Source organism: Pseudomonas sp. 1L-B-1-E-C1 (assembly GCF_057291835.1).
The window spans coordinates 56,660-172,002 of sequence record NZ_JBXAWN010000001.1; the positions used below are offsets into that span (position 1 = coordinate 56,660).

The 115,343-nt window shown below is 61.4% G+C and carries 83 protein-coding genes (2 of these 83 running past the window's edge); 40 read left to right on the top strand and 43 right to left on the bottom strand.

Annotated features, from left to right (window positions below; translation table 11 throughout):
* From AC0Z4S_RS00245 to gloB, 3 genes are all read right to left on the bottom strand, one after another.
* On the bottom strand, window positions 1–430 hold the 5' portion of the coding sequence (locus tag AC0Z4S_RS00245) for an extracellular solute-binding protein (RefSeq protein ID WP_485621583.1). It extends 1,403 nt beyond the left edge of the window; the window shows 430 of its 1,833 coding nt (coding positions 1–430); the start codon lies at window positions 428–430; its stop codon lies off the left edge, out of view.
* A gap of 311 nt (window positions 431–741) precedes the next feature.
* On the bottom strand, window positions 742–2,205 hold the full coding sequence (locus AC0Z4S_RS00250) for a transglycosylase SLT domain-containing protein (protein ID WP_485621584.1): 1,464 nt from the start codon (window positions 2,203–2,205) through the stop codon (window positions 742–744).
* Between the two features lie 99 nt (window positions 2,206–2,304).
* Window positions 2,305–3,072 (bottom strand): hydroxyacylglutathione hydrolase, encoded by a 768-nt coding sequence (gene gloB / locus AC0Z4S_RS00255; protein WP_485621585.1) that lies wholly within the window; start codon window positions 3,070–3,072, stop codon window positions 2,305–2,307.
* A 66-nt stretch (window positions 3,073–3,138) separates the two neighbouring features.
* Here gloB and AC0Z4S_RS00260 point away from each other — a divergent pair, with 66 nt between their 5' ends.
* From AC0Z4S_RS00260 to AC0Z4S_RS00275, 4 genes are all read left to right on the top strand, one after another.
* Window positions 3,139–3,897 carry a class I SAM-dependent methyltransferase gene (locus AC0Z4S_RS00260; protein WP_471879853.1) on the top strand — a complete coding sequence of 253 codons (759 nt, stop codon included), beginning with the start codon at window positions 3,139–3,141 and terminating at the stop codon, window positions 3,895–3,897.
* A gap of 90 nt (window positions 3,898–3,987) precedes the next feature.
* Window positions 3,988–4,458, top strand: coding sequence for a ribonuclease HI (rnhA, locus tag AC0Z4S_RS00265; protein WP_064390484.1), 471 nt, complete (start codon window positions 3,988–3,990; stop codon window positions 4,456–4,458).
* A 217-nt stretch (window positions 4,459–4,675) separates the two neighbouring features.
* Window positions 4,676–5,434 carry a DNA polymerase III subunit epsilon gene (gene dnaQ, locus AC0Z4S_RS00270; protein WP_485621586.1) on the top strand — a complete coding sequence of 253 codons (759 nt, stop codon included), beginning with the start codon at window positions 4,676–4,678 and terminating at the stop codon, window positions 5,432–5,434.
* A 308-nt stretch (window positions 5,435–5,742) separates the two neighbouring features.
* Complete coding sequence (locus AC0Z4S_RS00275) at window positions 5,743–6,357, top strand: GNAT family N-acetyltransferase (protein ID WP_253500838.1); 615 nt, start codon at window positions 5,743–5,745, stop codon at window positions 6,355–6,357.
* Here AC0Z4S_RS00275 and AC0Z4S_RS00280 read toward each other — a convergent pair.
* Window positions 6,323–7,216: a LysR family transcriptional regulator gene (locus tag AC0Z4S_RS00280; RefSeq protein WP_485621587.1), complete on the bottom strand. Its 894-nt coding sequence runs from the start codon at window positions 7,214–7,216 to the stop codon at window positions 6,323–6,325. The genes AC0Z4S_RS00275 and AC0Z4S_RS00280 overlap by 35 nt on opposite strands.
* 85 nt (window positions 7,217–7,301) lie before the next feature.
* The gene (locus AC0Z4S_RS00285; protein WP_016774209.1) at window positions 7,302–7,532 is read right to left on the bottom strand and encodes a hypothetical protein; all 231 of its coding nucleotides are present in this window, start codon (window positions 7,530–7,532) and stop codon (window positions 7,302–7,304) included.
* A gap of 183 nt (window positions 7,533–7,715) precedes the next feature.
* Between AC0Z4S_RS00285 and AC0Z4S_RS00290 the strand changes: the two genes are divergently transcribed.
* Together AC0Z4S_RS00290 and AC0Z4S_RS00295 are read left to right on the top strand one after the other, a co-directional pair.
* The gene (locus AC0Z4S_RS00290) at window positions 7,716–8,273 is read left to right on the top strand and encodes an NADPH-dependent FMN reductase (protein ID WP_253500840.1); all 558 of its coding nucleotides are present in this window, start codon (window positions 7,716–7,718) and stop codon (window positions 8,271–8,273) included.
* Window positions 8,274–8,457: 184 nt separating this feature from the next.
* Complete coding sequence (locus AC0Z4S_RS00295) at window positions 8,458–9,741, top strand: arsenic transporter (protein WP_485621588.1); 1,284 nt, start codon at window positions 8,458–8,460, stop codon at window positions 9,739–9,741.
* 86 nt (window positions 9,742–9,827) lie between these two features.
* Here AC0Z4S_RS00295 and AC0Z4S_RS00300 read toward each other — a convergent pair whose 3' ends face one another.
* Window positions 9,828–10,778, bottom strand: a complete 951-nt coding sequence (locus AC0Z4S_RS00300) for a DUF1853 family protein (RefSeq protein WP_471879848.1) — start codon at window positions 10,776–10,778, stop codon at window positions 9,828–9,830.
* A 114-nt stretch (window positions 10,779–10,892) separates the two neighbouring features.
* On the opposite strand from AC0Z4S_RS00300, the gene AC0Z4S_RS00305 reads away from it, so the two are divergent.
* From AC0Z4S_RS00305 to pepN, 6 genes are read left to right on the top strand one after another with little or no spacing between them, the layout of a single operon-like run.
* Window positions 10,893–11,783, top strand: a complete 891-nt coding sequence (locus AC0Z4S_RS00305; RefSeq protein ID WP_041480619.1) for an NAD(+) kinase — start codon at window positions 10,893–10,895, stop codon at window positions 11,781–11,783.
* Window positions 11,783–12,754, top strand: coding sequence for a metallophosphoesterase (locus AC0Z4S_RS00310; RefSeq protein ID WP_485621589.1), 972 nt, complete (start codon window positions 11,783–11,785; stop codon window positions 12,752–12,754). Before AC0Z4S_RS00305 ends, AC0Z4S_RS00310 begins: the two co-directional genes overlap by 1 nt.
* The gene (locus AC0Z4S_RS00315) at window positions 12,751–13,620 is read left to right on the top strand and encodes a rhomboid family intramembrane serine protease (protein ID WP_485621590.1); all 870 of its coding nucleotides are present in this window, start codon (window positions 12,751–12,753) and stop codon (window positions 13,618–13,620) included. The genes AC0Z4S_RS00310 and AC0Z4S_RS00315 overlap by 4 nt, the downstream gene beginning before the upstream one ends.
* Before the next feature lie 34 nt (window positions 13,621–13,654).
* On the top strand, window positions 13,655–13,915 hold the full coding sequence (locus tag AC0Z4S_RS00320) for a YeaC family protein (protein WP_042609561.1): 261 nt from the start codon (window positions 13,655–13,657) through the stop codon (window positions 13,913–13,915).
* Window positions 13,912–14,742: a DUF2797 domain-containing protein gene (locus AC0Z4S_RS00325; protein ID WP_329516900.1), complete on the top strand. Its 831-nt coding sequence runs from the start codon at window positions 13,912–13,914 to the stop codon at window positions 14,740–14,742. The genes AC0Z4S_RS00320 and AC0Z4S_RS00325 overlap by 4 nt, the downstream gene beginning before the upstream one ends.
* Before the next feature lie 10 nt (window positions 14,743–14,752).
* Window positions 14,753–17,410 carry an aminopeptidase N gene (gene pepN, locus AC0Z4S_RS00330; protein ID WP_485621591.1) on the top strand — a complete coding sequence of 886 codons (2,658 nt, stop codon included), beginning with the start codon at window positions 14,753–14,755 and terminating at the stop codon, window positions 17,408–17,410.
* A 303-nt stretch (window positions 17,411–17,713) separates the two neighbouring features.
* Here the strand turns inward: pepN and katG are convergent, their stop codons facing one another.
* On the bottom strand, window positions 17,714–19,990 hold the full coding sequence (katG, locus tag AC0Z4S_RS00335) for a catalase/peroxidase HPI (protein WP_485621592.1): 2,277 nt from the start codon (window positions 19,988–19,990) through the stop codon (window positions 17,714–17,716).
* Window positions 19,991–20,273: 283 nt separating this feature from the next.
* On the opposite strand from katG, the gene AC0Z4S_RS00340 reads away from it, so the two are divergent.
* Window positions 20,274–20,693, top strand: coding sequence for a hypothetical protein (locus tag AC0Z4S_RS00340; RefSeq protein WP_485621593.1), 420 nt, complete (start codon window positions 20,274–20,276; stop codon window positions 20,691–20,693).
* Window positions 20,694–20,790: 97 nt separating this feature from the next.
* Here the strand turns inward: AC0Z4S_RS00340 and AC0Z4S_RS00345 are convergent, their stop codons facing one another.
* Window positions 20,791–22,998 (bottom strand): LTA synthase family protein, encoded by a 2,208-nt coding sequence (locus AC0Z4S_RS00345; RefSeq protein WP_485621594.1) that lies wholly within the window; start codon window positions 22,996–22,998, stop codon window positions 20,791–20,793.
* Between the two features lie 328 nt (window positions 22,999–23,326).
* Between AC0Z4S_RS00345 and AC0Z4S_RS00350 the strand changes: the two genes are divergently transcribed.
* Window positions 23,327–24,343 (top strand): ABC transporter substrate-binding protein, encoded by a 1,017-nt coding sequence (locus AC0Z4S_RS00350; protein ID WP_485621595.1) that lies wholly within the window; start codon window positions 23,327–23,329, stop codon window positions 24,341–24,343.
* A 278-nt stretch (window positions 24,344–24,621) separates the two neighbouring features.
* Here the strand turns inward: AC0Z4S_RS00350 and AC0Z4S_RS00355 are convergent, their stop codons facing one another.
* The 4 genes from AC0Z4S_RS00355 to AC0Z4S_RS00370 form a co-directional block, all read right to left on the bottom strand.
* Complete coding sequence (locus AC0Z4S_RS00355) at window positions 24,622–25,101, bottom strand: copper chaperone PCu(A)C (protein WP_485621596.1); 480 nt, start codon at window positions 25,099–25,101, stop codon at window positions 24,622–24,624.
* On the bottom strand, window positions 25,101–25,706 hold the full coding sequence (locus tag AC0Z4S_RS00360) for an SCO family protein (protein WP_325715352.1): 606 nt from the start codon (window positions 25,704–25,706) through the stop codon (window positions 25,101–25,103). The genes AC0Z4S_RS00355 and AC0Z4S_RS00360 overlap by 1 nt, the downstream gene beginning before the upstream one ends.
* Before the next feature lie 156 nt (window positions 25,707–25,862).
* Window positions 25,863–27,317, bottom strand: a complete 1,455-nt coding sequence (locus tag AC0Z4S_RS00365) for an efflux transporter outer membrane subunit (protein WP_485621597.1) — start codon at window positions 27,315–27,317, stop codon at window positions 25,863–25,865.
* A complete protein-coding gene (locus AC0Z4S_RS00370) occupies window positions 27,299–28,093 on the bottom strand; it encodes a helix-turn-helix transcriptional regulator (protein WP_485621598.1) in 795 nt (264 codons plus the stop codon). Before AC0Z4S_RS00370 ends, AC0Z4S_RS00365 begins: the two co-directional genes overlap by 19 nt.
* Window positions 28,094–28,567: 474 nt before the next feature.
* Between AC0Z4S_RS00370 and AC0Z4S_RS00375 the strand changes: the two genes are divergently transcribed.
* From AC0Z4S_RS00375 to AC0Z4S_RS00395, 5 genes are all read left to right on the top strand, one after another.
* A complete protein-coding gene (locus AC0Z4S_RS00375; RefSeq protein WP_485621599.1) occupies window positions 28,568–34,978 on the top strand; it encodes an amino acid adenylation domain-containing protein in 6,411 nt (2,136 codons plus the stop codon).
* 258 nt (window positions 34,979–35,236) lie between these two features.
* Window positions 35,237–48,253, top strand: a complete 13,017-nt coding sequence (locus AC0Z4S_RS00380) for an amino acid adenylation domain-containing protein (RefSeq protein ID WP_485621600.1) — start codon at window positions 35,237–35,239, stop codon at window positions 48,251–48,253.
* Window positions 48,250–66,093, top strand: coding sequence for a non-ribosomal peptide synthase/polyketide synthase (locus AC0Z4S_RS00385; RefSeq protein WP_485621601.1), 17,844 nt, complete (start codon window positions 48,250–48,252; stop codon window positions 66,091–66,093). Before AC0Z4S_RS00380 ends, AC0Z4S_RS00385 begins: the two co-directional genes overlap by 4 nt.
* A 66-nt stretch (window positions 66,094–66,159) precedes the next feature.
* Window positions 66,160–67,308, top strand: coding sequence for a macrolide transporter subunit MacA (macA, locus tag AC0Z4S_RS00390; RefSeq protein ID WP_485621602.1), 1,149 nt, complete (start codon window positions 66,160–66,162; stop codon window positions 67,306–67,308).
* 2 nt (window positions 67,309–67,310) lie between these two features.
* On the top strand, window positions 67,311–69,269 hold the full coding sequence (locus AC0Z4S_RS00395) for a MacB family efflux pump subunit (protein ID WP_485621603.1): 1,959 nt from the start codon (window positions 67,311–67,313) through the stop codon (window positions 69,267–69,269).
* Between the two features lie 10 nt (window positions 69,270–69,279).
* On the opposite strand, the gene AC0Z4S_RS00400 is transcribed toward AC0Z4S_RS00395, so the two are convergent.
* On the bottom strand, window positions 69,280–70,002 hold the full coding sequence (locus tag AC0Z4S_RS00400; RefSeq protein ID WP_485621604.1) for a helix-turn-helix transcriptional regulator: 723 nt from the start codon (window positions 70,000–70,002) through the stop codon (window positions 69,280–69,282).
* A 245-nt stretch (window positions 70,003–70,247) separates the two neighbouring features.
* Here AC0Z4S_RS00400 and AC0Z4S_RS00405 point away from each other — a divergent pair, with 245 nt between their 5' ends.
* Both AC0Z4S_RS00405 and ycaC (AC0Z4S_RS00410) read left to right on the top strand, forming a co-directional pair.
* The gene (locus tag AC0Z4S_RS00405; protein WP_485621605.1) at window positions 70,248–71,174 is read left to right on the top strand and encodes a Gfo/Idh/MocA family protein; all 927 of its coding nucleotides are present in this window, start codon (window positions 70,248–70,250) and stop codon (window positions 71,172–71,174) included.
* Window positions 71,175–71,303: 129 nt separating this feature from the next.
* Window positions 71,304–71,933, top strand: a complete 630-nt coding sequence (ycaC, locus tag AC0Z4S_RS00410; protein ID WP_016774235.1) for an isochorismate family cysteine hydrolase YcaC — start codon at window positions 71,304–71,306, stop codon at window positions 71,931–71,933.
* Between the two features lie 47 nt (window positions 71,934–71,980).
* Here the strand turns inward: ycaC (AC0Z4S_RS00410) and AC0Z4S_RS00415 are convergent, their stop codons facing one another.
* Window positions 71,981–72,718: a Fic family protein gene (locus AC0Z4S_RS00415; protein WP_485621606.1), complete on the bottom strand. Its 738-nt coding sequence runs from the start codon at window positions 72,716–72,718 to the stop codon at window positions 71,981–71,983.
* A complete protein-coding gene (locus tag AC0Z4S_RS00420; RefSeq protein ID WP_253500860.1) occupies window positions 72,715–72,978 on the bottom strand; it encodes a hypothetical protein in 264 nt (87 codons plus the stop codon). The genes AC0Z4S_RS00415 and AC0Z4S_RS00420 overlap by 4 nt, the downstream gene beginning before the upstream one ends.
* Before the next feature lie 206 nt (window positions 72,979–73,184).
* On the opposite strand from AC0Z4S_RS00420, the gene ycaC (AC0Z4S_RS00425) reads away from it, so the two are divergent.
* Together ycaC (AC0Z4S_RS00425) and AC0Z4S_RS00430 are read left to right on the top strand one after the other, a co-directional pair.
* Window positions 73,185–73,814 (top strand): isochorismate family cysteine hydrolase YcaC, encoded by a 630-nt coding sequence (gene ycaC, locus AC0Z4S_RS00425; RefSeq protein ID WP_485621607.1) that lies wholly within the window; start codon window positions 73,185–73,187, stop codon window positions 73,812–73,814.
* 150 nt (window positions 73,815–73,964) lie between these two features.
* Window positions 73,965–74,165 (top strand): hypothetical protein, encoded by a 201-nt coding sequence (locus tag AC0Z4S_RS00430; RefSeq protein ID WP_073475268.1) that lies wholly within the window; start codon window positions 73,965–73,967, stop codon window positions 74,163–74,165.
* Between the two features lie 69 nt (window positions 74,166–74,234).
* Here the strand turns inward: AC0Z4S_RS00430 and AC0Z4S_RS00435 are convergent, their stop codons facing one another.
* Complete coding sequence (locus AC0Z4S_RS00435) at window positions 74,235–74,861, bottom strand: helix-turn-helix domain-containing protein (RefSeq protein ID WP_485621608.1); 627 nt, start codon at window positions 74,859–74,861, stop codon at window positions 74,235–74,237.
* Between the two features lie 46 nt (window positions 74,862–74,907).
* Between AC0Z4S_RS00435 and AC0Z4S_RS00440 the strand changes: the two genes are divergently transcribed.
* A complete protein-coding gene (locus tag AC0Z4S_RS00440) occupies window positions 74,908–75,603 on the top strand; it encodes a B3/B4 domain-containing protein (RefSeq protein WP_485621609.1) in 696 nt (231 codons plus the stop codon).
* 282 nt (window positions 75,604–75,885) lie between these two features.
* Here the strand turns inward: AC0Z4S_RS00440 and AC0Z4S_RS00445 are convergent, their stop codons facing one another.
* Together AC0Z4S_RS00445 and AC0Z4S_RS00450 are read right to left on the bottom strand one after the other, a co-directional pair.
* Entirely contained in the window at window positions 75,886–76,623 is a 738-nt protein-coding gene (locus AC0Z4S_RS00445; protein ID WP_485621610.1) for an SDR family oxidoreductase, read from the bottom strand.
* A 127-nt stretch (window positions 76,624–76,750) separates the two neighbouring features.
* On the bottom strand, window positions 76,751–77,632 hold the full coding sequence (locus AC0Z4S_RS00450; RefSeq protein WP_485622083.1) for a helix-turn-helix domain-containing protein: 882 nt from the start codon (window positions 77,630–77,632) through the stop codon (window positions 76,751–76,753).
* 259 nt (window positions 77,633–77,891) lie between these two features.
* On the opposite strand from AC0Z4S_RS00450, the gene AC0Z4S_RS00455 reads away from it, so the two are divergent.
* Together AC0Z4S_RS00455 and AC0Z4S_RS00460 are read left to right on the top strand one after the other, a co-directional pair.
* Window positions 77,892–78,656: an SDR family NAD(P)-dependent oxidoreductase gene (locus tag AC0Z4S_RS00455; protein ID WP_471880328.1), complete on the top strand. Its 765-nt coding sequence runs from the start codon at window positions 77,892–77,894 to the stop codon at window positions 78,654–78,656.
* 174 nt (window positions 78,657–78,830) lie between these two features.
* Window positions 78,831–79,748: an AraC family transcriptional regulator gene (locus AC0Z4S_RS00460; protein ID WP_042609580.1), complete on the top strand. Its 918-nt coding sequence runs from the start codon at window positions 78,831–78,833 to the stop codon at window positions 79,746–79,748.
* A gap of 16 nt (window positions 79,749–79,764) precedes the next feature.
* Here AC0Z4S_RS00460 and AC0Z4S_RS00465 read toward each other — a convergent pair whose 3' ends face one another.
* Together AC0Z4S_RS00465 and AC0Z4S_RS00470 are read right to left on the bottom strand one after the other, a co-directional pair.
* Entirely contained in the window at window positions 79,765–80,694 is a 930-nt protein-coding gene (locus tag AC0Z4S_RS00465; protein ID WP_065617037.1) for a LysR family transcriptional regulator, read from the bottom strand.
* Between the two features lie 95 nt (window positions 80,695–80,789).
* Window positions 80,790–81,500, bottom strand: a complete 711-nt coding sequence (locus AC0Z4S_RS00470) for an SDR family NAD(P)-dependent oxidoreductase (protein ID WP_485621611.1) — start codon at window positions 81,498–81,500, stop codon at window positions 80,790–80,792.
* A gap of 364 nt (window positions 81,501–81,864) precedes the next feature.
* Between AC0Z4S_RS00470 and ycaC (AC0Z4S_RS00475) the strand changes: the two genes are divergently transcribed.
* Entirely contained in the window at window positions 81,865–82,494 is a 630-nt protein-coding gene (gene ycaC, locus AC0Z4S_RS00475) for an isochorismate family cysteine hydrolase YcaC (RefSeq protein WP_485621612.1), read from the top strand.
* A gap of 232 nt (window positions 82,495–82,726) precedes the next feature.
* Here the strand turns inward: ycaC (AC0Z4S_RS00475) and AC0Z4S_RS00480 are convergent, their stop codons facing one another.
* From AC0Z4S_RS00480 to AC0Z4S_RS00490, 3 genes are all read right to left on the bottom strand, one after another.
* Window positions 82,727–83,425, bottom strand: a complete 699-nt coding sequence (locus AC0Z4S_RS00480) for a tRNA (adenine(22)-N(1))-methyltransferase (protein WP_485621613.1) — start codon at window positions 83,423–83,425, stop codon at window positions 82,727–82,729.
* A 130-nt stretch (window positions 83,426–83,555) separates the two neighbouring features.
* Complete coding sequence (locus AC0Z4S_RS00485) at window positions 83,556–84,605, bottom strand: NAD(P)-dependent alcohol dehydrogenase (protein WP_485621614.1); 1,050 nt, start codon at window positions 84,603–84,605, stop codon at window positions 83,556–83,558.
* Between the two features lie 148 nt (window positions 84,606–84,753).
* Complete coding sequence (locus AC0Z4S_RS00490; RefSeq protein ID WP_042609586.1) at window positions 84,754–84,981, bottom strand: hypothetical protein; 228 nt, start codon at window positions 84,979–84,981, stop codon at window positions 84,754–84,756.
* 165 nt (window positions 84,982–85,146) lie between these two features.
* On the opposite strand from AC0Z4S_RS00490, the gene AC0Z4S_RS00495 reads away from it, so the two are divergent.
* Window positions 85,147–85,356: a hypervirulence associated TUDOR domain-containing protein gene (locus AC0Z4S_RS00495; protein ID WP_485621615.1), complete on the top strand. Its 210-nt coding sequence runs from the start codon at window positions 85,147–85,149 to the stop codon at window positions 85,354–85,356.
* On the opposite strand, the gene AC0Z4S_RS00500 is transcribed toward AC0Z4S_RS00495, so the two are convergent.
* The 5 genes from AC0Z4S_RS00500 to AC0Z4S_RS00520 all read right to left on the bottom strand — a co-directional run bounded on the left by AC0Z4S_RS00500 (window position 85,353) and on the right by AC0Z4S_RS00520 (window position 91,828).
* The gene (locus AC0Z4S_RS00500) at window positions 85,353–86,606 is read right to left on the bottom strand and encodes an NAD(P)/FAD-dependent oxidoreductase (RefSeq protein WP_485621616.1); all 1,254 of its coding nucleotides are present in this window, start codon (window positions 86,604–86,606) and stop codon (window positions 85,353–85,355) included. The two genes, AC0Z4S_RS00495 and AC0Z4S_RS00500, sit on opposite strands and share 4 nt — an antisense overlap.
* Window positions 86,596–88,188 carry an aldehyde dehydrogenase (NADP(+)) gene (locus AC0Z4S_RS00505; RefSeq protein ID WP_485621617.1) on the bottom strand — a complete coding sequence of 531 codons (1,593 nt, stop codon included), beginning with the start codon at window positions 88,186–88,188 and terminating at the stop codon, window positions 86,596–86,598. The genes AC0Z4S_RS00500 and AC0Z4S_RS00505 overlap by 11 nt, the downstream gene beginning before the upstream one ends.
* A gap of 63 nt (window positions 88,189–88,251) precedes the next feature.
* Window positions 88,252–89,199 carry a dihydrodipicolinate synthase family protein gene (locus tag AC0Z4S_RS00510; RefSeq protein ID WP_485621618.1) on the bottom strand — a complete coding sequence of 316 codons (948 nt, stop codon included), beginning with the start codon at window positions 89,197–89,199 and terminating at the stop codon, window positions 88,252–88,254.
* 54 nt (window positions 89,200–89,253) lie between these two features.
* Window positions 89,254–90,180, bottom strand: coding sequence for a 4-hydroxyproline epimerase (locus AC0Z4S_RS00515; protein ID WP_485621619.1), 927 nt, complete (start codon window positions 90,178–90,180; stop codon window positions 89,254–89,256).
* A 22-nt stretch (window positions 90,181–90,202) separates the two neighbouring features.
* Window positions 90,203–91,828 (bottom strand): APC family permease, encoded by a 1,626-nt coding sequence (locus AC0Z4S_RS00520; RefSeq protein WP_485621620.1) that lies wholly within the window; start codon window positions 91,826–91,828, stop codon window positions 90,203–90,205.
* Between the two features lie 223 nt (window positions 91,829–92,051).
* Here AC0Z4S_RS00520 and AC0Z4S_RS00525 point away from each other — a divergent pair, with 223 nt between their 5' ends.
* Window positions 92,052–92,822, top strand: coding sequence for a PAS domain-containing protein (locus AC0Z4S_RS00525; protein ID WP_485621621.1), 771 nt, complete (start codon window positions 92,052–92,054; stop codon window positions 92,820–92,822).
* On the opposite strand, the gene AC0Z4S_RS00530 is transcribed toward AC0Z4S_RS00525, so the two are convergent.
* Both AC0Z4S_RS00530 and AC0Z4S_RS00535 read right to left on the bottom strand, forming a co-directional pair.
* Window positions 92,819–93,415 (bottom strand): LysE family translocator, encoded by a 597-nt coding sequence (locus AC0Z4S_RS00530; RefSeq protein ID WP_485621622.1) that lies wholly within the window; start codon window positions 93,413–93,415, stop codon window positions 92,819–92,821. The two genes, AC0Z4S_RS00525 and AC0Z4S_RS00530, sit on opposite strands and share 4 nt — an antisense overlap.
* A 54-nt stretch (window positions 93,416–93,469) precedes the next feature.
* Window positions 93,470–94,306, bottom strand: coding sequence for an AraC family transcriptional regulator (locus AC0Z4S_RS00535; RefSeq protein ID WP_485621623.1), 837 nt, complete (start codon window positions 94,304–94,306; stop codon window positions 93,470–93,472).
* Window positions 94,307–95,337: 1,031 nt separating this feature from the next.
* On the opposite strand from AC0Z4S_RS00535, the gene AC0Z4S_RS00540 reads away from it, so the two are divergent.
* Window positions 95,338–95,595: a hypothetical protein gene (locus AC0Z4S_RS00540; protein ID WP_485621624.1), complete on the top strand. Its 258-nt coding sequence runs from the start codon at window positions 95,338–95,340 to the stop codon at window positions 95,593–95,595.
* A gap of 79 nt (window positions 95,596–95,674) precedes the next feature.
* On the opposite strand, the gene AC0Z4S_RS00545 is transcribed toward AC0Z4S_RS00540, so the two are convergent.
* Genes AC0Z4S_RS00545 through AC0Z4S_RS00555 form a run of 3 tightly spaced genes read right to left on the bottom strand, consistent with a single transcriptional unit; the run spans window position 95,675 to window position 99,218 of the window.
* A complete protein-coding gene (locus AC0Z4S_RS00545) occupies window positions 95,675–96,913 on the bottom strand; it encodes a nucleoside permease (protein WP_485621625.1) in 1,239 nt (412 codons plus the stop codon).
* Window positions 96,914–96,955: 42 nt separating this feature from the next.
* Complete coding sequence (locus tag AC0Z4S_RS00550) at window positions 96,956–98,038, bottom strand: sugar phosphate isomerase/epimerase family protein (protein WP_485621626.1); 1,083 nt, start codon at window positions 98,036–98,038, stop codon at window positions 96,956–96,958.
* On the bottom strand, window positions 98,031–99,218 hold the full coding sequence (locus AC0Z4S_RS00555; protein ID WP_485621627.1) for a Gfo/Idh/MocA family protein: 1,188 nt from the start codon (window positions 99,216–99,218) through the stop codon (window positions 98,031–98,033). Before AC0Z4S_RS00555 ends, AC0Z4S_RS00550 begins: the two co-directional genes overlap by 8 nt.
* A 178-nt stretch (window positions 99,219–99,396) precedes the next feature.
* Here AC0Z4S_RS00555 and AC0Z4S_RS00560 point away from each other — a divergent pair, with 178 nt between their 5' ends.
* Complete coding sequence (locus AC0Z4S_RS00560; RefSeq protein ID WP_485621628.1) at window positions 99,397–100,410, top strand: LacI family DNA-binding transcriptional regulator; 1,014 nt, start codon at window positions 99,397–99,399, stop codon at window positions 100,408–100,410.
* A 5-nt stretch (window positions 100,411–100,415) separates the two neighbouring features.
* On the opposite strand, the gene AC0Z4S_RS00565 is transcribed toward AC0Z4S_RS00560, so the two are convergent.
* The gene (locus AC0Z4S_RS00565) at window positions 100,416–102,797 is read right to left on the bottom strand and encodes a DUF3772 domain-containing protein (protein WP_485621629.1); all 2,382 of its coding nucleotides are present in this window, start codon (window positions 102,795–102,797) and stop codon (window positions 100,416–100,418) included.
* Window positions 102,798–102,962: 165 nt separating this feature from the next.
* Between AC0Z4S_RS00565 and AC0Z4S_RS00570 the strand changes: the two genes are divergently transcribed.
* From AC0Z4S_RS00570 to AC0Z4S_RS00590, 5 genes are all read left to right on the top strand, one after another.
* Window positions 102,963–103,472: a CinA family protein gene (locus AC0Z4S_RS00570; protein WP_485621630.1), complete on the top strand. Its 510-nt coding sequence runs from the start codon at window positions 102,963–102,965 to the stop codon at window positions 103,470–103,472.
* The gene (locus AC0Z4S_RS00575) at window positions 103,469–103,987 is read left to right on the top strand and encodes a hypothetical protein (RefSeq protein WP_485621631.1); all 519 of its coding nucleotides are present in this window, start codon (window positions 103,469–103,471) and stop codon (window positions 103,985–103,987) included. Before AC0Z4S_RS00570 ends, AC0Z4S_RS00575 begins: the two co-directional genes overlap by 4 nt.
* Window positions 103,988–103,994: 7 nt before the next feature.
* Complete coding sequence (locus tag AC0Z4S_RS00580; protein ID WP_227974252.1) at window positions 103,995–104,450, top strand: DUF421 domain-containing protein; 456 nt, start codon at window positions 103,995–103,997, stop codon at window positions 104,448–104,450.
* A gap of 86 nt (window positions 104,451–104,536) precedes the next feature.
* Window positions 104,537–104,764: a PLD nuclease N-terminal domain-containing protein gene (locus AC0Z4S_RS00585; RefSeq protein WP_042609610.1), complete on the top strand. Its 228-nt coding sequence runs from the start codon at window positions 104,537–104,539 to the stop codon at window positions 104,762–104,764.
* Window positions 104,765–104,803: 39 nt separating this feature from the next.
* A complete protein-coding gene (locus tag AC0Z4S_RS00590) occupies window positions 104,804–104,941 on the top strand; it encodes a hypothetical protein (RefSeq protein ID WP_485621632.1) in 138 nt (45 codons plus the stop codon).
* Window positions 104,942–105,126: 185 nt separating this feature from the next.
* Here AC0Z4S_RS00590 and AC0Z4S_RS00595 read toward each other — a convergent pair whose 3' ends face one another.
* Window positions 105,127–106,023, bottom strand: a complete 897-nt coding sequence (locus AC0Z4S_RS00595; RefSeq protein WP_485621633.1) for an EamA family transporter — start codon at window positions 106,021–106,023, stop codon at window positions 105,127–105,129.
* 241 nt (window positions 106,024–106,264) lie between these two features.
* Window positions 106,265–107,521 carry an MFS transporter gene (locus tag AC0Z4S_RS00600; protein ID WP_485621634.1) on the bottom strand — a complete coding sequence of 419 codons (1,257 nt, stop codon included), beginning with the start codon at window positions 107,519–107,521 and terminating at the stop codon, window positions 106,265–106,267.
* Between the two features lie 145 nt (window positions 107,522–107,666).
* Here AC0Z4S_RS00600 and AC0Z4S_RS00605 point away from each other — a divergent pair, with 145 nt between their 5' ends.
* Window positions 107,667–108,122, top strand: a complete 456-nt coding sequence (locus tag AC0Z4S_RS00605) for a winged helix-turn-helix transcriptional regulator (protein WP_485621635.1) — start codon at window positions 107,667–107,669, stop codon at window positions 108,120–108,122.
* Window positions 108,123–108,260: 138 nt separating this feature from the next.
* Here AC0Z4S_RS00605 and AC0Z4S_RS00610 read toward each other — a convergent pair whose 3' ends face one another.
* Window positions 108,261–108,620: a DUF6124 family protein gene (locus tag AC0Z4S_RS00610; RefSeq protein ID WP_253500892.1), complete on the bottom strand. Its 360-nt coding sequence runs from the start codon at window positions 108,618–108,620 to the stop codon at window positions 108,261–108,263.
* Between the two features lie 461 nt (window positions 108,621–109,081).
* Between AC0Z4S_RS00610 and AC0Z4S_RS00615 the strand changes: the two genes are divergently transcribed.
* Window positions 109,082–109,798, top strand: a complete 717-nt coding sequence (locus tag AC0Z4S_RS00615; protein ID WP_485621636.1) for a class I SAM-dependent methyltransferase — start codon at window positions 109,082–109,084, stop codon at window positions 109,796–109,798.
* 14 nt (window positions 109,799–109,812) lie between these two features.
* On the opposite strand, the gene AC0Z4S_RS00620 is transcribed toward AC0Z4S_RS00615, so the two are convergent.
* The 6 genes from AC0Z4S_RS00620 to AC0Z4S_RS00645 form a co-directional block, all read right to left on the bottom strand.
* Window positions 109,813–110,061, bottom strand: coding sequence for a DUF6555 family protein (locus AC0Z4S_RS00620; RefSeq protein WP_253500894.1), 249 nt, complete (start codon window positions 110,059–110,061; stop codon window positions 109,813–109,815).
* A gap of 84 nt (window positions 110,062–110,145) precedes the next feature.
* Window positions 110,146–110,388 carry a hypothetical protein gene (locus AC0Z4S_RS00625; RefSeq protein ID WP_429459370.1) on the bottom strand — a complete coding sequence of 81 codons (243 nt, stop codon included), beginning with the start codon at window positions 110,386–110,388 and terminating at the stop codon, window positions 110,146–110,148.
* 144 nt (window positions 110,389–110,532) lie between these two features.
* Entirely contained in the window at window positions 110,533–111,465 is a 933-nt protein-coding gene (locus tag AC0Z4S_RS00630) for an MBL fold metallo-hydrolase (protein WP_485621637.1), read from the bottom strand.
* 41 nt (window positions 111,466–111,506) lie between these two features.
* Window positions 111,507–112,709, bottom strand: a complete 1,203-nt coding sequence (locus tag AC0Z4S_RS00635; protein WP_485621638.1) for an NAD(P)/FAD-dependent oxidoreductase — start codon at window positions 112,707–112,709, stop codon at window positions 111,507–111,509.
* 223 nt (window positions 112,710–112,932) lie between these two features.
* A complete protein-coding gene (locus AC0Z4S_RS00640) occupies window positions 112,933–113,289 on the bottom strand; it encodes a response regulator transcription factor (RefSeq protein WP_485621639.1) in 357 nt (118 codons plus the stop codon).
* 97 nt (window positions 113,290–113,386) lie between these two features.
* Entirely contained in the window at window positions 113,387–114,391 is a 1,005-nt protein-coding gene (locus AC0Z4S_RS00645; protein ID WP_485621640.1) for a GlxA family transcriptional regulator, read from the bottom strand.
* 199 nt (window positions 114,392–114,590) lie between these two features.
* Between AC0Z4S_RS00645 and AC0Z4S_RS00650 the strand changes: the two genes are divergently transcribed.
* A complete protein-coding gene (locus AC0Z4S_RS00650; RefSeq protein WP_485621641.1) occupies window positions 114,591–115,262 on the top strand; it encodes a response regulator transcription factor in 672 nt (223 codons plus the stop codon).
* Between the two features lie 77 nt (window positions 115,263–115,339).
* A protein-coding gene (locus AC0Z4S_RS00655) for a trifunctional serine/threonine-protein kinase/ATP-binding protein/sensor histidine kinase (protein WP_485621642.1) crosses the window boundary here: on the top strand, window positions 115,340–115,343 show its 5' end (the start). Its footprint extends 5,465 nt past the window's final position; 4 of the gene's 5,469 nt are visible here — the first part of the coding sequence; its start codon is at window positions 115,340–115,342; its stop codon lies off the right edge, out of view.

A 115,343-nucleotide genomic window follows, 5' to 3' on the forward strand; every position in this document is an offset into this window, starting at 1 on the left:
GAGAGCCGTCATGGAAACGCGCCTCGGGGCGCAGATTGAAGACGACCCAGCTGCGATCTTCGCTGTACTCCACCGATTGTGCGATCAAACCGTAGCTCGACGCCGGCTCGTCGCCGGACGGCGAATACTGCCCGGTACCCACCATCAGCGGCTCGTTCAGTTCGTTGATGCCGTACTGGAGGAAATTCGCTGTGGTGACCGGGCTGGTGCCCTTGAAGGTGTACGGATTGACCGTATCGAAGGTGCCGAACGCCATCACCCGCAACGTGCCGCCCTTGGGCGCTTGCGGGTTGACCCAGTCGAAGTGGGTAAATCTGGCCGGGTACTTGAGCGTGCCGAACTGCGCATAACCATGACTTTCGGTAATCGTCGCGCTTGCGGGTGAGCTCAAGGCCAGGCTGATCAGGAGCAGGAGGAGGGCACGCTTCAAGTCAGATCCGATCCAGCGGCTTGGGCTTTGTGGGCCGTACAGTAACAGCTTGTCTGGACAGGAAAAAGATGCGGGTTAAAGAGCCCCTCACCCTAACCCTCTCCCGGAGGGCGAGAGGACTGATCGTGGTGTCTGGGCGAATTGCACCGACGTGCGATACCGAGTCGAAAACCAGATTTTGAGACGCCCCCGATCGGCTCCCTTTCCCCCTCGCCCCCTTGGGGGAGAGGGCTGGGGTGAGGGGGATGGATCTTCAGGGCGCCACAAAACTTCATCCAAAAAAAAGCCCCGAAATCTCAGGGGCTCTTCTGTCAGTGCGGCTGATAAACCGTGAGCATCTGCCCCGGCTTCAACGCCTTGCCCGCACCCGGATTCCAGCGCTTGAGATGTTGCATCTCGACGTTGAACCGCTTGGCCACCACATACAGGGTGTCGCCGCGCTTGACCTTGTATTGGGTCTGCTGCTTGCTCTCGTCCTTGCCTTTGGTCTTGCTGTTGGCTGCAACCACCGTGTTGACCCGGTCGGATTTGCGCGCCGGGGCACGCTTGGTGTTGTCCTGCATGACCAGGGTCTGGCCGACCTTGAGGTTCTTGCCAGTCAGCTTGTTCCAGCGCTGCAGATCCTTGACTTCGACCTTGTTGGCCTTGGCGATGGAGCCGAGGTTGTCGCCCCGCTTGACCCGATAAGCGCGCTTGAGTTGCGCCACTTCAGACGGATCGGCGCCTTCGAACACCGGTTTCAGCGAGCGCGGGCTGATCAGTTCGTCCGGGCGCATGGTCTGCAGACTGGCGGTCAGCAATTGTGCCTTGGACGTCGGCACCAGCAAATGCTGCGGGCCGTCGATGGTGGTGCGCTGTTTGAAGGCCGGGTTGAGCTGGAACAGTTCATCCTCGTCGATGTTCGCCACCGCAGCGACCTTGGACAGGTCCATGCGCTGGTTGATTTCGACGACCTGGAAGTACGGTTCGTTGGCGATCGGGTTGAGGTTGACGCCGTAGGCTTCCGGCGCCAGTACCACTTGCGACAGTGCCAGCAGTTTCGGCACATACGCCTGGGTTTCCGCCGGCAGCGGCAGGTTCCAGTAGTCCGTAGGCAGGCCGAGCTTTTCGTTGCGCTCGATCGCCCGGCTCACGGTGCCTTCACCGGCGTTATAGGCCGCCAGAGCCAGCAGCCAGTCACCGTTGAACATGTCATGCAGACGAGTCAGGTAATCCATCGCCGCTGTGGTTGAAGCGGTGATGTCGCGACGGCCATCGTAGAAACGCGTCTGGCGCAGATTGAAGTAACGCCCGGTGGACGGAATGAATTGCCACAGGCCCACCGCATCGGCGCGGGAGTAGGCCATCGGGTTGTAGGCGCTCTCGATCACTGGCAGCAGGGCCAGTTCCAACGGCATGTTGCGTTCTTCGAGGCGTTCGACGATGTAATGAATGTAGAGGCTGCCGCGTTCGCCGGCATTCTCGAGGAAAGAGGGATTACTGGCGAACCACAGGCGTTGTTGCTCGATGCGCGGATTGACGCCAAGGCCTTCCTGCAACTGGAAGCCCTGGCGCATGCGTTCCCAGATGTCCTGGGGCGCCACGGGGGTGGGCTTCTCGGTCAGCCAGATCGGCTTCTGCTTGGCTCGCGCAGCAATGTTCGGCGTGTGCGTCGCTTCAGTCTGCGGAGCGTGGCTGGAACAACCCGCCAGCGTGGCGGACACAGCCACCGCGATGGCTTGCGCCAGGCGGGTCAAAGCATCTGAATTGACGGACTTACGTATGGATGACGACATTGGCTGGAAGTAAGTTCCGGGCAAAAATGTCGGGCGATTCTAGAAAGCGCACCCCCCGCGGTCAACCATTGAGAATTTCCGTGCCCGCCAGCCGCTCGCTCAGAACGTGTCTTTCCACGCTCGCAACGCCGCAAACACCTCGCTCGGCGCCCGGTTTTGAGCGCCTTCCCGTTCGTCCACTTTTTGTGTAACCAATGTTTCAGAAGTGCGTAAAAACGGATTGGTGAGCTTTTCCAGGGCCAGCGTCGACGGCAGAGTCATGACGCCGTTCTGCCGTTGCTGAATGACCTTTTCCAGACGAGCGGCAGTGTGCGGATTGCCTGGCTCGACGGCGGCGGCAAACTTGAGATTGCTCAAGGTGTATTCATGGGTGCAATAGACCAGCGTATCTTCCGGCAGCGCCGCGAGACGGCTGAGCGAGTGATACATCTGCTCAGGCGTGCCTTCGAACAGTCGGCCGCAGCCGGCGGCGAACAGGGTATCGCCGCAGAACAGCAGGCCGTGGTGGTAATAGGCAATGTGTCCCAAAGTGTGACCGGGCACCGCGTAGACCGCGAAGTCCCACCCGAGCACGTTGACGCTGTCGTTGTCCTTCAGCGCTACGTCGCGCGCCGGGATGCTTTCGCTGGCCGGGCCGTAGACTTTGGCGCCGGTCGCCGCTTTCAGGCGTTCGACGCCGCCGACATGGTCATGGTGATGGTGGGTAATCAGAATATCGCTGAGCACCCAGCCCGGATGCGCGTCGAGCCACGCCTGCACCGGGGCGGCGTCGCCCGGATCGACCACCGCACAGCGCTGGGTCTGATGATCCTGTAACAACCAGATGTAGTTGTCGGTGAAGGCGGGCAGGGCACTGATCTGTATCATCGTCGGAATTCGCCAAGCGGAAAACATTGGCGCATCTTAGTAGTTCCTGGCGCGTTGGAGAATGACATGACCGATAAAGCGTTCGCTCAGGCCGATCCCGACTGGCTGGCATTGATCAGCGCCGCCCGCGAATGGCTGTCGGGGCCGCTCGGGCAATTTCTGCTGGATGAAGAACGGCGCATGCTCGATGACGAGCTCGGGCGCTTCTTCGGCGGTTATCTGGTGCATTACGGCCCGTCCGCCGAAACCCCGCCGGCGGCGCCGCAAGTGCAGCGCAACGTACGTCTCGGCGCGCCGCTGCCCGGGGTCGAGATCGTTTGCGAAGAACAGGCCTGGCCGTTGAGCGAGCACGCCGCCGATGTGGTGGTGATGCAGCACGGTCTGGATTTCTGCCTGTCGCCCCACGGTTTGCTGCGTGAAGCGGCCAGCAGCGTGCGTCCGGGCGGGCATCTGCTGATCATCGGCATCAATCCATGGAGCACGTGGGGCCTGCGGCATTTCTTCGCCAACGATGCCCTGCGAAAGGCCCGCTGCATATCACCGTCGCGGGTCGCCGACTGGCTCAATCTGCTGGGCTTCGCGCTGGAGAAACGCCGCTTCGGGTGCTATCGTCCGCCGCTCGCGTCGCCCAAGTGGCAGAACCGTCTGGCCGGCTGGGAGCGCAAGGCCGGGGACTGGCAATTGTCCGGCGGTGGCTTCTATTTGCTGGTGGCGCGCAAGATCGTGGTGGGGCTCAGGCCATTGCGTCAGGAACGCCGCGAGCCGATGGGCAAGCTGATTCCGCTGCCGATGGCCAAGGTCAACCGCCGCCACATCGAACCGTAAACCCTCTTTTATTTGTGGTCGGGCTTGCCCCGGCCGCGGTCATTGTCGATCCGTGATTGGCAGGACAGGCATTTTTCTGGAAAGACTGGCATGAGCGAAAGCGTGGAAAGCGTCGACACCGTAGAACTGTTCACCGACGGCGCCTGCAAGGGCAACCCCGGCCCCGGCGGCTGGGGGGCGCTGCTGGTGTGCAAGGGCGTTGAAAAGGAACTGTGGGGCGGCGAGGCCAACACCACCAACAACCGCATGGAACTGCTCGGCGCGATCCGCGGCCTCGAAGCACTCAAGCGTCCCTGCGAAGTGCTGCTGGTGACTGACTCGCAGTACGTGATGAAAGGCATCAACGAGTGGATGGCCAACTGGAAGAAGCGCGGCTGGAAAACTGCCGCGAAAGAACCGGTGAAGAACGCCGATCTGTGGAAAGAACTGGACGAGCAGGTCAACCGCCACAAGGTCACCTGGAAATGGGTGCGTGGGCACATTGGTCATCACGGTAACGAGCGGGCTGACCAGTTGGCGAACCGTGGCGTGGACGAAGTGCGTGGTTACAAGCAGACCTGATTCCCTCCGTTGCACCGTGGTGCCCCCAATCGCGAGCAGGCTCACTCCTACAATTGGAATGCATTTCCCTGTAGGAGCTGCGGCACGCTGCGATCTTTTGATCTTGCTGTAAAAAAAATCAAAAGATCGCAGCCTTCGGCAGCTCCTACAGGCTTCATCCCCAGCGTGTTAACATCCGCGTTTTTTGCAAGATCGACCCGCTGAGAGCTGAACATTGATGGCCACCAGATCCGTTGTACTCGATACCGAAACCACCGGCATGCCGGTGACCGATGGTCACCGGATCATTGAAATCGGTTGCGTCGAACTGATCGGTCGGCGCCTGACGGGCCGGCATTTTCACGTTTACCTGCAACCGGATCGCGAGAGTGATGAAGGCGCCATCGGCGTTCACGGCATCACCAACGAATTCCTTGTCGGCAAGCCGCGCTTTGCCGAAGTCGCCGATGAGTTCTTCGAATTCATCAAAGGCGCGCAGCTGATCATCCACAACGCGGCGTTCGACGTTGGCTTCATCAACAACGAATTCGCCTTGATGGGCCAGCACGACCGCGCCGACATCACCCAGCACTGCACGATCCTCGACACCCTGATGATGGCCCGGGAACGTCACCCGGGGCAGCGCAACAGCCTCGATGCGTTGTGCAAACGTTACGGCGTCGACAACTCCGGCCGTGAACTGCACGGCGCCTTGCTCGACTCGGAGATTCTTGCCGACGTCTACCTGACCATGACCGGCGGTCAGACCAGTCTGTCGCTGGCTGGCAACGCGTCCGACGGCAATGGCACGGGTGAAGGAGCGGACAACTCGGCCACGGAAATCCGTCGCCTGCCGGTCGATCGCCAGCCAGCACGCATCATCCGCGCGACCGAAGAAGAACTGGCGGCGCATCTGATGCGGCTGGAAATCATCGCCAAATCGGCGGGAGCGCCGGCGTTGTGGACGCAGATTGCCGAGGCTGATGCGCAGGCCTGACAGATCGAAAAATCAAACGATCAGAAGAACAAAAGATCGCAGCCTTCGGCAGCTCCTACGGGGATTGCATTCCATAGTAAGGGACGAGGAAGGCGGCGATTTTTTGCTTTTGGCGACATGAAGCCAAGTTGCCACCCTCGCCACATCCGCTGCAACCCTCTACCCTGAGTGCATTGGCGGGTGCAGATCTGCCGCCTCAGGACACTGAGTCTCATGTACGAAGATTTGAAATTTGCGCTGGCGATCTTCCATCGCGACATCAAGGTCGACAACGTCGGCTGCGTCAAGGAATGAGGGCTTTTCCCAGTATGCGACCGGTCATGAATCCGAAATACCCAGGGTTGTCGGTGCGTGTCGCCGACGAAGGTTTTGCGCCGTATATCTGGGGTAGCGACTTCAGTTTCGAGGTCGCCGCCTATGGCGCCGCCGTGATCGGCAAACCGGTCGAGCAATGGCCGGTGACGCCGATCGTGCCCTATCGCAAGTGCTACGGCATCGATCCCGAGGAGTTCAGCGCCTTTCACAACGCGCCCGACAGCGCGATTTTCATGGCGTATCTGGACGACGAACCGGTCGGCCACCTGGTGATCAGCACCAACTGGAACGGGTTCGCCCACATCGATGAACTGGCGGTGCACGCCCCGGCCCGGCGCCACGGGGTGGCCAAGGCGCTGCTCGATGTAGCGCAGTTCTGGAGTCGCAAGAAAAAGCTGCCGGGCATCATGCTCGAAACCCAGAACAACAACCTTGGCGCCTGCCGTCTGTATGAACGCTGCGGTTACGTGATTGGCGGCATCGACCAGTTGCGCTATCGCGGCATCGATCCGCATACCGCCGAAGTCGCATTGTTCTGGTATCGGCTGTTCGATAATCCGCTGGAAAACCCGCTCAGATCGACAGCATCGCCTCGGCTTGTTCCGTGACGATTGTCAGCAAGGTCTGAATCGCCGCCGACGGCGCGGCGTGTTTGAAGGTCAGCGCGTAGAGGCTGACCGGCACCGCCGGTGATAGCGGGCAGACGTCCAGCCCGCCGGCGCGGGCGCCCAAAGCGGTGAACGGATCGACGATGGCCAGGCCTTCGCCGGCCTCGACCATGCTGCGCATCATCTGATGGGTCTGCACACGGGTCTGGATGCTCGGTGCCGGGCGCAAGGCCTGCAGTTTGTTTTCCAATGCCGGGCTCAGCGGATCCTGCCCTTCGAGACCGACCATGGCCTGACCGGCCAGGTCTGCCAAGGATATGTATTTCTGCTTCGGTTGCAGCCAGCCGTGCGGCGCAAGCAATTGCAGCTTGCCCTGGGCCAGCGGTTGGCAGTGGATGTCGGGGTGTTCGGGGTCGTGCAGGCTCAGGCCCAGATCGCTCTCGCGCAGTAACAGGCTGCGGACGATGTCCCGTGTCGGCGCGCTGAGCAGGCTGCAAGGTGCATCCGGCAAACGTCGGCGCAGGGCTGCCAGGCTTTGCGGTAACAGCTGTTGAGCCAGCGGCGGGGTGCCGATGATGCGCAGGGGCGGGGCGAGGTATTGCTTGAGGCTGCTGGCCAGACGCTGCACCGGCTCCAGCGCTGCATAGACGTGCGCGATTTCCACCTGCAAGGCGCGCGCTTCGGGGGTCGATTGCAGGCGCCCGCGAACGCTGGCAAACAGCATGAACCCCAGCTGACTCTCGGCTTCGCGCAAACGCTCTTCGACCTCGGTCACCGGCAATTGCAGCCATTCGGCGGCGGTGCCCAGGTGACCGGTCTGCAAGAGCGCCTGAATCACTTCGATGTGGCGTAAACGCATGCGTGAAGTCCATGTTCAGCAGGTGGGGTCAGACGCTGAATCCTACCCCAAGTCTGCACGCATGACTTCTGCTCATAACGCAGGGTTATTGAGCGACGGTTGGCTCAGGTTCGCGGATCAGGGTAATGCCTGATTGAACCAGGAGAAACTCGCTGTCACTGACCTTGTTGACCCGATCGCCAATAGCCAGTCTGTAAATGGGCTCCGAGCCAGTGGATCCGTCTGCAGACGGGTTCGATTCCTGGAATTCATGCACGGAATAAACACGGCCTTCCGCGTCTCTTGCATGAAACTGACCGACGAGTACTGCTGCCATCTGCTTAGAACCTCTGGAGATAAAACGCTTGATTTGCGGCTTTGTAGACCGTCACCAAGCTCGGTAAGTTTTCTTACAGGAAAAAAATATTCCTCGCGCAGGAAAAACCAATGATCACTGGTGAAAGCGTCACTGGATCATCTATAACTAGCGACTCTTCCCACAGACCATCGAGAGTCTTCCATGAGCAATGTCTACAACGTCGCTGTAGTGGTCGGTAGCCTGCGCAAAGCATCGATCAATCGCAAAGTCGCACTGGCCCTTGCCGAACTGGCACCGGCCAATCTCAAGCTCGAGATTGTCGAAATCGGTGAACTGCCGCTGTACAACGAGGACATCGACGGCGATTCTCCGCCCGCAGCCTACAGCACTTTCCGTCAGAAAGTGGCGTCATCCGACGCGGTGCTGTTTGTCACCCCGGAGTACAACCGCTCGATTCCGGCACCGTTGAAGAACGCCATCGACGTCGGCTCCCGCCCTTATGGCCGGAGCGCGTGGAGCGGCAAACCCGGCGCGGTGATCAGCGTATCGCCAGGCGCAATCGGCGGTTTCGGCGCCAACCAGCACCTGCGCCAGACCTTTGTTTTCCTCGATATCCATTGCCTGCAACAGCCGGAAGCGTATCTGGGCGGTGCGGGCAATGCGTTTGATGAAGCGGGCAAGCTGAGCGAATCGGTGAAGCCATTCCTGCAGAAATTCATCGATGCCTACGGCCAGTTCGTAGAGCAACACAAAAAATAATCTCACCGAGATTTTGGCTGCTTACAGAACCTGTGGGAGCGAGCTTGCTCGCGAAGGCGTCGTCAGCCGGTGCAAAATTGCTGACTGGACCAGCGCTTTCGCGAGCAAGCTCGCTCCCACAGGGGTATTTATTCACCTTGGCATTTGTCATCGTTCCACATCATCTCCTTGAAGGCTCCTGCGAATGCTCGCTGCGTCACTGATTTTCCTGCTGACCATCACCCTCGTCATCTGGCAACCCAAAGGCCTCGGCGTCGGCTGGAGTGCGACGCTGGGCGCCGTGCTGGCTTTGATCTTCGGCGTCGTTCATCTCACGGATATTCCGCTGGTCTGGCAGATCATCTGGAACGCCACCGGCACCTTCGTTGCGCTGATCATCATCAGTCTGCTGCTCGACGAGGCTGGCTTCTTCAATTGGGCAGCGCTGCATGTGGCGCGCTGGGGGCGGGGCAGCGGACGCAAGCTATTTGCCTTCATGGTGCTGCTCGGCGCGCTGGTGTCGGCGCTGTTCGCCAATGACGGCGCGGCGCTGATTCTTACGCCGATCGTGATTTCGATGCTGCTGGCGCTGCGCTTTTCCCCGGCGGCGACGCTGGCGTTCGTCATGGGCGCCGGGTTTATCGCCGATACGGCGAGTCTTCCGCTGGTGGTGTCGAACCTGGTCAACATCGTTTCCGCAGACTTCTTCCACATCGGCTTCAACCGCTATGCCGCGGTGATGGTGCCGGTCAACTTCGTCAGCGTTGCGGCGACCTTGGGCATGTTGCTGTGGTTCTTTCGCCGCGACATTCCTGCGTCTTACGACCCTGAACAACTGGAAAACCCGAGCACTGCGATCCACGACAAGGCGACGTTCCAAGCCGGTTGGGCGGTGTTGGTGATCCTCTTGATCGGCTGCTTCGCCCTCGAACCGCTGGGCATTCCGATCAGCGCAATTTCCGCGGTGTGCGCTGCGCTGCTGCTGGGCATCGCCGCGCGCGGCCACAAGATCTCCACGCGCAAAGTGATGAAAGAAGCACCGTGGCAGATCGTGGTTTTCTCGCTGGGCATGTACCTGGTGGTGTACGGCCTGCGCAATGCCGGACTCACCAGTTACCTCGCCGGGTGGCTGGATGTATTTGCCGGCCACGGCGTGTGGGGTGCGGCCATGGGCACCGGGGTTTTGACGGCGCTGTTGTCGTCGATCATGAATAATTTGCCGACGGTTCTGATCGGATTGCTGTCGATCGACGCGGGTCAGGCCAGCGGGGTGATCAAGGAGGCGATGATCTATGCCAACGTGATTGGCAGTGATCTGGGGCCGAAGATCACCCCGATCGGCAGTCTGGCGACCTTGTTGTGGCTGCACGTGCTGGAGCGCAAGGGCATCCATATTGGCTGGGGTTATTACTTCCGTGTCGGAATTGTATTGACCGTGCCGGTGTTGCTGGTGACGTTGGCGGCATTGGCGGTGCGGTTGTCTTTTTAGAAGCAAGATCAAAAGATCGCAGCCTCCGGCGGCTCCTACAGGGTGTACGCATTCCAAATGTAGGAGCTGCCGAAGGCTGCGATCTTTTAAGCCTGGCCGGGGACATTCGGCCAAAGATCCGCCACCAGAAACAACCGCTCCGCCTCTTCCCATTCGCCCTGGGCATTCTCGGTCAGGCGCACCATCAGCTGCGCCGGGGCCAGCGCTGGCAGATCCTCCAGCCACAAACGCAAATGCTCATCCGCCCAGACCTGATCTGCCGGGTAATGCGCTGGGGCGAGCCAGGCGTGGCGGGGCAGGGGTTGCCAGCGTCCCGGCGGACGTTGCGCGACGAACGCCGGCCAGTCCCTCTGATGCAGCCAGCTGCCGCGCAGATGTTGCGGATGGGCGCCGTTCGGTGGGTCAGCCTGCCCGGGCCACGGATACAGCAGATAACCGCCCAGCCACAACTGCGCGCTGAACGTTTCGATATCCAGCGCCGCCAGCACTTCGCGGCTTTCCGGGCGCGCCGAGATCGGTAACTGATGCTCGGCCAGATGCGCCAGTTTGCGATCCAGCCGGTCATGGCAACCCGGCCCCAGCCACTGCGCCGGGTCACGACCGTCGCCAGCCTGCGGGCCGAGGTAGAGCTTGATCGCCAGTTCCAGATGGTGCACGCCGTCGCGGTCACGCAGCAGCATGTCGAGTTCGCCGAGGGTGTGCCCGGCGCGGCGGATCGGCAGGTTGGCGGCGATCAGGTCGATGCCCGGTGCGTGCTCCACGGCGAACTGCCACAGGCGTTCGTAATACAGGCCCAGACGCCGGGTGCGCGCCTGGGACAGCCATTGCAGCAGGCCGTAACTGTCGCGGTCGAGCTGACGCAGCCAGTGTTCAAGTCGTTGCGGGTCGTGCACCCAGTCGCTGCCGGCCAGCGGATGGCGCTGCGGCCACGGCGTGGCGGCGAGCATCGGCGGCGCGAGGATCACCCACGCCAGGTCCCGCACCTCGGGATGGCGTAATTGGTGGGGCAGCTGCAGCAAATCGGGAAACAGGATCATCTTGCGAGCATAGCCTTAAACCTGAGCCCACCCTTGAGGCTGAAAGGATTTTGTCTATCTGGCGCTTTCGCCCATAATCGGGTTTTCGCGTTTTCGATTGTCCGCAGAGGTCCCATGGAGCAATTTCGTAATATCGGCATCATCGGTCGCCTGGGCAGTTCCCAGGTGCTGGATACCGTCCGCCGACTGAAACGCTTTCTGCTCGACCGTCACCTGCATGTGATCCTCGAAGACACCATCGCTGAAGTCCTGCCGGGCCACGGCCTGCAAACCTCGTCGCGCAAGATGCTCGGCGAAGTCTGCGACATGGTCATCGTCGTCGGCGGTGACGGCAGCCTGCTCGGCGCCGCGCGGGCGCTGGCCAGGCACAATATTCCGGTGCTGGGCATCAACCGTGGGAGCCTTGGCTTCCTCACCGATATTCGTCCGGATGAGCTGGAAATCAAGGTCGCCGAAGTGCTCGACGGCCACTATCTGGTAGAAAACCGCTTCCTGCTGCAAGCCGAAGTGCGTCGCCATGGCGAGGCCATCGGCCAGGGCGATGCGCTCAACGATGTCGTGCTGCACCCGGGCAAATCGACGCGGATGATCGAGTTCGAGCTGTACATCGACGGCCAGTTCGTCTGCAGCCAGAAGGCCGACGGCCTGATCGTCGCGACGCCCACCGGCTCCACCGCCTATGCGTTGTCCGCCGGCGGGCCGATCATGCATCCCAAGCTCGACGCTATTGTGATTGTGCCGATGTACCCCCATACCTTGTCGGGACGGCCAATCGTGGTCGATGGCAACAGTGAGCTGAAAATCGTCGTGTCCAAAGATATGCAGATCTACCCGCAGGTCTCCTGCGACGGCCAGAACCACTTCACCTGTGCACCGGGCGACACCATCACCGTGAGCAAGAAAGCGCAGAAACTGCGCCTGATTCATCCGCTCGATCACAACTACTACGAGGTGTGCCGGACCAAGCTTGGCTGGGGCAGCAAGCTGGGGGGTGGAGGCGACTGATGCTCGATCCCGCGCGCAGTTACGACCTGATCGGTGACGTGCACGGATGCGCTCTGACCCTCGAACACTTGCTGGACCGTCTCGGTTATCACAAGCAGGGCGGGGTCTGGCGCCATCCTTCACGCATGGCGGTATTCGTCGGCGACATTATCGACCGCGGCCCACGTATTCGCGAGGCGCTGCATATCGTCCACGACATGGTCGAGGCGGGGCAGGCGCTGTGCATCATGGGCAACCATGAGTTCAACGCGCTCGGTTGGGTGACCCCGGCGCCACCGGGCAGCGGCAAGCAGTTCGTGCGCGAACACACCAAGCGTCACGCGCGGCTGCTGCAGGAAACCCTGAGCCAATTTGAAGATCATCCAGGCGACTGGCATGACTTCCAACAGTGGTTCTACGAGCTGCCGCTGTTCGTCGATGCCGGGCGCTTCCGCGTCGTCCACGCCTGCTGGGACGCCGGATTGATCGAGCCGCTGCGGGCGTTGTTCCCCAACGGCTGCGTCGATGAGCATTTCCTCCAGGCTTCAGCCGTTCCCGGCAGCTTCGCCTGCACCGTGTTCGACCGCTTGCTGCGTGGCACCGATATGCGCCTGCCGGGCGGCCTGACCATGACCAGCGGCGATGGTCTGGTGCGTTCGTTCTTCCGCACCAAGTTCTGGGAAGACGACCCGAAAACCTACGGCGATATCGTCTTTCAGCCCGATGCGTTGCCGGAACCTGTCGCGCAGACGCCGCTGACTTCAACCGAAAAAAACTCACTGCTGCGCTATGGCGTCGACGAACCGTTGCTGTTCGTTGGCCACTACTGGCGCAGCGGCAAACCGGCGCCGATCCGCCCGAACCTCGCGTGCCTGGATTACAGCGCCGTGCTCTACGGCAAACTGGTGGCCTATCGTCTGGATCAGGAAACGCGCCTGGATCCGCAAAAATTCGTCTGGGTCGATGTCGAGCGGCCGGAGGTGCTGCAATGAGCGCGGTAGCGGTATTGCGCCTGCCGTTGGCGGTGGATTTGAGCGGCTTCGTCAAGCTGCTGCAACGTATGCAAGTGCCCCATCGGGTCAGCGAAGAAGCGGGCGAGCAGGTGCTGTGGGCGCCGGAGGAAATCAGCGAGGACGTGCGTTCGCTGTACGAGCGCTTTCCGGCCGGCGACTCGGATCAGCAACTGGACATGCCCGTGGGCCAGACCTTCAAAAGGCCGGGTTTTGCCGAACAGCTGAAACACGCCAGGGCCACCGGATTCGTTCTGCTGCTGAGCCTGATCGTCGGCGGTCTGACCTTCCTCGGCGAAAACCTGGAAACGCTGCGCTGGCTGACCTTCCTCGATTTCCGCGTGATCGGCGAGTACATCCACTTCACGCCGCTGGCCGACAGTCTGGCGGCAGGGCAGTGGTGGCGGCTGATCACGCCGATGCTGATCCACTTCGGCATCCTCCATCTGGCTATGAACGGCATGTGGTACTGGGAGCTGGGGCGGCGCATCGAGTCGCGCCAGGGCAGCATCAACCTGATCGGTCTGACGCTGCTGTTCAGCCTGGTGTCCAACTACGCGCAGTTCGTCTGGAGCGGCCCGAGCCTGTTTGGTGGGCTGTCCGGCGTGCTTTACGGCTTGCTCGGGCATTGCTGGATCTTCCAGTTGCTGGCGCCGAACCCGGCCTATCGTTTGCCGCGCGGCGTGCTGGTGATGATGCTGGTGTGGCTGGTGGTGTGCATGTCCGGGCTGATTTCGCTGATCGGTTTCGGTCAGATCGCCAACGCCGCGCACCTGAGCGGGTTACTCATCGGATGCTTCACCGGTTTGTTGGGCGGTTTGTATAACCGCCGTAAACTCGCCGTCTAACATTTTTGTTTCAGCAAAGAGCACGGAGACCCTGATGTCCTCTTTCAACGACATGATCAGCAACATCACCCCGGACATCTACGAGAGCCTGAAACTGGCCGTGGAAATCGGCAAATGGTCCGACGGCAACAAACTCACTGCCGAACAGCGCGAGCTGTCGTTGCAGGCGATGATTGCCTGGGAAATCCAGAACCTGCCGGAAGACCAGCGCACCGGTTACATGGGCCCGCAAGAGTGTGCGTCGAAGTCGATCGAAGTGCCGAACATCCTGTTCAAGTCGGATGCCATCCATTGATCGAGATTGGCCGCGGTGCAATCAGCAAAATGTCGGCGCGCCTGGACGGGTCGAACGTGCAGTACGCGTTTCGTCTGGATGACGTCGAGGTGCCGGTCAACCCGTTGATCGGCAGCACCCTGCGTCTGGAATTTCTGGGGGCGATCCACTGCACCCATTGCGGGCGCAGGACCAAAACCAGTTTCAGTCAGGGTTATTGCTACCCGTGCATGACCAAACTGGCGCAATGCGATCTGTGCATCATGAGCCCGGAACGTTGCCACTTCGACGCCGGCACCTGCCGCGATCCGGAGTGGGGCGAGAAATTCTGCATGACCGACCATGTGGTTTACCTGGCCAATTCGTCAGGCATCAAGGTTGGCATCACCCGTGCCACGCAGTTACCGACCCGCTGGCTCGATCAGGGCGCGAGTCAGGCGCTGCCGATCATGCGCGTGTCGACCCGCCAGCAATCGGGTTTTGTCGAAGACCTGTTCCGCAGCCAGGTGGCGGACAAGACCAACTGGCGCGCACTGCTCAAGGGCGATGCGGCGGCGGTGGATCTGGCGCAGGTGCGCGATCAGTTGTTCGAAAGCTGCGCCGAAGGTCTGCAAGGCTTGCAGGAGCGATTCGGCCTACAGGCAATTCAGACGATTGCCGATGTCGAACCGTTGGAAATCCGCTATCCCGTCGAGCAATACCCGGCGAAAATCGTCAGCTTCAACCTGGACAAGAACCCGATTGCCGAAGGCACGCTGTTGGGGATCAAAGGCCAGTACCTGATCTTCGACACCGGCGTGATCAACATTCGTAAATACACGGCCTACCAGCTCGCCGTGCATCAATAAGGATTCCAGCATGCGCACCGAACAACCGAAGATGATTTACCTCAAGGACTATCAGGCGCCCGAGTACCTGATCGACGAAACGCACCTGACCTTCGAGTTGTTCGAGGACCACAGCCTGGTTCACGCGCAACTGGTGATGCGCCGCAACCCCGAGCGCGGCGCCGGCCTGCCGCCGCTGGTGCTCGATGGCCAGCAACTGGAGCTGCTCTCGGTGACGCTGGCGGATCAGGAGCTGAGCGCCGCGGACTACCAAGTCTCCGACAGCCACCTGACCCTGCAGCCAACCAGTGAAACTTTTACCCTCGACACCAGCGTGCGCATCCACCCGGAAACCAATACCGCGCTGGAAGGCCTGTACAAGTCCGGCACGATGTTCTGCACCCAGTGCGAGGCCGAAGGCTTCCGCAAGATCACCTATTACCTCGACCGCCCGGACGTGATGAGCAAGTTCACCACCACCGTCGTGGCCGAACAGCACAGCTACCCGGTGCTGCTCTCCAACGGTAACCCGATCGCTTCCGGCCCTGGCGAAGACGGCCGGCACTGGGCGACCTGGGAAGATCCGTTCAAGAAACCGGCGTACCTGTTTGCGCTGGTTGCCGGTGATCTGTGGTGCGTCGAAGACACCTTCACCACCATGAGCCAGCGCAACGTCGCGCTGCGCATCTATGTCGAGCCGGAAAACATCGACAAGTGCCAGCACGCGATGAACAGCCTGAAGAAATCCATGCGCTGGGACGAAGAGGTCTACGGTCGCGAGTACGACCTGGACATCTTCATGATCGTCGCGGTCAACGATTTCAACATGGGCGCGATGGAGAACAAGGGCCTCAACATCTTCAACTCCAGCGCCGTGCTGGCCCGCGCCGAAACCGCCACCGACGCCGCGCACCAGCGGGTCGAAGCGATCGTCGCCCACGAATACTTCCACAACTGGTCGGGCAACCGCGTCACCTGCCGCGACTGGTTCCAGCTGTCGCTCAAGGAAGGCTTCACGGTGTTCCGCGACGCCGGTTTCTCCTCGGACATGAACTCGGCGACGGTCAAGCGCATTCAGGACGTGGCCTACCTGCGCACCCACCAGTTCGCCGAAGATGCCGGCCCCATGGCCCACGCCGTGCGCCCGGACAGCTTCATCGAGATTTCCAACTTCTACACCCTGACCGTGTACGAAAAGGGCTCGGAAGTGGTCGGCATGATCCACACCTTGCTCGGCGCCGAAGGCTTCCGAAAGGGTAGCGATCTGTATTTCGAACGCCACGACGGCCAGGCCGTGACCTGCGACGACTTCGTCAAGGCCATGGAAGATGCCAATGGCGTTGATCTCAGCCAGTTCAAACGCTGGTACAGCCAGGCCGGCACACCGCGTCTAGCCGTCAGCGAGTCCTATGACGCTGCGGCGAAAACCTACAGCCTGACCTTCCGCCAGAGCTGCCCGCCGACCCCGGACAAGGTGGAAAAACTGCCCTTCGTGATTCCGGTCGAGCTCGGCCTGCTCGACAGTCAGGGCAACGAAATCGCCCTGCGCCTGGCTGGCGAAGCCTCGGCACAAGGCACCACTCGGGTGATTTCAGTCACCGAAGCCGAGCAGACCTTCACTTTCGTCGACATCAACGAACAGCCGCTGCCATCGCTGCTGCGCGGCTTCTCGGCGCCGGTGAAACTGAGCTTCCCGTACAATCGCGATCAACTGATGTTCCTGATGCAGCACGACAGCGATGGCTTCAATCGCTGGGATGCCGGTCAGCAGCTGTCGGTGCAAGTGCTTCAGGAGTTGATCGGCCAGCATCAAAAGGGCGAGAGCCTGACGCTCGACCCACGTCTGGTGTCGGCGCTGCGCACGGTGCTCTCCGACGAGTCGCTGGATCAGGCGATGGTTGCCGAAATGCTCTCGCTGCCGGGTGAGGCGTATCTCACCGAGATCAGCGAAGTGGCCGACGTCGAGGCGATTCATGTCGCGCGCGAATTCGCCCGCAAACAACTCGCTGAAGGCTTGTTCGAAGCGCTGTGGCTGCGTTATCAGGCCAACCGCGATCTGTCGAAAAAGACTCCGTACGTGGCCGAGGCCGAGCACTTCGCCCGTCGCGCCTTGCAGAACATTGCCCTGTCGTACCTGATGCTCAGCGGTAAGCCGGAAGTGCTGGCGGCAGCGCTGGAGCAATTCGAGACGGCCGACAACATGACCGAGCGCCTGACTGCGCTGGCCGTGCTGGTCAACTCGCCGTTCGAAGAGCAGAAGGCCCTGGCTCTGGCCAGTTTCGCCGAGCACTTCAAGGATAATCCGCTGGTCATGGATCAGTGGTTCAGCGTCCAGGCCGGCAGCACCTTGCCGGGCGGTCTGGAGCGAGTGAAGGCGTTGATGCAGCACCCGGCGTTCAACATCAAGAACCCGAACAAGGTGCGGGCACTGATCGGCGCGTTTGCCGGGCAGAACCTGATCAACTTCCACGCAGCGGACGGTTCCGGGTATCGCTTCCTCGCCGATCTGGTGATCGAACTGAACGGCTTCAACCCACAGATCGCCTCACGCCAACTGGCCCCGCTGACCCGCTGGCGCAAATACGACAGCGCCCGCCAGGCACTGATGAAGGCCGAACTGGAGCGGATTCTGGCGTCCGGAGCGCTGTCCAGCGATGTGTATGAAGTGGTGAGCAAAAGCCTGGCGTAACCCGATCCTGTAGGAGCTGTCGAGTGAAACGAGGCTGCGATCTTTTGATTTTGATGATCACCGCCCCTCACCCTAACCCTCTCCCAGAGGGAGAGGGGACTGATCGAGGTGTCTTTTTCTATCCGCCGACCTGGATTACCGAGTCGAACTCAGGATCTCAAAAGCCCTCGATCGGCTCCCTTTCCCCCTCTCCCATTGGAAGAGGGCTGGGGTGAGGGGCTGGTTTTTTCCGACACCCCATAATACGAAGCAAACACAAAAATGCCGCTCAACGAGCGGCATTTTCATTGGCACAACAACCAGCTATTTGCGCAGATCAAACCGATCCAGATTCATCACCTTCGTCCACGCCTTGACGAAATCGTTGACGAACTGCGTCTTCGCATCGGAGCTGGCATACACCTCGGCCAAGGCGCGCAATTGCGCATTGGAGCCGAACACCAGGTCCACCCGCGTCGCCGTCCATTTCGCCGCTCCGGTCTTGCGATCACGACCCTCGAACTCGTCGGCATCCCGCGAGGTCGGCGTCCACTCCACGCCCATGTCCAGCAGGTGGGTGAAGAAGTCATTGCTCAGCGCTTCGGTTGTGTCGGTGAACACGCCATGTCGGGTCTGCCCGACGTTGGTGTTCAACACTCGCAGACCACCCACCAGCACCGTCATTTCCGGCGCAGTGAGGGTGAGCAATTGCGCCTTGTCGATCAGCAGGGTTTCTGCCGCAACCGTGTATTTGCCTTTGCTGTAATTGCGGAAACCGTCGGCGATCGGTTCGAGGAAGCCGAACGATTCGACATCGGTCTGCTCCTGCGAAGCATCGACGCGGCCCGGTGAGAACGGCACCGACACCGAATGCCCGGCGTTTTGTGCGGCTTTTTCGACACCAGCATTGCCAGCCAGGACGATCAGGTCTGCCAGCGAGATTTTCTTGCCGCCAGCGGCGCCGTTGTTGAACTCGTTCTGAATGCCTTCCAGCGTGCTCAGCACCTTGTCCAGTTGCTCGGGCTGATTGGCTTGCCAGAACTTCTGCGGGGCCAGCCGCAAGCGTCCGCCATTGGCGCCGCCACGCTTGTCCGAGCCGCGAAAGGTCGACGCTGCCGCCCATGCAGTGGAGACCAGTTGTGACACCGAAAGCCCCGAAGCCAGCACCTTGTTCTTCAGCGCCGTGGCGTCGCTGTCATCGATCAGCGCATGCGTTACGTCGGGCAGGGGGTCTTGCCAGAGCAACTCCTCTTGCGGCAACTCCGGGCCGAGGTAACGAGAGAGCGGGCCCATGTCGCGGTGGATCAGTTTGTACCAGGCGCGGGCGAACGCGTCGGCCAGTTGATCGGGATTGGCCAGGAAGCGCCGCGAGATCTGTTCATAGGCAGGATCGAAGCGCAGCGCCAGGTCGGACGTCAACATGGTCGGCGAGAGCTTCTTGTTCGGATCGTGAGCGTGGGGAACGGTGCCGGCACCGGCGCCGTTTTTCGGTTGCCACTGATTGGCGCCCGCCGGGCTTTTGCTCAGTTCCCATTCGAAGCCGAACAGGTTTTCCAGATAGTTGTTGCTCCACTGCGTTGGCGTGGTGGTCCAGGTGACTTCCAGGCCGCTGGTGATGGTGTCGGCGCCTTTACCGGTGCCGAAGGCGTTTTTCCAGCCCAGACCTTGTTGTTCAAGGCCGGCCGCTTCCGGCTCTGGGCCGACGTTGTCAGCAGGGCCGGCACCGTGGGTTTTGCCGAACGCGTGGCCGCCGGCGATCAGCGCCACGGTTTCTTCGTCGTTCATGGCCATGCGGCCGAAGGTTTCGCGAATGTCCTTGGCCGAGGCCACCGGGTCCGGGTTGCCTTCAGGGCCTTCCGGGTTCACGTAAATCAGGCCCATCTGTACGGCGGCGAGGGGATTTTCCAGATTGCGTTCGCCCTGATCGGTGCGGCTTTCTTCGCGGCCATGCAAGTCGGGCTCCGCCACCAGCGTGCCGTCGCCGGGTTCCTGTACCGGGCCATTGCTCTTGCCATAACGGTTGTCGCCGCCCAGCCACTCGGTTTCCGAACCCCAGTACACATCTTCATCCGGTTCCCAGACATCCGCGCGGCCGCCGGAGAAGCCGAAGGTCTTGAAGCCCATCGACTCCAGGGCGACGTTGCCGGTGAGCACGATCAGGTCGGCCCAGGAAATATTGCGCCCGTATTTCTGCTTGATCGGCCACAGCAGGCGCCGGGCCTTGTCGAGGCTGACGTTGTCCGGCCAGCTGTTCAGTGGCGCAAAGCGCTGTTGGCCAGAGCCGGCGCCACCACGGCCATCGGCGGTGCGATAGGTCCCGGCGCTGTGCCAGGCCATGCGCACGAACAGCGGGCCATAGTGGCCGAAATCGGCCGGCCACCAGTCCTGGGAATCGGTCATCAGCGCTTTGATGTCTTGTTTCAGGGCCTGGAAGTCGAGGCTTTTGAAGGCTTTGGCGTAGTCGAAGTCCTGGCCCAGCGGATCGGACTTGGGTGAATGCTGGCTGAGAATTTTCAGATTGAGTTGATTCGGCCACCAGTCACGGTTCGTCGTACCGCCACCGGCGGCGTGGTTGAACGGGCATTTCGATTCGTTTGCCATGTTCGTATCCCTATCAGGTCTGCGGCCGGCTCGTGCCGACTTCGGACTGGTAAGGCTAGACCCGAGTTGGCAAGTCGGCTAATAGGCCGACTGTTGTGAGTTGATAGTGAAACTCTCTTACGTCCTAAGTATGTTTTGTTGGGTTCTTCGTTCCCTTATCGCCAATAATTCTAAAAAACTGTCATTTATTACAGTGTTGCCAGTGGAGAAAATCACTTAGTTTTTCAGCTGCAGCCCAAGATTTCAGTTATTTATTCCTAATGGTTAAAAAAAGGATGATGCCATGAATGTCATGTCTGAAGAATTGAAGAAACTGGTTAAAAAAAATAAAGCAAAGTCAAGCGGAACACTTCTTGGCTATATAGATGCAGATCTGTTTCTCAACAGTAAAACCGTTCACTATCTGCGTGTGGAGACGCACGAGGTTATCATCGGGAATGAGCAGCATGACGACAATTTTAAACAGAGCTGGGTAGTTTTTTCAGTTCCAAATGATCTGGACGAGAACGCACCTGAACATACAGTCTTGTTTCATACTGATGATGCGCGGTGGGGGTTCCAAATCGAGCATGAAAACTATATAGCTGATGATGGAGTTGTAACTTTCAAATATTCGTCTGGAAAAAAGCGTATATCCGGTAAGTTTAAGCTTTCATCTGGGAAAACGAAAGTGAGTGGGAATTTCGATATATCGAATGAGTGATTGTATAGGCAGGGTGTGTATACACTCTGCCTTTTATTAAATGAAAAGTTTATGGTTGTAACAATAAAACCATAAAACACACTTCCGGATTTATTCGCTAGCTTGTGCTCCTTTCATCCTCCGGCACATCATCCAGCAAATCCTCCTGACCCGGCACTTCGGTAATGACACTGAAATCCGTCACCTCAACGGCCCCCGATCCATACCCCAGCAAGTGAAATGAAAACGCCTTGCGCTGTTGCGGGTTAGCAAAGCTGAAATCCATCTCCAGCGGCTGCTCTGCCGTGACGACCATCTCCGCTGGCAATCCCAGTTGCACGTCCTGCTCGAACTCTTTCGCCTTGAGCTGGATGTAGGCCGCCTGCTGCGGATCGACCGAACGCACGGTCAGGCGCACGCGGGTTTGCGAGCCTTTGGGCATTTCCAGATACTGCGCGCCGATCAGGTTGTCGGCCCAGTCGTCCTTGACTTGCGCCTGCAGGGGGATGATGTTGTTGCTGCCGAACTGGTAGCGATGGTTGAGCGGCGTGCGCAGCAGGGACAGGTCCAGGGCATCGGCCCGGGCGGCGATCTGTCGGGCCGGGTGACCGCTGTAGGTGCCTTTGTAGGTGGCAGCTTCGGCGATGAAGCCGGTGCTTTGGTAATAGCGGCAGCGGCGTGGCAGGTCGCACTCGGAGAAGATGCCCTGACCGTTGTGGTAGCGCAGCTTGCCGTTGGTGAACGACATGATTTCGCGGCCGGAATCGTAGTCGCGAAACAGCGACCGGCCGCTCAGCGCAGTCGGCACCGGCAGGTCGAAATAGTCGAGGATCGACGTGCTCAGATCGACATGGCCATAAACTCCGGCATTCAGACGCGGCAGTTGCGCCTGTTCCGGCGCCAGCGTCAGGTTGAAACCCCACGAAGAGGCGAGGCGCACGCCGTCGATACCGTGAGATTCATCCGAAGTGATCACCACCAGCGTGTCTTGCAGAACGCCTTGGCGCTCCAGCCCCGAAAGGAACTGGTCCAGCGCATCGTCGAGGTAACCGACGGCGGCCTGCTTCGGCGTCTCATAGCGCTGCAGATAATCGTCAGGTGCGGAGTAGGGCTGGTGGGTGCCAACCGTCAGCAGCGTAAGCATCCACGGCTGTTTGTGCTTTTTCAGTTGGCCGACGTAATCCAGCGCACCTTCGAAAAAGGCCTTGTCATCCTTGCCCCAAGGGAACTCCAGATAATTGCTGTTGCTGAACCATTCCAGGCCGTGAGTCGCGTCGAAACCGATGTGCGGCATGATTTTGTCTTTGGCCATGAAGCGCAGGCCGGCACCTTGCAGATAGTGGGTGCTGAAACCGTGAGCGCGCAGCTGCGCTGGCAGGCAGGCGTGATTGCGCTCGTTCAGGGTGAGCATTTCCACGCCTTTGGGCGTGCCGTTGTTGAGCTTGTCGTAGTCACCGCAAAGCATGGCGTACAGACCGCGAATGGTCTGATGGCTGTGCAGCACGTAGTCCGGGGTGTTCATGCCGCGCTCGGCCCAGCGGCTGAGATTGGGCATCAGGTCTTCCCGATAATGACTGCCGATCGCCTCGCGGTTGGCACGGATGTAGGCTCCGGGAATGCCTTCGAGCGCGATGATCAACACATTGCGCGCCTGACCCGGCGCGGCCAGCAGCTTCTGGCCACTGAGGTCGACGTCGGTGAGCCCAGCCATCGCCGGTGTGGGTTCTTCAACGTCGCCGTCGAGCCATTCCTCGGCCTGGATCTGCAGGTCGGCGACTTCACTGGCGAGCAGTTGATGCGGCAGGTTGTACAGGCGCCACGCGTCGCCGTCGTTCGGCCACAGGTTTTGCGCACCCCAGTGTGCGGCGAACAACACGATTGGCGCGACCCAGACCGCACGCGGCAGTGCCGGACGAGACAGACCACGTCCGGCCACTTGAGTCAGCAGCCAGAAACTCAATGCCCCCAACAAAGCGATCGCCAGGGCAGGGTGCGCAAGCCCGCCGCCGGTGGAATTCTCGACGAACTGCGGATCGATCAAATAGTGAATATCCGAAGGCGTCGGCAGGCGGCCGACGGCGCTGACCAGTTCTGCCGTGGCGATCGCCAGCAGCGCCCAGAACAACAGCACCGGCAAGACCAGCCACCATGCGCGGCGATGCAGTGCTACCACCAGCAGACTGCCGACGGCCAGATCCGAGAGAAAGCCCAGCGGTGTCGACCAGCCCAGGGCCGCGCGCAGGCACACCGGCACGATCAATACCAAAACGATGAGGGAGAGGAGGCGGGCATTCGGCTGCCGTAGCCAGTTGAAAAGAGCGCTCACAAAAAAGGCCTGCATGTCATCAAAGGGTCAAAAAAGTGTGGGTGATGATAACAAGGACAGGAATCCTGATCGGCTTTTTAAACTGGCGGCTCGCGCTCTCTGATGAGGCGGATACCCAGTGCTGGCGGGCGCTTCGGACCAGCTGTGACTTTTCAGCCAGGACAGTTTTTTGTTTCAGACTGTTGTAGGTCCGTCCACCGCTGGTGATATTCACGCAGCAGACGTCAAATCCCTCAGTGCTATCGATATGCGATAAAGGTATTTAAGTTCTATTTTTTATAGCTATAAAGTCAGGTCTTTTAGCCCACCCCCATGCTGCGAGGTTGTCATGGCCACACCGTTCAAACGTTCTGCGCTGACTTTGTTGGCGGCTACTCTGGCAGCGGGTGCGCTGTTCAGCAGCGGTGCCCAGGCCGAAGGCGAAATCAGCATCGCTCAGCAATTCGGCATCGGGTACCTGATTCTCGATGTCGTACGCGATCAGCAGCTCATCGAGAAACACGGCAAGGCCCAAGGCCTGGAGATCAAGGTCGACTGGAACAGCATTTCCGGCGCCACCGCCATGAACGAAGCGCTGCTGACCGGTGCGCTGGACGTGGTCTCCGCCGGCGTGCCGCCGATGCTCACCGTGTGGGACCGCACCAAGGGCAAACAGAACGTCAAAGCCATCGCCGCGCTGGGCTCGATGCCCAATTATCTGCTGACCAACAACCCGAACATCAAAACCCTGAAGGACTTCAGCGACAAGGATCGCATCGCCGTGCCAGCCGCGGGCGTAGGCTTCCAGTCGCGCACGCTGCAGATCGAAACCGCCAAGGAATTCGGCGACGACCAGTTCAAGAAATTCGATAACATTTCGGTCAGCCTGCCGCACCCGGACGCCACCGCCGCGCTGATCGCCGGCGGCTCGGAAATCAACTCGCATTTCTCCAGCCCACCGTTTCAGTATCAGGCTCTGCAAAACCCTAACGTGCACAAAGTGCTGAGTTCCTACGACATCCTCGGCGGCCCGGCGACGTTCAACGTGCTCTACACCACAGAAAAATTCCACAACGAAAACCCGAAAACCTACAAGGCGTTCTACGACGCACTGGCCGAAGCCGAGAAGATCATCAAGGCCGACAAACCTGCCGCCGCTCAAGCCTATATTCGCGTAGAGCAATCGAAGCTGCCGCTGGCGCTGGTCGAGCAAATCGTCAAAGACCCGGAAATCGACTTCACCGTGGTGCCGCAACGCACGTTCATCTACGCCGAGAAATTGCAGGAATTGGGTGTGTTGAAGAACAAAGCGGCAAGCTGGAAGGATTACTTCTTTGAAGAAGCGCATGGTGGTGCGGGGAGTTGAAGGATTCGGCATCACCCGGAACTACTGTAGGAGTGAGCCTGCTCGCGATGGCGTCAGGTCATTCGACATTTTCGTGACTGACACACCGTGATCGCGAGCAGGCTCACTCCTACAGGGGATTTGTGGCGTATGCGAAATGGGGCATCGCCCGGAACTACTGTGGGAGCGAGCTTGCTCGCGAAAGCGGAGTTCAGCCACAGGTGATTTGACTGACCTGACGCCTTCGCAAGCAAGCTCGCTCCCACAGGTTTTCTGGCGAACAGCATTTCAGCCAGCGATCAATGCATCTTGCTGTGATCGTGGCCGCCCATCTCGGTCAGCGCGCGAACCGGCGCTTTAACCTCGATGGCTTCTTTCTCGCCCTTGGCGTTTTCCACGGTCAGGGTCAGCGGCACGCTGTCGCCTTCCTTTAATTGACCGGTCAGGCCCATCAGCATGACGTGGTAGCCGTTCGGGTCGAAGCTCACGGCTTTGCCGGCGGGCAGGTCAACCGACTTTACCGGGCCCATGGTCATGACGTCGTTCTTCATGCTCATCTCATGAATCTGCACGTCCTTGGCCACTGGCGAGGCGACGCTGAGCAGTTTGCTGTCGCTGTCGGCAGTGACGGTCATGAAAGCGCCGCTGGCAGACTGGGTCGGCACGGTGGCACGGACCCATGCGTCGTCGACTTTGGTTTGCGCGGACACCTGGAACGCCAGGCCGAGCAGGGACAGCGCACACAGGGTGCGTTTGAGTTGATTCAAAACGGGATGCATCAGCAGACCTCCATAACAGTAAGCAAATCTTCCGTGCACTCTTGGGCTGTCAGCGAAGTGGACAGGCCCAGGCGCAACTCACCACGCGAGTCGTAGACATAGCTGGTGGACGTATGGGAGATGGTGTAGGTGTCGCCGGCCGGGACTTTTTCGTAGAACACGTCGAATTCCTTGGCGGTGGCCCTGGTTTCCTCAAGTGTGCCGTACAGCGCGACGAAGCTAGGGTCGAAGGCTTTGACGTAGGCGTCGAGGATCTGCGGCGTGTCGCGTTCGGGGTCGAGGGTGATGAACACCACTTGCAGGCGGTCGCCGTCGCGGCCCATCAGTTTCTTGATCTGCGCGGCGCGGGCCAGGGTGGTGGGACAAACGGCCGGGCACTGGGTGAAGCCGAAGAAGATCATCGGCATCATCCCGCGAAAGCTCGACAGCGACATGGTTTCGCCTTCGGGGTTCTTCAGCTTGAAGGTGCGTCCGAGGATCTTGTCGCTCAGATCCTTGCCGTACTTGTACGACAGTTGGCCACGGGTATCGCAACCGGCGAGCAGGCCGAGCCCGAGCACGCCCATTCCCGCAAGTACCTTGCGGCGAGTCAACAAAGCCGTCATCTAATACCGCCTTTTGCAGCCCGCAAGTCGGCAGGACTGGCGGGGGGTTAACCGTAAAAGCGCCGCATGATAGCAAACTGAGCCCGTTCGCCGGCCGCCGATCGCCGCGTGGTGCCGGATCGGGCGACAAAAGGTGTAAGAAGAAATGACCGGAGGTCAGCGCAGCGCTGGCTCCTCCGTCTGCCAGCCACCGCCCAGCGCGGTGTACAGATTGACCTCGGCCACCAGTTGCGCGAGGCGGTCGCTGATCAAGGCTTGTTGCGCAGTGAACAGCGAACGCTGCGCATCGAGAAACGTCAGGCTGCTGTCGACGCCGTTGCGATAACGGTTCTGCGCCAGGTTGTAATAGCTCTGCGTGGCCGCGACCAGATCGCGCTGCGCCTGCAATTGCTGCTGATACGTGCTGCGTGCGGCGAGACCGTCGGCAACTTCCTGAAACGCGGTCTGAATCGACTTTTCGTATTCAGCCACCGCCACATCTTTTTGCAATTTCGAATAATCCAGACTCGCCCGCAGGCTCCCGGCATTGAAGATCGGCAGGCTGATCTGCGGCTGGAACGTCCACGCGCCGGAGCCTGCGCTGAACAACCCGGAGAGATCTCGACTGGCGGTGCCGGCATTGGCGGTCAGGCTCACACTGGGATAGAAGGCTGCGCGCGCCGCGCCGATATTGGCGTTGGCGGCTTTGAGCCGGTACTCGGCCTGCAGGATGTCCGGGCGCCGTTGCAGCAGATCCGACGGCAGCCCCGCCGGCAGCGGCGATACCAGTTCACTGGCCAAGGGAAGCGCCGGCAATTGCTCGGATACCGGCGCACCCACCAGTAGCGTAAGGCTGTTCAGATCCTGGGCGACCAGTCGTTGATAGCGCGCAAGATTGACCCGCGAGCTGTCGACGCTGGTCCGCGCTTGCGCCTGTTCCAGCGCCGAAGATTTGCCAGCCTCGCGGTTACGCGTGGTCAGGTGCAGGCTCTGTTCGTCGGCGGTAAGCGTGTCACGGCTCAGCTCCAGCAACTGCTGATCGGCCCGCCACGTCAGGTAGGCATTGGCCACGTTGGCCACCAGACTCAGTTCGGCACTGCGCCGCGCCTGCTCGGTCGCGAGCCAGCTCTGCAACGCTTGTTCGCTGAGGCTGCGCACCCGACCGAACAGATCCAGCTCATAAGCACTGATGCCCAGATTGACCGTGTACGTCGAGGTGATTTGCGCCCGGCCGCCGGTGACGCTGGACGGCATCCGCTGGCGTAACTCGTTGGCGTTGGCCGATACCGCCGGCAGCAGGTCGGCGCGCTGGATCCGGTATTGCGCCTGAAACGCTTGAACATTCAGCGCCGCCACGCGCAGGTCACGGTTATTGGCCAGCGCTGTTGCAATAAGTTGCTTGAGAGCCGGATCGTTGAATAGCGTGCGCCAGTCTTCGCGGTTCGTCACCGGCTGCGTCGCCACCGGGTACTGCGCGGCGCTCGGCGACGGCGGTCGCTCATAATCAGGGATCAGCGAACACCCGGCCATGAGTAGAGCCGTGCACAGTAGGGGAAGGCGTAAGCTCGAACAGCTGCGGTTCGGCTGCACATGCGGTAAAGGTCGAGAAGGGTTCAAGCGCCGGCCATCCATTTCGCCAGGCCATGTCGCCCGCTGACACCCAGTTTGGCAGCGGCTCGCTTGAGATACGTCTCGATCGAGCTGTTCTTGACCCGCAGTTTTTCCGCCATTTGCGGCACGGTGGCGCCGGTCAGCAGACCCAGACAGACTTCCTTCTCGCGCGCTGACAAGACGACGTCGCTCAGGGCCAGACGTTCATCGAAGACCTGCGCCAGCGGCGCCCGCTCCAGCTCGGCCAGGGCCGGACGTGGCTGCCGGGCAAGGCTTTGCCGGGTCATCTGCGCGTGACGTTCGATCAGCGGCAGCAAGGTGTCGGACAGGCTTTTCAGAAACGCCAGTTCCGGCAGGGAGAACACCCGCTGGGTGTGCGGCCGGTACACCGAGATCACACACCGGCGATTGGACGTGCGCGAGACCAGATTGCATTGATGCACGCCGTGTTGCGGATGGCGTGGCAGCAAGGAGGCTTTCAACTGGATCAGCAGTGAGTCGTTCATCTCGATCATTTTCTGCAACAGTGGATGATCGTCCGGTCGTTCGATCGCTGCCTGGCATTCGCCGGCCTGCGGCAGACCCGCGCTGCCCAGCGGTTTGATCTCGACCACGCTGGCCTGGCGCTCATCCAGCGTCCACTCACTGAGATCGAGGCGGTTGACCGGCACCAATGTGTCGACCAACTGGAACATATTGCTGGCGAAATGATCGTCGCCGGTGCTGGCTATCAGCTCTCCAAGTTGCCAGTAGAAGTGCGGGTTTTCCATGTTGCGAATACTGCCGGTCAGATTCATATCCTTCTCATCCCTGGTTCAGAGTCATCACCGCTTCGTCTACCGTTCATGCACACGTCACCGCGCAATCATTTCTCCTTGAACTGAGCTGCAGCGGAATTTAATCCTATGCATTTGTCCTGCGTCTGTAGGGGAAAACGGGGACACAAAGTGCCACTATTTCCGCTGAGATGCTGATGGCAGGCGGCTGCGCTCAATCGGCATGCGTGACTGAGGAGTCATGCCGAACGCCCGGATTATCGGCAGATGAAGTCTTCCCGGCGTCGACTGCCCAGCGAAAAGCGCTACTTCGGAATGGTGTTTTTCCTACAGATTTTTCAGTCGTTGCTTCAGCAAACAGGGCGCGGCGCCCCTGAGTTCGGGGGGTTCAGGGCGAGTGGGGCAGGGAAGCGTTGCGCTTGTCCGGGTTTCAGGTGTCATCCCGTAAACGGGGCCGATGCTTGAATATCCGGCAAATCACATGAGATGGATCTTATGCAGCCTACTTCTGCCAACGTGGCGGACGATCTGTCCGTGCCTGTCGAGACATTCCCGCTGACTGCCGCTCAACGGGATATCTGGCTGGACCAACTGAGCCGCGGAGATTCGCCGCTGTACAACATTGGCGGGTATGTCGAACTGACCGGGCCGCTGGATCCGGCACTGATGCAATCGGCACTTGAATCTCTGGTGGCAGCGAATGATGCCTTGCGCATTGTGCTGCTGGCAGACGTCGGTCACGACGGGCTGCCGTTACAAGGGTTCGCACAGACACTGCCGGTGGCCATGCCGCTATTTGATTTCAGCGGGCATCCCGATCCACAGTCGGCGGCTCGGGCGCTGGTCGAAGAGCAAATGGCCCAGGCTTACGTGATGAGCGGCCAAGCGTTGTTCCGCTTCAGCCTGATTCGCCTCGATCATCACCGCCACTGGCTGGCAGCGCAGGCTCACCACTTGATTATCGATGGTTGGGGGTTTGGTTTACTGTTCAAATCGGTGGGCGACATTTACAGCGCGCTGTCCCGCGGCGAGCATCCAGGCGTGGCGGCACCGTCCTATGTCGGCTTCATCGAAGATGACGCGCGCTATCACCAGTCATCCCGCTATGAACTCGATCAAAGCTACTGGCTGGACAAGTACCGCAGCCTTCCCGAACCTTTGCTGGCGCCCGGTTATCGCGAACCCCTTGATCCTGAAACGGCGCCAGCTCGCATCCACGTCGAGGCTTTTCCGGCCCTGCTGCACGAGCGCATGAAAGACACCGCGCGACACCTCGGCGGTTCGGCCTTTCATGTGTTGCTGGCGGCGCTGCACGTGTATTTCAGTCGCACCGCCCAGCGTGACGAGTGGGTGGTCGGCTTGCCGATTCTCAATCGCTCTGGCGCCCGCTTCAAAAGCACCATGGGCTTGTTCACCCAGGTCAGTGCGATGCGCATGGACTTTGGCCGTGAATTGTCATTCGCTGAGTTGATCAAGGCGATCGGCGATAGCCTCAAGCAGGATTTTCGCCATCAACGCTATCCACTGAGCGAGATGAACCGCGCACTGGGCCTGTTGCGTGAAGACCGTTCGCAGCTGTTCGAGTTGTCGGTGTCCTACGAGCAGGACGACCATGACTACCGTTACGCTGAGACGCCGGGGCACGTGGTCAAGGTCTCCAATCAGCATGAAGCGACACCGCTGGCCCTTCACCTGCGCAGCAACCGTTTCAACGACAAGGCCTGGCTGCATCTGGTGTACTCGCCTGCCTATTTCGCGGCCGATGAGATCGCGGCGCTCACCGAGCGCTTGTTGCTGATTCTGCAGCAAGGCCTGGAATGCCCGGCACTGGCGATCGCCGATTTCAATCTCAATAGCCCGGCAGAGCTGGCCCTGCTCAAGGAGTGGAACGACACCCGCGTCAGTTATCCGCACGGGCAACTGATTCATAGACGATTCGTATCCCGAGTGGCCGACCAACCGGACGCCGTGGTAGCAACGTACCAAGGACGAACTCTGAGTTATGCCGAGCTGAACCGGCAAGCCAATGGGTTGGCCCACCATCTGATCGGCCTCGGCGTGCGCCCTGACGATCGTGTGGCGATCGTTGCCCGCCGGAGCCTGGAAACGCTGGTCGGGCTACTGGCGACTCTCAAGGCTGGCGCCGCGTATGTGCCGATTGATCCGGCGCATCCGCCCGAGCGCCTGAGTTATCTGCTCAGCGACAGTGCTCCAGTGGCGTTGCTGAGCCAAAGCGATCTGCGTGAGCGTTTGCCCGCCACAGCGCTGCCGGTTATCGAGCTTGATCGGCGCGAATGGTCGCTCGACAACATGGTCGATCCCGACGTCCCGGGGTTGACCACCAGCAACCTCGCTTACGTGATTTACACCTCTGGCTCTACCGGATTGCCCAAAGGCGTCATGGTCGAGCACCGCACACTCGGCAATCTGGTCGACTGGCACTGCGCGGCGTTCGGCCTCGGCATCGGACAGCACACTTCGAGCCTTGCCGGCTTCGGTTTCGACGCGATGGCGTGGGAGGTATGGCCAGCGTTGTGTGCCGGGGCGACCCTGCACTTGCCGCCCGCAAGCGAAGGCAACGAAGACATCGACGTGCTGCTCGACTGGTGGCGTGGGCAGCCGCTGGACGTCAGCTTTTTGCCAACGCCGATTGCCGAATACGCTTTCAGCAAACAACTCGACCACCCGACCTTGCGCACCTTGCTGATCGGCGGTGATCGTCTGCGCCAGTTCAACCGTGCCCAGGCGTTTGCGGTGGTCAACAACTATGGGCCGACCGAAGCGACGGTGGTCGCCACCTCGGGGCTGATCATGCCTGGGCAGGCGTTGCACATCGGCAAACCGGTGAGCAATGCCACGGCGTATTTGCTCGATGAGCAGCAGCGCCCGGTGCCGATCGGCATCATCGGTGAGCTGTATGTGGGCGGCGCCGGGGTGGCCCGGGGTTATCTGAATCGCCCGGACCTGACCGCCGAACGCTTCCTCGACGACCCGTTCAGTGTGCAGCCGGAGGCGCGCATGTACCGCACCGGCGACCTCGCACGGTGGCGCCCCGATGGCAACCTTGAGTACATCGGTCGTAACGATGACCAAGTGAAGGTTCGCGGTGTGCGTGTCGAACCGGGTGAAATCGAAGCCGCTCTAGCCAGCCATGATGCGGTGCAGGAAGCCGTTGTACTGGTGCGCAATGGTCAGCTGTTGGCATGGTTCACCGAGCATGAGGCGCTGGATGTCCTGCAACTGCACGCGCACCTGACCTCGCGCTTGCCGTCCGCCATGTTGCCGGCCGCTTACATCCGCCTGGCAACGTTGCCGCTGACCGCCAATGGCAAGCTTGATCGCCAGGCGCTGCCGGCGCCGGGGCCGGAAGCGTTGATCCGGCGCCAATACGAGGCGCCACAAGGTGACGTCGAAATCGCCCTGGCGCAGATCTGGGCCGAGGTCTTGCAGGTTGAACGGGTGGGGCGTCACGACCATTTCTTCGAGCTGGGCGGCCACTCCTTGTTGGCGGTCGGGCTGATCGAGCGCATGCGTCAGATCGGTATGAGCAGCGATGTGCGGGTGCTGTTCAGTCAACCGACACTGGCCGCGCTGGCAGCGGCGGAGGGCAGCGGCCGCGAAGTCGAGGTGCCGGCCAACCGCATTCCCCCCGATTGCACGCACATCACGCCTGACCTGTTGCCACTTGTGCAACTGGATCAGGCGATGATCGAGCGCATTGTCGCGACCGTACCCGGCGGTGCCGCCAATGTGCAGGACATCTACCCGCTGGCGCCGTTGCAGGAAGGCATTCTCTATCACCACATCACCGCCGCGCAGGGCGATCCGTATCTGCTGCAATCGCTGCTGGCGTTCGACAGCCTCGAACGGGTCGAGGCCTTCGCCACTGCGCTGCGTCAGGTCATCGCACGGCACGACATCCTGCGTACGGCAGTGGTCTGGGAGGGGCTGACGTCGCCGGTGCAAGTGGTGTGGCGCGAGGCGATTCTGCCAGTGCAGGAGGTCGAACTGCAGCCTGCTTACGGCGCGATCATCGATCAATTGCACAAGCGTTTCGACGCACGGCGCTATCGCCTCAATGTCAGTCAGGCACCGCTGCTGCGCCTGATGTATGCCCGTGATCCGGCGCACAACCGAGTGGTTGGCATCTTGCTGTTCCATCACCTGGCGATGGATCACATCGCGCTCGAAGCGATGCGCGAAGAGATTCACGCCAGCCTGTCCGGGCACCCGGAGACGCTAGCGCCGCCAGTACCGTATCGCAACTACGTGGCGCAGACGCGACTGGGCGTCAGCGAGCAGGAGCATGAAGCGTTCTTTCGCCAGATGCTCGGCGATATCGACGAGCCGACCTTGCCGTTCGCTTTGCAGAATGTGCAGGGTGACGGCAGCAACATTGAAGAAGCTGAGCAAGCCTTGGCATCCGATCTCTATCAGCGCATGCAGCAGCAGGCGCGTCTGGCGGGTGTGAGCGTTGCCAGCCTGATCCACCTCGCCTGGGCGCAAGTGCTGGCAGCGACCTCCGCGCAGCGAAGCGTGGTATTCGGCACGGTGCTGATGGGGCGCATGCAGGGCGGCGTGGGTGCCGACCGGGCGTTGGGGGTGTTCATCAACACCTTGCCGCTGCGGGTCGATGTCGGTGAAGGCGCGCGCGCGGCGGTGCAGTCCACCCACGCACGCCTGACCGCTTTGCTCGCCCATGAACATGCGTCTTTGGCGCTGGCCCAGCGTTGCAGTGGCGTTGCCGCGCCAGCGCCACTGTTCAGTGCCTTGCTCAACTACCGACACAGCGATGATGCTGAGCAAAAAACCTCCCGGCAAACGTGGCAAGGCATCGAAACCCTGGCCAACGAGGAACGCACCAATTACCCGTTTACCCTGAGCGTTGACGATCTCGGTACGGGCTTGCGCCTGACCACCAGAACCTTGTCGAATATTGGCGCGCAGCGGATTTGCGCTTACGTGCAAACAGCGTTGAGCGGTTTGGTCGAGGCGCTGGAGAACACGCCGCAGCGGCCGCTGAACAGCCTGCCGTTGTTACCGCAGGAGGAACGGCAACGGCTGCTGATCGAGTTCAACGCTACTGAAGTCGATTGCCCGATCGACCAGCCACTGCAGGCGCTGTTCGAACAACAGGTGCAGCGCAAGCCGGATGCCATCGCCGTGCAGTTCGCCGAGCAACGCCTGACCTATCGCCAGTTGAACGAGCAGGCCAATCGCCTGGCTCATCATCTGCGCGAGCTCGGCGTGCAGCCGGATTCGCGGGTCGCGATCTGCGTCGAGCGCGGGCCGGAACTGGTGATCGGTCTGCTGGGGATTCTCAAGGCCGGTGGTGCGTATGTGCCGCTCGATCCGGATTATCCGCTGCAACGGCTCAACTACATGTTGCAGGACAGCGCACCGGTCGCGCTGCTGGTGCATGGCGCGACGCGCGATCTGCTCGGCGAAACCAGCGTGCGGCTGATCGATCTCGACCTCGGCGCCTGGCAGGACCAGCCGCACGACAACCCGCAGGTGCCGGGACTCGGCGCGGCGAATCTGGCCTACATGATCTACACCTCCGGCTCCACCGGTACACCGAAGGGCGTGATGATCGAACACCGCAGCGCTTGCAACATGGTGCATTGGGGTTCGCAACTGGCGCCACCGAGCGAACACGGGTCATTGTTGCAAAAGGCGCCGTACAGTTTCGACAGTTCGGTGTGGGAGATCTTCTGGCCGCTGTGCTCGGGCATGCGTCTGGTGCTGGCGCGGGCCGACGGCAATCGCGATTCGGCTTATGTGACGCAAGTGATCCGCGAGCAGAACATTTCGGTGGTCAAGTTCGTACCGGCGTTGTTGCAGCAGTTCATCGAACAGGACGATGTCAGCCAGTGCACCAGCCTCACCGACGTGCTTAACGGTGGCGGCGAGTTGACTGTTGCGCTGGCCCGGCAAGTGCGCGAGCGCCTGCCGTGGGTGCGCCTGCACAACGTCTACGGGCCGACCGAAACCACCGTCGACAGCAGCGGCTGGACGCTGGAACCCGGTGAGCCGGTGCCACAGACACAAGTGCCGATCGGCAAGGCGCTGAGCAACACGCGGCTGTATGTGCTCGATGCCGGCGATCAACCGGTGCCGCTTGGCGTCAGCGGTCATTTGCACATTGGCGGGGTGGGCGTGGCGCGGGGCTATTGGGGACTGCCGCAATTGCAGGCCGAACGCTTTATCGACAGTCCGTTTGTGACCGGTGACCGGTTGTATCGCACTGGGGATCTGGTGCGTTACAGCGCTGACGGCAATCTCGAGTTCCTCGGTCGCAATGACTTTCAGGTCAAGCTGCGCGGGGTTCGTCTCGAGCTGGGCGAGATTGAAGCGCGTCTGCTTGAGCATCCGGACATTCGCGAGGCAGTGGTGCTGGTTCGCGACGAGCGATTGGTGGCTTATTACAGCGTGCGGGCCGAACGGGCTGCACCGACGCTGGAGGCGTTGCGCAATCATGTGTTGGCGCGGTTGCCAGAATTCATGGTGCCCGGCGCTTACGTCATGCTGGCGGCGTTGCCGTTGACGCCCAACGACAAAATCGATCGCAAGGCATTGCCGGAACCGGGGGCGCAAGCGCTGCTCAGTCGGCCTTATGCGCCACCTGAAGGCGACGTGGAAACCGCCTTGGCGCAGATCTGGGCGCAGGTGCTCAAGGTCGAGCAGGTGGGGCGCGGCGACAACTTCTTCGAATTGGGCGGGCATTCCTTGCTCGCGGTCAGTCTGGTCGCGCGCATGCGCCTGGCCGGCCTGCATGTCGACGCGCGCACGCTGTTCAGCCAGCCGACACTGGCCGCGCTGGCGGCCCAGACCTCGCGACAGGCGAAGCAGGTCGAGATCGCCCAGACCACCATCCCGAACCTCAACCGCAAACGCCGGCTCTGACCGCCAGACACAAACCCTGTGGGAGCGAGCCTGCTCGCGAAAGCGGTGTATCAGTCGCCATCAACATTGACTGAACCAGCGCCTTCGCGAGCAGGCTCGCTCCCACAGGGGACTTGCGGTGCTCGGGCAGGGCGGCTTGTCCCCGCTTCCCATGTCAGACGCCCACGCCCCGATGTTTTAGTTTTTCCAGGCTGCGCGCCGTCTGCACGGACTCGCTGCTGCGCGCCCCTATTTTCCGTATTTACAGCAGGTTACCTCATGCATTTCAGCGAACTGATGGCTGTTATTTCCACCCATGCGATCCGCCTTCAACAGGAAGATGAAGACCTGGTCATTCTGGGCAGCGACGACGCGCTGGATGATGCGTTGTGGGACAGCCTCGCGGCGCACAAGGCGCAACTGCTGGAACTGGTTGCAGAACACGGCGGTGACTGGCTGAGCCCGGCCTTTCGCATCACCCCGGACATGCTGCCGCTGGTGACGCTGAATCAGGAGACGCTTGACCGCATCGTCGCCACCGTGCCGGGCGGCGCCGCCAATGTGCAAGACATTTATCCGCTGTCCGCGTTGCAGGAGGGCATGCTCTATCACCACCTCTCGGCTGCTGCTGGCGACCCCTACATTTCGCAGGCGCGCTTCGTGTTCGACGGCCTGCAACGGCTGGACGCGTTTGCCGACGCGCTGCGTTGGGTGGTCAAGCGTCACGACATTCTGCGCACCTCGTTTGTCTGGGAATACCTCGACGAGGCGGTGCAAGTGGTCTGGCGCGAGGCGCCGCTGGTGTGTGAGAAAATCAGCGTCGACGATGACCGCGACGTACTCACGCAATTGCTCGAACGCCATGACCCGCAGCACTTGCGCCTGAACATGCAGCAAGCGCCGCTGCTGCGCATGGTCTATGCGCAGGATCCTGCTCAGGAGCGCGTGGTCGCGCTGTTGCTGTTTCATCACATGATCATGGATCACGTTGCGCTGGATGTAATGCGCAGGGAAATCCAGGCGTTTCTGCTCGGGCAGACCGCGCAGGTGCCTGCGCCGGTGCCGTATCGCGATCACTTGGCGATGGCGCGCAGTGCCGGCAATCAGCAGGCGCAAGAAGCGTTTTTCCGCGAGATGCTCGCCGACATCGACGAGCCGACACTCCCGTGTGGTTTGCAGGATGTGCAGGGTGACGGCCACGCCATCGAGGAGTCTTCGTTGATGCTCGACAGCCGCTTGAGCCAGCAGTTGCGCGAGCAGGCGCGGCAGCTCGGCGTGAGCGTTGCGAGCCTGACGCATCTGGCGCTGGCGCGGGTGCTGGGGCAATTGTCCGGGCGCACGGCGGTGGTGTTTGGCACCGTGCTGCTGGGGCGGATGGACGCGGGCGAGGGTGGTGAGCAGGCGTTGGGCATGTTCATCAACACTTTGCCGCTGCGCGTTGATGTCGGCGAACAAAGTGTGCGTGCCGGCGTGCGGGCGACCCATCAGCACCTGACGGCGTTGCTGGCGCATGAGCAGGTTTCGCTGGCTTTGGCGCAACGCTGCAGCGCAGTGTCCGTGCCGACGCCGCTGTTCAGCGCGATCCTCAACTACCGGCACAGCAGTGTCGAAGAAGTCGCTGACGTGGTCGACATTGCCCCCGGTGTGCAGCTGCTCGGCGCCCGCGAGCGCACCAACTATCCGCTGACCATCAACATCGATGACCTCGGCGCAGATTTGCGCATCACCGCCCTGGCAGATGCAGCGCTGGGTGCCGAGCGCATGGCGGCTTACCTGAGCACTGCGCTGGAGAGCCTGGCTGCGGCGCTGCAATCCAGCGCCGATGTGGCGCTGCAAGAGCTGAACATCCTCCCCGCCAGCGAACTCGAACACCTGCTGCACGGCAGCAATCTGCCGCTGATGCAGTTTCCCGAAACCCCGCTGATCCACCAGCAATTCGAAGCCCATGCGCAGGCCCGACCTGACGCCACGGTGTTGATCTTCGCGGGGCAGACGCTCAGCTACGGCGAGCTCAATCGCCGCGCCAATCAGGTCGCCCATCATTTACTGGCTGTGAACATCCGCCCCGATGACCGTGTCGCCATCTGCGTTGAGCGCGGCCCGCAAATGATCATCGGCCTGCTCGGTGTACTCAAGGCCGGCGCCGGGTACGTGCCTATCGATCCGGCTTATCCGCTCGACAGAATCAGCTTCACCTTGCACGACAGCGCACCGGCGGCGGTGCTGATGCAGGCGACAACGCGCGATCGTGTGGCCGCTCTCGACGTGCCGCAGATTGACATCGACGGCGCTCACCTCGAGGCCGGACTCGACTGCAATCCGCAGATTCCCGAATTGACCCCGGCGCATCTGGCGTACGTGATCTACACCTCCGGTTCCACCGGTTTGCCCAAAGGCGTAATGGTCGAGCACCGCAACGTGACGCGGCTGTTTTCTGCTACCCATGACTGGTTCCAGTTCAATCAGCAGGACACCTGGGCGCTGTTCCATTCCTTTGCGTTCGATTTCTCGGTGTGGGAAATCTGGGGCGCGCTGGCGCTCGGAGGGCAATTGCTGCTGGTCCCGCAAGCTGTCAGCCGGTCGCCGGATGACTGCTATGCATTGCTCTGCCAAAGCGGCGTGACCGTGCTCAACCAGACGCCGAGCGCCTTCCGCCAATTGATCGCCGCGCAGGGCCGCAGTCAGCTTCAACACTCGTTGCGGGAAGTCATTTTCGGCGGTGAAGCCCTGGAGCCGAGCCTGCTCAAACCGTGGTACGCACGGGTCGGCAATGCCGGTACACGGCTGGTGAACATGTACGGCATCACCGAAACCACCGTGCACGTGACCTATCGACCGCTGCAAGCCGCCGACGCGCAATTGCTCGGCGTCAGCCCGATTGGCGTGCGTATTCCCGACCTGCAACTGTATGTCCTCGATGCGCAGCGCCAGCCGGTCCCCGTCGGCGTGATCGGTGAGCTGTACGTCGGCGGCGCGGGGGTGGCGCGCGGTTATCTGAATCGCGAAGCACTGACGGCCGAGCGTTTTATCAATGATCCGTTCAGCGAAAACGCCGAGGCGCGTTTGTATAAAACCGGTGACCTTGCGCGCTGGGCCGCCGACGGCAGCCTCGAATACCTGGGCCGTAACGACGATCAAGTGAAGATTCGCGGTTTCCGCATCGAACTGGGCGAAATCGAAGCGCGCCTTTGCGCTTGCGCAGGGGTGCGCGAAGCCGTGGTCATCGCCCGCGAAGACAGCCCCGGTGATCAGCGTCTGGTTGCCTACTGGATGGCCGACGCAGGCGCCGCGCCGGACGTGGCGCAGTTGCGTGATCATTTGCTGGCGGTGCTGGCTGACTACATGGTGCCGAGCGCCTTCGTGCGTCTGGACGCTTTTCCGCTGACCACCAATGGCAAGCTCGACCGCAAAGCCTTGCCGCAACCGGACAGCGAGGCCTTCGCCCATCGTGGCTTCGCAGCACCGGTCGGTGTCGTGGAAAAGCTGATTGCCGAACTCTGGCAGACCTTGCTCGGTGTCGAGCAAGTCGGTCGCCATGACAATTTCTTCGAACTCGGTGGCCATTCGCTGCTTGCGGTAAAACTGATCGAACGCATGCGCCAACAGGATCTGCATTGTGATGTGCGCGTGCTGTTCGGTCAGCCAAGCGTGGCCGCGCTGGCGGCGACCTTGAGCAGCGAACGCGTGATCGTCGTGCCGGACAATCTGATCGCGGCGGATTGCTCGCGCATTACCCCGGCCATGCTGCCGCTGGCCCATCTCGATCAGGCCGCGATCGACCGCGTGGTTGCCAGCGTGCCGGGCGGCATTGCCAATGTGCAGGACATCTACGGGCTTGCCCCGTTGCAGGCGGGGATTCTCTATCACCACTTGGCAACCAGCGCCGGCGATCCCTATGTGTTGCAGGCGCAATTCGCCTTCGACGGCCTGGCGCGGATCAAAGACTTCGTTCGTGCCTTGAATGGCGTGATCAAACGCCATGACATTCTGCGCACCGGCATTGTCTGGGAAGGGCTTGAAGAGGCGGTGCAAGTGGTCTGGCGTGAGGCACCACTGGCGCTGGAACGCGTCGATGCCGATGAACTCGTCGGCGATGTACTGCAACAGATGCAAGCGCGTTTCGATCCGCGCCACTATCATCTGGACCTCAATCGCGCGCCGCTGATGCGCTTTGTCTACACCGAAGATCAGCCGCACAACCGCTGGATCGGCATTCTCCTGCTGCACCATATCGTCCTTGATCACACCGCGCTGGATGTGCTGGTCGCGGAAATGAACGACGTCATGCGCGGGGTCAGCAGTGATCTGCCGCCGCCGGTGCAGTACCGTAATTTCGTCGCGCAGGCGCGGCTCGGTTCCGATGATCAGGCTCATGAACTCTTCTTTCGCGAGATGCTTGCTGACATTGACGAACCCACCGTGGCCTTCGGTTTGCAGGACGTGCACGGCGACGGCAGCGCGATCCTCGACAGTCATTCCGAGCTGGACGCCAGCCTTGGTCAGCGTCTGCGCGAGCAGGCGCGGCGCCTGGGTGTCAGCGTGGCCAGTCTGGTGCATCAGGCCTGGGCGCAGGTGTTGGCGCAGGTTTCCGGCCAGCAAGAGGTGGTGTTCGGCACAGTGTTACTCGGACGGATGCAAGGTGGGGAGGGCGCTGATCGGGCGTTGGGCATGTTCATCAACACCTTGCCGCTGCGCGTCAGCGTCGGGGCGGATTCGGTAGAGAGCGGCGTGCGTGCGACCCATGCACGTCTGGCGCAGTTGCTCGGCCATGAGCAAGCCTCGCTGGCACTGGCCCAGCGTTGCAGTGGTGTTGCCGGTTCGCAGGCGCTGTTCAGCACCTTGCTCAACTACCGCCACAGTGCGCCGGAATCGGCCGCGGTAACGTGGGACGGCGTGCAGATTCTCAGCTCGCGCGAGCGCAGTAACTATCCGTTGGTGGTCAGCGTCGACGACCTTGGCGAAGGTTTCCGTCTGAGCGTGCAAGCCGTGCCGCAGGTGGATGGCACGCGGGTCTGTGATTTCTTGCAAACCGCGTTGCACAGTCTGGTCACGGCGCTGGAGTACACGCCGACGGCGCCGTTGCAGCAACTGACGATCGTGTCGCCGGGCGAGCGCCAACGGGTGCTGGTCGGCTTCAATATCAGCGGTCGTGAATACCCGCCCGCGCAAACAGTGCCGCGCCTGTTTGAAGCGCAAGTCCTGGCGCATCCCGAGGCGCTAGCGGTGGTGCAGGGCGAGCAACAGCTCAGCTACCGTGAACTGAATCAGCGCGCCAATCGCCTCGCCCATCACTTGATCGGCCTCGGCGTGCAAGTCGACGACCGTGTCGCGCTGTGCCTGCGTCGCGGCCCTTACATGCTCGTTGCGCTGTTGGCGATTCTCAAGGCCGGCGCGGGTTATGTACCGATCGATGCGGATTATCCGCCAGAACGCATTGCCTACCTGTTGCAGGACAGTGACCCGGTCGCGGTGCTGGCGCAGGCGTCGACGCGCGACTTGCTCGGCTTTGCGCCGGTGATTGATCTGGACGCCAGCGACTGGCGGCACTTGCCCGACGACAACCCGCAACGGTCGGGCCTGACCCCGGCGAATCTGGCCTACGTGATCTACACCTCGGGTTCCACCGGGCAACCGAAAGGCGTGATGGTCGAGCACCGCACTCTGGAAAACCTCGTGCACTGGCACGCCGAAGCTTTCGATCTGCACGCCGGCAGCCACACCGCCAGCATCGCCGGTTGCGGTTTCGATGCCATGGCCTGGGAAGTCTGGCCGGCGTTGTGCGTCGGCGCGACCGTGCATCTGCCACCGCCCTCGATCAAAAATGAACACCTCGACGAACTGCTCGAGTGGTGGCGTGCGCAGCCGTTGCAGGTGAGTTTTCTGCCGACCCCGGTGGCCGAATATGCCTTCAGTCGTGAACTGGGCCATCCGACCCTGCGCACGCTGCTGATCGGTGGCGACAAGTTGCGCCAGTTCCCACGGGAGCAGACGTTCGCCGTGATCAACAACTACGGCCCGACCGAAGCTACGGTGGTGGCGACGTCCGGGCGCATCCAACCCGGGCGGGTTTTGCACATTGGCCGGCCGATCGCCAATGCGCGGATCTATCTGCTGGACCGCCAGCAACAGCCGGTGCCGACGGGGGTGCAGGGCGAGTTGTATGTCGGTGGCGCCGGGGTTGCACGCGGCTATCTGAATCGACCGGAACTGACCGCTGTGCAGTTCCTCGACGACCCGTTCAGCGACGAACCGCACGCGCGGATGTACCGCACCGGTGACCTGGCGCGCTGGCTGGACGATGGCAATATCGAATACCTGGGGCGCAACGACGATCAGGTGAAACTGCGCGGTGTGCGTATAGAACTCGGGGAAATCGAATCGGCGCTAAGCGCACATGATGCGGTCCGTGAATGCGTGGTGCTGGTGCGCGACGGGCGTCTGGTTGCGTGGTTCACTGACATCGAGCAGGTCGAGATCGGCAACTTGCACCGCCATCTGCAAGCGCGACTGCCGGACACTTTGGTGCCGGCCGCCTATGTGCGACTGGCCAGCCTGCCGCTCACGGCTCACGGCAAACTCGACCGCAAGGCCTTGCCCGAGCCGGATCAGGACGCGTGGCTCAGCCGTGAATATGAGGCGCCGCAAGGCCCGGTTGAAGTAGCGCTGGCGCAGATCTGGGCCGACGTACTGAACATCGAACAGATCGGTCGTCACGACAACTTCTTCGAACTCGGCGGCCATTCGCTGTTGGCGGTGAGCCTGATCGAACGCATGCGTCAGGCCGGCCTGAGCGCCGATGTACGCGTGCTGTTCAACCAGCCGAGCCTCGCCGCGCTGGCGCGGGCCTTGGGCAGTGGTCGGGAAATCGCAGTGCCGGCCAATCTGATTGCGGCCGATTGCACGCACATCACCCCGGACATGCTGACCCTGGCCACGCTGGATCAGGCCAGCATCGATCATATCGTCGCCACGGTGCCGGGCGGCGCCGCCAATGTGCAGGACATCTACCCGCTGGCACCGTTGCAGGAAGGCATTCTTTATCACCACCTCAGTGCTGAGCAGGGCGATCCGTATCTGCTGCAATCACGTCTGGCCTTCGACAGCCTCGAACGTTTACAAACCTTCGCCACGCATTTGCAGCAGGTCATCGCGCGTCACGACATTCTGCGCACCAGCGTAGTCTGGGAAGGCTTGTCCAACCCACAGCAAGTGGTCTGGCGTGAGGCGCAGATGGTCGTGCAACAGGTGCCACTGGAGGCGCAGGATGGCGACATTCTCCAACAGTTGCACGCGCGTTTCGATGCCCGGCATTACCGCCTCGACCTGACGCAGGCACCGCTGATCCGCATGGTCTACGCCGAGGATCCGGCGCAGCAGCAAGTCGTCGCCATCGTGTTGTTCCATCACTCGATTCTCGACCACACCGCCATGGAAGTGATTGGTCGGGAAATGCACGCGCTGATGTTTGATCAGCTCGACACGCTGACTCCCCCGATGCCGTACCGCAACTACGTGGCGCAGGCGCGCCTGGGCGCCGATGCGCAGGAACATGAGGCGTTCTTCCGCGAGATGCTTGGCGATATCGACGAGCCGACCTTGCCTTTCGGTCTGCAGGATGTTCAGGGCGATGGGCGTGGCATCGAAGAAGCGCTGCAAGCGGTCGATGCCACGCTCAATTTGCGCCTGCGCGAACAGGCGCGGCAGTTGGGTGTCAGCCCGGCGAGCCTGATGCACATGGCCTGGGCGCAGGTGCTGGGCATGGTCTCCGGACGCTGTGATGTGGTGTTCGGCACCGTGCTGATGGGACGGATGCAGGGCGGCGAGGGCGCCGACCGCACGCTCGGGGTGTTCATCAATACCTTGCCGCTGCGGGTTGATCTCGCACAAGGCGTGCGCGCCGGAGTGAAAGCCACCCATGCGCGGCTGACGGCGCTGCTTGGCCATGAACACGCGTCACTGGCGCTGGCCCAGCGTTGCAGTGGCATGGTCGGTTCCGCGCCGCTGTTCAGTGCCTTGCTCAACTACCGGCACAGCGCCGCCGCACAACAGCCGCGCGATGGTCAAGGAATTTGGCAGGGCGTGCGCATGCTTGGCGGTGAGGAGCGCAGCAATTATCCGCTGACCCTGTCGGTGGATGATCTGGGCGAAGGCTTTGCCCTCGACGTGCTGGCGGTCGCCGAGATCGGTGCGCAACGGATATGCAGTTACATGCACACCGCACTCGAACATCTGGTGACCGCACTGGAAGAAGCACCGCAACGTCTGCTCAACCGGTTGCCGGTGCTTTCGGTGGCGGAATACGAAGACTTGCTGGTCGGCTTCAACCAGCATGACGCGGCCTATCCGCGTGGCGCGACGATTCAGCGCTTGGTCGAGGTTCAGGCCGAGCAGCAGCCGCATGCACCGGCCGTGGTGCAGGGCGCGCAGCAGCTGACTTACGCTCAGCTCAATCAGCGTGCCAATCGCCTGGCCCATCACTTGCTCGGCCTCGGCGTGCAGCCCGATGACCGCATCGCCGTGTGTCTGCGCCGTGGCCCGGACATGCTCGTCGCGTTGCTGGCGATCCTCAAGACCGGCGCCGGTTATGTGCCGGTCGACCCGGCGTATCCGGCGGAACGCATCGCTTATCTGTTGCAGGACAGCGTGCCGATGGCGGTACTGGCGCAGGCTGCGACGGCTGATTTGCTGGGCGCAGTGCCGTTGATTGATCTGGACCATCCCACTTGGCAGCAGTTGTCCGACAGCAATCCGCAACTGTCGACGCTGACCCCGGCTCATCTGGCCTACGTGATCTACACCTCCGGCTCCACCGGCCAGCCGAAAGGCGTGATGGTCGAACACGCAACGCTGGAAAACCTTGTGCACTGGCACTGCGAAGCTTTCGACCTACGCGCCGGCAGCCAAACCTCAAGCGTCGCCGGCTGCGGTTTCGATGCCATGGCGTGGGAGGTCTGGCCAGCACTGTGCGTCGGCGCGACCCTGCATCTGCCACCGCAATCGGTGAGCAACGAGCACCTGGACGAGTTGCTCGCGTGGTGGCGCGCGCAGCCATTGCAGGTGAGTTTCCTGCCGACGCCCGTCGCCGAATACGCGTTCAGTCGCGACCTCGGCCACCCGACCTTGCGCACGCTGTTGATCGGTGGCGACAAACTGCGCCAGTTCCCCCGCGAGCAGACCTTCGCGGTGATCAATAACTACGGCCCGACCGAAGCCACGGTGGTCGCCACCTCCGGCGCGGTCGAGGCCGGACAGGTGCTGCACATCGGCCGGCCGATGGCCAATGCGAAGATTTACCTGCTCGACGATCAGCAGCGCCCGGTACCGGTCGGCGTCGCCGGCGAGTTGTATGTCGGCGGTGCCGGTGTGGCGCGCGGGTATCTGCATCGCCCCGAGCTGACTGCCGAACGCTTCCTCGACGACCCGTTCAGTGACGAACCGCAGGCGCGCATGTACCGCACCGGTGACCTCGCACGCTGGCTCGCCGACGGCACAATCGAATACCTGGGGCGCAACGATGATCAGGTCAAACTGCGCGGCGTGCGCATCGAACTGGGCGAAATCGAAGCGGCATTGTGTGGTCACGAATCCGTGCAGGATTGCGTGGTGCTGGTGCGCGACGGGCAGTTGCTGGCGTGGTTTACCGAACGCCTGAACGTCGAGATCGATGATTTGCGCAGTCATCTGCAAGCGCAGTTGCCGCAAGCCCTGGTGCCCGTCGCTTACGTACGTCTGCCAGCACTGCCGCTGACCGCTAACGGCAAACTCGACCGCAAGGCGTTGCCGGAGCCGGATCAAACGGCGTGGCTGAGCCGCGAATACGCCGCGCCGCAAGGTTCGGTGGAAATTGCGCTGGCGCAGATCTGGTCGGACGTTTTGAACGTTGGACAGGTCGGCCGCCACGACAACTTCTTCGAATTGGGCGGGCATTCATTGCTGGCAGTGACGCTGATCGAACGCATGCGTCAGGTCGATCTGAGCACCGATGTGCGTGTGCTCTTCAGCCAGCCGACTCTGGCCGCACTAGCTGCAGCGGTGGGCAGTGGCCGCGAGGTCGCAGTGCCGGACAATCTGATTGCGGCCGATTGCACGCACATCAACGCGGACATGCTGACGCTGGTGCAACTGGATCAGGCCAGCATCGAGCGCATCGTTGCCACGGTGCCGGGCGGCGCGGCCAACGTGCAGGATATTTATCCGCTGGCGCCGTTGCAGGAAGGGATTCTGTATCACCATCTCAGCGCGGCGCAGGGCGATCCGTACCTGCTGCAATCGTGTCTGGCATTCGACAGCGTCGAGCGTTTTCAGGCGTTTGCCGCGGCGCTGCGTCAAGTCATGAGCCGCCACGACATTCTGCGCACTTCGATTGTCTGGCAAGGGCTCGTAGCGCCGGTACAAGTGGTCTGGCGTCATGCCGAACTGCCGGTGCAGGCCGTGGCGCTGGAGCCCACGCAGGGTGAAGCCATCGAGCAGTTGCGCGCGCGCTTCGATGCGCGGAACTGGCGTCTGGAGCTGGATCAGGCACCACTCCTGCGTTTGGTGTATGCCCTCGATCGGGACCATCAGCGCGTGGTTGCCATGCTGTTGTTCCACCACATCGCCATGGACCACACCGCGCTGGCGGTGGTCAGCGCAGAAATGCAGGCGATTTTGCAGGGTGATGAGCGGCGGCCGGTGGCCGCTGTGCCGTACCGCAACTATGTAGCGCAGACCCGATTTGGCGTCAGCGAACAAGAGCACGAAGTGTTCTTCCGCGAGATGCTCGGCGACATCGACGAACCGACACTGCCGTTCGGTTTGCAGGATGTGCACGGCGACGGCAATGACATCGAGGAAGTCCGCCGGGCGCTGCCTGCTGCGGTGGCGCAGCGTTTGCGCAGTCAGGCGCGGTTGCTCGGTGTCAGCGTCGCCAGCCTGTTCCATCTCGCCTGGGCACGGGTGCTGGCGGCAACGTCCGGCCAGGAGCGCGTGGTCTTTGGCACCGTGTTACTCGGGCGCATGCAGGGCGGCGCAGGCGCGGATCGCGGGCTGGGCATGTTCATCAACACCTTGCCATTGCGTGTGGATGTTGACGAAAGCAACGTGCGCGCCGGGGTCAAGGCAACCCATGCGCGACTCAGTGCGCTGTTGGCCCACGAACATGCGTCGCTGGCATTGGCCCAGCGTTGCAGCGGTGTGGCGGCGCCGTCGCCACTGTTCAGCGCAATGCTCAATTACCGCCATAGCGACAGCGAAGCTCAGCAAAATACCAAGCGTGAGGCTTGGCAGGGCATCGAATCCCTGACCGGTGAGGAGCGCACCAATTACCCGTTGACTCTTAACGTCGACGATTTCGGCAGCGGCTTCCAACTGACGGTGATGACCCCGTCGCGCATCGGCGCAGCACGCATCAGCCGGTTCATGCAGAACGCGCTGGTTGCGCTGGCTGAGGCGTTGGAGCAGACACCACAGCAACCGTTGAACCGTTTGACGGTGTTGCCGGACGAGGAGCGGCAGGCGTTGTTGTTCGGCCTCAACGCCACCGACGTCGATTACGATTTGCAGCAGACACTGCACGGTTTATTCGAAGCGCAAGTGCAGCGTACGCCACAGGCTGTGGCCGTCGTCGCCGGCGAACAGGCATTGAGCTACACGCAACTGAACGAGCGCGCCAACCGCCTGGCCGGGCACCTGATCGACCTCGGTGTGCAGGTGGATTCGCGGGTCGCGATCTGCGTCGAACGCAGTCTGGAAATGGTCATCGGCCTGCTGGCGATCAACAAGGCCGGCGCCGCGTATGTGCCGCTGGACCCGACCTATCCGCCGGAGCGCCTGGCCTACATGCTTGAGGACAGCGCGCCAGCCGTGGTGCTGGTACACGCTGCTACCAGCGGGTTGCTGGGGGATGTCACGGCGGCAGTGGTCGATCTTGACCGGAACAGCTGGCAATCACTGTCCGCCGACAATCCGCAAATCCCGGCGCTGACGCCCCGGCACAGCGCTTACGTGATCTACACCTCGGGCTCGACCGGCCAGCCCAAAGGTGTGGTCAACGAACATGCCGGGGTGGTCAATCGTCTGCTGTGGATGCAGGACGCCTATCAGCTGACCGCGGCCGATTCGGTGTTGCAGAAAACCCCGTTCAGCTTCGACGTGTCGGTGTGGGAGTTCTTCTGGCCACTGATGACCGGCGCGCGACTGGTCATGGCGCAGCCTGGCGGACACAAGGATCCGCAGTATCTGAGCGAAGTCATCGAGCGTGAGAACATCACCACGCTGCACTTTGTGCCGTCGATGCTCGACGTGTTCCTCGCTAACAGCGATACCACACGCTGCGATGGCGTGCGTCAGGTGATGTGCAGCGGAGAAGCGTTGCCGGGCAGTCTGGTGCGGCGCTTCAAACTGCAACTGCCGGGCAGCGCTTTGTACAACCTGTACGGCCCGACCGAAGCGGCCGTCGACGTCACGGCGTGGGATTGCGCCGGCTCCATCGAGCAGACCCCGGACAACACGCCGATCGGCAAACCGATCGCCAACACCCGCCTGTACATCCTTGATGCGCAACAGCAACCGGTGCCGCAAGGCGTGATCGGCGAGCTGTACATCGCTGGCGTGCAGGTGGCGCGCGGGTATCTGAACCGACCGCAACTGACGGCCGAACGCTTCCTCGAGGATCCGTTTCATCCGCATGGGCGCATGTACCGCACTGGCGACGTCGCACGGTATCGGCCGGACGGCAATATCGAATACCTGGGGCGTAACGATGATCAGGTGAAGATCCGCGGTCTGCGTATTGAACTGGGCGAAATCCAGGCACGCCTGACCCAGGTCCACGGCGTGCAAGAGGCGGTGGTGCTGGCCCGCGAAGACGTGCCGGGCGACAAACGTCTGGTCGCGTACTACACCGGCGAACGCCTGGAAATCGACCTGCTGCGCAGTCATTTGCTCAAGCCCTTGCCGGACTACATGGTGCCCGCCGTGTTCGTGCATCTCGACGCTTTGCCGCTGAGCCCCAACGGCAAGCTCGACCGCAAGGCGCTGCCGGCGCCGGATCAGCAATCGCTGAAAACCCGCGAATACGAAGCCCCGGTCGGTGAAGTCGAAATCACCCTCGCACGGCTATGGGCCGAGCTGCTCAACGTCGAACGAGTAGGGCGTCACGATCATTTCTTTGAACTGGGTGGTCACTCATTACTGGCGGTCAGTCTGATCGGCCGGTTACGTCAGGAAGGCATGGAAGCCGATGTCAGGGCGTTGTTCGAACAACCGACCCTGGCCGGCTACGCCGCAATTACCGAAAGAATGGAGATCGTCCTGTGAATGTGCTCGAACTATTGGCAACCCTGAAGGCAAAAGACATTCAGTTGGCGGTGACCGATGAGCAATTGCGCGTCAACGGCAACAAACAGGCGTTGAGCGATCCGGCAATGCTGGCCGCGCTGCGTAAACACAAACCGGCACTGATCGAACTGATCAAGGCCGGGCAATACTCGGCCACTCGCGTCGGCCAGATCGACGTGCCGGCCAACGGCATTCTTCCCGGCAGCACGCACATCACGCCAGCGATGGTGACCCTGGCTGAAGTGGATCAGCCGACACTCGACCGCTTGATCGCCGACGTACCGGGCGGCGCCGCCAATGTGCAGGACATCTATCCACTGGCGCCGTTGCAAGAAGGCATTCTCTATCACCACGCGAGCAACGAGCAGGGCGATCCCTACGTCATGCAATCGTACTTCGCGTTCAGCAGCCGTGAACGTCTGCAGGACTTCGCTCAAGCGTTGCAAAAGGTCATCGATCGCCACGACATCCTGCGCACGGCGGTGCATTGGGAGGGGCTGGACGTGCCGCTGCAAGTAGTCTGGCGTCAGGCACAGTTGCCGATGGAAGAGGTTGTGCTGGCAGACGGCGAAAGCGCTGCGCTGCAGCAATTGCACGATCGCTTCGATGCGCGGCATTTCCGACTCGACGTCCGGTGTGCGCCGATGATGCGTCTGGCCTACGCGTGGGACGAGGACGGTCAGCGCGTGGTCGCGACGTTGTTGTTCCATCACATGGCCCTGGACCACTCGGCGCTCGACGTGGTGCGTCACGAACTGCTCGCCTGCCTCACCGGACAGGATCAATCGCTTGGCCGGCCGGTGCCGTTTCGCAATTACGTGGCGCAAGCGCGGCTGGGCATCAGCGAAGCAGAACACGAGACGTTTTTCCGCGAGATGCTCGCGGACATTGCCGAGCCGACGCTGCCGTACGGTTTGCAGGATGTGCAGGGCGACGGCCGCGGTATCACCGAGCTGAGCCTGCCGATCAATGCGTTGCTCGGCCAGCGTTTGCGGGTGCAGGCGCGGCAACTCGGCGTGAGCGCCGCGAGCCTGTTTCACCTGGGCTGGGCGCAGGTGCTCGCGGCGCTCACCAGCAAGCCAAACGTGGTGTTTGGTACGGTGCTGATGGGCCGCATGCAAGGCGCCGAAGCTACTGAACGGGCGCTGGGGATTTTCATCAACACCTTGCCGCTACGGGTCGATGTCGATGCGCAGGGCGTACGTGCGGCGGTGGAGGCGACGCACACACGCCTGACTACTTTGATGCGCCACGAACACGCGCCGCTGGCATTGGCCCAGCGTTGCAGCGGCGTGGTCGCACCGACGCCGCTGTTCAGTGCCTTGCTCAATTACCGGCACAGCCATACGGCGGCGACGGCGAGTGCCGAGACCCTGGCTGCGTGGGAAGGGATCAGTACGCTCAGCTCCGAGGAGCGCACCAACTATCCGCTGACCTTGAGTGTCGATGATTTCGGCGATGCGTTCAGCCTGACCTTGCTGGCCACCACCGAGGTCGATCCACAGCGTATCTGCGATTACCTGCACTGCGCCCTGGAAAGTCTGGTGCTGGCGCTGGAGCAGGCGCCGGACACCGCGCTCAACCAATTGCCGATTCTTCCGGCGGCGGAGCGCGAACAGGTACTGCTGGCGTTCAATGCTACCCACGCTGATTACTCGACAACGTTGACCATTGCCCAACGTTTCGAAGCGCAAGTGGCGCAGCGACCAGAAGCGCTGGCAGCACAGTTCCTGGGTGAGCAATTGAGTTATGCCGAACTCAACCGGCATGCCAATGCGCTGGCCCATCATTTGCTCGCGCTTGGGGTGAAGCCCGACGATCGCGTCGCCATCGTCGCCCGGCGTGGCCTCGATACGCTGGTCGGACTGGTGGCGATTCTCAAGGCCGGCGCCGGTTATGTACCGGTCGACCCGGCGCACCCGGCCGAGCGTTTGCACTACTTGCTCAGCGACAGCGCCCCCGTTGCCGTGCTGACCCAAAACAATCTGCGTGGGCGCTTGCCGGCGCTGGCGGTGCCGGTAATCGATCTTGACCCGCGCACCTGGCCGCTGAGCGAAACCCTCGATCCGCAGGTGCCGGGGCTGACCCCCGCACATCTGGCCTACGTGATCTACACCTCCGGTTCCACCGGCCTGCCCAAAGGGGTGATGGTCGAACACCGCACCTTGTCGAATCTGGTCGACTGGCATTGCACCGCATTTGATCTGTGCGCCGGTCGCCACACCTCAAGCCTTGCCGGCTTCGGTTTCGACGCCATGGCCTGGGAAGTCTGGCCGGCGTTGTGCGCCGGAGCGACCCTGCATCTGGCGCCGACTCAGGAGGGTGCCGAGGATATCGATGCACTGCTCGACTGGTGGCGCGCGCAGCCACTGGACGTGAGTTTTCTGCCGACACCCGTGGCCGAATACGCCTTCAGCCAGAACCTCGAACACCCGACATTGCGTACGCTGCTGATCGGTGGCGACCGTTTGCGCCAGTTCAGCCGCAACCAGCAATTCGATGTGATCAACAACTACGGCCCGACCGAAGCCACCGTGGTCGCGACCTCAGGGCGAATCGAGGCAGGCGACGCCTTGCACATCGGCAAACCGGTGGCCAACGCCACGGTGTACCTGCTGGATGAACAGCGGCGACCGGTGCCGATTGGCGTCATGGGCGAGTTGTACGTTGGCGGTGGCGGGGTAGCGCGCGGTTATTTGAACCGTGCCGACCTGAGTGCCGAGCGCTTCCTTCACGATCCGTTCAGCCCCGTGCCGAATGCGCGCATGTATCGCACCGGCGACCTCGCCCGATGGCGCACCGACGGCACGATCGAGTACCTGGGGCGCAACGACGATCAAGTGAAAATCCGTGGCTTGCGTATCGAACTTGGCGAGATCGAAACTCGCCTCAACCAGTTGCCCGGCATTCAGGAAGCGGTGCTGCTGGCGCGCGAAGATGAACCCGGTCAGCCGCGCCTGGTGGCCTATTTCACCGAGCAGAGTCAGGTTGAACCGCTCGCGGTGGCCGAGTTGCGCGCGCACCTGTTGAGCCAGTTGCCGGAGTACATGGTGCCGGTGGCGTTCGTCAAACTCGACGCACTGCCGTTGACCGCCAATGGCAAGGTCGACCGCAAGGCCTTGCCGAAGCCTGAGCGTGCGGCGCTGTTCACCCGCGAATACGAGGCTCCGCACAACGAACTGGAAAGCGCCCTGGCGCAGATCTGGGCGCAGGTGCTGCAAGTCGAGCGAGTCGGGCGCCAGGACCATTTCTTTGAACTCGGCGGCCATTCGCTGTTGGCCATGCGCATGGTGTCCCAGGTTCGCCAGCGCCTTGGCGTGGAGCTGGCTCTGGGCGATCTGTTTGCCAACGCCGAACTGTCAGCGGTCGCCGAGGCGTTGGCGCAGACCGGGCGCAGCACGCAACCGGAGATTGTTGCGGTGGCACGTGACGGCGCCTTGCCGCTGTCGTTCGCTCAGCAGCGCTTGTGGTTTCTCGCACAAATGGAAGGCGCTAACACGGCGTACAACATTCCCATCGGCCTGCGTCTGCGTGGCCGCCTCAATGAACAAGCCCTGCAACAGGCATTGGCGCGCATCGTCGCACGGCATGAAACCCTGCGCAGCCGATTCGCCCAGTTCAATGACCAGGCGCAAGTGCTGATAGCGCCGGTCGACAGCGGTCTTCTGCTGCGCGTCGAAGATCTGTGCCAACACCCGCAACCGGACGAAACCTTGCAGGCGCTGATTCAGGGTGAAGCCTCGGGGCCGTTCGATTTGCAGGACGATGCGCTGATTCGCGGACGCCTGGTGCGTCTGGCCGACGATCACCATGTGCTGTTGCTGACCTTGCACCACATCATCTCCGACGGCTGGTCGATGGGCGTTTTGACCCGCGAACTGATGGCGTTGTATCAGGCGTTCAGCCATGGCCAGCCGGATCCGTTGCCACCGCTGGCGCTGCAATACACCGATTACGCGGTGTGGCAGCGGCGCTGGCTCAGTGGCGAGGTGTTGCAGCGCCAAAGTGAATACTGGCAACAGACCCTTGCCGGCGCTCCGGCACTGTTGACGCTGCCGACCGACCGCGTGCGCCCGGCACAGCAGGATTACGCCGGCAGCACCGTCGACGTGGTGCTCGACGAACGCCTGAGTGCCGGACTCAAGGCCTTGGCCCGCCGTCATGGCGTGACGATGTACATGCTCATGCTCAGCGCCTGGGCGAGCCTGTTGAGTCGTTTGTCGGGGCAAGCCGAAGTGGTCATCGGTTCGCCGGTGGCCAACCGTACCCGCGCCGAGATCGAAGACTTGATCGGCATGTTCGTCAACACGCTGGCGCTGCGTATCGATACTTCGGGTGAGTTGAGCAGTGAAGCGCTGCTGGCGCGGGTCAAGGCGCGGACGCTGGAAGCGCAGGCGCATCAGGATCTGCCGTTCGAACAAGTGGTTGAAATCACCAAACCTGCGCGCAGCATGGCGCACAGTCCGTTGTTCCAGGTGATGTTCAGTTGGGACAGCGGCCATGGCGCGAGCCTGAGTCTGGGCGACTTGACCCTTGAAAGCGTGGCTGAGCCGAGCCACTTTGCCAAATTCGATCTGTCGCTGACGCTGGCAGACGCGCCGGGCGGAGTTCGCGGTGTACTGGAGTACGCCGTTGCCCTGTTCGACGAATTGACTATCAAGCGTTACGTCGGCTACTTCCAGCGTCTGTTGCAGGCGATGGTCAGTAATGATCAAGCGGTTCTTGAACACGTGGCGTTGTTGGCGGACGACGAGCGTCAGCACCTGCTGGTCGATCTGAATGCCACCGCCGTCACCCACGATCTCGAACAGACCGTTCATGGCCGCTTCGAGGCACAGGTGCTGCGCACGCCAGACGCTGAGGCCTTGGTCGCCGGTGAACTGCGTTTGAGTTACGCCGAATTGAACCGCCGCGCCAACCAGCTCGCCCATTACCTGCGCCAGTGCGGTGTGGATCGCGATTCGCGGGTGGCGATCTGCGTCGAGCGCGGCGCTGAGCTGCTGGTCGGTCTGCTGGCGATTCTCAAGGCTGGCGGTGCTTACGTGCCGCTGGATCCGGGGTATCCCGCCGAGCGTCTGGCTTACATGCTCGAGGACAGCGCGCCCGTGGCGGTGCTGGTGCATGCGCCGACGCGCGCGCTGATCGGCGAGTGGGCGGGCGTGCGGGTCGATTTGGACCATTGCAGCTGGCAAAACCTTGCGCAAAACAATCCGCAGGTACCGGGCCTGAACGCCGCGAACCTGGCTTATGTGATTTACACCTCCGGTTCCACCGGCACCCCAAAAGGCGTGATGGTCGAGCACCGCAACCTGGGCAATTTGCTGCACTGGAGCACCAGCCTGTGTCCGCTGGCGACCGGCGCTGCGCTGTTGCAGAAAACCCCGTTGAGTTTCGATGCTTCCGTATGGGAGCTGTTCTGGCCGTTGACCTGCGGCATGCGCCTGATCCTCGCGGGCCCGGACGGTCATCGCAATCCGGCGGCGCTGGTGCAGCTGATTCGTGAGCAACAGGTCAATGTCATCCAGTTCGTACCGGCGCTGTTGCAGCAATTTCTTGAAGTGGAAGAAGTCGTTGAGTGCAGCAGCCTGAGCGATGTGTTTTGTGGTGGCGGTGAGCTGACCGGCGCGTTGGTGCGCAGCGTCCGCGAGCGTCTGCCGCAGGTGCGCCTGCACAACGTTTATGGCCCGACCGAAGCCACTGTCGACAGCACCGTGTGGACGCTGGAACCGCATTCGCCGGTACCGCATGGCGCGCCGCCGATTGGCAAACCGCTGTGCAACACTCGCGTGTACATCCTTGATGCTCACCAGCAACCGACGCCGCTGGGGGTGGCAGGCGAGATGTATCTGGGTGGCGTGCAGGTGGCGCGGGGGTATCTGAATCGGCCGCAGCTGACGGCCGAACGCTTCCTTGACGATCCGTTCAGCGATCAGGCTGGCGCGCGTTTATATCGCACCGGTGACGTCGCACGGTATCTGGCTGATGGCAACATCGAGTATCTGGGGCGCAACGACGATCAAGTCAAAATTCGTGGTTTGCGCATCGAGTTGGGCGAGATTCAGGCACATCTGACGCACGTCGATGGTGTGCGCGAAGCGGCGGTACTGGCCCGTGAAGACGTGCCGGGCGATCAGCGTCTGGTCGCGTACTACAGCGGCGAGCCGCTGCAAATCGATCAGTTGCGCAGCCAACTGCTCAAGCACTTGCCGGATTACATGGTGCCTGCGGTGTTTGTGCATCTGCAGGCCTTGCCACTGAGCCCCAACGGCAAACTGGATCGCCAGGCCTTGCCGGCCCCTGACCCGTCGGCGCTGCTGACTCGCGCGTACGAAGCCCCGGTCGGTGAAGTCGAAACCGTGATTGCGGGTATCTGGGCCGAACTGCTGAAGGTCGAGCGGATAGGGCGCTTTGATCATTTCTTCGAACTGGGCGGGCATTCGTTGCTGGCGGTCAATCTGGTTGCGCGCATGCGCCAGGCCGGCCTGTCTGCGGATATTCGCGTGCTGTTCGGCCAACCAACGCTGGCCGCGCTCGCTGCAGCGGTTGGCGGCGAACCCGAGGCGGCGGTGCCAGCGAACCTGATTCCAGCCGATTGCCTGCGCATCACCCCCGAACTGCTGCCGCTGATGGCGCTTGATCAAACGGCCATCGACCGGATCGTCGCGAGTGTCCCCGGCGGCGTCCGGAATGTTCAGGACATCTACCCGCTGGCGCCTTTGCAGACCGGCATCCTGTTCCATCATCTGTCGGCCGCGCAGGGTGATCCGTACGTGTTGCAGGCGCAGTTCGCCTTCGCCGATGAACAGCGTTTGCAGACCTTCACCGAGGCACTGCAAAGGGTGATCGAGCGCCATGACATTCTGCGCACGTCGCTGTTCTGGGAGGGACTGGAAGAGCCGGTGCAAGTGGTCTGGCGTCAGGCTTCGCTGAGCTGCGAGGCATTGCACCTGGATGCCGAAGCAGGCGATGCGCTGAGCCAGTTGCGTAACCGATTCAACGTCGATAACTACCGTATGCCGGTTACCGAGGCACCGCTGATGCGCGTGGTGTACAGCCGTGATGCCGCCCATCAACGCGTGGTGGCGCTGCTGCTGTTCCATCACCTGGTCATGGATCACGTGGCGCTCGAGGTGTTGCAGCACGAGATGCAGGCGTTTTTGCTGGGCAACGCCGGGCAACTGGGCGATCCGGTGCCGTACCGCAATTACGTGGCGCACACCCGCTCCGGCCTGACAGAGCAAGAGCACGCCAGGTTCTTCGGCGAGATGCTCGGCGCCATTGATGAGCCGACCTTGCCCTACGGACAGAGTCTGGCCGACGACGGTCCCGCACAAGAGGCGCAACTGAATCTGGATAGTCCACTGAGCTACAGCGTGCGTCAGCAGGCGCGACGCTTGGGTGTCAGCGCCGCCAGCCTGATGCACCTCGCCTGGGCGCAGGTACTCGGGCAGTTGTCCGGGCGTGACACCGTGGTGTTTGGCACGGTGTTGCTCGGCCGATTGCAGGGCGGTGCGGGGGCGGAGCGAGCGCTCGGTGTGTTCATCAACACCTTGCCGTTGTGCATCGAGCTGAGCGCTCATAGCGTCAAAGGTGCCGCACTGGCGACCCATGAACGCCTGAGTCAGTTGCTCGCCCACGAGCATGCGCAACTGGCGCAGGTGCAACAGTGCAGCGCCATGCCGGCGGGCACGCCGCTGTTCAGCACGCTGCTCAACTATCGTCACAGCGCTCCGGTCGGGCCGATATCCGCCGAGGTGCAAGCCGCCTGGCACGGCATGCAATTGCTCGATGCCGAGGAACACACCAACTATCGCCTGACCCTCAGCGTCGATGATCGTGGCGAAGATTTCAGCCTGAAGGTATTGGCCGGGGCCGGCATTGATGCGCAACGCATTTGCGGGTACATGCAGGCTGCGTTGAGCGTATTGCTTGATGCGCTGGAGCTTGAGCCGCAGGTGGGTTTCGATCGGTTGTCGATCCTGCCGATGCACGAGCGTGAAAAGGTGCTGGCGGGCTTCAACGCGACCGAGGCTGACTACCCGCGTGGGCTGACGATTGCGCAGCTCTTCGAATCGCAGGTCGCCGCGCGTCCGCAGGCCGTGGCAGCGCTGTTTGCCGGGCAGCCACTGACGTACTTGCAACTCAATCGTCAGGCCAATGCCTTGGCTCATCACTTGATCGCCATCGGGGTGAAAGCCGATGACCGCGTGGCCATAGTCGCCCGTCGTGGGCTGGACACGTTGGTCGGGCTGGTCGCCATACTCAAGGCCGGCGCCGGCTACGTGCCGGTTGACCCGGCGAATCCCACTGAACGGATCAGCTATCTGCTCGGCGACAGCGCGCCGGTTGCGGTGCTCACTCAAAGCGATTTGCACGAGAGACTGCCGCAGCTGAGCGTGCCAGTAATCGATGTCGACCTGTGCGCGTGGCCGGCGCAGGCGCAGCACAACCCTGCGGTTCCGGGACTGAGCGCTGCGCATCTGGCCTACGTTATCTACACCTCGGGTTCGACGGGCCTGCCCAAAGGGGTCATGGTCGAGCATCAGACGCTGTCCAACCTGGTCGACTGGCACTGTGATGCGTTCGACTTACGCGCCGGCAGCCACACCTCAAGCCTTGCCGGGTTTGGCTTCGATGCAATGGCGTGGGAAGTCTGGCCGGCGCTGTGTGTGGGCGCGACCTTGCACTTGGCGCCGACCCATGACGGCACCGAAGACATCGACGCGTTGCTCGAATGGTGGCGCGGGCAACCACTGGATGTGAGCTTCCTGCCCACGCCGATTGCTGAATACGCGTTCAGCCAGAACCTCGATCACCCGACTTTGCGCACCTTGCTGATTGGTGGCGATCGCTTGCGCCAGTTCAACCGCGACCAGCGCTTTGCCGTGATCAACAACTACGGCCCGACCGAGGCTACCGTGGTCGCCACTTCCGGGCGTATCGAAGTCGGCGCGGCGTTGCACATCGGCAAACCGGTGGCGAACGCGGCGGTTTACTTGCTCGACGAACAGCAACGCCCGGTGCCAATGGGCGTCATGGGCGAGTTGTATGTCGGCGGTGCCGGTGTGGCGCGAGGTTACCTGAACCGCGTCGATCTGACCGCCGAGCGCTTTCTGCACGACCCGTTCAGCCCCTTGCCGAATGCGCGCATGTACCGCACCGGTGACCTTGCCCGCTGGCGCGAAGACGGCTCGCTCGACTACCTGGGCCGTAACGACGATCAGGTGAAAATTCGTGGCATGCGCATTGAATTGGGTGAAATCGAGACCCGCCTCAATCAGCTCCTCGGGATCAACGAAGCGGTACTGCTGGCCCGGGAGGACCAACCCGGTCAGCCGCGACTGGTGGCGTATTTCACCGAACAGGCCGGGGCCGAGCCACTGGCGCTGGGCGAATTGCGCGCACAGCTGTTGACGCAGTTGCCGGACTACATGGTGCCGGCAGCGTTTGTCCGGCTCGAGGCTTTGCCGCTGACCGCCAATGGCAAGGTCGACCGCCGGGCCTTGCCGAAACCGGATCTGGCCGCATTGCCGACCCGCGAATACGAGGCGCCGCAAGGCGAGCTGGAAACAGCACTGGCGCAGATCTGGGCCGAAGTGCTGCAAGTGAAGCAGGTCGGCCGTCACGATCATTTCTTCGAACTCGGCGGTCATTCGCTGTTGGCGATGCGCATGGTTTCGCTGATTCGCCAGCGTCTCGGCGTCGAACTGGCGCTGAGTGATCTGTTTGCCGACACCCGATTGAGCGCAGTTGCCGCAGTATTGAATCGCGCCGGGCGCAGCGTGCTACCGGACATTTTGCCGGCACCGCGTGATCAGGCACTGCCGATGTCCTTCGCCCAACAACGCCTGTGGTTCCTGGCGCAGATGGCGGGTGGCAACTCGGCGTACAACATCCCTGTTGGTCTGCGCTTGCGTGGTCACCTGGACGTCGATGCCCTGCAATCAGCGCTGGGGCGGATCGTTGCCCGCCACGAAACCCTGCGCAGCCGCTTCATCCGCTTCGACGACAGCGCACATGTGTCGATTGCCCCTTTCGACAGCGGTTTGCTCTTGCGCGTTGAAGACCTGCGTCAACAGTCACAAGCCGAACACGCCTTGCAGGCATTGATGACACAGGAAGCTTCGACAGCGTTTGATCTGCAGCACGATCCGCTGATTCGCGGACGGCTGGTGCGTCTGGCCGACGAGCATCAGGTGCTGCTGTTGACCGTGCATCACATTGTTGCCGATGGCTGGTCCATGGGCGTGCTGACCGCTGAGTTGATGGCGTTGTATCAAGCGTTCAGCCAGGGTCAGCCTGATCCGCTGCCAGCCCTGACGCTGCAATATGGCGACTACGCCGTGTGGCAGCGGCGCTGGCTCAACGGTGAAGTGCTGCAGCAGCAAAGCGACTACTGGCAGCAAACCCTCGAAGGCGCGCCGGCATTGTTGACGCTGCCAACCGATCGCCCGCGTCCGGCGCAGCAGGATTACACCGGCGGCAACGTCGAAGTGCTGCTGGACCAGCGCCTGAGCGCAGGCCTCAAAGCGTTGAGCCAACGTCACGGCGTGACGCTGTTCATGACGGTGATGAGCGCCTGGGCATTGCTGATGAGTCGTCTGTCCGGGCAGTCCGATGTGGTGATCGGTGCGCCGGTGGCCAACCGTAGCCGCGCTGAAATCGAAGGCTTGGTCGGCATGTTCGTCAACACGCTGGCCTTGCGTATCGACACCTCGGGCGCACCGAACGTCGCAGCGCTGCTGGCACGGGTCAAGGCGCGGACACTGGAGGCGCAAGCGCATCAGGATCTGCCGTTCGAACAAGTGGTCGAAATCGCCCGACCAGCGCGTAGCCTGGCGCACAGCCCGTTGTTCCAGACCACACTGAACTGGGACAGCAGCGTCGGCCCGCAACTGGCGTTGGGCGATCTGACGCTGGAAGCCATTGCCGGATCGGGCGATGTCGCCAAGTTTGACCTGACGCTGACACTGGGCGAGGCCAACGGAGTGTTGCGTGGCTCGCTGAACTACGCCACGGCGCTGTTCGACGCGTCGACGATCGAGCGTTACGTCGATTACTTGCAACGCTTGCTCGAAGCGATGGTGACGGATGATCAAATAATCCTGGAACACACGCCGTTGCTGGCGGCCGATGAGCGTCAGCGCCTGCTGTATGACTTCAACGCCACGGCGCGTGACTACCCGCAAACACTCACCGTGCAGGGGATCTTCCAGCAGCAGGCAGCGGCGCATCCCAGGGCTGTGGCGGCGGTGCACGGCGCGCACTCGCTGAGCTACTTTGAGCTGAACGCTCAGGCCAATCGCCTGGCCCATCACCTGATCGCGCACGGCGTGCAACCGGGCGATCACGTTGCGATTCTGCTACCGCGTTCGCTGGAACTGCTCGTGGCGCAACTGGCCGTCGCCAAGTGCGCGGCGGCCTATGTCCCGCTGGACATCAATGCACCGAGCGAACGCCAGGCGTTCATGGTCGAGGATTGCCGGGCGGTGGCGCTGTTGACCTTGAGCGGTGAAGTCATCGACTACGTCGCGCCGCGTATCGATCTGGACACGCTGACCCTCAACGGTCAGCCGACGCACAACCCGAATCTGTTGCAGTCGTCGGAGACGCTGGCGTACATCATGTACACCTCGGGCTCCACCGGCACCCCGAAAGGGGTGATGGTGCCGCACCGGGGCATCGGTCGCTTGGTGCTCAACAACGGTTACGCCGATTTCAATGCGCAGGATCGTGTGGTGTTCGCCTCCAACCCTGCGTTCGACGCCAGCACCATGGACATCTGGGGGCCGCTGCTCAATGGCGGTCGCGTGGTGGTCATCGACCATCAGACCTTGCTTGATCCGAATGCTTTCGGCCGTGAACTGAGTGCCACTGGCGCGACAATTCTCTTCATCACCACCGCGCTGTTCAACCAGTACGTGCAACTGATCCCGCAGGCGCTCAAAGGCTTGCGCATTCTGTTGTGCGGCGGCGAGCGTGGCGATCCAGCGGCGTTCCGGCGAATGCTGGCCGAGGCGCCAGCACTGCGCATCGTGCATTGCTACGGCCCGACTGAAACCACCACGTACGCGACAGCCTTTGCAGTGCGCGAAGTGGCGGAAAGCGCCGAGAGCGTGCCGATTGGCGGGCCGATCGGCAACACGCAGGTTTATGTGCTCGACGCGTATCAGCAACCGGTGCCGATGGGCGTGACCGGTGAGTTGTACATCGGCGGGCAGGGCGTGGCGCTGGGGTACCTGAACCGGCCGGATCTGACCGCTGAGAAATTCCTCCGCGATCCGTTCAGCGATAAGCCTGGCGCATTGCTCTATCGCACCGGCGATCTCGCACGCTGGCTGGCGCCGGGGCAACTCGATTGCATCGGGCGCAACGACGATCAGGTGAAGATCCGTGGCTTCCGCATCGAACTGGGGGAAATCGAAAATCGCCTGCTGAACTGCCCGGGCATCAAGGAAGCGGTGGTGCTGGCGCGCCGTGACGGACAGGACACCCCGCGTCTGGTCGCGTACTACACGGCGCACGATGGCGTCTTGGACAGCGCCGGACTGTACGCGCAATTGCATGCCCGTCTGCCGGAATACATGGTGCCCACCGCGTGGGTGCAACTCAGGGTGTTGCCGTTGAACAACAACGGCAAGGTCGACCGCAAGGCACTGCCGGCACCGACGCAGGAGGCGCTGCGCAGTCGGGTTTACGAGGCCCCGGCCAATCCACTGGAAATCAGCCTCGCACAAGTCTGGGCCGAGGTATTGCAGGTCGAACAAGTCGGTCGCCACGACAACTTCTTCGAACTCGGCGGCCACTCGTTGCTGGCAATGCGCATGCTCTCCCAGGTCCGCCAGCAATTGGGCGTGGAGCTGGCGCTGGCGGATCTGTTCGCCAACTCGGAACTGGCGGCGGTCGCCGAAGTGTTGAGTCAGGCCGAACGCAGTAGCTTGCCGGAGATTATGCCGGCACCGCGCGATCAGGCGTTGCCGTTGTCGTTCGCCCAGCAACGTTTGTGGTTCCTGGCGCAGATGGACGGCGGCAACACCGCCTACAACATTCCTCTGGGCCTGCATTTGCGTGGCCAACTGAACGCCGTGGCATTGCAACGGGCATTGGCGCGGATCGTTGCGCGGCACGAATCCCTGCGCAGCCGTTTCGTGCAATCGAACGACCAGGCGCAGGTGCTGATTGCCCCGGTCGACAGTGGCCTGCCGCTGACTGAGGAAGATTGGCGGCAACAGCCACAGAGCGAAGAGGCCTTGCGCACCTTGCTCGACACGGAGGCGCGCGGGCCATTCAATTTGCAGGATGGCCCGTTGATTCGTGGACGTCTGGTGCGTCTGGCCGATGAACACCATGTGCTCTTGTTGACGATGCACCACATCATCTCCGACGGCTGGTCGATGGGCGTTCTCGCCCGTGAATTGATGGCGCTGTATGGGGCGTTCAGCCACGGCGAGGACGATCCGCTGCCGGCGCTGACCTTGCAGTACGCCGACTATGCGCTGTGGCAGCGCCGCTGGCTCAGCGGCGAGGTGTTGCAGCGCCAAAGCGACTACTGGCAGCAGACCCTGGCCGGCGCCCCGGCATTGTTGAGCCTGCCGACCGACCGTCCGCGTCCGGCGCAACAGGATCACCGCGGCGGCAGCGTCGAGATTCTGCTGGACGCGCAGACCAGCGCCGGTCTCAAGGCGTTGTGTCAGTGCCACGCCGTGACGCCATACATGGTGATCATGAGCGCCTGGGCGATGTTGCTCGCTCGCTTGTCCGGGCAGTCCGATGTGGTGATCGGCTCGCCGGTGGCGAACCGTACCCGCGCCGAGATCGAAGGGTTGATCGGAATGTTCGTCAACACCCTCGCACTGCGTATCGATACCTCAGGCGATCTGACGGGCGCAGCGCTGCTGGCGCGGGTCAAGGCACAGACCCTGGCCGCGCAGGCGCATCAGGATCTGCCGTTCGAACACGTGGTGGAAATCACCCGGCCGCTGCGCAGTCTTTCCCACACACCGTTGTTCCAGACCCTGGTGAGCTGGGACAGCAGCGTCGCGCCAGCCCTGGCGCTGGGCGGGCTGACGCTGGAAGGCCTTGCCGGGGAAAGTCACTTTGTGAAGTTCGACCTGTCGCTGAGCCTGGGCGAAACCCCTCAAGGAATTCGTGGCTCGCTGCGCTACGCCACGGCGTTGTTCGATGAGGCGACCGTGCGGCGGTTTGTCGGTTATTTCCAGCGTTTGCTGGCAGCATTGGTCAGTGATGACCAGGCCGTGTTGGCGCAGATCAACCTGCTGGCGGCGGATGAACAACTGCGTTTGCTTGGCGATTTCAACGCGACAGCGGTTGATTGTCCGGTCGAGCAACCGGTGCAGAGCCTGTTCGAAGCGCAAGTCCAGCGTCAGCCGGACGCCATTGCCGTGCAGACTGACGAACACTGTCTGACTTACCGCGAACTTAATGCGCGTGCCAACCGCCTCGCCCGTCACCTGCGCGAGCAGGGTGTGGGGCCGGATGCGCGGGTGGCGCTGTGCGTCGAGCGTGGACTCGATCTGGTGGTGGGGTTGCTCGGCATTCTCAAGGCCGGTGGCGCTTACGTGCCGCTGGACCCTGCTTACCCGGCGGAGCGCCTGGACTTCATGCTCAGGGACTGTGCGCCGGTGGCGGTGCTGGTGCAGACGGCGACTCGATCACTGTTTGCCGGGACCGACGCAGCAGTCATCGACTTTGACCAATGCACGTGGCACAAGCAATCGGATAGCAATCTGCAGGTGCCCGGCCTCAACGCCTCGAATCTGGCCTACATGATCTACACCTCGGGTTCGACCGGTACACCAAAAGGCGTGATGCTCGAACACCGTGGCTTGTGCAATCTGGTGCATTGGGGCTCGCAGATTTGCCCGCCAACCGCGCACGGCGCGTTGTTGCAGAAGGCGCCTTTCAGTTTCGATGGTTCGGTGTGGGAGTTCTTCTGGCCGCTGACGGCGGGGGTAAGTCTGGTATTGGCACGGCCGGGTGGTCATCGTGAGCCGGCGTATCTGGCGCAAGTGATTCGCCAGCAACGCGTGACGGTGGTCCAGTTCGTGCCGGCGCTGTTGCAGCAGTTTGTCGAATTGCAGGCTGTCAGTGAATGCACCAGCCTCACCGATATTTTCTGTGGTGGCGGCGAACTCACTGCGGCGCTGGCCGCTGCTGTGCGCCAGCAACTGCCGTGGGTGCGCCTGCATAACGTGTATGGCCCGACCGAAGCCACGGTCGACAGCACGGCATGGACGCTGGAACCGCACACGCCGGTGCCGTCCACCGAATTGCCGATCGGCAAAGCGATCTGCAACACCCGCCTGTATGTGCTCGATGCGCACGATCAACCGGTGCCGCTCGGCGTCATTGGCCAGTTGCACATCGGCGGCATCGGCGTGGCGCGCGGTTATATGGGGCTGCCGCAGATGCAGGTCGAGCGCTTTATCGACAACCCGTTCGTGGCCGGTGATCGCTTGTACCGCACCGGCGATCTGGTGCGCTACCGCGCTGACGGCAACCTCGAATTCCGCGGGCGCAACGACTTCCAGGTCAAGCTGCATGGCTTGCGTCTGGAACCCGGTGAAATCGAAGCGCGGTTGATCCAGCACCCGCAGGTTCGCGAAGCGGTGGTGCTGATGCGCGACGAGCGTCTGGTCGGGTATTTCACTGCGGTTGATGGCAGGGCTGTGCCTGCGATCGACACGCTGCGCGCGTTCATCCTCGAACAATTGCCCGAGTACATGGTGCCGGGTGCGTTTGTTGCGCTCGACGTTTTGCCGTTGAGTCCCAACGGCAAGATCGACCGTCAGGCGCTGCCGGCACCGGGCCTCGACGCGGTGCTCAGCCGTCACTACGAAGCGCCGCAAGGCGAAATCGAAACCTTGCTGGCACGAGTCTGGAGTGAAGTGCTGAATGTCGAGCAGGTCGGACGTCACGACAACTTCTTCGAATTGGGCGGGCATTCGTTGCTGGCGATTCGGCTGGTCAACCTGCTGCAACGTGCAGGGCAACAGGTGACGCTGGCGCAGGTATTCCAGCGTCCGAGCATTGAGGCGCTGGCCGCGTTGCTCAGTCGGTCCGACGCAACGCTCGCGCAGCCCGAAGGCGTGGTCGTGGTGCGACCGGGGGAGGGCGGCAATGCGCTGTTCCTGATCCATGAGTTCAGCGGCCGGGACGTGTATTTCCCAGCATTGGGGATGCATATCGAAGGGCAGTTTCCGATTTATGGTTTGCCCGGCGTGCCGCTGGGACAACCGCAACTGCGCACCCTTGAATGCATGGCCACGCGGCTGGTCGGAATTATCCGGACGTTGCAGCCGCATGGGCCGTATCGTCTGGCCGGGTGGTCTTTCGGTGGTTTGCTGGCGTATGAAATCGCCCAGCAATTGCTCGGTCTCGATGAGGCGGTGGCGTTTGTCGGCCTGCTCGATACCTATGCACCGCATCCGGCCAGCCAGGATAAAACCCGTTGGGGCGGCGAGCATCGCGATAAACGTCAGTTGATCGAGCATTGCCGTGCGCGTTCGCAGATGCGTGGAGAAGAAGGGCTGTCAGCGTTGGCTGAGGTCGAGCGGCTGGAGGCTGAAGTCGAGCTCATCGCGTTCGACCAACTGTTCCAGCGTTGCTGCGAGCAGCAGTTGCCGGACCCGGAACTGGCCGCACTGAGCGCAGCGGATGCCTGGAGTTACTTTGATCGCGAGGCCGCTCATGGCCTGGCGCTGGCGCATTACCGGGTCAGCCCGGCCAGCCAGCCAGTGCATTTGTTCCGCGCTCGGGCACTGATGCCAGGGCAGGCGAAGCCGAGTCCGACTCGTGGCTGGGAATCGAAAGTCGCCAGCGATTTTCTGCGTTGCATCGATGTGCCGGGGGATCATCGCAGCATGATGAAAAGCCCGGATATCGAGGCACTCGGCCAAGCGCTCAGTCAGGCAATGGCGGTAGCACAGGCACCGCAGCCACAGGCTTATCAGCCGGTGCTGACCATCCAGAGCGGACACGCCGGGCATGCGCCGGTCTTCTGTGTGCCGGGCGCGGGCGACAGTGTTACCGGGTTTATCCACCTGACCGAAGCACTGGGCCCGGAATGGCCGATTTTCGGTCTGCAACCGCGCGGGCTCGATGGCAGTGGCGTGCCGCACAGCCAGGTTGAAGCGGCAGCGAAGTGCTATCTGCAAGCTGTCGAGCAGTTGTATCCGGAAGGTGCGGTGCACTTGATCGGTCATTCCTTCGGCGGATGGGTCGCGCATGCCATGGCGGCGCAGTTGCAGGCGTCCGGGCGTGAAGTGGCATCTTTGACCCTGATCGACAGTGAATCTCCCGGTGGCAACGGTACGGCCGGCAAACCGTACACCACGACTGCCGCGCTGGAACGTTTGATCGAGACGTTGCAACTGTCCAGCGGCAAATCGCTGGGCATTGATCCGCTGGCGTTCGCCGAGGCTGACGAGCCTACGCAAATGTCCCTGCTGCACGAGGGCATGGTGCGCGCCGGTGTGTTGTCTGCGCGTTCGTCAGCGCAAGCGATGCACGGTCCGGTCCGCACCTTCGCCACGGCATTGCGCACGGTCTATCAACCACAACTGGCCTACACCGGCCCGGTGCGGCTGGCGCTGGTCGATGACCCGACGCTGGATGCGTGGGGCAATCAGCGCGAGCAAGCGGCAATGGTTGAAGGTTGGCAGCGCCAGGTCGCGGATCTGGCGGTGTGGTACGGGCCGGGCAATCACTTCACGATTCTCAAGGCGCCCAACGTCTTCAGTCTCGCTGCGTGGTGGCATGACGGCCTGAAAGTGCCGGCCGGCCAAGTGGTGTCCTGATTGTTGTTTATCTACCAGAGCCCGGCCGCTGGCCGGGCTCACCCCTGAACGGACTTGTGGTCATTTATGGAAAAGTCGAAGTTGCGCAAAGTCGGTATGGGTCTGGCGTTAGTGGCAGTAGCGGGATTGGCATTCTACGCGGTGCAGGCACCAGCCGAGGCGCCGCAATACCTGACCGCGCCGGTGGAGCGCAGTGATATTGAAAACGCGGTGCTGGCCACCGGGTTGCTCGAAGGCATCAAGCAAGTGGACGTCGGCGCGCAAGTATCCGGCCAATTGAAGTCGCTCAAGGTCAAGGTCGGCGACAAGGTGAAGAAGGGCCAGTGGCTGGCGGAAATCGATCCACTGGTATTGCAGAACACCCTGCGTCAGGCCCAGGTTGATGAGGAAAACCTGCAGGCGCAAAAACGTGCCACCCAGGCTCAACTGCGGCAGACCAAAGCGATTTACGAGCGCTACAGGAACTTGCAGGACGACGCGTCGATCTCGCGCCAGGATTTTGAAACCGCCGAGTCTGACTATCAGGTCCAGCAGGCCAATCTGATGTCTCTGGATGCGCAGATCAAAAGTGCGCACATCCAGATTGACACGGCCAAGGTCAATCTGGCGTATACGCGCATCGTCGCGCCAATCGATGGCGACGTGGTCGGCGTGGTAACGCAGGAAGGGCAAACGGTGATCGCCAGCCAACTGGCGCCGGTCCTGCTGAAACTGGCGGATCTGGACACCATGACGGTCAAGGCGCAGGTCTCCGAGGCCGATGTGATCCACATCGCCCCGGGGCAAGAGGTGTACTTCACCATTCTTGGCGAGGACAAACGCTACTACGCGAAACTGCGCGGCACGGACCCGGCGCCACAGAACTTTCTTGAAACGCCGCCCGCCGGTACACCGAAGCAAAGCAGCGCGGTGTTCTACAACGCCTTGTTCGAGGTGCCGAACCCCGACCATCGTCTGCGCATTTCGATGACCGCGCAGGTGCGCATTATCCTCGACACCGCCAAGGCTGTGCTGACCGTGCCAGTGGCGGCACTCGGGCCGCGCAATGACGATGGCAGTTTCCCGGTACGGGTGCTGGACGCCAAGGGCCACGCGCAGTCGCGCAATGTGCACACCGGGATCAACAACAACGTCAAAGTGCAGATCAATGATGGTCTGGCTGAAGGTGATCGCGTGGTCATCGGTGATCCGCTGACCAATGTGGCGGGAGCCTGAGCATGAGCGAGCCACTGTTACAGCTCACCGGCATCACCCGCAGTTTCACCGCCGGTGACCGCGAATTCCTCGCGCTGAAGAACATCGACCTGACGATCAATGCCGGGGAAATGGTCGCGATCATTGGCGCCTCGGGTTCCGGTAAGTCGACGCTGATGAACATCCTCGGTTGCCTTGATTACGCCACCGCCGGCAGCTACAGGATCAACGGCCAGGAAACCCGCGATCTGGACAATCAGGCCTTGGCTGAACTGCGCCGTGACTACTTCGGCTTCATCTTCCAGCGTTATCACTTGCTGCCCCATTTGAGCGCGATGCACAACGTCGAGATGCCGGCGATTTACGCCGGCACGCCGCAGCTTCAGCGCCATGCCCGCGCCCGGGAGTTGTTGGCGCGGCTGGGCCTGGAAGGCCACCTGACACATCGGCCGAGCCAGCTCTCCGGCGGCCAGCAGCAGCGCGTGAGTATCGCCCGGGCCTTGATGAACGGTGGCGAAGTGATCCTTGCCGACGAACCGACTGGCGCCCTCGATACCGCCAGCGGTAAAGAGGTGATGCGCATCCTGCTGGAGCTGCACGCGGCGGGGCATACGGTGATTCTGGTGACCCACGACCCGAAAGTCGCGGCCAACGCCGAGCGCATCATCGAAGTCAGCGACGGCGAAATCCTCAGCGACCGCGCCAACGAACGTGACACCACGCATCTGCTCAGCGACGCACCGGTGACGCCGAAAGCCACCGCTTCGCGGCGTCTGGTAGCCAGCCTCGGCCTGTTCAAAGAAGCGTTCGCCATGGCCTGGGTAGCGTTGATTTCCCATCGCATGCGCACCTTGCTGACCATGCTGGGCATCGTCATCGGCATCACCTCGGTGGTGTCGATTTCGGCGGTTGGGGAGGGCGCGAAGAACTATGTGCTCAAGGACATCGCGGCCATTGGCAGCAACACCATCGATGTCTATCCCGGCACGAGCTACGGCGACAAACGTGCAGCGGCCATCGAAACCCTGACACCGGCCGATGTCACCGCGCTGAATCAGCTGTACTACGTCGACAGCGCTACGCCGATGATTGGCCGCAGCCTGTTGCTGCGTTACCGCAATATCGATCTGGATGCGCAGGTGAACGGCGTCAGCGATCAGTACTTCAAGGTTCGCGGCATCAAGATGGCCGCGGGTATTGCGTTCAGCGAAAACGATGCTCGGCGCCAGGCACAGGTGGTGGTCATCGACCACAACACCCGGCAGCGCCTGTTCGGGCAAGACATCGATCCGTTGGGCCAGGTGATCCTGATCGGTAACCTGCCGTGCACGGTGATCGGTGTGGCCGCGCAGGATAAAAGCCTGTTTGCCTCGGGCAAGACCCTCAACGTCTGGGTGCCTTACGAAACCGCCGCCGGACGGGTGTTGGGCCAGCGTTATCTGGACAGCATCAGCGTGCGCATGAAGGAGGGCCAGCCGAGCAAAGTGGTGGAGGAACACGTCACCCGACTGTTGTTGCAACGCCACGGCACCAAGGACTTTTTTACCAACAACCTCGACAGCGTCTTACAGACGGTGCAGAAAACCAGCCGCTCGCTGGCGTTGCTGCTGTCGCTGATTGCGGTGATTTCTTTGGTGGTTGGCGGTATCGGGGTGATGAACATCATGCTGGTGTCGGTCACTGAGCGTACCCGCGAGATCGGTATCCGCATGGCGGTCGGCGCCCGGCAGTCGGACATTCGTCAGCAGTTTCTGGTGGAAGCGGTAATGGTCTGTCTGCTCGGTGGCGCGATCGGCATTTCCCTGTCGTATGCCATCGGCCATCTGTTTTCGCTGTTCATCAAGGAATGGGAGATGGTGTTTTCAATGGCCTCGGTAATGACGGCGGTGCTCTGTTCGACCCTGATCGGCGTGGTGTTCGGCTTCGTGCCCGCGCGCAACGCTTCGCGGCTCGACCCGATCGAAGCGCTGGCGCGGGACTGACCTCCCGTGTTCAGGGTGTGGCCGTGCAGTCCTGCGGCGAATACATCCACTTCATCAGCGAGTGCCGGCCGCTGATGCCCAGTTTGATCGCGGCGCGCTTGAGGTAACTCTCGACGGTGTTGACCTTCAGCTGCAACTGCGCGGCCAGTTCCGGCGCGGTGTGCCCGGCGAGCAGGCCGATGCACACTTCACTTTCGCGGTTCGACAGCTTCAGCCCCAACTGCTGCAAACGCTCGTTGAAGCGCAGGCGCAGGGTCTCGATCCCGCTGGTTTCGCTGGCTGACGCCAGACTTTGCGCATCGATCTCCAGCGGCTGCACAGCGTGGATGTGTTTTTCCACCATCGGCAGCAGCACCGGGGAGATGTCCTGCAACAGGCTGCGTTCCTGCGCGGAAAAGCGTTCCGACTGATCGTTGCGGTACACCGAAATCACGTAGCGGTAACCGTCCTTGCGCCGGGTCAGGTGCAATTGCGCTGCGTCGGCGGCAGTCGAGGACGGCTCGGGTGGCGGTCGGTCGCTGTGTTCGCTGAACAGGGTGTCGGCTCGCAGCGCCTCGTCCTTCATCGGCTCGGGTTCGCAGTGCTGCGTCACCGGTTCGACGCGCATCTGGCGGATATGTGTGGCGTCAATCGCCAGTTGCGTGCGGATCAAGTCATGCAGCATGCGCGGGAAATGGCGGCTGCCGGTGCTGGCAATGACCTTGCCGATGTGCGGAAACAGGTGTGAGTTCATGACTTCATCCGTGATTGGCAATGGGGGCTCGTGTCCTTGCAGCCCGGCGTAACGCTCCTTGGCCGGGAAAATTCTGCAGGTTTGGATCCTATCCTAGTACAACGTTTGAACTTGCGTTTAATCAAGCGTCAATGTGTGCGTTGCGTTGATGCGCGATTTAAATAGTATGACGATTGGAGGCCGGCGCAGAAACACGTACTCTTGCCGCTGCGCTGCAAAGACCAAAACAACAACAGGAGTCTGTAATGCAACCGATTCGTCTCGGCCTGGTGGGCTACGGCAAGATCGCCCAGGATCAACACGTCCCCGCCATCCTCGCCAACCCGGCGTTCCAGCTGGTGGCGGTCGCCACTCAGGGCAAACCTTGCGCCGGGGTGGAAAACTTCCAGTCGCTTGGCGAACTGCTCGAGAACGGCCCGGCCGTCGACGCGATTGCGTTCTGCACGCCGCCGCAGGGGCGTTTTGCGCTGGTGCAACAGGCATTGGCGGCCGGCAAGCATGTACTGGTGGAAAAGCCGCCCTGCGCGACATTAGGCGAGGCCATGGCCTTGGTCGATCAAGTTGCGGCACAAGGCGTGAGCGCTCTGTTCGCCTGGCACTCGCGCTATGCGCCGGGCATCGCCGCCGCCCGTGACTGGCTCGCCAGCCGGACCCTGCAAAGCGTGCAGATCGACTGGAAGGAAGACGTGCGCAAATGGCATCCGGGCCAGGCGTGGATCTGGCAACCGGGCGGCCTCGGTGTGTTCGATCCGGGCATCAACGCTTTGTCGATCATCACCCACCTGCTGGCGTTGCCGCTGTTTGTCGAAGCCGCCGAACTGCGCGTGCCGAGCAACTGCCAGTCGCCGATTGCCGCATCGATAAAAATGTCCGATGTGCGTCGCCTCGACGTGCGCGCCGAGTTCGATTTCGACCACGGCCACGACGAACTGTGGAGCATCGAAATCCGCTGCGCCGAAGGCGTCCTGCGCCTGGACAACGGCGGCGCTCTGCTGAGCATCGACGGCGTCCGGCAAAGCGTGTCGGAAGAGGGCGAGTACGCAGCGGTCTACCGCCACTTCCAACAACTGATCGGCGACAAGGCCAGCGACCTGGATCTGCAACCGTTGCGGCTGGTGGCGGACAGTTTCTTTGTGGGCAGCCGGGCGCTGGTTGAGCCGTTTTACGATTGAGGTGGATTGTCCGGTTTGAGTGGACGGTGAAACGCTTTTCAGCCGATTTATCCCTTTGCTATGCGTCAGTAATCTGTACCCAACTTGAACGCAACAACAAAACTTCAAACTTGAAAAGGGATGCACACCATGACCACTCCAACCTACAACCGCCTGAACAAAGACGACGCTATCGTGCTGCTGGTTGACCACCAGACCGGTCTGATCTCGCTGGTGCAGGATTTCTCGCCGAACGAGTTCAAGAACAACGTGCTGGCGCTGGCGGATCTGGCCAAGTTCTTCGACCTGCCGACGATCCTCACCACCAGCTTCGAACAAGGCCCGAACGGCCCGCTGGTACCAGAGCTGAAAGAGATGTTCCCGGATGCGCCATACATCGCTCGCCCAGGCCAGATCAACGCCTGGGACAACGAAGATTTCGTCAAGGCGATCAAGGCCACCGGGCGCAAGCAGATCATCATCGCCGGTGTGGTGACCGATGTGTGCGTAGCGTTCCCGACCCTGTCAGCACTGGCGGAAGGTTTTGATGTGTTTGTGGTGACTGATGCGTCCGGCACCTTCAATACCACCGTGCAGCAAGCCGCATGGAGCCGCATGACCCAGGCCGGAGCACAAATGATGAACTGGTTCTCGGTCGCCTGTGAGCTGCACCGCGACTGGCGCAACGACATTGAAGGCTTGGGTAATCTGCTGTCGCAGCGCATCCCCAACTACCGCAACCTGATGAACAGCTACTCGGCGCTGACGCAGCAGAAGTGAGTCATCGCTAACTAAAAAGCCTGCTTTGAAAGCAGGCTTTTGCGTTTTCACTCGATTGGCTGCGTTCTGTAAGTTTTATACAGTTGCTGAATGTCGGGATTGTCGAGATTCGCGTAAATGATTCCTTCCTTATCCAGACCGTCTAGCCCTTTGATACCGCCAATCACTCCGGGCCATTCCTCACGGCTTGAGATTTCTACGACGTGGGGCTTCAGACATTCGTCCAAGTGACCTCTGAAGGGATCGCGGATCTCGTCGCTGAGCGCTCGCAAATATGCATCTTTGTAGGTCTTGGACCAATCGATGGCAAACCTGGCCCGATAGCACAGCTCCATGTAAACGAGCAGGATAGTCCGTCCGTTTCCATCCAGAAACGGATGAGCCGAAGCCAATTGCCCCATCACCTCGCCTGGGCGATCACGAAAACGTTTTTTGTTTGCAGCGAGCTCCAGCGCATATTCGATGGATCTTTTGATCAGCTCTGGACGCTCGAATGGTGTGTGATGCGGATCGTCTATCGATCCTTTGAAAACCGCCAGATGGGGAACCAGCTCATTCCTGTCGTTACCTGACCATGGGTAGAAACCGGCGAACAGGATTTCATGAGTCTTGAGTACCGCTTGATAGTTGATGGGTCTTCTTTTTGCCAGATAGGCAAGCGCTTCTTCGATACTGGCCTCGAAAGAGAGATGTTCCGATTCCTTGACTTCAACCGGGTCTTTGAGCTTGAGCGAGTTGCGAAGGTAGCCTTCAGTTTCGAAATCGCCGAAGGGGTCGAACGTCATGCGCTGAGCTGCTTCTTCGAATGCCTTTTTTCCTGAAGGTAACGTCCTTGCAAGGCCATGATTTCAGCCTTGTTCAAGACACCCTTTCGCTTCAGGTTGACCAGCAGTTGCTCCACACTGTCCAGTTCAACGGCATCACCGGCCAGCCGCGTTATCGTCAGCGCCATGCGACTCAGTCCGTCACGCTCGGCGCCCACCCGGTGTTTTTCCGCGAGCTTGCGAACTTCGCTCGCGACGCTGTCAGTGGCTGATTCGCTCATTTTCTAACCCCTCGTTGTCTCTGTCGGAGCATAGCATGGCGTCGTTCTGGGGGATTAACCGACAAGCATTTCGACTTTTGGCATTGTCCGGTTTGAGTGGACGGTGAAACGCTTTTCAGCCGATTTATCCCTTTGCTATGCGTCAGTAATCTGTACCCAACTTGAACGCAACAACAAAACTTCAAACTTGAAAAGGGACGCACACCATGACCACTCCAACCTACAACCGCCTGAACAAAGACGACGCTATCGTGCTGCTGGTTGACCACCAGACCGGTCTGATCTCGCTGGTGCAGGACTTCTCGCCGAACGAGTTCAAGAACAACGTGCTGGCGCTGGCGGATCTGGCCAAGTTCTTCAACCTGCCAACGATCCTCACCACCAGCTTCGAACAAGGCCCGAACGGCCCGCTGGTGCCGGAGCTGAAAGAGATGTTCCCGGACGCGCCGTACATCGCTCGTCCTGGTCAGATCAACGCCTGGGACAACGAAGACTTCGTCAAGGCGATCAAAGCCACCGGCCGTAAGCAGATCATCATTGCCGGTGTTGTAACGGATGTGTGTGTAGCGTTCCCGACCCTGTCGGCACTGGCGGAAGGTTTTGATGTGTTTGTGGTGACTGATGCTTCCGGCACCTTCAACACCACCGTGCAGCAAGCCGCGTGGAGCCGTATGACTCAGGCTGGCGCGCAAATGATGAACTGGTTCTCGGTCGCCTGTGAGCTGCACCGCGACTGGCGCAACGACATTGAAGGCTTGGGCAACCTGCTGTCGCAGCGAATCCCCAACTACCGCAACCTGATGAACAGCTACTCGGTGCTGACGCAGCAGAAGTGAGTCATCGCTAACTAAAAAGCCTGCTTTGAAAGCAGGCTTTTGCGTTTATGACCGCCAGGCCAGCCACCGTTCGTCCATTGCCGGGCACTTGTCATGCGCTGGCATTTCACACGTCCAGGTACCTATCGCTGAACCACATCGGAGAACGACATGGACATTGACGAAAACGCACCGGGCAACCAGTCGCAGCAAGCCGTGACCCGCACTACCGACAACGAGACCGGGCACGATCCCAAGCGCGGAAATCCCGAGGTGCCTTTGCCGCCGGACGATGAGGCGCCGGTTGAGGAAGACATGTCGGATGTGGATGCGGCCAATTCGGTTTCGACGGAGCATCCACCTTCACGCTGATAGAGTGGTATCAGGGGAATGCTCCCTGTGATGGTCAACCCGGATAGTTCCCTCTCCTCGGGGAGAGGGCTAGGGTGAGGGGCTTTCCCTGGCTGCCTGATGCAGTTCAGTCACCGACATCGTGAACACCAGTTTCGAGCGCCCATGGTTGGCATACCCATGCGTCACATCCGTCCGCGCTACCGCCGAACACCCGGGCCCGATCATCAGCTCGGCATCGCCAACCCTTAAATGCAACGTGCCTTTCTCGACGTGAAATAACTCGGTGGTGCCGTTCGGGTGCCCGGCTGAAGCAAACGACTCGCCGGGAAACAACTCCCAGCGCCACAACTCGAGCATGTTCGGGCCGCTGGTGCCGGCCAGCAGTCGTGCCGAACCGCCCAGCTCGCCGCGCCACAGCGTGGGGATGTCCTGACTGTCGATCAGGTGCGCCGCCGGGGTCGCGGCGACATTGACGAAGTCCGCCACGGACAAGCCCAGCGCCGCGGCGATTTTGCACAAGGTGGCGATGCTCGGGTTGGCCGAGCCTTTCTCGATCTCGACCACCATGCCTTTGCTCACGCCCGAGCGTCGGGACAGTTCGTCGAGTGTGATGCTCCGCTGTTTGCGTGCCTGTTTGAGCGTGCGGGAAACCGCTGCGCTGACGGTCTGGACGTCGGCGCCGGCCTCGGTCGGTATATTGACTTTATTGGTCATTGATCGCTAGCATCGTTGGAAATTCGGGTATGAGGGGGATTCTGGGATGCTGTCTGTCGTGCCGTCAATCGATCCGGCTGTGGCGCAACTCGCGCCGGGCTTCAGAGCGCTGAGTATTGTCGTCCAAGCCGCACCGATTCTTGACGCTGAGGTGGCAGGTGTTGAGCTGGCCAGAGCCTGCCAGGCCGTCGCCGCCGGTGGCCCGCAGTGGGCGCCTGCGCATCTTCAAGCCTGGGCCGATGTCTTTCGCCAGTTCGGCGCCAAGCCGCAGCGCACGCCTTGCTCGGCCGAAGCACTGCGCAAACGCGTATTGCGCGACGGCAACTTGCCGAGCATCGATCCGGTGGTCGACCTGTACAACGCCATCAGCCTCGAATACGCGATTCCCGTAGGCGGCGAAAATGCCGAAGCCTATATCGGCTCCCCGCGCCTGGTCGTGGCCGATGGCAGCGAACCGTTCGACACGATGAAGGAAGGTCAGCCCGCGCATGAGTTTCCGGACGCTGGGGAAGTGGTCTGGCGCGATGACCAAGGCGTGACCTGCCGACGCTGGAACTGGCGCCAGGGCGTACGAACACGCCTTGACGCCCAGGCCCAGCACATGTGGTTCATCCTCGAAAGCCTGCCGGCCATGCCGCTGGAAGCGCTGACCGAGGCCGGCGACAGGCTGATCGAAGGTTTGCAGCAAATGATGCCCGGCGCCGAGATCGAAAGCATGTTGATCGGGCCGGGGGCGCGTTAGGTTAGAGGTGAGTGCGAGCCCGTTTCGTCAACAACACGATTCCCTGTGGGAGCGAGCCTGCTCGCGAAGGCGGCGGTACATTCAACCTCTTTATTGACTGATCGGCCGCTTTCGCGAGCAAGCTCGCTCCCACAATACCGCGTGTTGACCATTGATTTGGTGGTGCCACAAACCCCCTGTGGGAGCGGGCTTGCCCGCGAAGACGGCGGTACATTCAACATCCTATCCGCCTGGCACACCGCCTTCGCGAGCAGGCTCGCTCCCACATATTGACTCATCGCCTCAGTAAGGGCTTGCCGTTGGGCGCACGATCAGTTCGCTGACGTCCACGTCCGCCGGTTGTTCTACGGCGTAGGCAATCGCGCGGGCGATGGCTTCGGCGGGGATGGCGATCTTGCGGAAAGACTTCATCTCGGCGCGGCCGCCTTCGTCGGAGATGCTGTCGGCGAGTTCCGATTCGGTCACGCCCGGTGCAATGACGGTGACGCGGATATCGCCGCCGACCTCTTGGCGCAAGCCTTCGGAAATGGCCCGTACGGCGTACTTGGTCGCGCAGTACACCGCCGCGGTAGGGCTGACCGCGTAGGCGCCGATCGAGGCGATGTTGATGATCTGCCCGGCACGCTGGCGCTGCATCAACGGCAGGCTGGCGGCGATGCCGTGGAGCACGCCACGGATGTTGACGTCGATCATGCGGTTCCACTCATCGACCTTCAGCGCGTCCAGCCGCGATAACGGCATGACCCCAGCGTTGTTGACCAGTACATCGACGCGGCCGTAATGCTCGACGGCGAAATCGACGAAGCGCTGCACATCCTGCTGATCGGTGACGTCCAGTGCGCGGAACTGCGCGTGGCCACCGGCGCCGTTGATCTCCTCGGCAATCAGCGCCAGACGCTCGGTGCGCCGGGCGCCCAACACCACTTTGGCGCCACGGCTGGCGAGCAGACGTGCGGTGGCTTCGCCGATGCCGCTGCTGGCGCCGGTAATCACGATCACTTTGTCTTGAATGTTCAGCATGATGTCTTCCTCTTCGCGGTGCCCGGGAGTGGGCTTGGAAGAAGGTTATGCGCGGCGGCTCTCAGGCTATTAATCGATTCCTCCACGCAATTTGCCCAATTCTGCTGCATCGCTTTTCGAGCGGTTTTCAGCCGCCCCGTGGCGCGTCGCGGTAGGCGCTCGGGGTGACCCCGACTTCACGGCGGAACACCTGGGAAAAGTGGCTGGGGCTCGAGTAGCCGACCTCCAGGCCAATGTCGATCACGCTGCGCGCGGTCTCCAGCAACAGATGACGCGCGCGGCTCATGCGCAGGCGGATGAAGTATTGCGAGGGCGACAAGCCGGTGGCGCGCTTGAAGGTGCGGCTGAAGTGGTAGTCGCTCAACTCGGCGATGCCGGCCAGATGACTGAGACTGAAATCCTCCGCCAGATTCGCATTCATCGCTTCAAGCACCCGGCGCAGTTTGTAGGCGGGCAGGGCGTTGTCGCGGCGCGGGTTGCTGTCGGGGTCGAGATAGTGACGCAGCAGATGGATCGCCAACGCCTGAGCCAGGCTGTGCACCAGCAGTGCGCTGGGCTGGCGCTGTTCGGTCAGTTCGATGCGCAGTTGCTCAAGGACGAAGCTGACCTGCTCGTCACGTGCACCAGACACGTCGATGAACGTCACTGTGCCGGCCTGTTCGCCGAACGCTTCCCGCGCCGCTCGTTCGATCAAACCCAGGCCGAGATAAAGGTGCATGACTTCGAAAATCTCACAGCCTTCGGTCTGCCAGCGCATTTCGTAGGGTTCGCGGGTGTTGGTCAGGAAGAAATCACCCGCCGTGACTCGGCTTGCCTGCCATTCGCCACCCAATGAACGTTCCTCGACGCGGGCAGTGCCGGCCAATACCAGCACCAGCAGCGGTTCGGCCACGCATGGCACGCGGATCGGCTCAAGCAGAGTCTGATGGCGGAACAGCTGCACCACCGCATCCTTGATCTGCGGCCGCGGTGACGTCGTTTCCGCAACACCGGGCAAATGCTCCGGCATGGCTTCAGCAGCGATGCGCGCGGGCTGGCTGATGGTCGGTGTAGCGGGGCTGGCAGAGGGCACAGGACGCTCCATGAAAAGCTTCGGCTGCGGATGGATTCGAAGATTAGGGCGGGCGGACAGGAAACTCCAGCGCAAAACTCCGACAGTCTCGGCAATCACCCGAAAGCCCGGCGGCGGAGAGTGCGCGACAGTGAAGCCGTGTTTACGAATGCGCCGCCACGGCGCAACACCGATTCGCTATCGAGGAGTAAGAACCATGACTGATTTCAACCACACCCTGCCACAAGAAGTCGCCGGTAAAGTTGCACTGGTCACCGGCGCGGCAAGCGGCATCGGCAAGGCAATCGCGCTGATGCTGCATGCTCGCGGCGCCAAGGTGATTGCCGAAGACCTCAACCCGGCTGTCGAAGAGCTGGCTCGTCCCGATCTGCTGCCGCTGGTAGCGGACATCACCGAGGACGGCGCCGCCGAACGCGCAGTAGGCCTTGCCGTCGAGCAGTTCGGGCGCCTGGATATTCTGGTCAACAACGCCGGGATCATCATCAACAAAGCGGTGATCGACATGAGCCGCGACGATTGGGAAAAAATCCAGGCAGTGAATGCCACGGCGGCCTTCCTGCACTGCCGCGAAGCGGTCAAGGCGATGATCCCGAACAAGTCCGGTGCAATCGTCAATATCGCTTCCTATGCCTCGTACTTCGCCTTCCCGACGATTGCCGCCTACACCGCCTCCAAAGGTGCGCTGGCACAACTGACCCGCACGCTTGCCTTGGAAGTCATCGAGCATGGCATACGCGTCAATGCCATCGGCGTCGGCGATGTGGTGACCAATATCCTCAATGATGTGGTAGAGGACGGCCCGGGATTCCTTGCGCAACACGGTGAAGCGGCACCGATCGGTCGGGCGGCGCAGCCGGAAGAGATCGCCGAAATCGTCACCTTTCTCGCCTCTGACCGCGCCAGTTTCATGGTCGGCTCAGTGGTCATGGCCGATGGCGGCATGACGGTAACCGCAGGCTGATAGCGGCATCGCAAGCCATGGGCCCGTGCGATCACGTGCCCATGGCTTTACCAGGATCCGAGCGACGCAGAATCAGGCAAATCTGCAGCATCTTTGATCTAGTCGCCGCTGGGTAAAAGTGGCTAATCTTCATCCGCAGTTGACCCACCTTCGTCTGCTTTCGAGGCCCTTTGCATGGATAACCACGACGCTTCCATCCTTCACGACACGGCGGTGTATCGCGCCGAACTGGTGCGCCTGCTGACCCAGCGTTTCGACGCGCCGGGCACCTACGAAACGGCCATTGCGCCGCTGCACGTGATCCGTCTCGATGGGCCGTCCGAGCTGATCCATGTCGTGCATCGCCCGGCGCTGTGCCTGATTGTGCAGGGACGCAAGGAAGTCGGGCTGGGCGACGAACGTTTCCTCTATGACCCGCTGAATTATCTGGTGGTGTCGGTGACGTTGCCGGTATCGGGCCGGGTGATCGAAGCCTCGCCCGAGGCACCGTATTTTTGCGTCCGCCTGGATTTCGACCCTGCACAACTGACGCAACTGATTGCCGAATCGCCGCCGACCGGGGTGCCGCAGGAAGCCGGACGCGGCATGTTTCTCGACAAGATCGACGTGACCCTGCTAGACACCATGCTGCGTCTGGTGCGCCTGCTGGATAACCCGCGCGACATCGGCATGCTCGCGCCAATGGCGTTGCGCGAGTTGTATTACCGCCTGCTGCGCGGTCAGCACGGGCATCTGCTGTATGAAATCGCCGTCAGCGATTCGCAGACCCACCGGGTCACCCGAGCCATCGACTGGCTGAACAGGAATTTCACCGAGCCGCTGCGCATCGACGCGCTGGCGCAGGTGGCCAACCTGAGCAATTCGGCGCTGCACCATCGCTTCAAAGCCGTCACCGCCATGAGCCCGCTGCAGTATCAAAAACAGTTGCGCTTGCAGGAAGCGCGGCGGCTGATCATCAACGAAGGGCTGGACGTGTCCAGCGCCTGTTATCGCGTTGGCTATGAAAGCGCTTCGCAGTTCAGCCGCGAATACAACCGCCAGTTCGGCTGCCCGCCATCGAAAGAACTCAGTCGCCTGCGCCAGACCGGTTGACGGCCTGACGCCCTGTTTAGCGCGCGGGTTCCGCCCACTCATCACGAAACCCCAACAGGAAATCCACAAACGCCCGCACCCGTTGCGGCACATAGCGGCCGTGCGGGTAGAGCAGGGTATAGGGCCGCGAACGGCCGGTGTACGGCTGCAGCACTTCAATCAGGCGGCCATCCGCCAGTTCCTGCTCGACGATGAAGCGGTACGTCTGAAACAGTCCGGCGCCGTGCCTGGCCAGCGTCACGCCGCCGAGCACATCGTCGGAGCAGGAGTAGCCGCCATCCGAGATCACCTCCCGATCCCGGCCGTTTTCCTGAAATAGCCAGGAAATCCGCCGGCCACTGCTGGGCAGCTCGAACTGGATGCACTCATGCTCGATCAGATCGTCGAGGGTTTGCGGCGTGCCGGCCCTCTGCAGATATTCAGGGGAGGCGACCACCACCAGGCTGGCGTCTTCCAGCAGGCGCGCGATCAGAGTCGAGTCCGGTTGCGCGCGTACGCGTATCGCCAGATCGTAGCCTTCCTCGACGAAGTCGATATTGCGATTGCCCAGGTGCACGTCCACCGTAACCTCGGGGTACAACGCCCGGAATTTCGGCAGCAGCGGCAGGATGCGGTGATGCCCGTAAGTGGTTGGCAGGCTGATGCGCAGTCGCCCCGACGGCGAAGTCTGCGCGCCCATGACTTCCTGCTGCGCTTCGACCAGTTGCGTCAGGGCCTGGCTGCATTGCTCGAAGAAGCTGCGGCCGGCGTCGGTGAGGCGGATGCTGCGCGTGGTGCGCGCAAACAGGCGCGATCCCAGGCGTTGCTCCAGACGCAGAATCGACCGGCTGACAGCCGCCGGCGTGACCCCGGCCAGTTGCGCGGCGGCGGTGAAGCTGCCGGCTTCGGCAGCCAGGCAGAAGAGTTCGATACTGCCTAATTGCAGGTCTTCAAAATGGCGTTTCATTGTGGCTCGCACCGAAGATCGACGGACGTTCACCCTCTGTGTACCACAACCCACGACGCCGCCGGTATCCACCGGCGGCGTTGCAGGAAATTCGATCAATGGCCGGCGCTCTGGCCACCGTCGACATGCAGGATTTCGCCAGTGACGAACTTCGCGCTGTCGAGGTAGAGGATCGCTTGCACGATGTCGTCGATTTCACCCATGTGGCCGACCGGGTGCAGGCTGCCCAGCGCCTGATGGGTTTCCTCAGCGTGCATCGGCGTTTTGATGATGCCCGGCGATACCGCGTTGACCCGAATGCCGCGCTTGGCGTACTCGATAGCGAGGGATTTGGTCGCCGCGTTGATACCGCCCTTGGTCAGCGATGCCAATACCGAAGGCACGCCATCAACCGCATGATCGACCAGACTGGTGGTCACGCTGACGACGTGGCCGCTGCCGTGTTTTTCCATCTCGCCGATGGCCAGTTGCGAGATATGAAAGAAGCCACTCATGTTGGTCGCCACGACCTGGGCGTAGTCCGCCTGGCTGTAAGCGGTGAACGGCTTGGCCAGAAAGATCCCGGCATTGTTCACCAGCGTATCGACGCGACCGAACCGGGCGACCGCAGCGCGAATCACTCGCTCAGCGGTTTGTGGATCGGCAATGTCGCCAGCGACGGTCAGAACATCCGGGTCGCTCGACTCTTTGATCGAGCGCGAGGTTGCGACTACGTGATGGCCAAGGGCGCGAAAGCCTTCGACCAGACCTGCACCAATGCCTTGCGAGGCGCCGGTGATGACAACTACTTTTTTCGATGTGCTCATGATGATTTCCTCTGTCGCTGGCCCGTCGGAATGGCGGGTGGCTCTTGGAGAGGACTTTAGGAAGTTGCGACGAGTTGATAAATGGGGGCGCAGGTACTTCATTTGTACTTCGGTGTATCTAATCAGGGTGCGTTCGTAGGAGTGAGCCTGCTCGCGATGGCGTCATTTCAATCGATAAAAAACGTTGGCTGACATGACGCTATCGCGAGCAGGCTCACTCCTACAGGAGGGCACCTTTTGATTGTCCCGTTTGAGTGGACGGTGAAACGCTTTTCAGCCGATTTATCCCTTCGCTGTGCGTCAGTAATCTGTACCCAACTTGAACGCAACAACAAAACTTCAAACTTGAAAAGGGACGCACACCATGACCACTCCAACCTACAACCGCCTGAACAAAGACGACGCTATCGTGCTGCTGGTTGACCACCAGACCGGTCTGATCTCACTGGTGCAGGACTTCTCGCCGAACGAGTTCAAGAACAACGTGTTGGCGCTGGCGGATCTGGCCAAGTTCTTCAACCTGCCAACGATCCTCACCACCAGCTTCGAACAAGGCCCGAACGGCCCGCTGGTGCCGGAGCTGAAAGAGATGTTCCCGGACGCGCCGTACATCGCTCGTCCTGGTCAGATCAACGCCTGGGACAACGAAGACTTCGTCAAGGCGATCAAAGCCACCGGCCGTAAGCAGATCATCATTGCCGGTGTTGTAACGGATGTGTGCGTAGCGTTCCCGACCCTGTCGGCGCTGGCGGAAGGTTTTGATGTGTTTGTGGTGACTGATGCGTCCGGCACCTTCAATACCACCGTGCAGCAAGCCGCGTGGAGCCGCATGACTCAAGCCGGCGCGCAGATGATGAACTGGTTCTCGGTGGCCTGCGAACTGCACCGCGACTGGCGCAACGACATTGAAGGCCTGGGTAATCTGCTGTCGCAGCGCATCCCCAACTACCGCAACCTGATGAACAGCTACACGGCGCTGACGCAGCAGAAGTAAGCCTTCAACCCACCGCAAAAGCCTGCCGCGAAAGCAGGCTTTTTTGCGCTCGTGAATTTGCAACGCGGTCACTGTAGGAGTGAGCCTGCTCGCGATTGCGTCGGCACATTCAACATCTCCGTTGGCTGATGTACCGCTATCGCGAGCAGGCTCACTCCTACAGGAGATCGCGTGTGGCCTGACGACACAGTCAACTGTGGGAGCGAGCTTGCTCGCGAAGACGGCGGCACAGTCACCCAAGCAATTCGCTGATCCACTGCACCTCTTGCTTGATCGCGTGGACTTTGTCCTGCGGCAATACCTGTTGCGCTCTCGTAAACTGCCCCAACGTCTTTTGCCGCTGACTTAGCCGGCGTTGCCACTTTTGCACAAACGCCGCGCTGCGCGCCTGCAGATGCAGCGGTCCGAAAAACAGTTCCCTGGCATCGTAAGTCACCGGCTCAGAGGCTCGCTCGGCAACGATGATTTCATAGTCGAAGCGGTTCTCGTGCAGCACCTCTTCACAGACGATCCGGTAGCCGTTGTCCATCAGCCACCGGCGCAACGCCTGCTCGCCACCATTGGGCTGCAGGATCAGCCGTTCGTGGCCATTGAGGTGGGCTTTACCGCTCTGGAAAATATCGCGAATTGTTTCGCCACCCATGCCACAGAGGGTGATGGCGGTGATCGCATCGTCAGGCCTGATCGCTGCCAGACCATCTGCCATGCGCACGCTGATTTGTCCGTGGAGGTCGTGGTCATTGACGGTGCGTTGCGCCGCGTGGAACGGCGTGCGCGCGACCTCGCCAGCCACCGCCCCTGTAATCAGGCCACGGCACATCAGGGCAACCGGCAGGTAAGCATGATCGGAGCCGATATCGGCCAGCCGTGCGCCGAGCGGCACGTGGGCGGCGACCCGTTCAAGGCGCATGGACAATGTCTGTTGGTTCAACGGCGACCCCTGTTCACCCAGTGGTGGAAAAAGGGGTGCGACTCTGGCGAGCAACGCGGGCGCTGTCAAATAGCGCCGATGGAGTCCCTCGAGCCATCGGCAGCACAGCGCTGCCGATGGCTGCTTGCGCTTAGCGGGCGAGGGTTGCGTTGTCGATGACGAAGCGATATTTCACGTCGCCCTTGAGCATGCGTTCGTAGGACTCATTGATCTGATCGGCACGGATCAGTTCGATATCGGAAACGATGCCGTGCTCGGCGCAGAAATCCAGCATTTCCTGGGTTTCAGGGATGCCGCCGATCATTGAACCGGCGATGGTGCGACGTTTCATGATCAGGTTAAACACGTTCGGTGATGGGTGCGGCGAGGCGGGCGCGCCGACCAGGGTCAAGGCGCCGTCGCGCTTGAGCAGGACGAGGAAGGCGTCCAGATCGTGCGGCGCGGCGACGGTATTGAGGATCATGTCGAAGCTCTTGGCATGTGCCGCCATTTCTTCGGCATTGCGCGACACCACCACTTCGTCCGCACCCAGCGCCTTGGCCGCTTCGCGCTTGGATTCGGAAGTGGTGAACGCGACAACATGGGCGCCCATGGCGTGGGCCAGTTTGATGCCCATGTGACCAAGGCCACCGATGCCGACTACGCCGACTTTCTTGCCGGGGCCGGCCTGCCACTGACGCAGCGGCGAGTAGGTGGTGATGCCGGCGCAGAGCAGCGGCGCGACGGCGGCCAGTTGCGCCTCGGGATGACGGATGCGCAACACATAGCGCTCGTGCACGACGATGTTTTGCGAGTAACCGCCGAGGGTCCAGCCCGGCGCGTCCGGGGTCGGGAAGTTGTAAGTGCCGATCATGCCGTCGCAGTAGTTTTCCAGACCGGACTCGCAGTCATCGCAGTGTTTGCAGCTGTCGACAATGCAACCGACACCGACCAGATCGCCGACCTTGTAATCTTTGACATGATCGCCAACGGCCGAGACGCGGCCAACGATTTCATGGCCGGGAACGCAGGGAAATTGCGTGCCAGCCCATTCCGCGCGCACCTGGTGCAGGTCGGAATGGCAGATGCCGCAGAAGGCGATATCGATCTGCACGTCATGCGCCGCCGGGGCGCGACGGTTGATCTGCATGGGCTCAAGGGGTTTGTCGCCAGCGTGGGCGCCGTAGGCTTGTACGAGCATGTGAGCATCCTCCATGGGGTAGTCGGACGCCCATTGTTGCGCTTGGGTCCGAGGGCGAAGTAGTGCATTTCTGTGAAATGCTTGCCTGATTCTGCCGCTGATTGCAGAACCGAAAGGCAGCTGTATTGCGCCGGCCGCCTTTCCAGGCTCAACGCGGATTGGGCTGATCGTCCATCTCGGCGTTATCGGTTTCCTGACGTACGCGTTCGGGATCCAGCCCGGCATCGTCATCATCCAGCGGGATTTCGCCTTCGTTGTCGGGCAGTTCGTCGATGCCGCGCTCCTTCATCGGATCGACCTCGGTGCGCCCTGGACTCAGCGGATCCGGAGTGGTTGGGAGCGGATCGTCACCTTGCTTGCCTTGGTCGTTGTTCATCTCACACCTCGCTATAGCCGTTTTGTACGGCGTGTGCAGGTTGGAGGTGCGGGCGATTTTCACCGTTCGATTTTTTTGCCTGCCTTCGGTCGCCTCGCAAAAAAGCGGAATTTCTCCGACGCGTGCGGCTCCATACACCAACAAGCCAGAGGCGAGGACGCAATGATGAGCAGCTCATTCAAGGTCGGCGATGCGGTGCGCTGGAATTCCGAGGCCGGCGAGATTCACGGCAAAGTGGTCAAGGTGCACACCCGTGACACCGAGTTCATGGGCCGCCACCGCCCGGCCTCGAAAGACGCCCCGCAGTACGAGGTCAAGAGCGACAAGACCGGCCACCTCGCCATGCACCACGGCGACGCGCTGAGGCACGCTTAAAAACGTCCCAGTCGGTAGGGCTCGATGTCTGGCAACGCGACGGTGGCGCCCGAGACCATCTGCCCGATCATCTCCGCTGTGACCGCCGCCTGCGTCAGCCCCAGATGTTGGTGACCGAAAGCAAGCAACACCTTGCCATTGCAGACCTGATCGATGACTGGCAGCGAATCCGGCAGCGATGGGCGAAAGCCCATCCACGGTGTTGCGCCATCAGCGTTCAGGTCATGGCGAAACAGACCTTGGCTCAAGCGCTGCAACTGCCAGGCGCGCGCCATGTTGGCTGGTCGCTCCAGTCCGGCGAACTCGACCGTGCCGGCCAGACGCAGGCCTTCGCTCATCGGCGTCATGATGAACTTGCGCTCCAGCGAGGTGACAGGGAAGGGCAGGCGATCATGCTCGTTAGGCAGCATCAGGTGATAGCCGCGTTCAGTGTCCAGCGGCACCTGTTTGCTGGTCAGCGCGGCGGTGAGTTTCGTCGAATGCGCACCGCAGGCCAGCAACACTCGGCTGGCCGTAACCCCGCCATTGCCGGTGACCAACAAGACCCCGTTTTCCTGCACGTACCCACCCTGAACCTGCTGCTTGAGAAAACTCACACCGCTGCTGCGAGCCGCCTCGACCAGCGCACACACGACCCGATAGGGATCGAGGAAATGCCCGGTGCGCGGGAAAAACAGTCCGCCCTGAATCTGTTCGCTGAGCTGCGGCGCGGTTTCACGGATCGCCCCCGCTTGCCAATAGTCCACCGGCACCTGCTGCTGATTCAGGCGCGCCTGCAAACCTTCGAGGGATTGCCGCGATTCAGGTTTTTCGAAGACCAGCAACGAGCCGTCAACCCTGAGCAGATCCGGGCGCTGGATATCAGTCAGCAAGCGTTGCCACGCGTCGAGGCTGCTTTCGTTGAGCGCACGCAAACCTGCGACGGTTTGCTGGAACGGTTCGGGTCGCAGGTTCAGCAACAATCGGGTAAACCACGGCAGGGCGCGCGGGAGGTACTTCCAGTCCAGGCGTAGCGGCCCCATCGGGTCCATGAGCATGGCCGGCAAGCGCTTGAGGATCGACACGTCTGCAATCGGAAACACCTGCTCGGTGGCCAGATGTCCGGCATTGCCGAACGAGGCGCCATTCCCCGGTTCCTGCTGATCGATGACCACCACGCGCAAACCCTGGCGCGCCAGACGCAGCGCGCAAGCCACGCCGATGATCCCGGCGCCGACCACGGCGATGTCGTGCGAAGGGTTATTCGTCATGGCGTGTCGCTTCCCGTTGGCCATCGAGCAGCCGCCGCAGGTGCAGCGGATTGGCCTGTTGCAGTGCCGTCGGCAGCAAACTGTCGGGGAAATCCTGATAGCACACCGGCCGCAGGAAACGCTGAATCGCCGCGGTGCCCACCGAGGTGCTGCGCGCATCCGAGGTCGCCGGGTAAGGCCCGCCATGGACCATCGCCTCGCAGACTTCCACGCCGGTCGGCCAGCCGTTGACCAGCAGGCGCCCGGCCTTGCGCTCCAAGGTTGGCAGCAACGCGCGCGCCAGTGCAAGGTCGGCGTCGTCCATGTGCAGGGTCGCGGTCAGTTGGCCTTCGAGGTGGGCGCAGACCTGACGGATTTCTTCGTCGTTGCTGCATTGCACCACCAGCGATGTCGCGCCGAACACCTCAGCCTGCAAACGCTGAGCGGCAAGAAAGTCCGCCGCCTCGGTGCTGAACACCTGCGCCTGACATTGATTCGGGCCGCTGCCGGGTTGGCCAGCCGCTACCGCGTGCGTATGAGGATTGTCTTGTAAAGCGGCCACGCCCGTTTCATAAGCCTTGAAGATGCCGGGCGTGAGCATGGTTTGCGCCGCACTGCGCGGGATCAGTTCAGCTACCGCGCCGAGAAACCCGTCAAGTGCCGGGCCTTTGCAGGCAATCAGCAACCCTGGGTTGGTGCAGAATTGCCCGGCGCCCAGTTTCAGCGACGCGACAAAACCTTCGGCCAACGCCTGCGCCCGATTTTCCAGAGCGGCGGGGAACAGCAGCACCGGGTTGATCGAACTCATTTCCGCATACACCGGAATCGGCTCCGGGCGCGCCTGCGCGGCTTTCATCAACGCCATACCGCCAGCGCGTGAGCCGGTGAAACCAGCGGCTTTGATGCGCCAGTCGCTGACCAGTGCGATACCCACTTCGTAGCCCGAATCGAACAACAACGAAAACACGCCTTCGGGCAAATTGCAGGCGTTGACCGCTTGCGCCACCGCGCGGCCGACCAGTTCGCTGGTGCCGGGATGCGCACTGTGCGCTTTGACGATCACCGGGCAACCGGCCGCCAGTGCCGCAGCGGTATCGCCACCGGCCACGGAAAATGCCAGCGGGAAGTTGCTCGCCCCAAACACCGCGACCGGCCCCAAGGCAATCTGCCGCTGGCGCAGGTCCGAACGCGGCAAGGGTTGGCGCTGCGGTTGCGCAGTGTCGACACGTACGTCCAGCCATTCACCGGCGCGCACCGTACGGGCGAACAGGCGCAGTTGCGACCAGGTACGGCCGCATTCTCCCTGGAGACGTGCACGGGGCAAACCGGTTTCGGCATGGGCGCGTTCGATCAGTTCATCGCCAAGTTTTTCGATGTGCTCGGCAATGCATTCGAGAAATGCTGCGCGGTCACGCAGGCTGGTTTCGCGAAAGGCGTCTTGAGCTTCCCAGGCCACGGCGCAGGCTTGTTCCACCTGTTCGGCCGACGCGCCGGCGTACTGCGGTTCAAGTGCCTGGTTGGTCGCCGGATTGATCCCGCGAAAGGCTGGACGATGGCCCGCCACGGAGTGTTGGCCGATCAGCATGTTGCCCGTCAGAGTCATGGTGTCTTCCTGTGAAATGAGCGAGGCCTGCCGCGAATCGTGATGGCTCGCGGCAGGTGGCGGTCAGGCGAAGTTCTGCTCGGCGGACCAGTTCTCGTACCAGTGACGGAACAGCGAATACTGCTTCTCGGCATAGCGGCGTTGCGAGTCGCTCAGCACATCGGTTTCATTGAAGTGCAGGGTGTATTCCTTGTCGCCGTTGAGCACCATCAGGTGCTTGTAATAGAGCACCAGATCGCAACCCTCATCGAACGACGACAACACTGCGAGCGCCGACTCCAGCTCCCGCGCCTGCCGGCGGGCCTTGGCATCGCCCTGCGCGGCCTGCTTGCTCAGCGTCACCAGTTGCAGCACTTCGCGGGGCAGGGCGTTGCCGATGCCGGTGATGGCGCCGGTGGCGTTGCAGTTGACGAAACCGTGCACCACTTGCGTGTCGACGCCGACCATCAACGTCACGTCGTCATCCTTGGAGGTAATGTTCTCGGCTGCATAGCGCAGGTCCGCGCCGCCGCCAAATTCCTTGAAGCCGATCAGGTTCGGGTATTCACGACGCAGTTCGAAAAACAGCTCGGCGCGGGTGGCGAAGCCGTAGTAAGGGCTGTTGTAGATCACCGCCGGCAGCTTCGGCGCGGCTCGCAGGATGGCGGCGAAGTGCGCCTTTTGCGCGGTCGCCGAGGCGCCACGGGAGAGGACGCGCGGGATGACCATCAAGCCTTGCGCGCCGACTTTCGCCGCGTGCGCTGCATGGGAAACCGCCTCACGGGAGTTCACCGCGCCAGTGCCGACGATGGTCGGCACCCCAGCGGCGACCAGACGCGCCACGCCTTCCTGGCGCTCGGCTTCGGTGAGCAGCGGCCAGTCGCCCATGGAGCCGCAATAGACCACGGCGCTCATGCCGACATCGATCAACTCGCGACCCTTGGCCACCAGCGCATCGAAGTCCGGTTTGCGCTGGGCAGTGCACGGGGTCATCAGGGCCGGCATGCAACCGGTGAAGATGTTGTCGCTCATGGTTCAACTCCTTGGCATTTCGTTTGATTCGAGGTGAAAAAACGGCGTGTCGGCTCAGATGCCCCACGCAAACGGATCGCTGTCGTCGATCAGCAAGGTGCTGTCGGCGGTCATGTAAGCGCGCCCGGTAATGAACGGGCGGATGCGCTCGCCTTCCCATTCGAAACGGCCGTCGAACTGGCTGCCGGTGATGCTCGCCTGGATCCACGGCGCGCCCGGTTGCAACTTGTCGTCGGCGGCCAGGCAGGCGAGTTTGGCGCTGGTGCCGGTGCCGCACGGTGAGCGGTCGTAGGCTTTGCCGGGGCACATGACGAAGTTGCGGCTGTCGGCCTGATCGTCAGCGGCGAACAGTTCGATGTGGTCGATGACCGCACCGTCCTCGCCAAAGATGCCCTGATCTTCCAGCGCTTTGAGCATCGCCCAGGTGTACGCCGTCAGGTGTTCGACGTTGTCCATGGTCAATGTCTGTCCATGCTCGGAGACGAGGAAAAACCAGTTGCCGCCATAGGCGATATCACCGACCACGCGACCAAAACCGTGCACATCCACCGGCACCTGTTTGCGATAACGGTAAGCGGGCACGTTGCCCAGAGTGACCGAGCCATCGTCGTGCAGCGTCGCGCTGACTTGCCCCACCGGCGTATCGATCTTGTGCACGCCCGGCTGGATTTTTCCCAGATGCTGCAACGAATTGATCAGGCCAATGGTGCCGTGGCCGCACATGCCCAGATATCCGGCATTGTTGAAGAAAATCACCCCGCAGGTGGCATCAGGCGAAACCGGCGGGCAATACAGCGCGCCGACCAGCACATCGTTGCCGCGCGGTTCGAGCAGACAGGCGCGGCGCCACTGGTCGTGCTGGCTGCGCAGGGCGTCGCGTTTCTCGGCCATGCTGTTGCCGGAGAGCTCGGGAAAGCCGCTCATTACCAGGCGCGTCGGTTCGCCGCCGGTGTGGGAATCAATGACGTGTACTCGTTTCATGAAGAGATCCCGTTGGATGATTTCAGTAGGCGCCGGCAGGGCGGGCATTGACGGTAGGCGAGGGCGCAGGGCTTTCGCTTTCCTCGTCCTCGTCGTCCAGGCGCAGCAGATGCGCAGGCACACCGGTCGCCGCGCCCCAGTAGTAGATGCCCGTGGCGCAAGCGGCGACGACAATCGTGTCGAACGGATGGGCGAGGATGCCCAGGCCGCCGAAGGTGCCGAGTTTCGATAGCACGATGGTCACCGCGTAGAACGCGATCAGCCACGCCGAAGAACGCACCTGGCGCGCAAGACTCAGGTGTGCGGTCGGCACGAAACGACCGCAGAACAGGTAGATGACAAACATCAGGATTTGCAGGCCAAGCAGCCACGACACGGTGTTCCAGCCCGACCAGTAGACGATCAGCGCGGCGATGATGAATGACACCGGCCCGAGCAGGCCCATGCTCTTGACCCGGAACGGGCGCGGCATGTCCGGCGCATTGCGCCGCAGCGCAGCAACCGAGACCGGCGCCACGGCATAGCTCAACACCAGTGCCGCGGAGACCACGTTGATCAGCGCTTCCCACGACGGGAATGGCAAGGTCCAGAACACCGACAGGGCGAAGGTCAGCCACAGCGCCGGACGCGGAATGCCGGACTTTTCGTCGATGTGGGTGAAGACCTTGAAGAAGGTACCGGTCTGCGCCCAGCCGTAGATCACTCGCGGGGTGGCGTTCATGTAGATATTGCCGCAACCGCTCGGTGAGATCACCGCATCAGCCACCACCAGCCAGGCCAGCCAGCCGACACCAAGGGCCAGGGCGATGTCGCGATACGGCAGGGCGAATTCCTTGCTGATACCGGCCCAGCCGTTGGCGAGCATTTCCGTCGGAATGCTGCCGAGAAAAGCCATTTGCAGCAGTACGTAGATCAAAGTCGACAGCAGTACAGAGAGAATCAGCGCGATGGGAATGGTGCGCTGTGGGTTTTTCACTTCGCTGGCCACGGAAATGATCGGCGTCAGGCCGAGGTAGGCAAAGATGATCCCGCCAGCGGAGACGGCCATTTCCACACCGGACAGTCCGAATGGGGCGAATCCCTGAACCTGGAAATTCTCCGGTTTGAAGAAAGTGAACAGCACGCCGATCACCAGCAGTGGCACGATGAATTTGAATACGCTGACCAGATTGTTGGCCTTGGCGAAGGTCTTCACACTGCGGTAGTTGAGCAGGAAAAACACGCAGAGCAGGCCGAACTGCACCAGCCAGCCGAGGATCGTCGGATCGCCGCTGCCGGCCTTGGTCAGGCCCGGAAACCACGCCGCAGCATATTGCCGCGAGGCGACCACTTCGATCGCCACCAGACTGGAAAACGCAATCAGCGTAATGAAGCCCATCAGATAGCCGAGCAGCGGGCCGTGGGAATAAACCGGGTAGCGCACTACGCCGCCGGCACGGGGCAATGCCGCGCCCAGTTCGCAGTAGACGATGCCCAGCAGCAACACGGCGAAGCCGCCCAGCAACCAGGAGAAAATCCCCGCCGGACCGGCAATCGCCGAGACATGGCTGGCGGCGAACAACCAGCCGGAGCCGAAGATCGCGCCGAGTCCGATAAAGGTGAGGTCGATCAATGAAAGCTGTTTTTTGAACTTGCCTTGGCCTGACATGGCATCGCCTTCTTGTGAGTTATTGGATAGGCAGTTGTGTCACGGGGACGACCAGACTTTGCACCGGTCGACCACGGCGGCGATTGATGTTTTATGCAGGGATCGATGACGAATTCAGCACAATGGCGCCGATGAATGCGCGGCCTCGACAGGGCCGCAACGTTGCTGCAATCTGCTCGCGGACAGCTTTTCTGGCGGTTCATCTTGAGGGGGGAAGTCTTTGATGCAGTCTGCGTTTTCGATCCTGTGCCAAGGCGCTGACGGCGTGCGTCCGCAGACCCTCGAAGAAGTGGTCGCCGCTGCCGCGCAGCTGTTGCCGATACTCGATGTGATCCCCAATGCGGCGATCTTCATCAAGGACCTGCATGCGCGCTATGTGCTGGCCAACCACACGCTGGTGCAGCGTTGTGGCTTGAAGGGCCTGCGCCCGTTGCTCGGCAAAACCAGTGCGCAGGTTTTCCCCGCGCAGTTGGGGCCGGGTTACACCGAGCAGGATCGCAAGGTGCTGGAGGAGGGCTTCGTGCTGGAGGATCAGCTCGAACTGCACCTGTATGGCAGTCGCGAACCGGGCTGGTGCCTGACCCACAAACGACCCATTTATGATCGTGACGGGGTGATCTTGGGCTTGGCGGGAATCTCGGTGGATCTGCAGTCAGCCAGTGAAACCCACCCGGCGTTCGAGCGCCTGGCGGCTGTCGATGAATACATTCGCGCCAACTTCAATCGACGGGTCACCTTGAGTGAACTGACGCGGATCGCCGGAATTTCCGTGGCGCAACTGGAGCGCTACTGCAAACGCGTTTTTCACCTGACGCCACGGCAGATGATTCAGAAAGTCCGTCTGGAGCATGCGCATCGCTTGCTGCTCAGCGACTTGCCGATCACCGAGGTTGCGCTGCAATGCGGCTACACCGATCACAGCGCTTTTACCCGTCAGTTCAAGGCCTCGACCGGATTCACTCCGCGTGAATATCGTCACGCGACCGGGCACTAGATCAGCACGGCCAGCCACGCCGAGAGCAGCAGAAGAAAGGCCAGTGCCGCGTTCATTCGCTTGAACGCTTGCGGTGAGCTGAGCAACCGTGCGCTGCCGACGCCGAGCAACGCCCACAGCGTCATGCACGGCAGCGACACCAGCAGAAACGCCAGTGACAACACCAGCAGGCGCAGCGTTTTGTCGCCACCGCCAACAAATACGCTGACCACGGCCACCGCCATCATCCACACCTTGGGATTGACCAGTTGCAGCAGCGCCGCGCCGAATACGCTCAAGCCTTGTTCTTGTGCGGCACTCGGGTCCAGCGACGGCGGCGGGCTGCGAAAGATCTGCCATGCCAGCCAGCTTAACCAGATCACGCCACCCCAGGCCATCGCTTGCTGCACCCGGGGAAAACGCAAAAGGGTTTCGCCAGCACCGAGCCCGACCACCAGCACGATCAACGCCGCCGCCCCACAAGCGCCAAAAATGATTGGCAACGTCGCGATCAACCCACGTCGCGAGCTGTGGCTCAACACCAGAATATTGGTCGGCCCCGGCGTGATCGAGGCGACGAAAGCAAACAGCAGAAAGGGTAGTAAAGAAGCCATGGTGCAGATTCCTGAAAGTCGAAACAGGACACCATGATCGTCAGCGGCGGAGCCTCAGTCTGGAAGATTTGAGCAGCGTTTGCGGTAGTCCGCCGGGGTCAGTTGATAGGCGCGGCGGAACCAGCGCCCCAAGTGACTCTGGTCGGCAAAACCGAGCACGCTGGCGACCTGCGCCGGCGTCTCACCGCGGGCAAGCAATTGCCGCGCCTTGGCCAGTCGCAACTGGATCAGGTAAGCGTGGGGGGCCAGGCCGAAAGCGGCCTTGAACGCGCGGGTCAGGCGAAAGCGGTCCACGCCACAGGCTTGCGCAAGCTCATCGAGGCCGATGTCTTCATAGGTGTGGGCATGCAGATAGTCCCGCGCGACCTGCGCAACCAGTGGCAGGCGCGGATCGAAAGCCTGACGCTTGCGCCAGTCGAGGTGGCGGGTGAGGGACGCCAGCAGGCCATCGATGGCGGTCTGGCGGACGATGCGCAAGTCACCGTCGTGCAATGCGTGGAAGGCTTGCCCAATCGCAGTCGACAGGCGCGGGTCGTGGCTCAGGGTGTCGGCAAAGCCAGGCTGACTGTCGGCGGGCGCCTCTTCGAACAGCGCGTGCAGTTCGCGCTCCAGCCAGCACGGATCGAGGTACAGCATCGAGTAGGTAAAGCCATCCTCGGTTGGCGCATGGCCATCGTGAATTTCACCCGGCTCAAGCAGGAACACATGCCCCGGCGTACTGCGATGACGCACACGGCGACAATTGAATTGCTGCACGCCTTGCTCGGTGAGCCCGACGAGAAAGCTGTCATGCCAGTGCGGATCGTAGGCATGCCCACGGAAATGCGCACGAATCGACTCGATCCCGGTATCGACATCCTGGGACAGGGAGATCCAGTTGCGTTTGTCCATGGGAGTACTCCGAGGGCGATTGAGCAGGTGCGTTTTTAAAATAGCGCGTGGGGGAGGAGAGTGTTTAGAAGATTTGTGCACGGGAGATGGGGAATTGAGTCGGGTGGCGCGAAGGGAGAGGGCTTCGCAAGAAAACGCAGACGAAAAAAAACCGCCTTCGCGGGGCGGTTCTTCCATACCTCGGGTTGGAGCCGAGGCCGTGTGCATCACTAGCCACACCAACATGTCCGCGCATGGTATTGAGTTTCGGCCACCAGCGCAACGTAGGTTTATCGGGATGTACGAAGTTTTCCAGCAGCGCTCTGCGCATGCAATGGATTTCAGTGTTGTCAATAAACATTGTCAGAAATACGATTTTACAAAGGTTCAGGCGTAGCCGCAGAATAACCTTGGTACTCGGGTTTTCTCTTCCGATTTCTGCGTTAAGATGCCAGCGCTCATATTGTTGGTAGAGCGGTGAGGTTTGGCTGGGGGCGCACAAGGTTTCACGCCCTTTGACGCGGATTCGCACCCGCGCCGGAATGATGTCTCGGAGGGATTTCAACCGGCCGCCTCACTAGCCACACCAACATGTAGGCTGAAAGCATGCGTGGTCCGGTAAGTTTGCTGGAGGTTTGGCCGCCAGCCCTGGAGGCCAAAACGTATGAAGCTTTTGCTGCGTACGCTGAGCCTTGTATGGAGATTGTTCAAAGCCTTGCGCTTTGACGAGTTCCTGCGAGACCGCTTTGACGACCTGAAATAAGGGTCGTCTGAGCGGGGAAGACCCGTTTCGGTTTCGATCGATTCGGGTCTTTTTTTTGCTCGAGTAAAACTGTCAGAAATAATTTTTTTCAGTTTTTACGCTTTCCATGTTGTAGCGCGTTTCGCCTGGATACGTTAGCAAAAGCTTACCGATGGGATAAACAGCGGCCTGTCTTTGGTCAATCATTGATTGCGTCAATAACAATCATTAAGTCAATGAAGTTCTCATATCCATGGCGCGGCGTAAGATCGGCTCCATACCCAACCACTGCAACTCGGAGCACATCATCATGAAACGCCAGACTATTCTCGGTATCGCTTTCTCGGTTTTTGCACTGAATGCCTTCGCCGCCACTGAAACCGACCCGATGTTCAGCGACGCCGTAGCGGCCACTGAAACCGATCCACTGTTCAGCGACGCCGTAGCCGCGACCGAAACCGATCCACTGTTCAGCGATGCAGTAGCCTCTGACGGTGCCGATCACCTGCAAGGCAATCGGGTCGCCGAAGGTGGTGCCGACCGTCTGCTCGAACGCCGCACTGCTTGAGCGTAACCATGAGCACCGATAACGAATGCCGCCCCAACCACAGGCGGCATTCGTTCTATTCAAGCATTACCACTCTGCTCTAAACCGCACTCGGCAACACAGCCTTGTCGCGATCGCGGCCCTTGAATGTCGCCCAGAAACACAGCAGCACCGCCACGGAAAAACCGGCGGGGAACAGCCAGATACTTTTCCAGTCATGACCCGCACTTGAAGTGAAGTGGTCAGTGATCCGTCCCGCAATCCAGAACCCGATCAACATGCCCAAACCGTACGTGGCCAAAGTGATCAAGCCTTGCGCCGAGCTGCGGAAGCGTTCCGGTGCCTTGGCATCGGTGTAGATCTGCCCGGACACGAAGAAGAAGTCATAGCACACGCCGTGCAGGGCGATGCCGATCAGCAGCATGAACGCCTGATCGTCGTTATTGCCGAAGGCAAACAGCACGTAACGCAATGCCCACGCTGCCATGCCGACCAGCAGGGCGATCTTGATGCCGAAGCGATGGATGAACAGCGGCAACAGCAGCATGAACAACACTTCCGAAACCTGACCGATGGCCATCTTCGCCGTCGGGTTGGTCACGCCGATCTCAGCCAGAAACGGGTTGGCATTCTGGTAATAGAACGCCAGCGGAATGCAGATCAGGATCGAGGCGAGGAAGAACACCAGATAGCTGCGATCCTTGAGCAAACCCAACGCATCGACGCCGAGCATCTGCTTGAGGCTCGATGCGCCCGCTGCGGTTTTCAGCGGCGCAGTGTTCGGCAGACTGAAGCTGTAAAGCCCCAACAGCAGCGACGCCACAGCGGACATCAGAAACGTATTGCGCAAGCCTCCCGCGGCGATGCTTTGTTGCGAGTCCCAGGCGAACACGAAGCTGATCACCACGCCGGCGACAATCCAGCCCACCGTGCCCCACACGCGAATTCGCGAGAACTCCAGCGCCGGGTCCTTGATCTGGCGGAACGCCACGGCGTTGACCAGTGCCAGCGTCGGCATGTAGACCATCATGTAAGCGAGCACAAAGGGATAAAACGCACTGAAATCCGCTGCGCGATAAAGCTGAAAGAGCAGCACCGCGCCGAGCAGATGCAGCACCGCCAGAATGCGTTCGGCATTGAAGAACCGGTCGGCAATCAGGCCGATGACAAACGGCGCCAGAATCGCGCCCCAGGATTGCGTGGCGAAGGCCATGCCGACCTGACCTCCGCTGGCAGCCAGCGTGGTGGCCAGAAAGGTGCCGAGGGTGACGAACCAGCCACCCCAGATAAAGAACTGCAAAAACATCATTACGCTGAGTCGCGCATTCATTACGTTCATTTCAGATCACCGTATTGTTTTTATGTCGGTAACGCGGATGAATCAGTCGTCAGCCAGGCCGAGCAGGCGCCGGTTGGAAGCGGCATCGGCGCTGACCCCGGCGAAATCGTCGAAGGCCTTGGTGGTCTTGCGGATCATGTGCCGCTCGATGAACGCCGCGCCTTCGGCCGCACCCTGTGCCGAGTCTTTGAGGCAGCATTCCCATTCCAGTACCGCCCAGCCGTTGAAGTCGTATTGGCACAATTTGCTGAAGATCGATTTGAAATCGATCTGACCGTCGCCCAGCGAGCGGAAGCGCCCGGGACGGTCGACCCAGCCCTGATAACCGCCATAGACGCCGGAGCGCGCATCGGGGCGGAACTCGGCGTCCTTGACGTGAAACATGCGGATGCGTTCGTGGTAGCGATCAATGAAGCCGAGGTAATCCATTTGCTGCAGCAGCAGATGGCTCGGGTCGTAGAGAATCGCGGCGCGAGGGTGGTGATTCACCGCTTCGAGAAACTGCTCGAACGACGCGCCGTCATGCAGGTCTTCGCCAGGGTGGATTTCGTAGCACAGATCAACGCCAGCGTCTTCGAAGCAGTCGAGAATCGGCAACCAGCGCTTGCCCAGCTCGGCGAAGCCTTGCTCCACGAGCCCGGCAGGACGTTGCGGCCACGGATAGACGTACGGCCAGAGCAGGGCGCCGGAAAAGGTTGCGTGGGCGGTGAGCCCCAGGCGCTGGCTGGCACGGGCGGCGAGTTTCAACTGCTTGATCGCCCACTCGGTGCGCTCGCGGGGTTTGCCGCGCAGTGCTGGCGGGGCGAAGTCGTCGAACAGGCTGTCGAACGCCGGATGTACCGCGACCAGTTGCCCTTGCAGGTGCGTCGACAATTCGCTGATGACCACACCGGCGCGGGCGCAGACGGCGATAAGTTCGTCGCAGTAGTCCTGGCTTTCAGCGGCGCGCTGCAAATCGATGAAGCGCGTGCCGAGGGTAGGTACCTGGATGGCTTTGTAGCCTTGAGAGGCCGCCCATTCGGCGATGTTGGCGAGCGAGTCGAATGGCGCCTCGTCGGCGATGAATTGCGCAAGGAAAATCCCCGGACCTTTCAGGCCTGTCGCGTTGTGCTGATCACTATTCATTGTGGGTGGCTCCTGTGAGTTGGCCGGGGATCTCGCTCCACTTCTCGGTGCCAAGGTGATTGGCGATCGCCGTTTCGATGAAAGCCATGCCGCGCAAGCCGATCTCGATGCCCGGCACGCCCGGAGCTTGATGACCGTGGGTGTCCTGGAGAATCGCCTCGGCGAGGTCGCCGTACAGATTGGCCATGGCCTCCAGATACCCTTCGGGATGCCCGGCGGGCAGGCGCATGCGCTGGTTTGCGGCAGCACACAACCACGGCTGACCGACACCCGAACGCAGGATGCGCATCGGCTCGTTCAACGGACGATGAATCAGACTGGCCGGCTCCTCCTGACGCCATTCAAGCCCACCCTTGTCACCGTAGACGCGAATCTTCAGAGGATTCTCTTCGCCGGCGCAGACCTGACTGGCAAGCAGTACGCCGCTGGCGCCGTCGTTCATCTTGAACAACATCGCCACATCATCATCCAGCTGCCGGCCCACGACATGTGCACCGAGCATTGCGCTGATGAACTGGATCGACTGTCCGGCAACGAACTCTGCGAGGGAAAAAGCATGGGTGCCGATATCGCCGATGCAGCCGCCGATCCCGGATTGCGCCGGGTCGTCGCGCCAGCCGGCCTGCTTGTTGCCTTGCCCGGCGACATCGGTGCTGAGCCAGCCTTGCGGATACTCGACGATGACTTTGCGCACGTGCCCGAGCACGCCGCTGGCGACCATCTCGCGGGCCTGCCAGACCATCGCGTAACCCAAGTAAGTGTGCGCAAGGCCATAAATGCGCTGACTGTTAACGACCACCGAATGCAGCGCCTGCACCTCGGCCAGGTTCAGCGCCGCGGGTTTCTCGCTGAACACATGAAAACCGGCGCTCAATGCTTCACGGGCAATCGGTGCGTGCAGATGATTGGGCGTAACGATGATCAGCAGTTGCATGCGCTGCTCCGCGGGCAGGGCGGCCTCGCGGGCGAGCAGGGTTTGCCAATCGTCGTAACAGCGCTCGGTGGCCAGACCCAGCGCGGCAGCGGTGCGCTGATTGTTCTCGGAATCGCGGCTGAACGCTCCGCAGACCAGTTCGAAGCGTCCATCGAGGCCGGCGGCTTGCCGGTGGGCGCGGGCGATGAAGGAACCTTCACCGCCTCCGACAAAACCCATTCTTATTTTTTTTGCGGCAGCGTACATGGCAGTCGTCTCGGTTGCTGGGTGCAATTTTGATGAGTGATGTAACCGGTTACATCGTGGGCGAAATCTAGGCGTGAATTAGCCGAGTGTCAAATGCCAGCGGATGATCGACAGCGTTTCGATCCCTCGTCGCCTGCGGTAAGCTCCGCGCCTGATCGATATGAACAACGAGGTGGTTTTGTCCAATATTCGCGAAGTGGCTCGGCTGGCCGGCGTTTCCGTGGCGACAGTGTCTCGTACGTTGAAATCGCCCGAGCGCGTCCTCGCGCCAACCCGTGAGCGCGTCATGGCCGCCGTGGAGCAGGCCGGCTATCGGCCGAATCTGATGGCCGTGCAGTTCCGCTCGCGGCGCACCGGCAATCTGGTGATTCTGGTGCCCACCATCGCCAACACCTTTTTCGCCCGGGTCATCAGCGGCGCGCAGCAAGCGGCGCAGGCGGCCGGTTATCGCTTGCTGCTCTGCGACACTCAGGGCCGGGAAGAACTGGAGCGGCAATTCGCCGAGCTGGTCTACGCCCATCAAGCCGACGGCGTGATCCAGTTGCGCGCCTACGACCCGTTCGAAAACGCCCCGGCCGACGCTGATTTGCCGCCGATCGTTAACGCCTGCGAAGTGATCAAGGCCGGGCGTTATCCGACCATCAGCCTGGACAATGTCGCAGCCGCCAAAGCCATGACCGAACACCTGATTGCATTGGGACACCGACGCATCGGCCTGATCAAAGGCTCGAAGAACAGCCCGCTGACCCGGGATCGCCTGGCTGGCTACGAAGCGGCATTGCGCGAAGCCGATGTCGCCTTCGACGAGGCGCTGATCTGCCATGGCAACTTCACCCTCGAGGCCGGTTTCGCAGGCGCGGAAAAAATGCTCGCAATGGCTGAGCGACCCACGGCGCTGTTCTGTGAAAACGATGAAATGGCCATCGGTGCGCTCAAGCGCATCCGCCAAGCGGGGTTGCGTGTGCCTGAGGACATTTCCCTGGTGGGCTTCGACGACATTCCAATGGCTGCCTACTGCGATCCGCCTCTGACCACTATTTCGCAACCGGCCGAATCCTTCGGTGAGAAAGCCGTCGAGATGCTAATCGCCCTGATCGAAAAACAGCCGCTGTCAGAAAAACACGTGACTCTGCCGTTCGAGCTGACGCCACGCAGCAGCACGGCCAGCGTTGGCAATTCGGGCGAGGGGTAACCGAATCACGCCGCCGGCGGCTTCGCCAGCGCAATGCCCGCGGCGCTCAAGCGCTTGAGCACTTCGAACAACAGATCACTTTTGGTCAGCCCGACGATCCTCGGACTGCCGACGTAACCGGTGACCGTGAGCGTTATCCCATCCGGCGACAACTTGCTGAAGCGCACGAACGGCGCCGGTTTATCGAGGATGGTTTCATTTTCGTGATAAGCGTCGAGCAGCAGCTGTTTGACCTCCTCAGGATCGATATCCAGTGGAAACATCAGCTCCAGCGACGCCACGCCCTGAGCACTGCCGCCGAGGGTGACATTGCGCAGGTTCTGCGAGATCAACTGCGAGTTGGGCACGATCACGATCGAGCGGTCGCTGAGCTGGATTTCCGTGGCGCGCACGTTGATCCGGCGGATGTCGCCCTCCACGCCACTGATGCTGATCAGGTCGCCGACCTTGACCGGGCGTTCGGTGAGCAGAATCAGGCCGGAGACGAAGTTCTTGACGATCTCTTGCAGGCCAAAGCCAATGCCCACCGACAGTGCACTGACGATCCACGCCAGATTGGTCCACTGCACGCCGAGCGACGACAGCGTCAGCAGAATCACAAAGGCGTAGCCGATATTGGAAAACAGCGTGCTCAGCGACGCGCACATCCCGGGGTCCATGTCCGTCTTCGGCAGGAACTCGTTGTCGAGCCAGCGGCTCAGTGCGCGGATCAGCCAGATGCCGATTATCAGCGCCAGCAGCGCATTGAGCAGATGCCCGGGGACGATGTTCAGCTTGCGCAAACCGGCGCCGCCGAGGATCGACATGATGTTGGTGAGCAACTGGCCAAGCGTGGTGCCGATGCCGCCGACAAACAATGCAATCAGCGCCATCAGCATCAGTCCCGCGCGACTGAAACCGGACAGCAGAATCGAAATCTGATCGAGGCGCCGATCGCTGATGCCGAGCAGTTGCTTGAGCGCCTTGCCGCTCGCGTGTTTCGGCGAAAACAGGTGTTCGCAGGCGTCCTTGACCAACTGAATCAGCAGGTAGAAGCCCGACAGCACGATGTAGCTCCACACCAGTTCATAACTGATGAACCGCGCCAGCGACACGTAACCGGCAAGCAGTGCAAGGGCCGTCACAAACATCGAGACACTGGCGACGCTGTAAATCAGCCCGGCGAACACGCTGTTTGCCGCCGAAGCGTCATTGGCCGCGACCAGCACCTTGCGCACTTTGCTGACGCGCAACAGCAGGGTGCCGATGATCGCCAGTACCACCATGGAAATCACACCGCGTCCGGCCATAACGATGTGGCTGCTCATGCCCGTGGCATTACCGACCTGCACCAGCGTCACCAGCACCAGCAAAGCGCAGGAGAGAATGCGCGGATAGGGCTTGAGTGCCAGCGCCACCGGATCTGCGATCGCCGGCAGGCGCCATGACGGATGTTCGGTCGATAACAAAGCGCGGCTGAGCCCGGTGATCAGCACGCAGGCATATACGACTTTTTCGAACTCTTCGGAAAAGGTTTCCAGCACAGGCGGCAGGGCTTCGTGGCGCGTGCAAGCGTAAAACAGCAACTTCAAGGCGATGGCGGTGGTGATGAAGGTCGCCATGGCCGATGCGAAGGCCAATGCACTGCGGCGCAAGCGACCCTCCGCCACGCGGTGAATGCAGAACCAGGTCAGCCCGCGCTCGGCCAGACGTCGGCCGAAGGTCCAGACCAGCAGTGCCAACAGCACCAGCACGCAGGTATAAAAACGCTCACCCGGCGCCCAGACCGTGGTCCAGACGTCACCCACCTGCTCGATGAAAAGTCGCAGGCGCTGGCGGTCGTCCTCGCTTGGATTGACGAGAGGCGCCCAGAAATGTGGGCTCAGCACGCTGCGGGTGCTCAGGGTCAGTTCGCTTTCCAGCAGTGTGCGGCGGATGCCGGCAATCTGCGTGATCAGATCGGCGGCGTTCTGTTTCAGTGCCGCGAGACTTTTCAGGGTGCCATCGACCTTGCTTTTCTGCTCCGCCAGCGCGGCCCGCTGCGCGACGATATCGGCTTGCTCGGCGGCCACCTCGGCGTCTGGCGCGGTGCCCAGAACGCCCAGTTGCACCGCCAGTTGCGCCTGTTGCGGCAACAGCGCAGCCGACAACCGATCGACATCGAGAATGAACGCCTGGACCCGATCCTGCGGGCCTTCGAGCTGGTTGTAATTGTTCGCCGCCGAAATCTGCTGCTTGAGACCGTCGAGCCGTTGTTGCAAGGCTTGCAGATCACTTTGCGAAATCACCGGCAGCGGTGCTGCGCCTGTGCTTGCTGGCGCGGGAAGGTCTGCTGCCGACAGCGCCGAGCTGCCCGGTATCAGCAGCAGGAACAGGACCAGAAACAATGACTTGAATGAACAGCGCATGGGGGCGGCGGGCTCGAATGGATCACACAGTCTATGAGGGTAGGTGATCGCGCCGAATGGGGCGGAAAACTTTCTCGGGAAGGGGGTTTTACGTGCCCAGCGAATTCAGCGGAATGTTCGGCGCAGCGAGCGGTCAACCGGCAATAAAAACGTCGAGAGCACGCCATGTCCATTGCCAACGATACGATTGAATACCTGCGCCAGCACTCGCTGATGATCACCACCGCCGAGTCCTGTACGGCCGGGGAAATCGTCATGCTGCTGTCGGAGGTGCCCGGCAGCGGCGAACTGATCGAATGCGGCTACGTGGTCTATTCACCGCAGGCCAAGCAGCGCTTGCTGCACGTCAGCCCGGCGACCATGGAAACGTTCAACCTGACCAGTGTTGAAGTCGCCAGTGAAATGGCCATCGGTGCGCTGCGCGACAGCACCGCCAACGTTGCGGTCGCCACCACCGGCATTCTCGGCCCCGACGATATGGATGGCATCAAGGCGGGGACGGTGTGTTTCGCCTGGGCATTTCAGTTCGATGACCGGCATTTTCTGTTCAGTACCCGACAATGGTTTCCCGGATCGCGCTGCGAAGTGCAGACCCGCGCCTCGGAATTCGCCTTGCAGCAATTACCTGATTTCCACCGTCGCGCCTTGCGCGGAGAAGGAGGGAGGCGCCAATGAAGGAAGATACTGATCATCCCGATCTGCACAGTCGGCAGTTCCCGGTGCAGGAGGACATGGCCTATCAATTGAAGGTCTGGCGCTTTGAGCACATCGGTTGGTGTCTGTTGGTGGTGTGCATGCTGCTGGGCCTGTTGGGGCTGTTTTCCCGTGGTGTGCTCAGTTCGCAGGACGCCCGCAGCGACGATGGCAAAGTCCAGGTCGAATACGAAATGTTCCACCGCAACGGCTCCACCAACCCGTTGAAACTCAGCGTGCACGCGGCGCCTGAAGCGACCGTAGAAGTGGACATCGGCGGCGAGCTGCTCGATGGCTTCAGCATCGAAACGATGCAGCCGGCGCCTGTACGCATGCGTAGTTCCGCGCAGGGCATGCGCCTGTGGCTGCAAACCGACGCGCAGGGCCAGGCCACGCTTTATCTGACCCTGCGCGGCGACGGGCTGGGCCTGTTTCGCAGTCATATCAAGGCGGCAGGCTCGAACGACGTGCCGCTTACTCAATTCATTTTTCCGTAGGTGAACCATGGACTCGGTCTTGCGCGCGCTCGCGATGTATCTGGCACTGATGGTGCTGTTCAAAATAGCGGGTCGGCGTTCGCTGGCCGAGCTGACAACGTTCGATTTCGTGCTGCTGATGATCATTGGCGAAGCCACTCAGCAAGCCTTGCTGGGCGATGATTTCTCCCTGACCAATGCGTTTCTGGTGATCATCACCCTGATCGCCATCGACGTTGGGTTTTCCTTGCTCAAGCAGCGTTCCAGCTGGATCTCGCGCTTGATCGATGGCGAGCCGACGATCATCGTCGAGAACGGCAAGCTGTTGCACCGGCGACTGCGCCATGCGCGGTTGGTCGAGGCCGATGTCATGGAGGCGGCGCGCTCCAGTCAGGGTATTGAAACCATCGAACAGATCAAATTCGCGATCATCGAGCGCAACGGCAAGATTTCCGTGATCCGTCAGGATCCGGAAGGCGGCTGAGCCTTTGGCGCCATGCGCTCGCAATTTTTTTGAACGCTCAAAAGGCCCCGCAGCCCAATGCTTACCAGTCATTGGAGGATCGCGAAATGAACGAGGCAGCGAGTTATTTTTCCATCGCCGTGGCGGTGATCATTCTGCTGGTTGACCTGTGGGCGATCGTCAGCGTGTTTCGCAGCAACAAAAGCGTCGGCGTCAAAGCCGCTTGGGCGATCGGCTTGATCGTGTTCCCGGTGCTCGGCCTGATCGTGTGGGGCATCGCCGGCCCGCGCGGCATCAAGGAAGGTCCTTCGTCGCCGGAGCACAGCAAGGGCTGATATTTGATGCAAACTGACCACTGCTTTAAGGAGATCGTCATGAAACAAATCTGTGTATGCCTTGGCTTCTGCTCAATGTTTCTGTTGCACGGCTGCTTCGATTCCAACAAAGCCACCAGCAAGGACGAAGACAACAGCAAGGCATCCGTGCAAATGGAGCAGAAGAAGGCGGATTAGCCCGAGTAACTTCTCGCGGCCATAGGCGCACGACACACTCAAACCCGGTGGGAGCGAGCTTGCTCGCGAAGGCAGTCCATGGTGGACCGCCTCCTTACCCGCCGGTGTCAGGCCCCTACGGTTTCGATGGGGGCCTGCCCTCTTGCGAAGCGGGCTTCCCAGGCCCATATCGATTCCCAGTCGACTCATGGTGAAGTGCGCGCAGGGCGCGCGAACATGGCATTGAAAGTGCGCTGGCCATAGAGACCCACTGCCAGACCGATCACGATCAGTACCACCGCCAGCATTTTGTTCAGCGGCACGCTTTCGTTGAACACCACGACCGAGCCAAGCATGCCGAAAATCGGCACCAGCAACGACAGCGGAGCGACTGTCGACACCGGATAGGTCTTGAGCAACGAGTTCCAGATCCAGTACGCGAACAAGGTATTGGGGTAGACCTGGAACAGGATCGACAAGAGCGCCGTGGTATCGATCTGATTGACCAGTGTGGTGTAACCGACGCTACCGTTGACGGCGTAATCGAGCGCAAACAGCGGAATCGGTGCGAAAGCGCTCGACCAGACCAGAAAACCGAAGACATCACGGGTGCTGGCTTTCTTGTTGATGATGTTGGCAACGCTCCACGACGCCGCACCCACCAGGACCAGCAATACCCCGCAAAGGCTTACCGATCCGTCGCTGATGCTGATGATGCACAGCAGGCCGGCCAGCGCGATCAACATTCCCAGAACCTGAAAACGGGTCAGGGCTTCCTTGAACACCCAGCCACCGAGCAGGATGGTGAAGAACGCGCTGAACTGCAGCACCAGCGAAGCGATGCCCGCAGACAGACCGGCCTCGATGCCCAGGTTGACCACGCCCCACAGTCCGATGCCGAACACCAGGCCGTAGCCGATGATGTAGCGCCACGGGACATCGGGTTTGCGAATGAAAAAGATCGCTGGCAAGGCGCACAAGCTGAAGCGGATACCCGCCAGAATGAACGGATCTACCGTCGCCAGCCCCAGTTTTATCACCGAGAAATTCACACCCCAGATCGCCGTTATCAATACAGCCAACACTACGTGCATTGGTTTCATGGTTATTTGCCTTGTGGAGAAATGGATTGGCTCACGCTACGGAAGTCAGGTTGCCGGCGAGGCTCACCCGGTCGGACAACGCGCATGGAACTCATGCGGAGAGTCAGACTTTTGCGACGGAATGGTGAGTGTGTGCAACGCCATACTTGCCTCGATTCCCTATTGAAGTTTGTGTGGCAGGCACACAGTTGCACGCTGCGTATCACTACGCACTCGAGCAGTTTGTTTGTCTGACGGTGAGTTATCTGGTGATCAGTTGAAGATATAACCAATAGAGCAGGACGACGACGCTGATGCCTGCGCCCAACAGGCACACGGCAACCCAGCCGAAGTGCGCGTAGGTATAAGTAGCCGCGATCGCACCCAGGCCGCTGCCCACCGAGTAGAAACACATGTAGGCACCGACGAGGCGGCTCTGGGCGTCGGGTCGTGCGGTAAGGATCAGGCTCTGGTTGGTCACATGCACCGCCTGCACGGCGAAATCCAGCAGGACGACCCCCACGACCATCGCCAGCAGCGAGCTTTCGACGAACGCGGTGGGTAACCAGGACAGCGTCAACAGCGCCAGCGCCACGCCCGTGGTGCGATTACCCAGTCCTTGATCCGCCAGGCGTCCCGCCCTGGACGCCGCCAGTGCTCCCGCTACGCCGGCCAGGCCGAACAGCCCGATCTGCGTATGCGCAAGTGACAGGGGCGGAGCGCTCAGCGGCAAGACCATTGACGTCCACAACACGCTGAAAGCGGCGAAGATCAGCAGCGCGAAAGTGCCTCTGACACGCAGTGTGCGCTCAGTCAGATACAGCTCGAACACCGACCCCAGCAGTCTCCAGTAGCTGCCTTGCGCGGGCGGCTTGGTCGAGGCGGGCATGGTTCGAAACAGCACCAGGGCCATCGCCACCATCAACGCTGCCGAGACGAAATAAACGCCGCGCCAGCCCGCCAGATCGGCAACGGCTCCGGAAACGAAGCGAGCCAGCAGGATACCCAGCACGACACCACTGGTGACGGTGCCAACGGCTTCGCCGCGTTGCTCGGGGCTGGCCAAAGTAGCAGCGTAGGCGACCACCACTTGCACGACGACGGCCATCAATCCGACCAGGACCATCGCGCCGAGCAGCATGCCCCAATCCTGAGCCAGGCCAACGGCGGACAGCGCCACGGCTGAAAGCAACAGCTGTGTAAGGATAAGTTTCTTGCGGTTCAGCAGGTCGCCGAGGGGCACGATGAACAGCAAACCGATCGCATAACCGGCCTGAGTGGCGGTGACGACAATGCCGATCGTGCCGGGTGATACAGAAAGGCTGGCGGCCATGGACTCCAGCAAAGGCTGGGCGAAGTAGACGTTTGCTACCGCCATGGCGCAGGTAATTGCGAAGAGAAAAGTCTGGTAGCGGCTTAAAGTCGAAGGCGCTGTACCTCGAGACGTCCGGGCGTAGCCACCGGCCGCTTTGTCGCCCTCGACGTCCATTTTTACCGGGGCATGAGGCTTGTACGGCATCATTCCATCCTTGGATTGTGGTTTCGAATCGAAACCGATGCGTTGATTTTTAGCAAATCAGGTTGTTAAATACAACCACATTTCAAAAACATTTTCGTCTGACGTTGGATCATTCTATTCATCAGACCTGGAGCCTTGGAGAGACATGGCCAGACAGCAACTACTGGCACAGAGCGAATGCCCCGTGGCCCGTACACTCGAGGCAATCGGCGATCGCTGGGTTCTGATGATCATTCGTGACGCGTTTGATGATGTTCGTCGCTTCAGTGAGTTTCAGAAGCGTCTTGGCCTGGCCAAGAACATCCTGACGGTCAAACTGAAAATGCTTGTCGAGCTGGGTGTGCTGGAAATTCAGCCGGCGTCGGACGGCAGTGCCTACAAGGAGTACGTGCTCACCGACATGGGCCGCGCGGTGTTTCCCATCGTCGTCAGCCTGCGCCAGTGGGGCGAGCGTTTCCTGTTTGCGGAAGGGGAGGAGCATTCGGTGTTGCTCGACAACGAGCAAGCCGAGCCCGTCGAGACCATCACCGTGCGCTCCAGGGCCGGCGTGGTGCTGACCCCGGCCGATTGTCACCGAAAGGTGGTCACGCGCAGGCGCTGAAGCGGCGCACAGCCGTCAACCTGTTCATGTGTCCATCGCGAGCAGGCACGCTCCCACTATGGAACGCGGTCAAACTGTGGGAGCGAGCCTGCTCGCGAAGAGGCCGGCTTGAACAGCGATTAACTCAGCCGGCCGGCATTACCCCGCCAATTCCAGATTATCCAGCACCCGATTCACCGCCAGCTCACTGAGCATGATCAGCTGTGCAATTCCCATCAACGTCCGGCGCTGCGACGGTTTCACCAGCCCGGCGAATTCCTGGGCGATGGTTTTCGCCGAGGCGAGAGTTTCGCAGGCGTTGGCCAGCAGATCTTCGTTTTTGGTATCGGCGGTGACGGCGTACATGGCGCGGGGGCTTTGCGGCGGCGGGGTGGAGCCGGGCGGGCAGAGGTAATGGTCGAGGGCGCGGTCGGCGGCTTCGTGGAGTTTTTTTGAATCGAGGGATTCGTAGGGGGAGGTGGGGTCTGTTTCAGGTGGATTCGGTGTGGGTTTGAACATGATCTTCTTTTTCCTGTCTGGAAGCGGCCACTCCGAGCTACTAAACAGGGGGTGGCAGCTGTACGCAGGTTAGTAGACCGGGGAAAAGAAGAAAGCCGGCGCGCCCGAAAGCGCCCTACGCACAGCCGCCATCAAGTGCAGGCCTGAAAAAGCCTGTGTGATGAACACCGGTGCAACCTTCTTTTGCCACGGGCTACTAAACCCGATCACTGGAAATCAGTGACGCGAACCAAGTTACCGATGGCCCTCCAGACGCACAAGCCGGCGGATTCTGGCGTAGTCGTAGGTAGCGGCGCAAGACGTTGTAGTCTTGCGCCGGTAACACGGCGTGTCTTTTAAACAGCAGCGCCGAACCATTTAAACAACTGCACATTCCCCAGCGGAATGTCCCCTATGAAATCATTGGATTTTTCTTCTCCGCTCCCACGGCGTAGCGTGCCGTGAAGACAAGGAGCATCGCCATGACCCAACCTGCCACTGATTCCACCGCCAAATTCGACACCTCTCGCGCCAACGAATACGCCCGACAAAGCCGCATTGCCCTGGCGGGTTACGATGCCTGCCACGACTTGTCCGCCTGCATGCTCGCCGCCAGCCTCGGCCCGTCGCGTTCGGCAAACGTGCTGGTGGTGGGCGCGGGCGGCACGGCGCAGGAAATCATCGCCATGGCCGCGCTGGAGCCGCAGTGGAACTTCACAGCGCTCGATCCTTCCGAGCCGATGCTGGAGGCTGCAACCGAGCATCTGCGCGCCAATGATTTATTGCACAGAACTCAGATACATCTGGGCCACGTCGAGGACTTGCCAGCGCAAGCGTCATTTGACGCCGCCACGCTGACCGGCGTGCTCCACCATTTGGGCGGCGACGCAGCCAAGCAGCAAATCCTGCACTCCATTCAGGCTCGTCTCAAACCCGGCGCGCCGTTGATCGTGGCCGGCAATCATTACGCTTACACAAGTCAACCGTTGCTGCTGCAAGCCTGGAGCCAGCGCTGGCGACAGCAGGGCGCAACCGCCGACGAGGTGCAGGCGAAACTCGGGAAGATCTTGCAGGGCGCTGACCCGCCGCACTCGGAGGCAGCGGTTCAGGCGTTGCTGCATGACGCCGGATTCGGCGACGCGACCCGGTTTTTCAGCAGTCTGTTCTGGGGCGCATGGCTGACCTGCAAAATCAGTTGAACAATTCGGTTTGCCTAAGCCTCCGTCCAGTTCAGCGCAGCGGTTTCGCGCCACTTCACCTCGGTAATCCCATAGCGCTCGGCCTGGGGTTTGGAAACCACTTTCAACGGTGGCTTGCCGGGTTTCGGAATCGGCGCAATACCGGCGTCACAGCTCGCCCAATGCCAAGCGTCGGCGTTGCGCATACTCTTGGCGCGGATGACGAATGATTTTGGCTGGTCGTGCAGTTTGTATTCGATGACGAAAATATCGGTGTTACGCATGAGTTCCTCCTTACGCTCATACGTAAATGATTTTGTCCGACAAGAAAAATTCAAAGGATTTTCCGGCCAGATGATCAGCGCCACTCAGCGCTCTGGAACGCGGTTCTTCATGAAACCGCGCAGGTTCATCAGGAACAGGCAAAGCTGCAGAACGATCAGCGCGTAAGCCCCGGCGTAGACGCCCCAGATCACCCACAACAAATTGCTCAGACTGAAACAAACGAAACCGCTCATACGCCGTTGCGGTCGCTGCGAACCGATCAGCCAGGCGGCCAGTACGGTGACCAGCATCGCGGGCCATTGCAGCCAATCCAGATATGCCAACATTCCATCCTCTGCATGGATTTGCTTGATGCAGAAATGGTACACAGCAACCGAGGGTGGGTCACCGCCCGCACGGCTGCGCGTTGCAATGACGGTGCAAACAGTTTCGCCCGGCAGGTGCCGGGCGAAGATTTTTCAAGCGCGCAATCAGTAGTCCCAGATCGCCGGAATCCAGCGGAAGGCGTCACCGTTGACCGCGACGCGACCGACCGAAGGGAAGGCCAGGTGCGTGGCGACAAACAACTCGCCGCTGGCGGCAGCTTCCTTGAGCAGACGCACGCGGACATCCACCGATTTGGCCGGATCGTGTTCAAAACCGTTGTGCCAGTCGGGGTGATCGAACGCCACCGGGAACAGCGCATCACCGGCGAAGGTCAGGCGCTCGCCGCCGGAGTTGACGTAGACCACGCAGTGCCCTGGCGTATGCCCGCCGGTGAGTCTGGCGACCACACCGGGAGCGACCTGACATTCGTCTTCGAAAATTTGCAGCTTGCTTTCATAGTGATTGATGAAGGCATTGGCGGTGCTGCGCAGGACGTACGGCACTGGCGCGGGCATGTCTGTGTACGTGAAGTCCGGTGTAGTCCAGAAATTCACTTCGGCGGCGGTAACGTGGATGCGCACGTCTTCGCGCAGACGGCTTTTCACCGCGTCGACCAGCAAACCACCGATGTGGTCCATGTGCATGTGGGTGATGACGATATCGGTGATGTCGGCGAGGTCGACACCAGCAGCGGCCAGGCGCTTGGGAAACTGCCCGGCGCGCGGGAAACCGGGGAATTGCCCGCCGAGCCCGGCGTCGACGAGGATGACTTGTGCGCCGCTGCGCACCACCAGCACATTGAGCGCCCAGTCGAACGCGTCAGGGCCCAGGTACATGTCCTTGAACCACGCGGCGCGGTCGGCGGGATCGGCGTTGGTCGACATGGTCTGGGTCGGCAACGGCAACACGCCGTCGCTGATCACCATCACATCGATGTCGCCCAGGCGCAGGGCGTAGCGCGATGGCACCAGTTCTTCGCTCGGGTCTTGCAGGGTCACGGCACGGTTGGCGGTGAAGGAATCCAGATGCAGGGTCATGGTGTTCTCCTTGTTCTCAGGGCAAAAAGCGGAGGGCGAAATCAGGCTACCGGGATCAACGGGTCGGCGGCCGCTAGGGCGGTGCGACGATCGGCGGCCGGCGGGTAGATCCACACGGTGTTGATTTGCGTCTTGAGCTCTTTGGCTTCGGCCTTGACCAGCTTCAGCTGGCGATCCCAACCCTCGGTGTACACCGCGCCCCAGGCGCCCAGATCCAGGCAAGTCACGTATTTGGGCTGGCGATACATTGTCGGAGCGACGCCGAGCAGATCGGCGGCGGCGTTGTTGCCGGCGTAGCGACCGAGGCTGATCGCGTGCTGGCAGGACATTGCCGCGTAGTTGCCGAGGTCATCAGTGGCGGCGCGAGCGACATCACCGGCGGCGAATACATGATCGATGCCTTGTACTTTGAGGTTGCCGTCGACATGCAGGCGGCCCTGAGCATCGCGTTCGGCGTCGAGCTGTTCAGTGAGCGGGCTGGCGCGGAAACCCACGGTCCAGATGACGGTGTGGCTTTCGATGTGGCGGCCATCGGCGAGCGTGACGCCGTTGGCATCCACAGCGGCAACGCTGGCGTCGACGATCCATTCGATGCCCAGTTCGTTGGACGCTTCGATGATCGATGGGCGAATGCCATCGCCCATGGTTGCGGCAATATCCTTGCTGCGATCGACGATGATCACGCGCAGGTCTTGATCCTCACCGAGAATCGCGCGCAGGCGCGCCGGCATTTCCGTCGCAGTTTCAATCCCGGTGAAACCGCCACCGGCGACCACCACGGTGTTGCGGGCAACGCTGGCCGGTTGGTTGGCCAAAGCCATGAGATGGCGTTCCAGGCGCGCCGAGGATTCGATCTGATCGACGTCGAACGCATGCTCCTTGAGGCCGGGGACCGGAGGCCGGGCAAGCTGGCTGCCACTGGCGAGAATCAGCCGATCGTAAGCCAGCTCACCCGGGCGCCCGGCCTCGTCGCGATAACCGACGCGCCGCGCCGGAGCATCGATGCTTTCAGCAGTACCTTGGACGAAACGCACGCCCACCGCATCGAACAACGCGTCCAGCGGCGCGTACATGCTGTGCACGTCCGGCTCATAAAAGCGCGGACGAATGCGCAATTCAGCTTGCGGGGCGAGCAGTGTGATCTCCACGTCCTGACGGTCATGCATGTCCAGCAAACGCGCGGCGCTCAACGCACTCCACAGCCCGCCGAACCCCGCACCGATCACCAATAATTGCTGTTTCATAATGTGCTCCCTGACGCTGATGGATGGATGAAACCCGAGCCCGGTCCGGACTCTGGCGTGACGATCACTGGCCGCCGCAACTGCTTGCCGTACTGCCTGGCGCTCAATCGTTCGCTGTCGAGAGTCATGCTAGGGCGCGCAGGCTGCGGGCGCAGTTGTCCATCGGTGTGCGGGGGGGATGCATGGGTGGAAGGGGGGTATACGAAGGTATGAAACGACGGGGTCAACCCAGCGCGTGCTCCAGGCAGGCGAGCAGACGCTCGGCCAGAAAAGGCTTCGCCAGACATGCAATGACGCCGTTCACACTGGTAGGCAAATCGCCCGCATGCGCCGATACAAAAATCACCGGCACGCCAAATCCTCGAGCCCGCAGTGCAGCATGCATCTGCAAACCCGTCATGCCCGGCATTTGAATATCGGAAATAAGACAATCGCTCTGCGCCGGCCCCTCAGATTCAAGGTATTGCGCCGGCCCCGCATAGCTGAGCACTCGATAACCCGAGGCACGCAGCAGGCTGCTCAGCGACGTTCGCATTGCCTCGTCGTCGTCCACCACCGCAATGACATACGTTTTATGCATAACGCTCCCGGGCCGGGTGGCCGAGCTGGGTGACTCCTGTCGTCCTTGCACCATACGCCGATGGCCTGCGGGCAAAACTATACCTAGGTATAGCGGCTCAGCCGTTGCGGCTGAAGCGGCTGCGGTAGTCGCGTGGGGAGATCGACAGGTGACGCTGGAAGCAGGCGCGTAGACGTTCTTCGTCGCTGAAGCCGCAGAGGCGCGCGATACGTTCGATTTTGTGCGGGGAGTTTTCCAGGAGGCGTTTGGCGGCTTCGAGGCGAAACAGCTCAAGCGCTTTTGACGGCGTGCGCCCGGTGCGTGCTTTGTAGACCCGCGTGAAGTTGCGCAGGCTCATCGCGGCTTGCTCGGCCAGACGTTGCACGGTGAGGTTGGGATCGCCGAGCCGCTCCATCAGCCACAGGTGCAGATCATCGAATAGCGAACCGTCCTGCGCCTGCGATTGCAGCAGCGTGCTGTATTGCGCCTGACCGCCGGGACGCTTGATGTAAACCACTAACTCGCGCGCTACTTGCAAGGTCACTTCGCGGCCACAATCGGCCTCGACCAGCGCCAGGGCCAGATCGATCCCGGCGGTCACGCCGGCCGAGGTCCAGACCTGGCCTTGCTGAATGAAAATCGCATCGGCATCCACCTCGATCGCTGGGAATCGATCACGCAAGGCATCGCACATCGCCCAGTGGGTGGCGGCGCGACGGCCGTCAAGCAAACCGGCCTGGGCCAGCAGAAACGCACCGCTGCACACCGAAACCACGCGGCGGGCGAGGCGGGCGTGGTCATGCAGCCAGTCGCTCAGTTCACGGTGTTCGTCGAGGGTCTGGCAGATGTCGGGGGCGCCGGGCACGACCAGGGTGTCCAGCGCGGCCATATCGAGCGTGGCCAATGCCCGGGTATCGATGGCCAGACCTTCGACGGTCTGGATCAAGCCACCGCCGAGGCTGGCGGTGTGCAGTTGATAGCCGGGCTGACCGCGTTCAGCCAAGGCTTTGCTTGCTGCCCAGAACACGGTCTGCGCACCGCTGAGATCGAGCAGGCTCATGCGCGGGTAGGCGATGAACACCACGTCGCGCGGGGCAGAGGGAAAAGCGGGAAGGGTGGACATCGCGGGCCTGCCTGTTTGCAGTGCCGAAGGCGGGACTGCCTCAGCCTGGCCGATTTTCAGGGGTTTCTGGCCGGCCGGCAATGGCGACGACTGTTAGCCTGATCGCTGACCGTCTGGCCGGTGTCTGGCTGCGGTCGCCATCCTGAACTAGATTTATTGACCAGCCCAATGCGTGCTGCGATCTCGCCGAGGAGACACCATGACCCTGTGGTCGCATTCCAGTCCTGCGCAAAGTTCCGGTGTGCCCAGCGAACCGGTGGTGTACGTGGTCGATGACGATCCCTCGATGCGCCAGGCGCTCGACAGCTTGCTGCGCTCGATCGGCCTGCAGGTACAGACCTACGACAGCGCCCGGGATTTTCTCGGTCAAGCGCAACGTGACGTGCCCGGTTGTCTGGTGCTCGATGTGCGCCTGCGCGGCGAAAGCGGCCTGACCTTTCAGGAGCAGATGGAAAAGAACGGCTTGCGCATCCCCGTGGTGTTCATGACCGGCCACGGCGACATTGCCATGAGCGTCAAGGCGATGAAGGCCGGTGCGGTGGATTTTCTCGCCAAGCCGTTCCGCGATCAGGACATGCTCGACGCGGTGGCCAGTGCGTTGGCCCGCGACCGCGCGCGGCTGGCCGCCGAACACTCCGGCGCCGTCCTGCGTCGCGCTTACGAAACCCTGACCGCCCGTGAGCGCGAAGTGCTCGGCTTCGTCATTGCCGGGCTGATGAACAAGCAGATTGCCGGACAACTCAACCTCAGCGAGGTCACGGTCAAGGTCCATCGCGGTCAGGTCATGCGCAAACTGGCCGCACGCTCTGTGGCCGAACTGGTGCGAATCGCTGAAGCGCTGGGCATCGACCCTGTACAGCGCAGCCCCTGAACGTCATAGGCGTCGTTGAGCAACCGCAGGTCATGCCACCGTGCGGCAGAAAAAAATCATGAGCAGTGTCGACGCAGATGA

What these genes read in the sequence shown, in the direction of transcription:
- AC0Z4S_RS00250 (WP_485621584.1), bottom strand. Translation starts at nt 2,205, where the DNA reads ATGTCGTCATCCATACGTAAGTCCGTCAATTCAGATGCTTTGACCCGC.
- gloB (WP_485621585.1), bottom strand. Translation starts at nt 3,072, where the DNA reads ATGATACAGATCAGTGCCCTGCCCGCCTTCACCGACAACTACATCTGG.
- AC0Z4S_RS00260 (WP_471879853.1), top strand. Translation starts at nt 3,139, where the DNA reads ATGACCGATAAAGCGTTCGCTCAGGCCGATCCCGACTGGCTGGCATTG.
- rnhA (WP_064390484.1), top strand. Translation starts at nt 3,988, where the DNA reads ATGAGCGAAAGCGTGGAAAGCGTCGACACCGTAGAACTGTTCACCGAC.
- dnaQ (WP_485621586.1), top strand. Translation starts at nt 4,676, where the DNA reads ATGGCCACCAGATCCGTTGTACTCGATACCGAAACCACCGGCATGCCG.
- AC0Z4S_RS00275 (WP_253500838.1), top strand. Translation starts at nt 5,743, where the DNA reads ATGCGACCGGTCATGAATCCGAAATACCCAGGGTTGTCGGTGCGTGTC.
- AC0Z4S_RS00280 (WP_485621587.1), bottom strand. Translation starts at nt 7,216, where the DNA reads ATGCGTTTACGCCACATCGAAGTGATTCAGGCGCTCTTGCAGACCGGT.
- AC0Z4S_RS00285 (WP_016774209.1), bottom strand. Translation starts at nt 7,532, where the DNA reads ATGGCAGCAGTACTCGTCGGTCAGTTTCATGCAAGAGACGCGGAAGGC.
- AC0Z4S_RS00290 (WP_253500840.1), top strand. Translation starts at nt 7,716, where the DNA reads ATGAGCAATGTCTACAACGTCGCTGTAGTGGTCGGTAGCCTGCGCAAA.
- AC0Z4S_RS00295 (WP_485621588.1), top strand. Translation starts at nt 8,458, where the DNA reads ATGCTCGCTGCGTCACTGATTTTCCTGCTGACCATCACCCTCGTCATC.
- AC0Z4S_RS00300 (WP_471879848.1), bottom strand. Translation starts at nt 10,778, where the DNA reads ATGATCCTGTTTCCCGATTTGCTGCAGCTGCCCCACCAATTACGCCAT.
- AC0Z4S_RS00305 (WP_041480619.1), top strand. Translation starts at nt 10,893, where the DNA reads ATGGAGCAATTTCGTAATATCGGCATCATCGGTCGCCTGGGCAGTTCC.
- AC0Z4S_RS00310 (WP_485621589.1), top strand. Translation starts at nt 11,783, where the DNA reads ATGCTCGATCCCGCGCGCAGTTACGACCTGATCGGTGACGTGCACGGA.
- AC0Z4S_RS00315 (WP_485621590.1), top strand. Translation starts at nt 12,751, where the DNA reads ATGAGCGCGGTAGCGGTATTGCGCCTGCCGTTGGCGGTGGATTTGAGC.
- AC0Z4S_RS00320 (WP_042609561.1), top strand. Translation starts at nt 13,655, where the DNA reads ATGTCCTCTTTCAACGACATGATCAGCAACATCACCCCGGACATCTAC.
- pepN (WP_485621591.1), top strand. Translation starts at nt 14,753, where the DNA reads ATGCGCACCGAACAACCGAAGATGATTTACCTCAAGGACTATCAGGCG.
- katG (WP_485621592.1), bottom strand. Translation starts at nt 19,990, where the DNA reads ATGGCAAACGAATCGAAATGCCCGTTCAACCACGCCGCCGGTGGCGGT.
- AC0Z4S_RS00340 (WP_485621593.1), top strand. Translation starts at nt 20,274, where the DNA reads ATGAATGTCATGTCTGAAGAATTGAAGAAACTGGTTAAAAAAAATAAA.
- AC0Z4S_RS00350 (WP_485621595.1), top strand. Translation starts at nt 23,327, where the DNA reads ATGGCCACACCGTTCAAACGTTCTGCGCTGACTTTGTTGGCGGCTACT.
- AC0Z4S_RS00355 (WP_485621596.1), bottom strand. Translation starts at nt 25,101, where the DNA reads ATGCATCCCGTTTTGAATCAACTCAAACGCACCCTGTGTGCGCTGTCC.
- AC0Z4S_RS00360 (WP_325715352.1), bottom strand. Translation starts at nt 25,706, where the DNA reads ATGACGGCTTTGTTGACTCGCCGCAAGGTACTTGCGGGAATGGGCGTG.
- AC0Z4S_RS00365 (WP_485621597.1), bottom strand. Translation starts at nt 27,317, where the DNA reads ATGGATGGCCGGCGCTTGAACCCTTCTCGACCTTTACCGCATGTGCAG.
- AC0Z4S_RS00370 (WP_485621598.1), bottom strand. Translation starts at nt 28,093, where the DNA reads ATGAATCTGACCGGCAGTATTCGCAACATGGAAAACCCGCACTTCTAC.
- AC0Z4S_RS00375 (WP_485621599.1), top strand. Translation starts at nt 28,568, where the DNA reads ATGCAGCCTACTTCTGCCAACGTGGCGGACGATCTGTCCGTGCCTGTC.
- AC0Z4S_RS00380 (WP_485621600.1), top strand. Translation starts at nt 35,237, where the DNA reads ATGCATTTCAGCGAACTGATGGCTGTTATTTCCACCCATGCGATCCGC.
- macA (WP_485621602.1), top strand. Translation starts at nt 66,160, where the DNA reads ATGGAAAAGTCGAAGTTGCGCAAAGTCGGTATGGGTCTGGCGTTAGTG.
- AC0Z4S_RS00395 (WP_485621603.1), top strand. Translation starts at nt 67,311, where the DNA reads ATGAGCGAGCCACTGTTACAGCTCACCGGCATCACCCGCAGTTTCACC.
- AC0Z4S_RS00400 (WP_485621604.1), bottom strand. Translation starts at nt 70,002, where the DNA reads ATGAACTCACACCTGTTTCCGCACATCGGCAAGGTCATTGCCAGCACC.
- AC0Z4S_RS00405 (WP_485621605.1), top strand. Translation starts at nt 70,248, where the DNA reads ATGCAACCGATTCGTCTCGGCCTGGTGGGCTACGGCAAGATCGCCCAG.
- ycaC (WP_016774235.1), top strand. Translation starts at nt 71,304, where the DNA reads ATGACCACTCCAACCTACAACCGCCTGAACAAAGACGACGCTATCGTG.
- AC0Z4S_RS00415 (WP_485621606.1), bottom strand. Translation starts at nt 72,718, where the DNA reads ATGACGTTCGACCCCTTCGGCGATTTCGAAACTGAAGGCTACCTTCGC.
- AC0Z4S_RS00420 (WP_253500860.1), bottom strand. Translation starts at nt 72,978, where the DNA reads ATGAGCGAATCAGCCACTGACAGCGTCGCGAGCGAAGTTCGCAAGCTC.
- ycaC (WP_485621607.1), top strand. Translation starts at nt 73,185, where the DNA reads ATGACCACTCCAACCTACAACCGCCTGAACAAAGACGACGCTATCGTG.
- AC0Z4S_RS00430 (WP_073475268.1), top strand. Translation starts at nt 73,965, where the DNA reads ATGGACATTGACGAAAACGCACCGGGCAACCAGTCGCAGCAAGCCGTG.
- AC0Z4S_RS00435 (WP_485621608.1), bottom strand. Translation starts at nt 74,861, where the DNA reads ATGACCAATAAAGTCAATATACCGACCGAGGCCGGCGCCGACGTCCAG.
- AC0Z4S_RS00440 (WP_485621609.1), top strand. Translation starts at nt 74,908, where the DNA reads ATGCTGTCTGTCGTGCCGTCAATCGATCCGGCTGTGGCGCAACTCGCG.
- AC0Z4S_RS00445 (WP_485621610.1), bottom strand. Translation starts at nt 76,623, where the DNA reads ATGCTGAACATTCAAGACAAAGTGATCGTGATTACCGGCGCCAGCAGC.
- AC0Z4S_RS00450 (WP_485622083.1), bottom strand. Translation starts at nt 77,632, where the DNA reads ATGCCGGAGCATTTGCCCGGTGTTGCGGAAACGACGTCACCGCGGCCG.
- AC0Z4S_RS00455 (WP_471880328.1), top strand. Translation starts at nt 77,892, where the DNA reads ATGACTGATTTCAACCACACCCTGCCACAAGAAGTCGCCGGTAAAGTT.
- AC0Z4S_RS00460 (WP_042609580.1), top strand. Translation starts at nt 78,831, where the DNA reads ATGGATAACCACGACGCTTCCATCCTTCACGACACGGCGGTGTATCGC.
- AC0Z4S_RS00465 (WP_065617037.1), bottom strand. Translation starts at nt 80,694, where the DNA reads ATGAAACGCCATTTTGAAGACCTGCAATTAGGCAGTATCGAACTCTTC.
- AC0Z4S_RS00470 (WP_485621611.1), bottom strand. Translation starts at nt 81,500, where the DNA reads ATGAGCACATCGAAAAAAGTAGTTGTCATCACCGGCGCCTCGCAAGGC.
- ycaC (WP_485621612.1), top strand. Translation starts at nt 81,865, where the DNA reads ATGACCACTCCAACCTACAACCGCCTGAACAAAGACGACGCTATCGTG.
- AC0Z4S_RS00485 (WP_485621614.1), bottom strand. Translation starts at nt 84,605, where the DNA reads ATGCTCGTACAAGCCTACGGCGCCCACGCTGGCGACAAACCCCTTGAG.
- AC0Z4S_RS00490 (WP_042609586.1), bottom strand. Translation starts at nt 84,981, where the DNA reads ATGAACAACGACCAAGGCAAGCAAGGTGACGATCCGCTCCCAACCACT.
- AC0Z4S_RS00495 (WP_485621615.1), top strand. Translation starts at nt 85,147, where the DNA reads ATGAGCAGCTCATTCAAGGTCGGCGATGCGGTGCGCTGGAATTCCGAG.
- AC0Z4S_RS00500 (WP_485621616.1), bottom strand. Translation starts at nt 86,606, where the DNA reads ATGACGAATAACCCTTCGCACGACATCGCCGTGGTCGGCGCCGGGATC.
- AC0Z4S_RS00505 (WP_485621617.1), bottom strand. Translation starts at nt 88,188, where the DNA reads ATGACTCTGACGGGCAACATGCTGATCGGCCAACACTCCGTGGCGGGC.
- AC0Z4S_RS00510 (WP_485621618.1), bottom strand. Translation starts at nt 89,199, where the DNA reads ATGAGCGACAACATCTTCACCGGTTGCATGCCGGCCCTGATGACCCCG.
- AC0Z4S_RS00515 (WP_485621619.1), bottom strand. Translation starts at nt 90,180, where the DNA reads ATGAAACGAGTACACGTCATTGATTCCCACACCGGCGGCGAACCGACG.
- AC0Z4S_RS00520 (WP_485621620.1), bottom strand. Translation starts at nt 91,828, where the DNA reads ATGTCAGGCCAAGGCAAGTTCAAAAAACAGCTTTCATTGATCGACCTC.
- AC0Z4S_RS00525 (WP_485621621.1), top strand. Translation starts at nt 92,052, where the DNA reads ATGCAGTCTGCGTTTTCGATCCTGTGCCAAGGCGCTGACGGCGTGCGT.
- AC0Z4S_RS00530 (WP_485621622.1), bottom strand. Translation starts at nt 93,415, where the DNA reads ATGGCTTCTTTACTACCCTTTCTGCTGTTTGCTTTCGTCGCCTCGATC.
- AC0Z4S_RS00535 (WP_485621623.1), bottom strand. Translation starts at nt 94,306, where the DNA reads ATGGACAAACGCAACTGGATCTCCCTGTCCCAGGATGTCGATACCGGG.
- AC0Z4S_RS00540 (WP_485621624.1), top strand. Translation starts at nt 95,338, where the DNA reads ATGAAACGCCAGACTATTCTCGGTATCGCTTTCTCGGTTTTTGCACTG.
- AC0Z4S_RS00545 (WP_485621625.1), bottom strand. Translation starts at nt 96,913, where the DNA reads ATGAACGTAATGAATGCGCGACTCAGCGTAATGATGTTTTTGCAGTTC.
- AC0Z4S_RS00550 (WP_485621626.1), bottom strand. Translation starts at nt 98,038, where the DNA reads ATGAATAGTGATCAGCACAACGCGACAGGCCTGAAAGGTCCGGGGATT.
- AC0Z4S_RS00555 (WP_485621627.1), bottom strand. Translation starts at nt 99,218, where the DNA reads ATGTACGCTGCCGCAAAAAAAATAAGAATGGGTTTTGTCGGAGGCGGT.
- AC0Z4S_RS00565 (WP_485621629.1), bottom strand. Translation starts at nt 102,797, where the DNA reads ATGCGCTGTTCATTCAAGTCATTGTTTCTGGTCCTGTTCCTGCTGCTG.
- AC0Z4S_RS00570 (WP_485621630.1), top strand. Translation starts at nt 102,963, where the DNA reads ATGTCCATTGCCAACGATACGATTGAATACCTGCGCCAGCACTCGCTG.
- AC0Z4S_RS00575 (WP_485621631.1), top strand. Translation starts at nt 103,469, where the DNA reads ATGAAGGAAGATACTGATCATCCCGATCTGCACAGTCGGCAGTTCCCG.
- AC0Z4S_RS00580 (WP_227974252.1), top strand. Translation starts at nt 103,995, where the DNA reads ATGGACTCGGTCTTGCGCGCGCTCGCGATGTATCTGGCACTGATGGTG.
- AC0Z4S_RS00585 (WP_042609610.1), top strand. Translation starts at nt 104,537, where the DNA reads ATGAACGAGGCAGCGAGTTATTTTTCCATCGCCGTGGCGGTGATCATT.
- AC0Z4S_RS00590 (WP_485621632.1), top strand. Translation starts at nt 104,804, where the DNA reads ATGAAACAAATCTGTGTATGCCTTGGCTTCTGCTCAATGTTTCTGTTG.
- AC0Z4S_RS00595 (WP_485621633.1), bottom strand. Translation starts at nt 106,023, where the DNA reads ATGAAACCAATGCACGTAGTGTTGGCTGTATTGATAACGGCGATCTGG.
- AC0Z4S_RS00600 (WP_485621634.1), bottom strand. Translation starts at nt 107,521, where the DNA reads ATGCCGTACAAGCCTCATGCCCCGGTAAAAATGGACGTCGAGGGCGAC.
- AC0Z4S_RS00605 (WP_485621635.1), top strand. Translation starts at nt 107,667, where the DNA reads ATGGCCAGACAGCAACTACTGGCACAGAGCGAATGCCCCGTGGCCCGT.
- AC0Z4S_RS00610 (WP_253500892.1), bottom strand. Translation starts at nt 108,620, where the DNA reads ATGTTCAAACCCACACCGAATCCACCTGAAACAGACCCCACCTCCCCC.
- AC0Z4S_RS00615 (WP_485621636.1), top strand. Translation starts at nt 109,082, where the DNA reads ATGACCCAACCTGCCACTGATTCCACCGCCAAATTCGACACCTCTCGC.
- AC0Z4S_RS00620 (WP_253500894.1), bottom strand. Translation starts at nt 110,061, where the DNA reads ATGCGTAACACCGATATTTTCGTCATCGAATACAAACTGCACGACCAG.
- AC0Z4S_RS00625 (WP_429459370.1), bottom strand. Translation starts at nt 110,388, where the DNA reads ATGTTGGCATATCTGGATTGGCTGCAATGGCCCGCGATGCTGGTCACC.
- AC0Z4S_RS00630 (WP_485621637.1), bottom strand. Translation starts at nt 111,465, where the DNA reads ATGACCCTGCATCTGGATTCCTTCACCGCCAACCGTGCCGTGACCCTG.
- AC0Z4S_RS00635 (WP_485621638.1), bottom strand. Translation starts at nt 112,709, where the DNA reads ATGAAACAGCAATTATTGGTGATCGGTGCGGGGTTCGGCGGGCTGTGG.
- AC0Z4S_RS00640 (WP_485621639.1), bottom strand. Translation starts at nt 113,289, where the DNA reads ATGCATAAAACGTATGTCATTGCGGTGGTGGACGACGACGAGGCAATG.
- AC0Z4S_RS00645 (WP_485621640.1), bottom strand. Translation starts at nt 114,391, where the DNA reads ATGTCCACCCTTCCCGCTTTTCCCTCTGCCCCGCGCGACGTGGTGTTC.
- AC0Z4S_RS00650 (WP_485621641.1), top strand. Translation starts at nt 114,591, where the DNA reads ATGACCCTGTGGTCGCATTCCAGTCCTGCGCAAAGTTCCGGTGTGCCC.